The organism is Bordetella tumulicola, from assembly GCF_965138755.1.
In the GTDB taxonomy this organism is placed as follows: domain Bacteria; phylum Pseudomonadota; class Gammaproteobacteria; order Burkholderiales; family Burkholderiaceae_B; genus Bordetella_A; species Bordetella_A tumulicola.
Map to the genome: position 1 here is coordinate 99826 of NZ_CBCSFP010000004.1, position 115343 is coordinate 215168.

The following is a 115343-nucleotide window of genomic DNA, read 5'->3' on the forward strand; positions in this document are numbered from 1 at the left end:
TACGCGGCCGGCACCGACTCCCGCGCCGACACCTGAACTAGCACCGTCACCTGAGCCAGTTTCGGCTCAGGAGCCCACTTCGGCAACTGCGCCTGCGCCGGTAGCGGCACCACCGGTACCTACACCCGAGCCGATACCCGAGCATTCGCAGTCGTCCGCAGTCGCCTCTACACCCGTATCCAGGTCGCCGGCCGTCCCTGCGCCCACGCCAGCGCCCGTCGTGCCGGTTTCAGACACGCCGCCTGTTGCGGCACCTGAACCTGAGCCCAGGCCTGAGCTGGCGCCGACGCCGGCACCCACTTCCCAGGCCGTCGCCGAGCCCGCCCCGGCACCCGTTGCGAAAAAGTCGTCCTGGTTGGGCCGACTCAAGCAGGGTTTGGCGCGTACCGGACAAAACCTGGGCGGCTTGTTCGTGGGCGTCAAGGTTGACGAGAGCTTGTTCGAAGAGCTTGAATCGGCGCTGATCATGGCCGACGCGGGTATCGAGGCCACCGAAAAAATGCTGACCGCGCTGCGTGCGCGCGTGCGTAAAGAGCGTCTCGACGATCCCGAAAAAGTGAAGATCGCGTTGCGTCAGTTGCTGGCCGATCATTTGCGCCCGCTGGAGCGCGCGTTTCCTTTAAACAAGGCCAAGCCACTGGTGGTGATGATTGCCGGTGTCAACGGCGCGGGTAAAACCACCTCGATCGGCAAACTGGCGCACACCTTCCAGCAGCAAGGCGCGAGCGTGTTGTTGGCCGCGGGGGATACGTTTCGAGCCGCCGCGCGAGAGCAATTGATCGAATGGGGCGCTCGCAATAACGTGAGCGTCATCGCCCAGGATGGCGGTGATCCGGCCGCGGTGGCCTTTGATGCCGTCAATGCGGGGCGCGCGCGCGACACGGGCGTCGTCATGGTGGACACGGCGGGCCGTTTGCCGACGCAGTTGCACCTGATGGAAGAATTGAAAAAAATCCGCCGCGTGATTGGCAAGGCTGACAGCGCCGCGCCACACGAAGTCTTGCTGGTGGTTGACGGCAATACCGGTCAGAACGTGCTCGCGCAGATCCGCGCCTTTGATGCGGCGATCAATCTGACGGGCCTGGTGGTGACCAAGCTCGACGGTACCGCCAAGGGCGGTACGCTGGCTGCTGTCGCGGCGGGCAGCAATGGCGTGCGTCCTATTCCGGTGTACTGGATTGGCGTGGGCGAGGGCATGGAAGACCTGCAGCCCTTTGTGGCCGATGAGTTTGCCGCTGCGCTGCTGTCGGACGATTGAGCCGGATCGGCCGGCTCAATCTGGTGCTTATTTCCAGAACGGCTTGCTGGCCGCCAACTGATCGAATTCCTTCTGGGCTTCTCCCGTCAGCTTTTCGAGTCTGGCGGTGATCCATCCCAAGGCGAACCAGGCCTGGGGATGCGTGCCGACACACGCGTGGTAGTACTCCTTGGCCATTGCCAGGTCGTTGATTTCCCCCAACACATCCTGCACTTTCGCCAACTGCTTTTGATAGGTGCGCAGCTGTGTTTGGGGGAGCAGCGATTGCGCGAAGGCCAGGCCATAGCGCAGGCGTTTGCCACGCTTGCGCAAATCATGGCGCGCAGGAATATCCAGTGCCGCAAAATCCTTGCTTTGCTCGACGACTTTGCTATGCCAGCGGTGCAGACGCTTAGTCAGAAGCTTGCGCAGCGACGGCGGTTTGACATGCGTATTCATCGGAATGATCAGGGTGGGCGTCGCCGCGAGCGCAGGTGCAGTGCCATCCAGGCTGAAAGAGGGCTCGGGCGCGATATCGGAGGGCTCGGGCATCGCTGGCAGGGTAGCCGGCTGGGGGGGCTCCACGCTGAGGCTCCATTCCAGGGTGTCCAGTAACCATCCTTGAAAGGCCTTGCTGGCTGCAATGCTTTGCGAGTCCACGTCAGGCGGCGTCACTTCAAAGCTGATCGCCGGCATGCCGGCACGCTCCAGTATCGGTGTGACCGTCTCGTTCAACACGTCTTGATCACGGTTTTCTCCAAATGCGGAAAAATGCGTGCGCACACCTTCCAGGACCGAGTCGGGGGGCGGTGTAATCCAGCCGTCAAACAAGCGCCATGCGGACCGCAGCCGTCGCATGCCTACTCGCAGTTGGTGGACGTGTTCGGAGTTGCCCGCCGGGTATACGCCTAGCGTATCGACTTCGGCCAGCACAGCCGCATTGCGTGCAACCTGATTCAAGCACTCCTCGGCGACGCGGCCCATGGCCTCGGCCGGTGTCATGTCCTCATGCAGTTTCGCGGGCGAAGTGCCACAGGGCGCCCAAAACCGGGCAATCGCTTTGCTGCGGTGCGCTTGGACGGTATCTGGGTCGCCGCTCGCGTCCTGTTCGCTCAGTTGGCTCGCCAAGCTGGCCAGCGCATCGCCGCGTTCGGATTTGCTGCGCGTATCCAGTACCAGGGCATGACGTTGCTGCCAGCGGCGTGCAACGGTAAAGATGGCGGCCGGCCGGCCGGAGACCAATTCGAATTCCAGTTCGGAAATCGGCAGTTCTAACGAGCCCGCGCGCAGTATGCCGGTGTCGTATGCCAGCTCAATCGAGCCGTAACGGCTGCGAACCTTGCGCAACAGACGCTGCACATCGGTCTCGTAGCGCACGCCCAGTTCGCCTTTCAGCGCGGAGAGCGGGCCTTCGAATTCGGAGCCGGCATAGACGGACAGATCGAGCACTGGGCCCGGTCGCGGGTGATTGATTTCGACACGCGTAATCGCATCGGCCCCCGGCATTTTCAGGGTCTGCACCCAGTTGCTGCCCTCTTTGCGCAGCCGCAAGGCAATGCGCGCGTTGGCAAGTTCACGAGCGGGTGTATCGAAATACAGCGCATGTAGCCGCACGCGTGTTGCGTCGCGCTGGCGAACTTCTTGTAAAACTGCCCGGCGTGCAGACGCCGGGACGTGCAACTTCAATTCTTGTTCTGACATGGCAACGATCGATACTGGAGGAGCAGCGATGTTACCCAATATGTCGCGGATTTTGATGACTTGTCATAAAATCTTCATCAAATGGCGGCAGTTAGCCGCCATTTGATGTGACCACAGATTACAGAATCCGCTTGCGTGCCTGCGTGATGATGACTTCCGCGACGATGACCACCGCGAAAATCGCGGCCAGCACGAGCGCAACGCGATCCCATTGGAACAGGTTCAGGGCGGTATCGAGCGCCATCCCGATCCCGCCAGCGCCGACCAAGCCCAGCACGGCGGATTCGCGTACGTTGATGTCCCAGCGCAGCAAGACGATCGACCAGAAGGCCGGTCGAATCTGGGGCCAGTAGCCGTACCACAGCACGGCGCTGGAACTGGCGCCGGTTGCGGTCAGGGCTTCGACCGGGCCGCGGTGAGCCTCTTCGATGGCTTCGCCTACCAGCTTGCCTACAAAGCCAATAGACCGAAACCCAATGGCTAGTGTACCGGCCAAGGCGCCTGGCCCAAATATCGCGATAAACAGCAAGGCCCAGACCAGCGAGTTAACCGAACGGCTTGAGACGAGAATCAATCGGGCGAGCTGATTGATCAGCCGATTGGGCGTCAAGTTGTTTGCAGCCAGCAATCCGACGGGCACGGCCAGTATCACCGACAGAATCGTACCCAGCGTGGCAATGTGCAGGGTTTCCATCAGGGCTGCATGCACCCCTTCGGGGTAGTAGGCCCAATCGATAGGCCACATGCGGCCAAGCAGGTCCGCCATTTGCTCCGGAGCGTCATACAGAAACTCGGGGATGACCTCGACGTGGCGGATGGCTTGCACAATGGCCAGCACCACGAGCAGATACAGCGCAAAGCGCAGTAACCGTTGTCCGGATGTATAGCGTTGCCAGGTGCGAGGGTAGCCGCTGGCTCCCAGCGTTGTCGTGGGGGCGCTCATTCGTCGGCCTCCGGCTTTGCCAGTGGTTTGCTTCCCAGTCCGCGCGCGGCATTAAAACGACGCGAGAAGAGGGTGTCGAATCCCAGGTTGTCCAAGAATACCGAACGTACGAAGCGAGCCAGAACTTCGCCCAGCATAATGATGATGATCAGTGTGATCAGGATCGCCGCCACGAAATCGTAGTCAAAGCGTTGAAACGCCGAGAACAGCGTGCCTCCGATCCCCCCGGCGCCCACGATGCCGACCATCGTGGAGTTTCGCAGGTTCGAATCGAACTGATACGTTGCAAAGCCGATAAAGCGTGCAAAAACCTGTGGCAATACACCGAACAAAATCACGTTGGCGAACGAGGCGCCCGTGGCGCGCACGGCCTCGACTTGCTTGAGCGAGATTTCTTCGATGGACTCGGTGAAGAGTTTTCCAATAAAGCCGATCGAGGCCACCGCCAGGGCTAGAATCCCCGCCAGCGCACCAAAGCCGACGGCCTTGACGAACAGGATGGCAACGATCACCGGGTGCAGCGAACGGCACAGCGCCACAATGGCGCGAGCGGGCCACGATGCCCAGACGGGCATCAGATTGCGTGCGCCCAGCAAGCCCACCGGCAACGCGATCAGGATGCCCAGGACCGACGCCAGGACGGCGATTTCGAGGCTTTCCACCAACCCCTGCCACAGCGTCTCGGGTTGTTGGATATGCGGCGGAAACATGCGGCCCAGCAGCGTGGCGGCGTGACCCAGGCCACGTTGAAAGCGGTCCAGACTGAAGTCCAGTTGGCCCGCAGCATAGAGCGCGTATACGAATATCAACAGGGCAATCAGCTTGGCCTGCCACGACAGCGCAAACGGACGGCGTTTTACGTCAGCCAAGATTCGCCTCCGTAGATGGCTTTGAGCATGTCGGGGTCCAGACCCTGGCCATCGCCGTCATACACCACGTGTCCACCGGACATGCCGATAATGCGGTTGGCATAACGGCGTGCCAATTCGACATCGTGAATATTGATCAGCACGGGAATGCCATTGGCAGAGCCCTGTTCCGCCAGGAGTTCCATGATCTCGACCGAGGTTTTCGGATCGAGCGAGGAGGTCGGTTCGTCAGCCAGCAGCAATTGCGGGCGCTGCATCAAGGCGCGTGCAATACCGACACGTTGGCGTTGTCCGCCAGACAGGGCATCGGCGCGCTGGTCGCCAAAACCACTCAAACCCACGACGTCCAGCAACTGATACGCACGCTCGATGTCGTCAGCCTCAAAACGGCGCATCCAGGCTTTGAATGCACCGCTATAGCCCAGGCGACCGGTCAACAGGTTTTCCATGACGGTCAGGCGTTCGACCAAGTTGTATTCCTGGAACACCATGCCGATGCGACGCCGCGCCTGGCGCAACGCCGTACCGCGGACATCGGCCAGATCGACCGTGCCGTCAGCGGTTTGCAGCACGATCTCGCCACGCGTCGGATCGATCAGTCGGTTAACGCAACGTAATAGTGTGCTCTTGCCTGTACCCGACGGCCCAATAATGGCCGTGACGCCCTGACCCTGCACATGCAGATTGATGTCTTTGAGTACAGGGTTGCCGGCCCGGTATTCCTTGACCAGGCCGGAAATGCGTAAAGATGTGGTCATGACTTACTGCTTGCCCTTGTTCTTCGCGGTTTCGCGCTCATACGCGTCGCGGTTAAAGCGTTCGCCACCCTGTTCGGCGACTTGGCGCACGATGGCCCAGTCTTTTTGGTAGGTGACGGGATAAAAGCGATCCGCGTTGTCGAACGCTTTTTTCATCTCTTCGGGGAAGCGATAGTCGTAGAAGCACTTCAGCATCTTGTCGCGGAAAGCCGGTTCCAGGTCATGTGCGTACGAGAACGACGAGGTCGGGAATTTTTCGCTGCGGTAGATGATGCGGAAGTCTTCTTCCTTGACCTGACCACGTTCGACCATGCGGCCAAATACGTCGGATGCCACGGCGGCGGCATCGTAGTCACCGGAGTTCACGCCCATCACGGATTGGTCGTGCTTGCCCGAGAAGATGATCTTGTAGTCTTTGTCGGGGGTCAGGCCTTCTTTGGGAAAGAGAGCAACCGGCGCCATATGGCCCGAGTTTGACGACGGCGAGGTGTGAGCGAGCTTTTTGCCTTTCAGGTCGACCAGGTTTTTATAGGGGCTGTCTTTCTTGACGATGACGATCAGGTTGTAGCCCTGGAAACCATCGGCGTATCCCTTGACCGCAAAAGGTACCGCGCCGGCAATATTCACGGCATAGGCGGTGGGGCCCGTCGAGAATCCGCCTACGTGCAGACGGCCCGAGCGCATGGCTTCGATCTCGGCGGCGTTGCTTTGCACTTGGTAGAACACCACGCGTTTACCGGTGCATTCACCCAGGTACTCGGTGAAGGGCTTGAAAATGTTCGCATATACAGCCGGGTCTTCGACCGGGGTGTAGGTAAATACCAACGTCGAAGGCGTTTTTTGCTGGGAAGCGTCGGTGGGGGTATCCGCGACCAGATCGTTATTGGCGTCGCAATACATCTTGTCGAGGTCCCCGCGATTGGTGCAGGTGTCGGCATCGGCAGCGTGGGCGGCCGGGATACCAAAAATCAAAGTTGCGGCAGCAGTCGCGCGCAGCAGGCGTAAGGCTTGCATGATCGAGTCTCCTCTTGTGCGTTTGAATATGACAAACAAATGACATGTTTTGGGTATTCAAACACAAACAAACGAAACTACTCAAGCGGAAACTGGCCGAGCTTTGTTTTCGGAATTTGTTCGTATTTTTTCTTTTGTTCGTTTTTCGCGCTTTTATGCACGATAGCCGAGCTTGCGCGAAATTTCACGAGCACAGGCCAGTAAGGGTCGGGCAATCGCACCATCCCAGGTGACATCAAACAGGCCCGAGGGGCCCAGGCAGGTCAGGGCCAGGGTGACATTGCCGGTATTGTCAAAGACCGGCACCGACAGGGCGTCGACACCGGGCAGCGGGTTGCCGATCGCGCGCGCCATACCGTGCACGCGGACGTCGGCCAACCGCGCCTCGACGTCGGCATAGGTCACGTTGCGAGGCGGTTGTTGGCCCGCAATGACCGCCGTGTCGCCGGCCTCGCGCTGAATATAGTGCTCGGCAATCTTGGGCGGCAGCCAGGCCGCAAACACCAGGCCGGTGGCTGTATGCAGCATGGACATGACCGTGCCTTTGCGCATATTGACGTGAACAGGATAGCTGGCTTCGGTCATGTGAATCATGGTGGGGCCGTGCGAGCCCAGTACGGCGATGCCCAAGGTGTGCCCAATGCTGGACTGCAACTCGGCAATCTCGGGTAACGCCACGCGCACGGGGTCCAGCCGTTGCAGGCTGACCAGCCCCATTTGCAGGGCAAAGGGTCCCAACTCATATTGGCCGGTGATGCCGTCTTGCTGCACCAGGCCGACCCGGATAAAACTCACCAGATAGGGGTGGGCCTTCGCCGATGTCATGCCAGCAGCGTTGGCCAGATCACGCAGGGTCAACGGCTTGCCGGCTTCTACCAGGGCGGCAAGCAAAGGAAAGCCGACCTCGACGGATTGAATGCTGCGGCGTCCGTCACCGGGCCGGGCCGCCGTGGTGCCTGGGCTTGTCATGCGAGTCGTCCAGCAGCGTTGCGCGCCGCGAGCAGGTGGCTGGCCATCTCGACAAAGCCGCCGCCGCCGTGTCGAGCCGCGACGTAGGCAGGGCGATGCGTCAGGCGATGTAACAGTGCCTGAATGTTGGCCACGCCCACCGACACCGGAAAAAAGGCAAACATGGGTTCATCATTGGGCGAGTCGCCGATGAACACGCATTCGGAGAGCACGTGGTCGATGTCCAATCCCAGCTCCCGTTCAAATAGCGTGCGGGTCATGCTGAGCTTGTCATAGTCGCCGAACCAGCCATTCACGTGAATCGAACTGACTTTGGCCTGCGCGCCGGCCGCCTGAAAAATATCCACGATGCGGCTGACTTCGGTGTCGGGCAGCGGCGGCACGTCTTCACAAAAGTCGATGGCGAGGTCGGCAACGCGGTAATCCTGGTCGCTGGCCACCGCCGTACCGGGTACGTCGCGCAACACCTGGTCGCGAATGGCGTTTAACTGGGCACGGTTTTTCGCACGGGTTTGGGCATCGGCCCAATAGTGGGTTTTCATGCGGCGCGCCACGCGATCGTAGGCGTAATAGAACGCGCCGTTTTCGCCTACGACGGCGCGTACCGGCCACATGCGGGCAATATGGTCACACCAGCCCGCCGGGCGACCCGTGATGGGAATCACTTGAATCCCGGCGGTGTCCAACTGTTCGAGTGCGGCATACGCGTCGGCGGGTAACCGGCCCTCGGTGGTCAGGGTGTCGTCGATATCGGTGAGAACGATGTTGATGCCTGCGGCCACAACGGCGGGTAGAGAGGCAAGATTCTGCATGGTTTTTCTGTCTGATTTTTGATGTGCTGCGTGCGTGCAGTGTACCGTTCGAGGCGCAGGGCAGGGCGCGTGGCGAGGTGCGCCGGACGCTGTCGCCCCGGTTAACGCGAAGGGCGGGTAAAATTATCATTTTTACGCCCGGCTTTCCTGACTTTATGTCCGCTCCGCTTGCTTCCGTCGCCCCCGACGCCGCGCCCGAATCCTTTGATATCGCTTCTGTTGCCGAGATCATCGCCGAGCTGCGCGCCGGTCGTATCGTTATCCTGGTCGACGAAGAAGACCGCGAAAATGAGGGCGACCTCGTCATGGCCGCCGAGTTTGTCACGCCCGAGGCCATTAACTTCATGGTTACGTACGGACGCGGCCTGGTTTGCCTGACGCTCACCGAAGAGCGTTGCCGACAGCTCGAGCTGCCCCTGATGGCCAGCCGCAACGGCACACGCTACGGCACCAACTTTACCCAGTCCATCGAGGCCGCGGTCGGTGTAGAGACCGGTATTTCCGCCTCCGACCGTGCCCGCACCATTCAGGTCGCTGTGGCACGCGACGCCAAGCCCAGCGACCTGGTGCAACCGGGCCATATTTTCCCGGTCCGGGCGGTGCCTGGCGGGGTGCTCGTGCGCGCTGGCCATACCGAGGCGGGTTGCGACTTGACTGCGATGGCGGGTCTGACGCCGGCCGCCGTCATCTGCGAGATCCTCAATCCCGACGGTACGATGGCCCGCCTGCCCAATCTGGTCGAGTTCGCGCGCGAGCACAACCTGAAAATCGGCACTATTGCCGATCTGATCCAATATCGCAGCGAGCACGAGTCCGTCGTCAAGCGTGTCGGTGATCGCGCCATGCAAACCGCGTGGGGCGAGTTCCGCGCCGTGGCGTACCAAGACACCGCCAACGGCTCTGCCCATCTGGCACTGGTGCACGGTGATATTGATCCGCAACGCGAAACCCTGGTGCGGGTGCACGAGCCCGCCTCCATTCTGGACGCGCTGGATACAGGCGAGACCGACCATAGCTGGGGTGTTGGACGCGCATTGCAAGCCATCACCAAGACGCCCGCGGGTGTCGTGGTGCTGATGAATTGCCAGTCGTCCACCGAGCACCTGTTCGAGCAGATCGCCGGTTGGACAGGTGCCGACGAGCACCCCCGTACCGATGGCGATCGCTACGGACTGCGCACCTACGGTATTGGCGCCCAGATTTTGCGTGATTTGAATGTCGGCCAGATGCGTTTGCTGGCCCGTCCACGCAAAATGCCCAGCATGGCCGGTTTTTCCCTGACCGTTACGGGTTACGATTGCGACCCTGCTACCTCCGCCACCTCTCATTTAGGCTGAAACATGAATCCTTACATCCTCACTCCTGATTTGAATGGCGAAGGGCTGCACATCGGCATCGTGCGCGCTCGCTTTAACGAAGAAATCGGTCAAGCCGAGCTTGACGCCTGCCTGCAGCAACTGGCTGAGCAGGGCGTCGACGAGCGCGATGTCATGGTGGTCACGGTACCCGGCGCGCTCGAGATGGGCGTGACGCTGTCCCACATGGCCGAAACATTCGAGTTCGACGCTCTGATCGCCCTGGGTGCGGTCATCCGCGGCGAAACGTACCATTTTGAAGTCGTCAGCAACGAAATGGCCCGTTCCATTTCGCGCATCTCTCTGGAAACTGGCATCCCCGTGGCCAATGGCGTCCTGACCGTCGACACCGACGAGCAGGCACAGGCCCGTGCGGCCGGCAAGGGCCGCGATTGCGCCCTGGTCGCCGTCGAAATGGCCAACCTGGTCGCGGCGCTTGAGCCCGAAGAGGGCGACGACGACGAGGACGAAGACGAGGACGAAGATTTTGACGACAAATAAACCGATCGCCGCGGATAGCGCTGCCCAGGCACGTGCCAGCGCCCGCAGCGCCCGCCGCCGTGCCCGCGAATTCGCCCTGCAGGGCGTATACGCGTGGCTGCTGCGTGGTGGCGAAGGCACGCAAGAGGCCGGTGAGATTGATGCTCACCTGCGCGATGCCGAAGACTTTTCCGAAGCCGACGCGCAGTGGTTTCGGACGCTCTTGCACGGCGTGTTTCGCGAAGCTCCCGGCTTGCGCGAACGCTTTACCCCTTATGTCGACCGTCCGCTTAATGAATTGTCACCCGTCGAGCACGGCATTCTGCTGATTGGCAGCTACGAGCTAGTGCATCACGTCGAGGTCCCTTATAAGGTTGCCATCAACGAGGCGGTCGAGCTGGCCAAGTCGTTTGGCGGCACCGACGGATTCAAGTTCGTCAATGGCGTGCTCGACAAGCTGGCTGCCGACGTACGGGCTACCGAAGTCCGCAGCGCGGCCTCTCAACGCCGTTAAGCGCAGGCCGGGGCTTTGCGGCAGGGCCCAGCATGGAGGCCTCTGTGGCGTCTGAGTTCGATCTGATTTCGCGCTATTTCAAGCGGCCCGCGCCTGCCGGCCTGCTGGGCGTGGGCGACGATTGCGCGCTGTTTCCGGTGCCCGCCGGCATGCGGGTCGCGACCAGCACGGATCTGCTTATCGAAGGGCGGCACTTCTTTCCTGACGTCGATCCCAAGGCGCTCGGCCATAAGTCTCTGGCCGTTAATCTGTCCGATTTAGCCGCCATGGGCGCGCAGCCGATCGGTTGCGTGCTCGGGTTGGCGCTGCCGCGGGCCAGCGAACCCTGGCTGGCCGCCTTTGCACAGGGTTTTCATGACCTGGCCGACGCGCAGGGTTGTCCGCTGATCGGTGGCGACACGACGCGCAGCCCGCACGATCTCGTGATCAGTGTGACGGTCTTTGGTGCGGCACCTGCCGGTCGTGCACTGCATCGCGATGCGGCGCAAGTGGGTGACCAGATCTGGGTGTCCGGCGCATTGGGTGCCGCGGATGTGGCCTATCGTCTGCTCGCTGGCCAGTTACCCGCCGACGCCATGTTGCTGGCGGCGACGCGTCGGGCGCTCGAGTGGCCCGAGCCGCGTGTCGCGCTCGGACAGGCCTTGGTCGACGTCGCGCATGCTGCCATCGATGTCTCTGATGGCCTGTTACAGGATCTGGGGCATATATTGTCGGCCAGTCATGTGGGCGCGCAATTGCAATACGACGCGATGCCCATCGCACCCTCGCTACAGGGGTTACCGCCGACCGCTGTCAGGCAGGCGGTACTGGGCGGCGGTGATGTGTACGAGCTCTGCTTTACCGCTGCGCCCGACCAGCATGTTCGGGTTACCGAGGTTGCCGCGCATGCGGGCGTGTCCGTGACTGCTATTGGCCACATTACACAGGATCCCGGCCTGATCGTGGTCGGTGCAGACGGCCAACCTATGCGCAGCTTGCCGCGCGGTTTCGATCATTTTCCGGTGTCCTGATTCATGTCAAATTCTTCTCGCGATTCGTCCAGCGACTCGTCTGCCACCTCCATGCGCGATCGTGCGCGGGTCCGTTACCCCAAGCCGTCCTGGGTCATGAAAGACCCTGGACGGTTGATCGCCTTTGGCTTTGGTAGCGGCTTGCTTCGCCCCGCATCGGGCACCTGGGGGACCTTGCTGGCCTGGCTGATTTGGGCCGCCGCCGCGGGGGCGGCTCCCGATCCGGCCATCGGCGTATTTCTGGCCCTGGCATTTCTCTATGGTTGCTGGGCGTGCCATCGCGTGGCGCGCGAATTACAGGTGGAGGATCATGTCGGCATCGTGTGGGACGAGATGGTCGCTTTCTGGCTGGTCTTGTGGCTCACGCCCGACACCTTCTACGCACAGTTGCTCGCTTTTGGTTTGTTCCGCCTCTTCGATATTGCCAAGCCGCCGCCTATCAAATACTTTGATGCCAAGGTCAAGGGCGGCTTTGGCGTGATGTGGGATGACATCGTTGCGGCTGCCTATGCATTGCTGATCATGGCGATTCTTGTGCGCTTTGGAGTCTTCTAATGAGCATACCGTCCAAGCCCGTGCCCGGATTGGCGCCGGCCTCGCTCTCTCAGGCCCAGGCTTTAGGCCTGGCCGAACGTCTGGGTGTCGCGTTGCAGCGACGCGGATTGATCGTGGGCACGGCAGAGTCCTGCACAGGGGGCTTGGTGGCGGGGGCAATTACCGCCGTTGCCGGTTCCAGCGAGTGGTTCGACCGCGGTTTCGTGACCTACAGCAACGCTGCCAAAATGGCCGATCTCAGTGTGTCGGGCGATACCCTGGATCGCTATGGCGCCGTAAGCGAAGCCGTCGCGCTGGAAATGGCCAATGGCGTGTTGCTGGCCACTCCCCAGGCGCATATTGCCGCGTCGACGACCGGCATTGCGGGGCCAGGGGGTGCCACGCCCGGCAAGCCGGTGGGCATGGTGTGTTTCGGGTTCGCATTGCGCGGGCCGGATGGCATTACCTCGCGTGCTTTTACGGAGGTCTTTCCGGGCGACCGTACACAGGTCAGACAGGCCTCGGTGGTGTATGCCCTGCGCGGGCTGCTGGAATTGATTGGCGAGCCTGTCAGTCGCACCCGGTCGTGAGTTTCGCTCGCCGGGTTGATTATCGACCGAGCGTATTAACGAACTAACTAACGAACGGCGTTGATGGCGTCGCGCAGATCGCGCGCGGCGGTAGCGGCGGCCTCGCGCCAGTCGTCGGCGCCACTGGCATACAAAATTGCGCGTGACGAGTTGATCATCATGCCGGCGCCTGCCGCATTACGTCCCGCATTCACCGTGGCGGTGATGTCGCCACCTTGGGCGCCGATACCCGGCACCAGCAGGGGTAAGGTATCGCCAATGCGCTGGCGCACTGCCGCCAATTCCTTGGGAAATGTCGCGCCGACTACCAGGCCGCATTGACCTCCGGTATTCCATTTGTCCGCCACCAGGCCCGCCACGTGCAAATAGAGCGGTTCGCCGTTGTCCAGCGTCAAGAACTGCAGATCGGATCCGCCGGGGTTCGAGGTCCGGCACAGCACAATCACGCCGCGATCCTTCCATGCCAGATAAGGCTCGATTGAATCCAGCCCCATATACGGATTGACCGTCAGCGCATGCGCGCCATAACGCTCGTAGGCTTCGCGAGCATAGTGCTCCGCCGTCGATCCGATATCGCCGCGCTTGGCGTCCATCACAATCGGCAGGTCAGGATGCTGGGTGCGGATATGCGCGCACAGTGCTTCGAGTTGGTCTTCGGCGCGGTGTGCCGCAAAGTACGCGATCTGCGGCTTGAAGCTGCATGCGTAGGGCGCGGTGGCGTCCACGATGTCGCGGCAGAACTGAAAAATCGCATCCGGTTTACCGTCAAGCTCACGCGGAAAGCGTTGCGGATCCGGGTCCAGGCCCACCTGCAGCAGGGTGTTGCCGGTAGCCCAGGCTTGTTCGAGTTGTTGAATGAAGGTCATGGGATCAGTGTAGTTTGACGCGTGGATGCGTACGGCGCAGCAATAGACGTGCCAAAGCGAGCGTGCCCGTGCGCCAAATACCCAGCACTGCATGGTGATGCATCAGGTGCAGGCTCATGTACATCAGACGCGCCAGTGTACCGCTGACAAATAGCCCACGTCCTGCCAGTTTGCCCATCAGGCTGCCCACCCCCGTGTCTTGGCCCAGCGATACCAGCGAACCGTGATCGCGATAAACGTACGGTTCCGTGGGCTCCGGCGTTTTACGAATGCGGGCCGTCAGCTTGCGGACTAAATAGCTGGCCTCTTGGTGTGCAGCCTGCGCGCGAGCGGGTACCGTACGACCCTCTTCGCCCGTGGGCACGGCGCTGCAATCGCCCAGTGCCAGAATATTCGGGTCCGGAGATTCGAGCTGGCCGTTGACGATCAACTGGCCAATGCGATTGACGGGCATGTCCAGAGTCGCCATCAATGGCAGGCCCTGAATCCCCGCCGCCCACATACACAGGCCCGCTGCAAACTCGCGTCCATCAGCCGTTCTGACGTGATCGGCCGTGACCTCGGCCACCCGGCAATCAGTCTCTACACGGATGCCCAGCTCTGTCAATCGCGTATGGGCGGCGTTGGAAATCTTCTCGGGTAGTGCGGACAAAATGCGCGGAGCGCCTTCGACCAGCGTAATTATCAAATCCCGATCCGCACGGAAATTCTGCAACCCGTAAGCGGCCACCATGCCGCCAGCCTCATGCAGCTCGACCGCCAACTCGACGCCCGTTGCGCCGCCGCCCACGATGACCACGTTCAATTCGGCAGAGGGGTTTTGCACCTTGGCGTTATCCACCTGCACCATGGCCTTGAGCATGGTCAGGCGAAAAGCCTCGGCGCTTTCGGTTGTGTCCAGCGTCACCGCATGCTCGGCCGCACCCGGTGTATTAAAGAAGTTGGAAACACTGCCCAGCGCCATCACCAACGTGTCGTACTGCAACTCGCGTTGGGGAAGCACGACATCGCCTTGTGGATCTTGTACCTCTGCCACCGTAATGCAACGCCGTTCGCGATCCACGGCCTGGACTTCACCGAGCGTGAACGTGAACCCGCACAGGTTGGCCAGCATCAAGTACGACAGGCCCTCTTGGTAAATATCCAGCGTCCCGGCGGCCGCCTCGTGCAACGAGGGTTTCCATATATGGATAGGCCGGCTATCGACCAACGTGACGTGTTTGGGACCGTGCTTGCGGCCGAGCTTGGCGGCAAGCTCTAACCCACCGGCGCCACCGCCGATGATGATGACATGATGGGGCTCGCCAGAGGTAGCCCGAGAGGACGCTTGGTTCATATGCGAAGTATAAAGTGCGTTGGCTCCAAGCGTGCTGACGCAATAGTCTTTTGACTGCTTCCTTCCCTAAAGGAAAAGGGATTCCCACTTCACAGAACCGAGCCATTTGCGCATCAACACTCATGCACTCAGGTCTTGCCGTTTCTCCATGGGCTAACACCGCCAGCCCGGCGGCTAATACGTTATGTACTGCGTTAAGGATAGAACCGGAACCGGACGCTCAAGTCGGTAGACAGCCGAGCCATCAACTGTTTGCCGTAGCCGGCCCGTCGCTTGCCTTTCCGCTCGGCTTCGACGATCCGGCGACCGATCTCCCACTAACTGGCCGTCATCAGGGCATTAACTCTGCGTGCTGCTGTCTGGCACGAGGCATTGAGCAGCTCCACAATGCCGCCATGGCAGGGGTTGGCAGGGTTGGCGGCTGAACTACGACATCACAAAGCGGCTGATCGCGACGCCTACCCACACCGCGACGGTGAACAACAGCATGAGCATGACTGCCGCGCTACCGAGATCTTTGGCGCGCCCCAACAGCGTATGCGTCTCGACCGATAGGGCATCGGCCACGGCTTCAATTGCGGAGTTCAGCAATTCCACGACCAGCACCAGAATGACCGAGGCAATCAGGATAAAGACCTCGTCCGTGGTGCGCCCCAGAAAAAAGGCGGCCGGGATCAACAAAATCGCCAGCACGAGTTCCTGGCGGAACGCGGCTTCGTACTTAATCGCGGCATGCAGACCCTGCAGCGAATAACGCAAGGCATTCACGATGCGGCGTAGGCCGCCCGAGCTTTTATAGGGCGAAGGATGCGGAGATTGGGACATGAAGGCGACACATAGAAGTAGGCGGGTCGTTTTTAACAGATTCGTATTGCTTGCGTCAGAGGGGGGCGGTTGACGCCTAGCGCAAACCCTAATTGTGAGGCTTCCCCAGTTGGGTGCAAGATGCGGAAAAATTGGTAAGGCCACTTTACCTCTTTGCCTGTTCTCTCTTTTTCCCTTTTTATGCCTTTTCAGCCCATCGAGCCTCGCCGCCTGTACCGCCAGATTGCCGATCAACTGCGCCTGTTGATTCAGAGCGGTGAGTTTCCTATCGGTGCGCGCCTGCCGCCTGAACGTGACTTGGCGCTCAAGCTGGGCGTGTCCCGACCGTCCGTGCGCGAAGCCCTGATCGCGCTGGAGGTCGAAGGCCTGGTCGAGGTCCGCATGGGCTCGGGTATTTATGTGCACAGCCGCGATGCGGCGAACAGCGTGGTGGCCGAAAGCCCGCTGGAAACCATTCGCGCCCGTCAGTTGGTCGAGGGCGAATTGGCTGCTCAGGCCGCCGAGTTAGCGCAACCGACCCAAGTGGCAGCATTACGCGAGGCGCTTCAAACCATGCGGGATGAGGCGGCCGCCGGACAGGTGCCTATTCAGGGGGATCGCCTGTTTCACCTGCGCGTCGCTGAAATGACGGGCAACTCCGTGTTGCTGCGCGTGGTAGGTGATCTATTCGACGAACGTCACAATCCGCTCTCGGTCAAGCTGGGCGACTACTTTGAGAACCCCGCAAGCTGGAAGGCGGCGATCGCCGAGCATGGCCTGGTCGTCGAGGCCATTGCGGCGGGCGACGCGGTGCGTGCACGCGATGCCATGCGCCATCACTTGTCGTGTTCATATGATCGCCTGATGGCCAATTGGGTGCCCACATCAGACAAGGTGAAAACATGACGCTGGCATGCAGAATTCATGGCGCGCGCGACCTGCGCCTGGAGGCCGATGACGAGGCCCCTCTGGCGCCAACCGACGTCGAATTGCGGCTGGGGGCGGCGGGCATCTGCGGATCTGATCTGCACTATTACCTGCATGGGCGTGTCGGCGCCTTTGTGATTCGAGAGCCGCTCATTCCCGGCCATGAGGCATCGGGCGTGGTGCTACGCGTGGGCGCCGCGGTCACGCGGGTACAGCCCGGCATGAAGGTCGCCATTAATCCATCCCATCCCTGTGGTCAATGCGACTATTGCCGCGTCGGCCGCGACAACCTGTGTCGCAACATGCGTTTTCTAGGCAGCGCCAGTGTCTATCCACACGTGCAGGGAATGTTTCGTGAGCGCTTCGTCATGGGCGAACGTCAACTCACGCCCGTGCACGAGGATATTTCACTGGGGGAGCTGGCCTGTGCCGAGCCGCTCTCCATTGGTCTGCATGGTGTGAATCGAGCGGGCCCATTGTTGGGTAAAACCGTGTTGGTCGCGGGGGCAGGCACCATCGGTTGTATGACGGTGATCGCGGCTCGACTCGCGGGCGCGGCGCGCGTGATTGTGACGGATATCGCCGATCGTCCGCTGCGGATGGCGACCGAAGTCGGGGCCGACGAGTCCATACGGTCCGACCAGGTGGCGCCTGCAGATTTAGTAGAACTGGCCGATGTCGCCATCGAGGCCGCTGGCAATCTGGGCGCACTGCAGACCTGTCTGAGTGCGACTCGCCGAGGTGGCCGCATCGTACAGGTGGGAACATTACCCGCAGACGATATTGCTTTTCCCGCCAACAACATCATGGCACGCGAGCTGGATTACGTCGGTGCGTTTCGCGCGGGTCTCGAGTTTGATTGGGCCGTCTCGTTCCTGCGTACGCGCCGGGTCGATGTGCGGCCATTAATGAGTGCGCAATTGCCACTCGAGCGTGCGGTCGAGGCCTTCGAATTGGCGGCCGATCGCAAGCGCAGTACCAAGGTGCAACTTGTATGTGATTCCTGACCACCACCAAAGGCAGCGGCCATTATTAAAAGACACGCCGCCACCTGCTCAACCTCAAGAGAGGAGACAACAATGAAGCAAGGCAACGCCATCAAGTCGCTACTGGCCATCGCTGCCCTGACCGTATCAGGCAGTGCATTGGCGCAGACAACGTTGAAGTGGGCACACGTCTACGAGACCTCCGAGCCATTTCACACCAGCTCGGTTTGGGCTGCAAAAGAAATCGAAAAACGCACCAATGGCCGCTATCACATTGATGTGTATCCCGCCTCGCAACTGGGCAAGGAAAACGACATCAACCAGGGCCTGACGCTAGGCACGGTGGATATGATCATTTCCGGTTCCAGCTTTGCCGCCAAGAGCTTTCCGCGTATCGGCGTGACGTATTACCCGTATACCTTCCGCAGCCCCGAGCATCTGCTGGCCTATACCAAGAGTGATATCTACAAGACGCTGACCAAGGGGTACGAGGAAAAAAGCCGCAACCATATCGTCGCGACGACCTACTACGGCACGCGTCATTCCACCTCCAATCGCGCGTTCACGACCTGCGAGGGCATGCAGGGCCTGAAAATGCGGGTGCCCGACGTGCCCGCTTATTTGGCCATGCCGCGCGCTTGCGGCGCCAACACGTCGCCCATTGCTTTTGCGGAGGTGTACCTTGCCTTGCAAAACGGTACGGTCGAGGCCCAGGAAAACCCGTTGACCACCATCGAGGCCAAAAAGTTTTTCGAGGTTCAGAAGAACATCGTTCTGACCGGCCATATCGTCGATCACCTGAATACCGTCATCTCGGGAAAATTATGGAAAAGCCTGTCCGAAGAAGATCGCAAGATTTTTACGGAAGTGGCTCAGGAGGCTGCCGCCACGGCCTCAATGGAAGTCGTCAAACGTGAAAAAGAACTGGTCGATGTGTTTCGCAAAAAAGGCCTGAACGTTGCGGAAGTCGATACCAATGCGTTCCGCGAGATCGTGCTGAAGAAAGTGCCGTTCGAGCAATACGGCTACGAAAAAGCCGATTGGGAAGCCATTCAGGCGATCAAGTAGATCCGGTGGGGTGCCGCGGTCTGCGGCACCCGCGATACGACATCGATAGGAGGAGCACATGCACGTGAACGCCGGGGCCAGTACGCCCCCCATAGTTCAGTACGGTGCCGATGGCGACGACGATACTGCGGCTCATTCGCACGAAACATCCGTTGAGTCCATTGTCCACAGCTTCGAGGAAGCCGACCAGCAGCATGACGTCGATCTGTCTGGCTACGCGTTTGAAGACTGGTTTTGCCTGACGCTGTTCTGGATCATGGCGGCATTGGTATTTCTGCAGTTTTTCACGCGCTACGTGTTGAACAATTCGTTTGCCTGGACGGAAGAACTGGCCGTCTACGCATTGATCGGTGTGGTGTTCATGGGCTCCGCTATGTGTGTCCGTATCTGCCGTCATATTCAGGTTGATTTCCTGTATCGCTATTTGCCCAAAGGCCTTGCCCGCGTGTTGGCCACGCTGATCGATGTCTTGCGCACGGTGTTCTTCGGCTATGCCGTGTGGCTGGTGTATGTCTACATCGATTTGGTGGGTGTAGAACCCATGACCACCATTATGTGGAACAAGTCCTATGTGTACTGGCTGGCGCTGGCCGGCTTTGTCATGATGTTTGTGCGCTCGATACAGGTCAGCGTGCAGAACTGGCGCCAGGGCTACTCGTCGCTGGAAAACCCCGCCGCCTATCAATCGCTGGACTGACCCACGGCCAAGGAGCTCGTATGGGAATTCTGATCGGAACCTTCCTGTTGTTGATGATCTTTGGCGTGCCGGTGGCCGTGTCGATGGCTGGTGCTTCATTGTTGTTTGTATTGTGGTCGGGCAGCGTGCCTGATGTGGTGATCGCCCAACGCATGATCGCCGGTGTCGAGTCGTTTCCGCTCTTGGCCGTGCCGTTTTTTATCCTGGCAGGCAATTTGATGAATATCGCTGGTATTACCGGCCGTATTTATAACTTCGCGGTCGCGTTAGTGGGTTGGATGCGTGGTGGGCTGGGTCAGGTCAATATTGTGGGCTCGGTTGTGTTCGCTGGCATGTCGGGTACGGCCATTGCCGATGCCGCTGGTTTGGGCACGATCGAAATCAAGGCGATGAAAGATCATGGCTACGACACCGAATTCGCCGTGGGTGTGACGGCGGCCTCGGCCACGCTGGGTCCGATTCTGCCGCCGTCGTTGCCCTTTGTGATTTACGGCATGATGGCCAACGTGTCGATTGGGTCGCTGTTCTTGGCGGGTATCGTGCCCGGTCTCGTATTGACCCTGTTGATGATGTTTACCGTGGCTTATTTTGCCCGCAAGAATAACTGGGGCGGCGATGTACCGTTCGACTGGAAACTGCTGGGCGCCGCCGCGGTCGAGGTGGCGGTGGTGCTGGCCTTTCCGATGTCTATCTGGGGGATGACGGAGTTTGGCGTGTCGGCCAATACGGCGACGCTTGTGGCATTCGTCGCGTTGTTGGCTGCTGACTGGTATTTTGATTTCTCGGCCGTGATGGCGCTGATGGCGCCTGTGATCCTCATCGGTGGCATGACGATGGGTTGGTTCACGCCGACCGAGGCGGCTGTCGCCGCCGTGATCTGGGCACTGTTCCTGGGCCTGGTGCGTTACCGCTCGATGTCGCTGCGCACACTTGCCAAGGCGACATTCGACACCATTGAAACCACTGCGTCAGTGCTGTTTATCGTGACGGCCGCCTCGGTATTTGCGTGGTTGTTGACGACCACCCAGGCGGCCCAGACATTGACCGACGCGATTTTGGCGGTGACGCAAAACAAATGGGTGTTTTTGTTGTTGGCGAACCTGCTGATCCTGGTCGTGGGGTGTTTCATCGACACCATTGCCGCCATCACCATTTTGGTGCCGATCTTGCTGCCGCTCGTGTTGAAGCTGGGTATCGATCCTATCCATTTCGGCTTGGTCATGACCTTGAACCTGATGATAGGCCTGCTGCATCCCCCATTGGGGATGGTGCTGTTCGTCTTGGCGAGGGTGTCAAAACTGTCGGTCGAGCGCACTACCATGGCTATCTTGCCCTGGCTGGTGCCCTTGTTCCTGGCGCTGATCGTCATTACCTACGTGCCCAGCGTCAGCATGTGGCTGCCTGATTTGGTCGGAGGCGGTCGTTAATGGACAGCTTCGGCGATACGCCCGTCATTCGTATTCATCCCGCCGACAATGTCGTGATTGCGCGTCGGCAATTAGTGGGCGGCACACGGTTGCCCACTGAAAACGTCACCGTAGCCGGGCTGGTGCCACCCGGCCACAAGGTGGCGATCAGGGCGATTGCGGCCGGACAACCGGTACGCCGCTACAACCAGATCATCGGCGTTGCGCGGCAAGCGATCGCACCCGGCCAGCACGTACATAGTCACAATCTGGCGTTCTCCGATTTCGAGCGCGACTATGCAGTGGGCCAGGATGCCCATGCCACCGACTACGTGGCCAAGCCCGCTACCTTTGATGGCATTGTGCGCGCGGATGGGCGTATCGCCACGCGCAACTACATTGGCGTGTTGACCTCGGTGAATTGTTCGGCCACGGTGGCGCGCGCGATCGCCGATCATTTTCGTCGCGATGTCCATCCCGATGCGCTGTCCGCTTACCCTAATGTTGACGGTGTGGTGGCGCTGACTCACGGCGCGGGCTGTGCCACCGGTAGCGATGGCGAGCCTCTGCGGGTACTGCGCCGCACGTTGGGGGGGTATGCGCGACATCCGAACTTCGGTGCATTGATGGTGGTGGGCCTGGGATGCGAAACCAATCAAATCGGTGGCTTGATGGAACAAGAGCATCTGCAGGAAAGCGGCCGTCTACACACGTTCAGTATTCAGGGCACTGGTGGCACACGACTTGCCGTGGCGCGGGGCATTGCGCTCATCGAACAGATGCTCGATGACGTTAATCGCGTGCAGCGCGAACCTGTGCCGGCTAGTGATCTGATCGTGGGTTTGCAGTGCGGCGGCTCCGATGGCTATTCCGGTATCAGTGCCAACCCGGCGTTGGGCGCTGCCGTGGACTTGCTCGTACGTCACGGCGGGGCAGCGATCCTGTCCGAGACGCCGGAAATCTACGGCGGCGAGCACCTGCTGACGCGTCGAGCGGTATCGACGGGCGTTGCGGACAAGCTGCTGGCGCGCCTGCGTTGGTGGGAAAACTACTGCGCCCGTAATGATGCCGAAATGGATAACAACCCCTCTGCCGGCAATAAAGCCGGTGGGTTGACCACTATCCTGGAAAAATCACTGGGCGCTATTGCCAAAAGCGGCACCACCAATCTGGTTGATGTCTACGAATACGCGCAGCCCGTCACTGCACGCGGGCTGGTGTTCATGGATACGCCGGGCTACGACCCGGTGTCAGCCACGGGGCAAGTGGCCGGTGGCGCCAATTTGATTTGTTTTACGACGGGCCGCGGGTCGGCCTATGGCTGTGCGCCGTCGCCATCGTTAAAGCTCGCGACCAATACCGAACTGTGGCGACGTCAGGCCGACGACATTGATATCAACTGCGGTGAAGTCGTCGATGGCGAGTGCGATGTGCAAGCCATGGGCGAGCGCATTTTCCGTTTGATGCTGGACACCGCCTCGGGCCGCCGCAGCAAGAGCGAAATCCATGGCTATGGACAGAATGAATTCGTGCCCTGGCAGTTGGGGGCCGTGATGTAGCAAGCACGCAGTACGGGTAAGCGGCGCGGGGCCGCGGATTCATCTACTCAGGTTCTCTATGCAGATCACTAACGCACGTGTCATCGTTTGCAGTCCGGGACGTAATTTCGTCACTCTGAAAATCGAAACCGATCAAGGCCTGACGGGTATAGGCGACGCCACCTTGAATGGTCGAGAGCTCGCCGTGGCCAGTTACCTGACCGATCACGTGGTGCCTTGTCTGATCGGGCGCGATGCACATCAGATCGAAGACATCTGGCAGTTTTTATATCGCGGCGCGTATTGGCGGCGTGGGCCCGTTACCATGTCGGCCATTGCCGCGGTCGATACGGCGCTGTGGGACATTAAGGCCAAGGCGGCCGGCATGCCATTATATCAGTTGCTGGGGGGCAAGAGTCGCACCGGTGTGATGGTGTATGGCCATGCCAATGGCCGCGACATCGAGGAAACCGTCGACGAAGTGCTGCGTTACCGCGACATGGGCTACCGTGCCATTCGCGCCCAAAGTGGCGTGCCCGGCCTGAATGCCGTGTATGGCGTGGGTCGTGGCCGTATGTTCTATGAGCCTGCCGATGCCGATCTGCCGTCTGAACATGACTGGTCAACGGAAAAGTACCTGGACCATGCGCCCAAACTATTTCAGCACGTGCGCGATGCGGTCGGTTGGGACACGCATTTGCTGCACGACGTGCACCATCGATTAACGCCTATCGAGGCGGGGCGATTGGGCAAGTCGCTGGAGCCCTATCGGCTATTTTGGATGGAGGACGCCACACCTGCCGAGAATCAGGAGGCATTCCGGCTGATCCGCCAGCACACGGTGACGCCGCTAGCGGTGGGTGAAATCTTCAATTCGATCTGGGACTGCAAAGACCTCATACAGAACCAACTGATCGACTATATCCGCACCACCGTCGTCCACGCCGGTGGTATCAGCCATCTGCGTCGCATCGCTGATCTTGCCGCCCTGTATCAAGTCCGCACGGGTTGTCATGGCGCTACCGATTTGTCGCCCATTTGCATGGGCGCAGCCTTGCACTTCGATTTGTGGGTCCCCAACTTCGGTATCCAGGAATACATGCGCCATACCGAGGAGACCGATGCCGTGTTTCCGCATGCCTACAGCTTTGCCGATGGCATGATGGTCCCGGGTGATACGCCCGGTCATGGCGTGGATATCGACGAGGCACTCGCCGCCAAGTATCCTTATCAGCGCACCTACCTGCCGGTGAATCGTCAGGCCCACGACGGTACGTTGTGGCATTGGTAGCAGGATGTTTGCGCGTCTGAACAACGCTGCTCTGGGCAGCCTGCCTGCCGACATCGGCCGTCCAGCATACGATCGCACACGCTTGCGGCCCGGCATTGTGCATCTGGGGATCGGCGCATTTCATCGCGCGCACCAGGCGCCTGTCACCGATATGGCGTTGGCGGCTACCGGCGATTTGCGCTGGGGTATCGTGGGCGTATCGCTGCGCAGCGCGGATACGCACGAGGCGTTGGCGCCCCAAGACGGCCTGTACACTTTGTCGCTGCGCGATTCTGACGCAGAAGGGACGCCACGCGAGCAGTTGTCCGTTGTGGGGGCAGTGCTGCGTGTACTCGTGGCGGCCAATGATCCTGACGCCGTATTGGCCCAGATCGCGCACCCCGATACACGCATCGTCAGCCTGACCGTGACAGAAAAAGGCTATAGCTACGAACCGTCCAGCGGACGTCTGCGTCGCGATGATCCCGATATCGTGCACGATCTAGCCCATCCCGAGGCGCCACGCACTGCTCTGGGCATGCTCGTGTATGGTCTGGCGCGCCGCCGCCATGCAGGCCTGCCGCCTATCACGCTGATGTCGTGCGACAACCTGCCGTCCAATGGCAATACTCTGCGCGGCCTGGTGCTGGAATTGGCGAATGCCTGTGATCCCGCACTGCATGACTGGATCGCGGCGCACTGTACGTTTCCGAACGCCATGGTTGATCGCATCGTGCCGCGTACCGTCGATACCGACCGGCAGCGCATCTCTGCGCGTCTACACAGACAAGACGCGTGGCCCGTCGTCGGCGAGCCTTTTCTTGAATGGGTCATCGAAGATCGCTTTGTCGCCGGTCGTCCCGCCTGGGATCAGCCTGGTGGCGCGCGTTTCGTGAGCCACGCGGCGCCCTTCGAACAGTTGAAGTTGCGCATGGTCAATGGCCCACATTCCGCGTTGGCCTACCTGGGGGCATCCGCGGGGCTTAGCACCGTCAGCCAGGTGATGGCCGATCCGTTGCTACATGACTACCTTGATGCCCTGATCAAAGAAGAAATCGTGCCCACGTTACCGCCCGTTCCGGGCGTGGATCTAAAGATGATGCGCACGCGTTTGCTGGCCCGCTTTTCGAATCCGGCATTGCCGCATCGTACGCAGCAGATCGCCATGGATGGCTCGCAGAAACTGCCGCAGCGCTTGCTGGGTACGTTGCGCGATCGTCTGCGCGCGGGCGCCGGTTTTGAGCGTCTCGCACTGGCGGTGGCGGCGTGGATGCATTATCTGCGCGGCTACGACGAGCAAGGCAGGGCCTATCCTATCGAGGATCCGTTGGCTGGTGAACTTCAAGCGTGCTTGACGGCCGCGGCACAAAACGAAGGAGCCGACTTGGCGCGTGCGCGCGCATTGATCGGCTATGAACCGGTGTTCGGCGATCTGGCCGGGCACGGCGAGCTTATTAACGCCGTCGCGCGTCACGCGGCTGTCTTGCGGCAAAGCGGTGTGCGTGCCGCCGTGCTGCAAGTGAACGGAGGGCAATAATATGAATGATGCCGCCACATTGCGCCGCTGCCATGCACCCGCTTTGCGAGACTGGGGCCGTCGCTGCTTGCTTGCCATGGATCTTTCCGATACCGATGCGGGCTGTCTGGCCGACAGCTTGGTACAGACGAGTTTGTGGGGGGTAGACTCGCATGGTATCGCCCGTTTGCCTCACTATCTAAATCGATTGGCGCATGGTTCCATTCTGGCGAGACCCGATCTGCGCATTGTGCGCAGCGGTCCCGCTACCGCTCAGGTGCACGGAGGACAGGGACTCGGCATCGTGGTGGCGCATCGCGCTAACCGGCTGGCTATGGAGATTGCGCAGGAAACCGGGGTGGCTGCCGTTGGGGTCAGCGATTCTTCCCATTGCGGTGCGGTGGGTCTATACAGTCGTGCCGCCGCCGAGCGCGGGTTGATCGGTCTGGCATTTACCCATTCCGATTCCGTCGCGGCCCCCTTCGGTGGGCACCGGCCGTTCTTGGGCACGAATCCCATTTCGGTGGCTGTCCCGAGGCAGGATGGTCCTCCTGTGTGCCTGGATATGGCATCGACCGCAATCCCCTGGAATCGCGTCATGAATGCTCGTCGAGAAGGACATGCGCTGCCCCCTGGCGTCGCCCTGGACGAGGCCGGCGAGGACGCCACCGATCCACAACTCGCGCGCGCCCTACGGCCGTTGGGTGGCCTGGAGCAAGGCTACAAGGGCTATGGGCTGGCGTTGATGATCGAACTGCTGTGCGGCCCATTGAACGGCAATCCCTTTGGCCCGCATATTTCGTCCATGTATGATCAGCTCGATGTCGCTCGGCGCCTGGGCGCTTTTTTCATCGTGATCGACCCCGCCCGTTTTGCCGGTGGACCCATGCTGGCCGCCGTAGTGGCTCAAATGGCCGGTGAATTGGCCGCCCAACCTGGCCAACCCCGCATGCCAGGTGACCCCGAACAGGCCGCCCAGGATCAACGACTGCGTGATGGCATTCCCATCGAGCCCGGACTATGGCTAGAGTTCCAGCAGTGGAGCGCGCGTCTGGGTATAACGCTACCCGATGCGGGCGAGGCAGGCGCGGCTTAAGCGTGCACGATTCGTGCACGCCCGTTTTTTCCGGCTTTACTTTGAGGCCGCCATCAGATCCACCAAGGTTTTCATCCGTTTTTCCAGCTCTTTCAGTCGCTGACTCCATTGCGCACCCGGCATAAACGCCAGCACCGGTGCATCGGCCTTGCCGGCCTCCAGGAAGCCAGGGTCTTTCATCGTGGCCTCCACCGCATCTTGGACACGTTTTGCGATGTCGTCGGGTAGCGCGAGCGGCCCGGCGATACCGCGTTCAGACGAGATCTGCAAGTCATAGCCCTGTTCCGCCAGCGTAGGCACGCCGTTGGCCGCACGCTTGGCGCCCCACAGCGCAACGCCCACTAACGGTGTGCCGGGTTGTCCGAGTTCCAGGGCTTCACCGGTCGTCATCATGACGTAGTCGACATGCTTGCCGATGAGCGAAGCCTTGGCTTCCCCATTGCCTTTGTAGGGGATCGAGGTGAATTTGAATCCCGCGTCCCGGCCGAGTTCCAGCATGCCCAGATGACCCGTGGTGCCGTCGCCCGAGTGGCCTATCGAAAATGAGGTGTTCTTGGCTTGCGCGATGAAATCTTTCAGTGTGATGGGCTTGCCCGCATCGCGATTGCCCACCAGCATGGCCGGGTCATCGACAATGCGTGCGATCGGGCGGATCTGGTCGGGTTGATAGATGGTCTTGCGGTACATCGGCAAAAAGACATAGCCGGGTACGTTGATCATGCCCAATGTGTAGCCATCGGGTTTGGCATTCTGGATATAGTTATTGGAAATCTCGCCGCTGGATCCGGGTTTATTGACGACGACGATGCGGGCCGACTCGCCCAGGCGTTTTTCCATGAAACGCGCCAGGTTGCGCGCCATCACATCCGTGCCGCCGCCAGGCGCGAAACCGACTACCAATTCAATTGGCTTGTCGTCGGGCCACGCCGCCATCGCTGTCTGCGACAGCATGCCAGCACCTATGAAGATGATACTGCCGAGCGTCTTGCCCATGGATTTGTCTCCTGTATGGGTATAGTGAAGGCCAAGCGTTAAGTGACTGGACGGCAGGCGGAGTGCCTGCCGCGTCGTCCGTGCACGTCGTTTTTCTTGATTGCGCTTTTATCAGAATGGTTGCAACCCTAGGGCGGTCCGGAAACGGTTTTTGATGAACGGGCCATCGCGCGGCGGCAGCTTGCGGGGCGGCTCCTCGACTTCAATGAAAACCTGTGCAAAAGCCACGCCGGCGCGAGCCTGAATGCGATCGGTGATGTCATTGCATCCCGCCAGGCTGTCGATGGTGAAGGCGTCGGCGATACCAAACCCCTTGGCGACCGCCACGAGATCGGTACCCAGGCTGGAGTGGCTGCGCTGCATACCTGTCTCGCCAAAATGGCCGTTGTCGAGCACGACGATGGTGAGGTTCTTCGGTTGCTTGGCGCCGATGGTGGCCAGGCTGCCGATGCCCATCAGTTGTTCTCCATCCCCCGTGATGACCACCACGGGCTTGTCGGGCTGCGCTAATGCCAAGCCTAACCCCATGGGAGCGGCGCCGCCCATGGCGCCCCATAGATAGTAGTTACGGTCGCGATCGCCGGCGGCGAATACATCGTAGGCGGCCGACCCCAGCCCGGTGATCACCAGCGCATCGGGAACGCCGACCAGCAATCGGGCGACGAACTCGCGGCGGTCGGCTCGCTGTTGGGTGGTTTGATTCATTATTTGCGCTCCCACTTTTTTCGGCCGATCAGGTTCTGACTCAGCAATACGGCCACTTTTTCACCGGCCTCAAAGGCGGCGTCGAATCCCGCACTTACGATTTCCTCGACCTCGTCCGGATGGGAAACGCGTAGCACGTGGATGCCCATCAGTTCCAGGGCGGCCTGCGTGGCCTTGCCCATGGGGCCCTGCCAAGGGTTGAACTCGGCATACTCGCCGCGCATCGTGACCAAGGTAAAGAACGGAAAATCCGCCGCTTGCAGCAGCGAGAACATGTTCACGCAATTGCCCACGCCGCTGCTTTGCATCAGCAACACGGCCCGCTGGCCGCCCAGCCAGGCGCCACAGGTGAGGGCCACACCTTCTTCTTCGGTGGTCAGCACGATGTCTTCGATATCGGGATCGCCGACCGCACTACGGATAGCGTGGGAGTGTCCGGCATCGGGCACATAGGCAATCTGCCTGACGCCGCCTTGCTTGAACACTTTAAAAATAGCTTCCTGCCAGGCAGGTGACGCAACGGATGCTGGGTTCATGGGATGAGATAGGGTGGTTTAATGACAGAGTCATCATAAAATATGATGACTAAGTAAATAAAATAGAAAATTGGCATGGAACAATCACACTTTTTGATCGGACCATAGCAAGATGGATTTGAAGCAACTACGTGCTTTTCTGACCGTGACGGAGACGGGCAACGTGACACGGGCGGCCGAGGTGCTGAATCTCGTGCAGCCCGCCGTGTCGCGCCAGATACGCCTACTGGAAGAAGACATCGGGGCTCCGCTGTTCGAGCGAGAGCGTCGCGGCATGGTGTTGACCGAGGCGGGCGAGGTCCTGGTGGGATACGCCCGTCGAGCCCTGCTGGAGCTGGATCGGGCCCGTGTCGAAGTCGGCGGCGTCGGGCAGGGCGTGACTGGCCTGGTCACACTGGGGTTACTGCCCAGCAGTATCGACATGTTGTCCAGCCCGTTGGCCTCGGCCGTGGCGGCGGCGTATCCCGGCATACGGATTCGCATCGCCATGGGTTATGCGGGTACGCTGCAGCGCTGGCTGGTCACTGGCGAGGTCGATGCGGCGTTGCTGTACGGCGTCGAGCAAATGGCCCATATCCAGACCATGCCCCTGATCGAAGAGCCGTTGTGGGTGATCGGGCCCAAGAACAGCGACTTGAGCCCTGAGCGGCCGGTGCCGTTAGCTGCGTTGACGCATCAAAAACTGGTGCTGCCCAGCGCGCCTCATGGCATACGCACACTGGTCGAGCAGGCCTGCGCGGCCGCGCAAGTCACGCTGGACGTCTCGGTCGAGACCAATGCGCTGAGTGTGCAACGTAGCCTGGTTTTGGGTGGGCATGGTTTGACGATCTTGCCCCCGATCGCGGTGGCCGATGATTTGCGCGGGCGCAAGCTGAAAGGCGCACCGCTGACAGCGCCGGATATCACGCGCACGATTGTTTTGGCGCTGCCGACGAACCGTCCTACGGCACGGGCTGTACGCTGCACGGTGGATCTGCTGGTCGATGAGGCACAGCGGGCCGTCTCTTCAGGCACCTGGCTGGAGGGCCGCTGGCGGGGGTGAGCGACGCATGCCACATGCTTTTTCCTGCCAGGCGATCGCCTTGGCACGCTTTACCAGTGCACGCCCATACCAGCACTGTAGATCGACTCATTCAGGCTTTCGAATGTGCTGCTGACCTGATTACGGGCATACTTCAGGTACATCGATAGCCAACTATTGACGTTGTAGCGCACACCGACTTCGCCGTTGACGGCGAACTTGGCATCACCCTCCAGGGGGCGCATCAGTTCTCCCTTGGTGAAGAGTTCGAATTCTTTGCCGCTCAAGTATCGCGAGTAATCCCAGCGCAGGCTGGCTGCAAACGATGAATCGCTGCTGCCGTCGCTATAGCCATAATCCACTTTTCCCAGCAACGCCGACATCGAGAAGGCCCCCAGTTCATTGTCCCAGAACTGATAGCCTGGTCCGGTCCCGTAGGCGGTTTGGCGGTTCAGGTCTTCGACCCAATCACGCCGGTGTGCCAGACGGGCCTGCCAAAATGCCTTTTCGGTAAAGAAGCGATCCAGCGTGTAGTCCACCCCGTAGTTGTTGGTATTGACGCTGCCGTCTTCTTTGCTATGCAGATAGATGCCATTGAACTGATGTCGCCACCAGTCGTGGCGCATGGTCGTGTTCAAGGTGACGGAATAGTTCTTGGTATCGGTCGACGCGGTGCGCTGGGTGGCCGACACATCGATGTGCCCGGTGAAAGAGACGTCACGCAAGAAAGGCCGTGGCCGCACCACGGTTTCCAGGGATGCCAGCGGCACATCGACTTTTACGGGCTGGGCGCCGTGCGCATCATGTCGTACACCCTCCAGTATGACTTGCCCGTCCTTGGCGCCGATCAGCTTGGCGCGGTAGTCGTGTTGTACCGACTTGTCGTTGATGACGAGCGGTGTGTCGCTTTGCAAGGTTTTCACATGATCGAACGCAATGCGCAAATCACCGCCGTACTCGGTATTGACGCGCAGATAGCCATTGTCCAGCGACTGAATCTTGCCGGTAATGCGGTCGCCGTTATTCAACCATACTGTATCGGCATGTGCCGGATTGACTGCCAGCGCCAGAGTCAGGGCCAGCAGTGCTGTGTGGGGCCAAAGTGGCCGTGCCGTCACGTCGCCGAAGGGGGCGATTGCGCAGTCTCGTCCTCGGCTTGCCTGCTGCCGAATCGCTCCGCAAACTGCCGCGTGAATACTGCCCCAAAAAAGAAAATCTGCGCGGAATAATAAATCCACAACAACAGCGCAATCAGCGAGCCTGCCGCCCCATAAGCCGATACCGCGGCGCCACGGCCCAGATATAGGCCAATTCCCCATTTACCCACTAAAAACAGGGCGGCGGTCACAATCGCGCCCGGAATGACGTCGCGCCAGGGAATGGTGATGCTGGGGAGCAGCTTGAACACCACGGCGAACAGGGCTGTCACGACCGCAAAAGAAAACAGATTGGACATCCACTCGGCCACGGTGGCAAAAACTGAGCTCGTCCACAGATCGCCGTAATAAGCCTTGGCGCCGCCCAACGCGGCGTTGGTCGCCAACGACAGCAACAAGAACAGCGCCAACACCAGCACCAGGCCAAACGCCACCATGCGGCTGCGAACCATGCCCTGGATACCCGATTTGCGTTGCTGTCTGGCGTCCCACAGTTCATCCAGGCTAGCCTGCAGTTCCGCAAACGCCGTCGTCGCACTGAAGACCAGGATCGCAATTGACAATAGGGCGGCAATCCAGCCTCCGCCGGACTCGTGTGCGCTGGCCAGTACGGTCTGAATGACTTCGGCACCGCGCGCGCCTATCAACCCGTGTACTTGTTCAAACAACTCAGAACGGACGGCCTCTTCACCAAAAAACACGCCCGCGACCGCAATCACCAGAATCAACATGGGCGCCAGCGAAAACACCATATACAACGATAGCGCGGCCCCTTTACTTGATGCGCGGTGCGACGACCATTGTTTGGCCGACTCGACAAGCAGCCCATAGATTTCCGAAGGGCGCAGTAATTTCAACAAGCGAGGCGGGATGGGCATGTCGTACAACGGGTGCGATCAGATTCTTTGCATTGTAGGGGGCGTTTTTGTCGAGTTACAAACCGATCTCTGATGTTTACGCCTGGATACGTCTCGTATGACCCAGCCACTCACTATAAATAAGACCTCCACGCGGCAGCCACTGCGTAGTCTGGCTTGCCCAGCATCGTCCATTAATCCGCGCCTAGCCCAGCACGAAAAACGCGCAACACCGGGCTGCGCGCCGACGAATCGTTAACGCTTTATCGCATCCTCAACGAAGGCGGACAGATCACGATTAAAGCGTTCAGCTTCCTCCAGGAAGGGAGAGTGGCCCGAGTTTGGGTAGAACTTGCCGATCACCCTTGGGTTCAACGCCTTGGCCCGGTTGAAGGAAGGTTCCACTTGAACCAGTGCGTCACGCGCGCCATAGATCAACAACAGCGGTTTGTGCATTGCTCCCAAGCCCTTGGGGGCGTCTAGCGACATTCCATGTACTGCATTTTGCATGTTCTCGGATGCCATGGCCGCATTGGCCAACAGGCGCTGGAAGGTATCGGCGTCAGGCTGCGTGGCAAAGCACAGTCCCACAAACTCACGCTCGGCATCGAGATGGGTCTTCAGATCAGGCGAAGCCATCCTACTGTATGCATGGGGCCGCGGAGTAATTTGTTCAGGTTTCAGCTCGATGACGCCGCCCACATACACAGCGCCAGCGATCTTCTCGTCACCATAAGCCGCCAGGTAATTCGTCGTCACGGCTGCGCCCAGCGACCACCCCACGACGACGGGTTGCCGGGCCCCAGATCCAGCGATTACCGCCGCCAAATCATCGGCCCAACGTCGTCCATCGCTGTAGGCATCGGCACGCTCAGGCTGACCAGAAATGCCATGGCCACGCATATCGTAGGTAATCAGACGGTAACGCTGCAGTTCAGCACTATTGACCTGCTTTTCCCAGCTCAGATGACTGCCAAGCAGGCCGTGAATGAAAATGATGGGCTGGCCGTTCGGGTCTCCCGCTTCTTGCACTGCGATGGATACCCCGTCAGGAGCGGTCACTGTGTAGGGTTCTACACCAGCCCGTGCCAATACGGAGGCGCTCATGAGGGCCAGTCCCACAAACCAGCTGCGCCAGTGGTTGATAGCTTTGAAGGACGTCATTTTTGAACTCCATTGAATTGAAAAATCGCAGCCTAAACCCTGACATCAGTGTCACAGTCAAGGAGGAAGTGATATCGTTCAATCCATGAGCCAAACATTGCCAACAACCATGTTGAAGATCGGTGCTCTGGCACAAGCTACCGGAGCCAGCGTACGCTCCATTCGTCACTATGATCGGCACGGCTTGCTCGCATCCACGCGGGCCGAGAATGGTTACCGCGTATTCCAGGCAGTAGCCATCACGCAGGTGAAGCAGCTGCAGCGTCTGATCGCGGCCGGCTTCAGCCTGGAGGAAATTCGTAGCTTTCCCGATTGCATGCTGTTGATCGAAGGGGCGAAGGCATGCGCGAACATGACTGATGCTCGGCGCAAGCGGCTTGCGATGATCGAACGACAGATAGACGCGCTCGAAAATCAACGCCAACGCTTGCGCGCTATGCTGATCTCAGGCTCTGAGCCTGATCAACCGCCATTGGCATAGCTGAAAAATTCAGGATTTACCGAACTGGCGCGCCGCTCGACGAATTCCCCAACCTCATTGCCTGGCAGGAGCGGCTACTCCAACCCGTGCCAGCGTGGGCAGCGACGAGAGACGAAGTTGAGCAACGTATGACAGGCGTACTTAACGCCGCAGGCTGAATCGGGCTGAGGTGTAGCTCAGCGAAAAAAAACACCCTCGAACGTAAGCTCGAGGGTGTTGATTCGGCATATCCCCGGCACGCCGGGGATACTTCGCGACAATGACGTGGACTTAGAAGTCCATGCCACCCATGCCGCCCATGCCACCAGGCATCTGGGGAGCAGCGGGCTTGTCTTCAGCCAGTTCAACCACAGCGGCTTCCGCCGTCAGCAGCAGGCTGGCCACCGAAGCGGCGTTTTGCAGTGCAGTGCGGGTCACCTTGGTGGGATCCAACACGCCTTGCTCGACCAGATCGGTGTACTCGCCGGTTGCGGCGTTGTAGCCGTAGTTGCCCGTGCCGGCCAGAACCTTGTCGACCACTACGCTGGCTTCTTCGCCGGCGTTGGTAACGATGATGCGCAGGGGTTCTTCGACAGCACGCAGGATCAGCTTGATACCTGCGTTTTGGTCAGGCGTATCGCCTTTCAGGCCAGCGATGGCTTGCTTGGCACGCAGCAGAGCCACGCCGCCGCCAGCAACCACGCCTTCTTCCACAGCAGCGCGGGTAGCGTGCAGGGCATCTTCGACGCGGGCCTTCTTTTCCTTCATTTCGACTTCGGTGGCAGCACCGACGCGAATCACGGCAACACCGCCGGCCAGCTTGGCCACGCGTTGTTGCAGCTTTTCACGATCGTAGTCCGACGTGGCTTCTTCGATCTGCACGCGAATTTGCTTCACGCGGGATTCGATCGACTTGCTGTCGCCAGCGCCGTCGATGATCGTGGTGTTTTCCTTGGCGACTTCGATGCGCTTGGCTTGACCCAGGTCTTCCAGGGTGGCCTTTTCCAGCGACATGCCGGTTTCTTCGGAGATCACCACACCACCGGTCAGGATGGCCAGGTCTTCCAGCATGGCTTTGCGGCGATCGCCGAAGCCAGGAGCCTTGACAGCGGTGGTCTTCAGGATGCCACGGATGTTGTTCACAACCAGCGTAGCCAGGGCTTCGCCTTCGACGTCTTCGGCGATGATCAGCAGAGGACGGCTCGACTTGGCGACTTGTTCCAGCACGGGCAGCAGATCACGGATGTTGCTGATCTTCTTGTCGAAAATCAGAACGTACGGATCGTCCAGAGCGGCAACTTGCTTCTCGGGGTTGTTGATGAAGTAGGGCGACAGGTAGCCACGGTCGAATTGCATGCCTTCGACCACGTCCAGCTCGTTGTCCAGCGACTTGCCGTCTTCGACGGTAATGACGCCTTCTTTGCCGACCTTGTCCATCGCGTCAGCGATGATCTGGCCGATCGACGAGTCGCTGTTGGCCGAGATCGAGCCGACTTGAGCGATTTCCTTGCTGGTGGTGACCGGCTTGGATTGCTTGGCCAACTCAGCCACGGCAGCAGCCACAGCCTTGTCGATACCGCGCTTGAGGTCGATGGGGTTGAAACCCGCGGCAACGTACTTCAGGCCTTCTTGGACGATGGCTTGAGCCAGCACGGTGGCGGTGGTGGTGCCGTCGCCGGCGTTGTCCGAGGTCTTCGAGGCAACGTCTTTGACCAATTGAGCGCCGATGTTTTCGAACTTGTCTTTCAGTTCGATTTCCTTGGCAACCGACACGCCGTCTTTGGTGACGGTCGGGGCGCCGAACGAGCGCTCGAGCACGACGTTACGGCCCTTGGGGCCCAGGGTGGTTTTAACAGCATTGGCGAGAACATTCACGCCACGAACGATGCGAACGCGGGCGTCATCGCCGAACAGGACTTGCTTGGCAGCCATTATGAGCTTCCTTCGAAAATTCGTTCAGGTAATTACTGGATCACGGCGAGGATTTCTTCCTCGCGGATGACGAGCAGCTCTTCGCCGTCGACCTTTACGGCTTGGCCGGCATATTTGCCGAACAACACCTTGTCGCCGGCCTTCAGATCGACCGGCAGAACTTTACCGTCTTCGGTCTTCTTGCCCGGGCCAACGGCCACGACTTCGCCTTGATCCGGCTTTTCAGCGGCGCTATCGGGGATAACGATGCCCGAGGCAGTTTTGCGCTCGTTGTCCAGGCGTTTGACGATCACGCGATCGTGCAGGGGACGCAGGGCCATGAGGAACTCCTGTTTCTATATAAGAAGGTGAAAGTGATCGGGTTCAGGCCGGAAAAGCAGTGTTAGCACTCACCGGCAGCGAGTGCTAATTATAGGGATGATGTCGGCAGGTTCAAGGGGGGGAGGGGGTGTTGTTACATTTTTGATGCAATTAGCGCTGATATCGAAATTCAGCCTAAGTGGAATGTTTCTGCTCTTCGCCGACCAACAATAATATTGGAGATGGCGATAGAAGTGATAACACTCGCGAGGAAACGATGGCTTGCGCGCGAGATAGCCTGCTCAACGATAGTCGATGATGCGCCGCCGCTTCAAACGGGCGGCACAGGCCGCGCAAACTCGGCAATCAGGCGGCCCACCGCGCTCCAGTCTTCATCGGCATGGCCCGTGTTGCACAGGGCCTCGAGCCATTGCAGCGTCGTGGCGGCCACTGGCAGGCAGGCGCCGGCATCGCGCGCGGCTTCCAGCGCCAGGCGCAGGTCTTTGCGCATCAGACTGGCGCGAAAGCCCGGTTGGTAATCGTTTTGCAGCAAGCGCAAGGCGTTTTTTTCCAGAATGGTACTGCGCGCGGCGCCACCCAACAGGGCTTCGCGCACTGCCGCTGGGTCTACCCCACTGGCGCGGGCCAGCGAGAACGCCTCGGCCACGCCCAGCATCACCGCACTGACGGCCACCTGGTTGCAGGCCTTGGCTACCTGGCCGGCGCCGTTGCCGCCCACGTGCACCACGCGCGAGGCAATAGCCTGCAAGTACGGCAGGCACGCCTCGAAATCCGCTTGCACGGCGCCCACCATGCAACTAAGCGTGCCCTGTTCTGCGGCCTGCTGTCCGCCGCTGATCGGCGCATCCAGCAACGCCACGCCCTGCTCGGCCAGGCGCCGCGCATGGTCGCGCGTGGCCGACGCCGAGATGGTGCTGGTATCGATGATGTAGCTGCCGGCGGACAGCGCCGGCGCCAGGCCCTGTGGGCCGAACAGCACGGCCTCGACCGCAGCGGTATCCGACAGGCACAGTATCACCACCCGCGCCATGCCGCCCAGTTCGGCCGGCGTGGCGGCACGGCGGGCGCCAGCTGCGGCCAGTGCGACCTCGGCGTCGCGGCCGCGGTTGTGCACGACCACGTCATGGCCCGCACGCAGTAACGATGCGGCCATGCCTCGGCCCATGATGCCCAGGCCGATGAATCCGAGGGTGGGCTTGGCGTGCGGGGTCATGATGCGGGTCTCCTGTTGCTATTTCGTGGCCGAGCGCGTGGCTTCGAGCGAATTGCCGATCAGCGTGTAGCTGTCGTCGATCTCTTTCTGGAAAGTGGGGCCGTCGGCATAGTCGGTAGTCAGTCCGCTGCGTTCGGCATAGGCCTTCCACGACGGGCTTTGCAGGGCATCGTGGAATACGCGGTTCAGGTAGCGGTACACCGGCTGGGGCAAGTCCGCCGGCGCCAGCAGGCCTTTCATGTTGTCCAGCGCAATGGAGTAGCCCAGCTCGGTCATGGTGGGGGTGTTGGGCAGCGACGGCACGCGCGATTTCGAGAACAGGGCAATGGGCCTGATCTTGCCTGCATCGATCAGGCCGCGCACTTCTTCGGGCGCGCCGAAAGCCATATCGATCTCGCCGGCTGCCAGTGCGGTCAGCGAAGCGGCCGCCCCCTTGTAGGGCACGTGCAGAAAGCGCAAGCCGCTATTGGCCTCGAATGCCAGCATGGTCGAATGGAACAGGCTGCCGTTGCCGGTGGACCCATAGCTCAACGCTTCGGGCTTGCCTTGCGCGGCGGCGATCAAGGCCTTCATGTCGGGGTACGGCGAATTCACATTCACTGCCAGCACCGATGGCAGGCGCGCGGCCTTGAGCACGGGTGTGAAATCGCGGCGCGGGTCGTACGAGATTTTCTGGTGATTGCCCACCGAAGTGGTTTCGCTGCCGCCGCCCACGAACAGTTTGTAGCCATCGGGTTCGGCCGCGGCGATTTCCTGGGCGGCCAGCACCCCGGCCACGCCCGGCTTGTTGATCACCACGACCGGCACCGGCACGGTGTTTTTCACCGCTTCGGACAGTTGGCGCGCAATCTGATCGGCCGAGCCGCCCGGCGCGAAGCCGACCAGTATCTCGATGGGCCGGGTGGGGGTCCAATCCTGCGCGGCGGCAGGGCCGGCCAAGGCGACGGCCAGCGCGGCGCCGGCCAGCCAAGTGAAGGCTGTGCTCATGATGTCTCCTCCGCTTTCAGGAAGCAGGGTTGTCGTTATAGGCCCAGGCACTCTAGCAATAACGATACTCAGAAGAAAGTGATAAATTTCCCTCAACCTTCATCGATTTTCGGCATCAATGCCACGTCCGCCCGCGCAGGCGGCAATCTGGAACCGCCCGCATGACTTTCAAGCAACTCGAGGCCTTCTATGCCGCCGCGCTATCTTCCAGCTTTGCGGCGGCCGCGATGCATATCCATGTGTCGCAGTCATCGCTGTCCAAGCGCATCACCGAGCTGGAAGCCGACCTGGGCAAGGCGCTGTTCGATCGCAGCGGTCACCGTTCGATACTGACCCGCGAGGGCAAGACCCTGCTGCCGCTAGCGCGCGAAATGCTCAGCACGGCCAACCGGGCGCGCGCAGCAGTGGGCACCGACGACGGCCTGCAAGGCGTGTGCCGTTTCGGCATGGGCGAACTGGCCGCCATGAGCTGGCTACCCAAGTTCGTGGCCCGCTGTCGCAAAGACTATCCCGACCTGCGCCTGGAACCCCACGTGGATGTGGGTCAGAGCCTGGAACGCCGGGTCGAGGCCGGCGAGCTGGATTTCGCCGTGGTGGCGGGCTGGTCGTCGCGGCCCTCCATTGCCTCGCATACCATCGCCGAGGTGCGCTATACCTGGGCGGGCGCGGCCACTCAGCTCGAAGGGATCAAGGTGCTGACGCCCGCCAGTCTGCAAGACATGACTGTCATCACCATGCCTCCGGGCGCGGGGTCGACTCGCATCTTCGAAGCCTGGCTGCAAGAAAACAACCTGAGCGTGTCGCGCCAGCTGGCCTGCAACAATATGGGTGCCATCGCCGGCATGGTGGCCGCCGGCGTCGGCGTGGGGTTCTTTCCGGAAGGCTGGATGCGCACCCTGTACGACAAGCATGCCATCCGCGCCATCGAAAGCGATCCGCCGCTGCAGCGGCTGCACTATTCGTTCCAGTGCCGGCGCGACGACATCCGGCCCCTGGTAGCCGCCATGCGCGAACGCGTCATGAGCGAAGTCGATTTCGCGGCCCCCCACCCCTTGTGGTGAACGCAGTGCGCCGCCTACCCCATGGCATGAACCCATGGACATGCGCGCCATCATCGGCACATCGTGGGGGGATTACCCTACAATAATCCGAGACTCTTCAACCAACCCCTTAGATCGTACTTTCGGTCGCTTTAAACGAATGCCATTTGCTCTTTCCCGCTTTATCTTCGGGTTTGGAATGGTCCTGATTATCGCCGTCATCTTGCTGGTAGTCACGATCGCTTGTCTGAAATTTATCCGCTACGCCGTCGGGCACTTAGTCGACGAACGAGATCAGGATATCGCCAACGGTATTGCCGTGTTTGCCGCGACCGTATTGATACTGTTGGGTTGCTATAGCGCGGCTCACATGCTGTCCGAGTTGTTGGGGCAGGGAGCGCTGGCGCAAGGCGTCTCACAGCAGTTCGCAGGTGGCAATCAGATTTCGGCCGCCGTTGCGAGCGGAGCCGCGGTTGCGGTGGGGTTGATGGCTTGCTTACCCAGTTTGCTGCGTCGTCGATACCGTCGGACAGAGGCTTCGAATTCGACACCTGCCAAGAAACCGGCGCGAATCTCCGACAAAAAAGACAAGCAGATCAAAATCCGCCAACCTATACCCAGAACGTCGTACTCGGCAACATTGAACTGGATGGCGATTCTTCTGATGCTGCTGGGTGTCTGTCTGCTTTTATTTGCCTATGTTGTGACCCCATCGGAAATTCGGGCAATGCTTCTTCAAAGCGCAGATGTACTTGATACTGAACAAATCGACAATGTCTCACGCGCGCGATTTGTTTTTTATGTGGCGGGCGCGGTTTTGGGCGTTGGCGCTTTGCTATTGTTGATCTTGCGTTCCGTATATAGATCCGCGCGAGTTTGACGCTGTGTGCTCTCGGGCAAGTTGGAGGTATTCAGTAACTCGCTAAATTTGTGCCCGGCAGGAAATTGCGGATAATCTGACGTATAAGAACAAAGGTCTAGATGGGGATCCATGTAACCATAGCCCTTGAAGTAGGAACACAAGATGCCTGACTCGCTTCCCCCAAGTCGCAGAACCTTTCTGCTTGCATCCAGCGCCAGCATGGCACTCACCGGCCTTGCCATGCCGTTTCATGTCAATGCCAAAGAAGCCCCCATTCAGCTTGATACGTACAAGCCTGAGTATTTCACGCCTGAAGAGTGGAGCTTTGTACTCGCAGCTACAGCCCGTCTGATCCCCTCTGACGGGGATGGCCCAGGGGCGCTGGAAGCCCATGTTCCGGTATTCATCGATCGCCAATTGGCGGGTGAATATGGAAGTGCCAAGGACTGGTACATGGTTGGTCCGCACGACCCAACGGCCAGTCCGGATCGGGGTTGGCAAACCCCACTGAACCCCGCAGAGCTCTATCGCAAGGCGATACCCGCGGTCAGTGCATGGTGTAAGTCGCGTTGGAGTAAGGACTTCAAAGATCTGTCAGCGCAACAGCAGGACGAAGCCCTCACTGCGCTTCAAAAAGGCGAAGTGGAGTTGGACCCAGAGCTCAGTATTTTTTTCGCTACTTTGCTGAGCAACACCAAAGAAGGCTATTTCGCCGACCCCATGCATGGCGGAAATTACGGCATGCAGGCTTGGTCGTACATCGGCTTTCCAGGTGCGCGCGCCAGCTATAAAGAATGGGTGGATCAGCACAACGTGAAGTACCCGTTGGGCCCCGTTTCCATCAAAGGCGAAAGGGCTTGAACCATGGCACGTATCGAGAAAAAGAAGGACGTGGTCATCGTTGGCTTGGGTTGGACGGGCGCTATTGCAGGTATTGAACTGGCCGCTGAAGGGCTGGAGATCGTGGCGCTGGAGCGTGGCCGCGACCAGAGCACGGTGCCTGAATTCAAATACCCCAACCAGATAGATGAGCTGACCTACGGCGTGCGGCTGAAGAACATGCAGCACCCCAGCCAGCAAACAGTGACCATTCGTCGTACAGAAACTGAAACGGCTTTGCCTTACCGGTCCATGGGTTCATTTTTGCCTGCCAATGGCGTGGGCGGTGCTGGTGTCCACTGGAACGGCCTTCTGTGGCGGCCGCAACCTGAAGAAATCCAGTTGTTCAGCTACGTGAAAGCGAAATGGGGAGAGTCCATCATTCCAGAGGGAATGAATTTGATGGATTATCCCGTTACCTACGATGAGCTGGAGCCGTTTTTCACGCAGTTTGACCTGGTCGCCGGCATTTCCGGCAAGGCCGGTAACCTGAAAGGCAAGATCCAGGAAGGTGGTAATCCCTTTGAGGGTTGGCGGTCGCAGGACTATCCCATGCCGCCCATGCCGCCTACTTTTGACTCGACCAAGTTCGAGGCTGCCTGTAAGAGCATGGGGTATCACCCGTTCCCAGCGCCGGCAGGGATCGCGTCCACCGCCTACGTGAACCCGTATGGCATGCAGATGGCGCCCTGTAATTTCTGTGGGTTCTGTGAGCGCTACGGTTGTTATCAGTATTCCAAGTCGTCGCCGCAGACCGCCATCCTCGATGCGCTCAAGCGCAAGCCGAATTTCACATATCGTACGCATGCGGAGGTGCTGCGCGTCGAGAGTTCGTCCGATGGCAAGACCGCTACTGGCGTGACGTACTTCGATGCCACCAATCAGGAAGAGGTATTTCAACCCGCAGACCTGGTGATTCTGTCGTCGTTCCAACTGAATAACGTGCATCTGCTACTGGTGTCCGGCATTGGCAAGCCTTATGACCCGGCCACCAACGAAGGCGTGACCGGCAAGAACTACGCCTATCAGATGAACGGCGGCGTGAACATGTTCTTCAAGGACGCCAATTTCAACCCCTTTATTGGCCACGGTTCGAACGGTATCTGCATTGATGACTTTAGTGTCAACCAGAACGACTTTGGCAAGCTGGGCTTTATCGGCGGCGCCTACTGGCGCTCGGGTACCTTCAATGGACAGCCGATTCGCTCCATGATTTTGCCGACTGACACCCCCACGTGGGGCGCGGGCTGGAAGAAATCCATCAAGGAATGGTATGGCCGCACCATGTCGATCGGCTCACACGGCTCGCACATGTCCTATCGTGCCAACCACCTGGATCTGGACCCCACGTACAAGGACCCGCATGGTCGCCCGTTGATGCGCATGACCTTCAACTGGCAGGAAAACGACCTCAAGATGAACCAGTACATGAAACTCAAAGCCGGAGAGGTGGGCCGTGCTATGAAGCCCGACATGATGCGGCTGGGTTTCAAGGATATAGGCGCGCAGTACGACGTGCGCCCCTATCAGACCACGCACAACACGGGTGGTCACATTATGTCCGACAGCCCGCTCGAAGGCGTGGTGAACCGCTACTGCCAAGCCTGGGACAAGCACAACGTATTCGTCATGGGAGCAGGCAATTTCGTACAGAACACCCAGTACAACCCCACCGGCATGGTTGGCGGCCTGGCTTTCTGGACGGTGAACGCCATCCGCACGTTATACCTGCGCAACCCGCGTCCCCTGGTCTGAGGAGCACACCATGAAAACAGCCCTCCGTATCTTGGGTGTCTTGGTTGTGCTGGTTGTCCTCGCGGCACTTGCTTTCATCTACGTGCCCGTCAAGACCACGCCACCCAACGAAGACCTGGCCTCCGACTGGAAGCCCGAACTTGGCCGTGGCGAATACGTCATGCGCGCTGGTGACTGTATGGCCTGTCACACGGCCGAGGGCGGTTCGCCCCTGGCGGGTGGGCGGGGCATCGCCAGCCCCATGGGCACCATCTGGTCGTCCAACATCACACCCGACAAGGAAACGGGCATCGGCAACTGGACACTGGATCAGTTCCGCGCCGCGATGGTCGATGGCGTCGTCAACGGCAAACACCTGTACCCGGCCATGCCCTATGAGAACTATCGCTTCATGAGCGAGAGCGATATCCGGGCCTTGTACTCCTACCTGATGAACGACGTGAAGCCGGTCAAAAACGAGGTACAAGCCACCGAACTGGACTTCCCGTTCAACCTGCGTTTTGGCATCCGGGCCTGGAACTGGTTGGCCTTGACCGGCGATTCGGCCTTCAAACCGATGGATGGCAATGAGCAGCAAATCCGAGGCCAATACCTGGTCGAAGGCGCAGGCCATTGCGCCGCCTGCCATAGCCCGCGCTCGGCCTTGATGGCACAGGATGGCACCCGCTTGGGTGATGCCAATTTCCTGACTGGCGGTGAACTCGACGGCTGGAACGTTTCCGCGCTACGAGGCTCAAATTCTTCCATTGAAAACTGGTCCACCGCTGATCTGGCAGCCTACCTGGCCACCGGGCGCAATGTCCACTCTATCGCCAACGGAGAAATGGCACTGGCCGTCGAGCATTCACTGCAGTACCTGAATGATCAAGACCTGAACGCCATCGCCATATTTCTCAAGTCCATGGATGGACAACCCATACAAGACGCACCCAAGCAGGTAGCTGCTCCTGGACCTCACGCTATGCCCCCAAGGCCTGCCAATGAGGCCGGGCTGGCCACAGCCAAGCTGCTAACGGCCGCTTCACCCGATATGCCTCTGGGCGCACGTCTGTACCTGGACAACTGCGCCGGCTGCCACTTCGTCACAGGCAAGGGAGCGTCCGAGATATTCCCCGAGCTGCAAGGCAACGCGATGGTCCTAGGCAAGGACCCGAGCCCGCTGGTGTCGACGATATTGAACGGCACGTCCGTGCCGTCGACGAGTCGTCGCCCTATGCATCTGGTCATGCAAGGCTATTCTGACCGTCTGAGTGACGAGGAGGTTGCGACGCTGGCGAGCTTCGTGCGCTCGGCTTGGGGCAATAAGGCCGGTGAAGTGACACCAGATCAAGTGGCCAAGGTCAGATCGGCCAATCAGCATTGAAAGGATGCGGCTTGGTGCGACCACGTCACGCCAAGCCGCACCACAGAAGTTTGCTGAAGCACAATCTCAAAAGCTCCCTGTTTGTACAGCAGTGCTGATTAGTGACGAGCTCACGAGCGCAGGCGAAATTTGCACTCCAGTGACTTTCCATCGTAGTGGCTGTAAAGCGCTTCGATATTCAATGAGAATGCCGGCTAGACGTTATCGAATCTCACGAGGCGGTCGAGTTTCAGGCCGCCCGAGAAGGCTCGATAAACCCACGGACAATCTCCAAAATGCTGGCCAATAGCGGCGATTCGTTATTTTTCAGATAGAAGCAGTGCAAATCCATTGAATACGCCTCATCCACGTTCAATGGTCGATAAATCACGCCCGGCAGTTGCACATTGGTCATCGATTCGGGAACGAGACTGACGCCCACGCCAACTCCGGCAAGTAATGTTGCGGTGACCACGCTATTGGACGGCGGCGTCATGCGCGGTATAAAGCCTGCCTTGCGACAGATCTCGACGAGCTGCGATGCTGCAGTGACTTCGGTGCCTGGAATGAAGGTTTCATGCCGCAGTTCTCCGATGTCAATCCATTCGCTGCGCGCCAGTGGATGCTCCTCGTTCATGGCAACGTAGAGGCGCTCGCCACAGACCCGCAACACCTCGATATCGGATTCCGTGGGCAACATTCTCTCAAACACAATAAGCACCTGATTTCGACGCAACGCCTTTACCTGCTCGGGCGTTTGAGCGTAGTGCAGATTCAATTCGACATCCGGATGCGAGATCCTGAATTGGCGCAGCACCCGGGGAACGGCACCGTAGATCGAAGACCCGTAAAGCCCGACGCTCATCTGGCCAGTCTGGCCAAGTCCGGATTTGCGCACCTTTTCGCGGGCTTGTCGAAACAGTCCCTCAATGCTGCGCGCATCGTCGAGTAAGGCTGCCCCTGCCTGTGTCAGCGACATGCCCGTGGCTGTGCGATCGAACAAACGCACGCCCAGCTCGCTTTCCAGCGCGTGGATATGACGGCTGAGTGGTGGCTGCGACAGACATAGCCGCACCGCGGCGCGACTCAGTTGCCCTTCCTCGGCAACCGCGATAAATGAGGTCAACTGTTTAAGATCCATACTCCTGCCCGTTACGGAATCAGTAAGGCCCATTACTTTTTTAGCATTGGCGAACCGCTTGGCGATGCACCATACTCAATAGCATATACGGCAAAACCCTGGGCCACACACCATAAAATCGCATCCGAGCCCATTTTCGGATGCCTCATTCATCGGAGACTGAAACCTGGGCGCACTCGGTCGCAGGTTGCATAGCAGATACTATGGCCATCCCCATTAAAATTGCCCTGAGTGGCGCAGCGGGAAATCTGGGGCGTATTTTGCGCACAGCATTGCCCGAGCTCGGATACAAAGTACGCAGTGCGGGAGGTCGCACCGAGCTGAGGCTTCTTTTCCCGGATGAAGACATCATGCATGGCGACCTGCGTGAGCCCGAGGTCGTGGACAAACTGCTCGACGGCATCGATGTCTTGGTTCATATGGCCGGGACCAGCGTCGAGCGGCCCTTGGCGGAAATCATCGAAAATAACCTGATTGCGCTGCATGCCGTCTACGAGGGGGCACGTCGGCATCGCGTCAAGCGTATCATTTTCGCCAGCTCGAACCACGCCTTCGGAATGCATCCGGTCGAGCACACGTTGCATCAAGGTACGTGCTATCGGCCAGATGGGTTTTATGGCCTGTCGAAGATGTGGGGTGAAGGCATGGCGCGGATGTACTGGGACAAGCACGGCATCGAATCAGTTTGCCTGCGTATCGGCAGCGCCTCGGAGACCCCACCGGCCAATCGCCGGCATCTGAGCACCTGGCTGGGCGTCGAAGACCTCATCCACTTGGTGCAACGCGCGATTGAGGCCCCCGATGTGGGCTACGCCGAGGTATGGGGCGTATCCGCCAATAGCCGCGCGTACTGTGACATGTCCGAGCCTAATCAGATCGGCTACGCTCCACGGCAGAATGCGGAGCAATGGGCCAGCCAAGCCGAAGGCATCGCCGTGCATGCCGATCCTGTCGCGTCTCAGTATCAGGGCGGCCCATTTGTCGTGCATGACTACACGCCAATGGAGGCACGGCCTGGCCGTGCCTTGGGGGCAGCACCAAGTAAAAAGGACGAATCGTGATCAAATTTGCGGTTATCGGACTGGACCACCGCCACGTCTATCATCTCATCGAAGAACTTCTCGCCGTTGGTGCCGAGTGCATAGGCTATTGGACGCAAACCTCTGATCCGCGTGTGCTAGAGGGCGTACGGGAACGCTTTCCGCAGATCCCGCCCATTGACGACCGTCAGGCGCTGCTGGAGAACCCTGATATCGACCTGATTGTGACGGCCGCTGTACCGTGCGAACGCGCGGCTATTGCCGTCGAGGCGATGCGGCTCGGCAAGGACGTTCTCACTGACAAGCCTGGCATTACCGATGCCGAACAGCTCGCCCTCGTTGAACGTACTACCCAGGAGACCGGTCGGATATTTTCGATTTGCTTTTCCGAACGCATGATTGTGCCCGCGGTGCAAACTGCGCTGCGGCTGGTGACTGAGGGTGCGATTGGCGAAGTCATTCAGACCCTCGGCCTGGGCCCGCATCGGTTGAACCGCGATATCCGCCCCGAGTGGTTCTTTGACACGGCGACCTATGGCGGCATTCTGGTCGACATCGCCTCACATCAAATCGATCAGTTCATGATGTTCAGCGGGTCTAGCGATGCAGAGATATCGCACGCCGCAGTGGGGCATTTCGGTGCAAAGACACCGAACTCGTTCCAGGACTTTGGCGAGATCGCTCTGCGCTCGCCCTCGACAGGGCGGCGCGGCTATATCCGTGTCGACTGGTTCACGCCCGATGGATTGCCGACTTGGGGAGACGGTCGCTTGTTCGTCCTCGGGACCGAAGGCAGTCTGGAGCTGCGCAAGTATCTCGACATTGAGGGCCGTCCTGGTACAGACCATCTTTTTCTCGTCGACAAGAAAGGGACCCACCACATCGATTGCCAACAAGAGCCTTTGGTGTTTTTTCGTCAGTTGGTCAATGACGTACGCGACCGTACCGAGACGGCCATGGGCCAATCGCACGTTTTCACTGTCAGCCGACTGGCACTGGAGGCCGACGCGATCGCGCGACAAGGAGATAAACAATGACCAAGCTCGGCGTTGCGCTCATCGGGCTTGGCCCCGGATCCCAGCCACACGTTGCCAGTCTGAAGGACCTGCGCGACGAGCTCGATCTTCGATGGGCCATTTGTCGCGACCCCGCACGCGTGCCGCCGGGTCTGCTGGACAATTGGGTGACAGCCACCACCGATATCGACCGCGCTCTGAGCGATCCACAGGTCGATATCGTCATCGTTGCAACGCCGGCCGCCACGCATTTAGACATTGCGAGCCGCAGTCTCGCTGCCGGAAAACACACCCTGGTCGAAAAACCACTCGAGGTGTCGCTTGCCCGCGCCGAACAACTTGTCCAGCTTGCGCAGTCCAGCGGCCTGCGCTTTGGCGTGGTTCTGCAACATCGGCTGCGTCCCGGCGCCCAACGCCTGCGTGAACTATTAACTATCGGTGATCTAGGTGAAGTGCAGGCAGCAACGCTGACCGTTCCCTGGTGGCGTTCGCAAGCGGGGTACTACGATGCGGCGGGCCGCGGTACCCGCGCCCGGGACGGGGGAGGCGTCTTGCTTACGCAAGCCATCCACGCCATTGATCTGTTTCGCAGTCTGCTGGGCGTCAGGCAAGTACTCGCGGCGCGGGCCATCACCACCGATATCCACGCGATCGAGACCGAAGACTATGTCACCGCTCTGCTCGATCTGGACAACGGTGCTCCGGGCTCGATCATTGCGACGACGGCCTCTTATCCAGGCCGAGCCGAATCGCTCGAGATCATCTGCCTGCAAGCGACCGCGCGACTTGAGGGCGGGCGGCTGGACGTGAATTTTCATGATGGCAGGCACATCGGTGTAGAGGCCGAGGGCAAGTCCGGTAGCGGCGACAGCATCATGGATTTTTCTCCTGCGGCACATAAGGATTTGATCCAGGACTTTGCACAAGCGGTCAAAGAAGGCCGTCCTCCTCTCGTCACCGGCGGCGAGGCATTGGAAACCCATCGTTTGATCGAATCCATTATTGAGGCCTCGAAGCAGATGAAATAGGAATGGCGCAAACGCGTTTGAAATTTATTAAATAACGAGAGGAGACACAACATGAAGCGCATTGCCATATCGGCTGCCATGATTCTGGCTGCGACCATCACCGCCAGCCCTGCGGTTGCCGCCAGTACTGATTACCCAGACAAACCCATCAGACTTATCGTGCCCTATCCGCCCGGCGGCACGTCGGACGTTCTGGCCCGACTCTTGGGCACCAAGCTCAGTAGTGAACTCAAGCAACCGATCATCGTCGAAAACCGGCCTGGCGCGGCCGAGGCCGTTGGCGCCGGCGCGACAGCCTCGGCTCCCGCTGACGGCTACACGCTGATGCTGGCCACGCTGTCCAGTCTGGCCGTTAACCCCGCGCTGTACAAAGGGTCTCTGACCTACAACCCTGAAAAGGACTTCAAGCCGATTGTCCACATCGCAAGTGTTCCCGCGATCTTGACTGTCAACCCCAAGGTCCCGGCGAATACGCTGCAGGAGTTGACCGCGTACTTCAAGTCGCACTCTGAAAATACCTACGCGTCACCGGGCGTTGGGTCTCCGGGTCACCTAGGCATGGAGATGTACAAGCAAAACGCGGGCATTGATGTATTGCATGTACCTTATCGTGGTGGCGCGCCTGCCTTGCAAGATCTGGTATCCGGCCAAGTTGATGCCATGCTTGTCCTGGTTCCAGAAGGAATGCCGTTTGTTCAGGCAGGGCGAATAAAGGCGTTAGGCATATCGACATTGGAGCGTTCCGCTCAGTATCCGGATCTGCCTACCATGAGCGAGGCCGGCCTCAAGGATTTCGAGATTTTCCTCTGGTATACCTTGGTCGCCCCGAAAGCGACACCGGATGATATCGTCAACAAGCTGAATCATGCCGTGAATGCGGCGTTGAAAGATGATCAGATCCGGGCAAAACTGAAAGAGTTGAGTATTGACCCGGCAGGCGGATCTCCAGAAGACGCGCAGGCACTGATCAATCAAGAGTCGATCAAGTGGAAAAAATTGATCGACGCTCGTGGCATCACGGCTGATTGATAGAGCTGACCCTGCCTGGCTTTCACGTACAGCACGTCTGCAGCCCGTAAACATTCTTCGCTGTTGACAGGGATGAGGCTCCGATGGCTGACTGCAGACGCTGGTGGGGAGAGTTTCTCGCACTAACCACGTTGGTTCAACGCACGGCTGATGTAGTTGCGCGCCACCGTGGTTCGCGGCACCTTGAAAGGAAACCAGGTGCGCACGTCCTCGTCCAGGCCGATACCGTGCATGTAGTTGTAGATAGCCTTCTTTAGTCCTTTCCCGAGCGCGTCATGATCAACCCCCGTGGGATCATGAAAACCGATATCGTTCTTCGCAAACGTGACGGGAGGCAATGGCTCCAACGTCACGCCGTATTCCTCGGGGTTCATGCCTACCGGTGAATGGACGGTACAGACGAAGCGGTGGAAGAAGCCGCTTTGAATGCAATCATTCTCAAATAGTTGTCGCACGTACTCTAGTGCATCGACGGTATCCTGCACCGTTTGCGTGGGGAAGCCGTACATGAGGTAAGCATGCACCAGAATGCCGGCATCGGTGAACGCGCGGGTCACCCGTGCCACTTGCCCGACGGAGACGCCTTTTTTCATCAGGCTCAGCAGCCGGTCCGAGGCCACTTCTAGTCCGCCCGATATGGCGATGCAGCCGCTATTGGCCAACAGCTCGCATAACTCGGGGCTGAAGGTTTTTTCGAAGCGGATGTTGCCCCACCATGAAATGCCGGCGTTGCGTTCGATCAGCTCGGTCGCGAGTGCCTTCAGCGACTTGGGGGGTGCCGCTTCGTCGACGAAATGAAAGCCGGTCTGCCCTGTTTCGTTCACGATGGTGTCGATCCGGTCCGCGAGCACTTTCGCCGAGGCGCCTTCGTAACGGCCGATATAGTCCAGATTGATATCGCAGAAACTACATTTCTTCCAATAGCATCCATGCGCTACGGTCAGCTTGTTCCAGCGCCCGTCGCTCCATAAACGGTTCATCGGGTTCAGCATGTCGAGCAGCGACAAGTAGCGATCCAGTGGGAGGCCGTCCCAGGTGGGCGTGCCCACTTCCGCGAATGCGATATCGGGCTCGACCATGTTCACGTACTGTACGGTTCCAGTGTCGTGATCACGAAGGAAGGTTCGTACCAGACGCTGACGCGAACGCTTGCCTTGCAGATGTTCCAGCAAAGACTGCAAGGGCCGTTCACCGGCGTCTAGCGTGACATAGTCGATGTAATCGAACACGCGCGGGTCTTGCAGTTCGCGTAGCTCGGTATTGACGAAGCCGCCGCCCAGCACGGTGACGATGGTCGGGTCTTGTGCCTTGATGGTTTGGGCGATACGAAAGGCGGCATAAACGGTGCCGGGAAATGGCACCGACAACAGCACCACTGTGGGCGCATGGCGCGTGAGCGCCTCCGTGGTCAGATCGCGCAGGGTTTCGTCCACCAGATTCAATGGGGCCGATAGCGATTGGGCCAAGGGGTCGAAAGTGGGCTGGCTGCCGGCCAGTGATTCGGCATAGCGCACGAACTCGAAACGCGAATCGATGGCGTCCCGCAACACGTCCGCGAGATCATTCAGATACAACGTTGCCAGGTGTTTGGCGCGGTCATGCAAGCCCAGCGCGCCAAATGCCCAAGCCAAAGGGTCACCGCCATCTTCGTCCAGGTACACGTCCAAGGAACTGAAACGCGGCCCCTCGGGTAGAAAGTTACGACTGACGATGCGGTGTGCCAAGGTGGAATCGCGGCCTTGCAAGAACGCGATCACCGGTCCTATTGTCGCCAGGTAACGTGGTTGCTGGGCTACGAACGCTTGGACCGTCGGGCTGTATGTTTTGGCCGGTAGCGCGGCGACACGTTCCGCCACGGCACGTAGGCCGTCAGACGAGAGCAAGCGCAGTACCAGAGCAAGCGCGAGATCCTCTTGGAACGCCGTTATTCCGCGCGACCGCAGAAAACCGGTCAAATAGGCAGTGGACGGATAGGGCGTGTTCAACTGCGTCATCGGCGCAATGATGGACAGCACGCGTAAAGGCAAGGTGGGCATGAGGCACGGCAAGATTGCCGTCGAAGCAAGGATCGTGGCAATTATAGGCAACCGCGGCGCGAGAGCGTGGAGCTCGTGATTCCAATATTGATCCCGAGTTGATCGAAGCCTGTATTCTCGGCCCCTTGTATACGCAAGACTAAAATGAGAGGCTTTTTCCGGCAAAAGGCAGATTTTGGCGATTTTTACGTGCCGGGCTTATTCGGTAAGCGCACGCTGCACCCGTAGGGATGCACGCTGGACTGCGTCGGCGTAATAGTCGCGCCGCTCGTGCACGCGTTGTTCGGGCAACACGATCGAAATGGTCGCCACACACGCGCCCGAGGCATCGCATATCGGCGAGGCGACACATGCCACAGAATAGTCCGACTCCCCGATCTGAATAGATAGCCGATCGCGGAACGCCTGGCCGGCGGCTTGCGCAAGATGCTCTGCATCGGTGTCGGCACGCCCGGTATGTGACGCTTTGGCCGCCAGCGTGAACAATGCCACCCGCTCTTCCTTGGGTAAGTGGCCGACGAGCAATCGGCCCGACGCGGTCCAGTTCAGCGGAATGCGCGAGCCGACCCGGGAGCTAACGTGAAAATGGCCTTTGCCTTCCACCATGCCTACCACCACCATTTCGTAGCCTTCACGAGTACATACTTGCACCGTTTCGCCTACTTCATCGGATAGCCCTTGCATCTGTTGCTTGGCGAGTTCAAGAAAATCTAGCGCCCGCGCATAACTTAAGCCGTATCGGTACATTCGTACGCCGAACCAGATTTTTCCATCGTTTTGCCGTGACAGCAGCTCGCGCTCAACCAACGACTCGATCAGAGGGTAGGCTGTGGATATAGGCAAACCCAACGATTTGGCCATGGCATACGGCGCGGCCGGTCCGTTCGAGGCATGCAGGTAGTCGAACACCTGAATGGCACGGTCGATACCGCTTACGCGCGAACGCGTTGCCGTGGGGGATGGTCGTTCCGAAGAGGATTTGCTCATGATCGATGGCGGGTAGGAGGCAGACGTTCGGAATGAACGCTGATTCGATATTGTGGCATTACATAATCAATTTCGGCTCGGTTTCGGCATCCAGTGGCCACAGCGGATGTGTGATTTTGGTGAACGGAATTTTTGTGAAGTCGCTTACCATGGGGCCGTCCGAATCGATGTAGATCACACTTGCCGCGATAGGGGCATAAGCGGCCATGAAATGATTGTTCGATTTCACCACTACCAGCTTGCGTTGGGTAGGGTCGATACCAACGTTGGTGAACAACTGTAGGCCTAATGCCTGAGTGCGCATGGTCGTTAGCACGACCTCCACACCGCCCACGCGGATGGCGGCGCAATCGCCGAGATCGTTGACGGCCTTAACCAAGGTCTGCTTGCAGTCTGTGCCTAGCCCGACCACCTCTACATAGGCATCGATGGGCATGCCAGACGATGCACCCGTCTTTCCACCAAAACGCAGTTGGAGCCTGCCACCGATCCCCGCCGCAAAGCATAGTTGGACCGCGATCGGGTCCCACAGCGGGCCGACGATAGCGCCTTGTATGTTGCGCGCGACCAATGATCGGATAATCGTCGTGTTGTCGCTGCCTGCCCCTCCGCCGGCGTTGTCGGCGGGATCTGCGATCACGACGGGCCAGGCCGTCGAAGCGAGGGCGTGATCGAGTCCCGCCTCGACTTCGAAATATTCCGGCATGCTGCGACCGCGCAGCGCGATCAGGCGTTCGCCGACTAGCGTAGCGACACGATCGGCCGCTGCTTTGTCGCCATCGGCTATTACCAGAATGCGTGCGCCCAGTTCGGGCACATCTGCATAGGGAAAGGAATGGCAGATCGAAATCGACAGGATATTGTCATGGCCTTCCATGGCGATGATGTCGTCGACCAATTGGCGCATTAGCGTGAGGGTGGTGCGATAACTCCCTAACTGCTGACAATCGAACACTGATGATACCGGCTTGATCTCGCCACGAATGGTTCGTAACACCAGATCCAGAATTTCCTCTGCCCGCTCGACGGTGTCGGTATGTGGATGTTCCTTGTAGAGAATGGTGATGTCAGCGTTCGCGATTCGCTTGCGGGTCAGATGACAGTGCGGATCGAGCTCCACCCCGATGACGCAGGCTTTGCCCACCAACGCACGCACACGCTCAAGGATGTCGCCTTCAACGTCATCGTAGCCATCGGCCACCATGGCGCCGTGCAAACCGAGCAATACGCCATCGAGTGGCAAGGCCGCACGCACTTGGTCCAGAATTTCGTCGCGCATGAACTCATAGGCGGCGCGCGTTGTCGTGCCCGCAGGCGAGGTCTGGAAGCAACTTCCCTCGATCAGCTCGAAGCCATCGATAGCAGCACGCTTGCGCGCCACCCAAAGCGGTGCCGTTTGCGCCAGCGGATGTTCGTCGGGGTGTTCGCCAGGGCGTAGAAATGTACCCGTGCGATAGGCTTCAAGCGAGCAAATGAGCGGCGAGAATGTATTGGTTTCTGTCGCCAGTGATGCCGAAAAGAGTTTCATGCAAGGCTCCAATAGAGGTGTTATTCGGGCCAGTTCAACAGCGCGGCGGCGTTGCGATTGCGTCGCTCATGGACGGGCGTAGGCTTGTGCGTCGACTGCGTGGCAGCGGTCGCGATCGCTGTGCGTAGTGTCTTGGCGACGATGTCAGTCTCGTTATCGCGGACATTGCACGGATCCATTTCGAAATATCCCTGATCGATCTCGTCGTCACGCACAATGACGGGACGCTCGGCTTGCGAAAGTAGGTCCGCTAGCTCCCAGGCAGTGACCTTCGCCTGTGCCGGATCGACGCTGACGCGCAGGCGGCTCAGCGGATTACCGGTGGGATCGGGCAGGATCTCGGTACGTATGCCTGCAAAACCCGCTACCGCGTCTTGCCAGCACACCAGATTGGCGTTCTGACGTTGGCGATCGGCCGCATGATCACGCTTGACCCACGCCTGCAAGGTGGCGGCGGTGGCTAGAATGCCTTCCTTGCCGACCTTCATGCCGCGACCAATGCCAATGTTTTGCAAATATGCGTGACGTACATGTTCACGTTTACCCACCACGATGCCAGCGGTGATTCCGCCCATGAACTTATGTGCGGAGTACAGGCAGATGTCGGCGCCTAGCGCCAGGAATCGACGCAAATCGTATTCCGAAGCGGCATCCACGATCACCGGCACATTGCGTGCATGGCAGACCTCGATAAACTCGTCGAGTTGGATCAATCCGTATTGAACCGCGTGGTGCGATATGACAAAGACGGCTGCTGCCGTGCTTTCGGTTATCGCAGATTCGAGCTGATATCGGCGGCCTGTCGTTGATTGACCCACGGGCACGATGCGCGCGCCCGAGATGCGGATGGCTTGATCCACCGGGGCGCCGTAGTTAATGAGATGCCCCGTCTGAATGAGCACCTCGTTCTTGAGTCGACTCGTATCGGGCAGCCGTTCGACCGCGCCCAAGTCCGGGCCGGTCATCGTGCCTGCCACGGCGATGGTCAAACCCGCGGAACAGGATGCCGTCACAAAGCCGGCTTCGCTTTCGCACACCTCGGCAATGACGCGGCTGGCATACTTTTGCAGTGCGCCAATTTCAACGAATTGCGGCAGGATTTGCGATGCGGCCTCGATCGCCTCCGGAACGGCAATGGATGCGCCCAAGCTGGTCATTGTGCCCGAGACGTTGATGACGCGCCGCAGCCCCAGAGATTCTCTTATGTCTTTCAATGCAGCACCCCAATTCAGTCTGTGTGATCTAAAAAAATAACTTGAATGGCTATGGCTTGATCTCGACGATGGCCTCGATCTCGATCGTGATGTTGTTGGGCAAGGAGCCCATGCCTACTGCAGAACGTGCATGTGTACCCACCTGCGGGCCGAAAACTTCGATCAGGAGGTCCGAGCAGCCATTGACGACGCTGGGATGTGCCACGAAGTCGGGCTTGGCGTTTACCATGCCGAATAGCTTCACTACTTTCACCACGCGACTCAGATCTCCTAGCACTTCATGCAGCACCGCGATGAGATTCACACCCGTCAGGCGCGCATGTGCGTAGGCCTGCTCGGCAGTCACATCGATCCCGACCTTGCCGGTATGCAGAAAGCCCTCGTTCGTGCACGGGCCCTGGCCTGACAGGAACAACAAGCTGCCCACTCTGGTGTGACTCACAAAATTGCCGATGGGCGGCGGTGATTCGGGTAAAACGATACCCAGCTGCGCCAAGCGTTGATAGCAATCGACTACAGGGGTTTCGGGAACTGCGGCGTTCAGATTCAAATCGACTCCAGGGGTCATACAAGTTCAGTCAGTCGGATACAGGCGGCCTTGTGTCCGGGCGTGAGTTGCTCAAGCGCTGGACGGGTCTCGGCGCACGCATCGATGGCGTGCGGGCACCGCGTGCGGAACACGCAGCCTGAAGGGGGATTCAAGGGGCTGGGAATGTCGCCGCGCAATGCGATGCGTTGCGTTTTTCGGTACGGGTCGGCTACGGGCGATGCGGATAGCAGGGCGCGTGTATAGGGGTGGCGAGGCGTGCTGTAGACCTGCTCGCTCGGACCGCTTTCCATGACGCGGCCGAGATACATGACGACAATGTCATCGCAAAGGTGTTCAACCACCGAGAGGTCGTGTGAAATGAAAAGCACACTCAGACCTCGCTGTTGCTGCAAATCCTGGATCTGATTGATGATCTGTGCCTGTACCGATACATCCAATGCCGAGACGGGCTCGTCCGCAATAATGCAATCGGGCTCAACCGCGAGCGCGCGTGCGATACCAATGCGCTGGCGTTGGCCACCCGAGAACTCGTGGGGGTAACGGCGCGCATGATCAGGGCTCAAACCCACCTGTGTGAGGAGGTCGGCAATCCGCGCTTTCTTCTCTGCGCCTTTTGCCAGTTTGTGGGTATCGATTGCCTCGCCAATGATGTCGGCCACACGCAGTCTTGGATTCAGGCTCGAATACGGATCCTGGAAAACCATTTGTAGGCGTCGTCGGTAGGCGCGCATCTGGCGGCTGGTCAGCGAAAAGAGATCGACGCCCTCGAAGTCCGCACGACCGCTGGTCGGCTCCACCAGCCTGAGCAAGCTGCGTCCAACGGTGGTCTTGCCCGAGCCGGACTCTCCCACCAGGCCGAGGATACGGCTGCGACGAAGCTCGAAGCTCACGCCATCGACGGCACGAACCGCACCCGATGGTCCGGGAAATTGCTTGACGAGATCGACCACGTTCAAAAGAATCGACGATGCGGCTGCTTGATTGGAATTGCTCATAGGGCTTCGTGTTTCCTGCAACTGGAGAGGTGGTCCAGTGCACCTGCGCGAACCAGGGGCGGGGCGACTTGCGTGCATACGTCATCGGCATACTCGCAGCGGGGCGCGAAGGTACAGCCTTCGGGCCAGCGACCCGCTGGCGGCACGTTGCCCATGATGGGTCGCAAGCGGATCCGCGTGCCATCAGCGGCACGATCGCGCTTCGCATCGGGAATACAGGCCAGAAGGCCACGCGTGTAAGGATGCTTTTGGTGGTCGAAAAGATCGTGCACCTTGGCATGCTCGGCCACACGACCGGCATAGAGCACCACCACTTCGTGTGCAATCTCGGCCACCACACCCAGGTTGTGCGTGATGAACATAATGCTCATCCCTCGATCTTCTTGCAGCCGGCGCAGCAAGGCGATGATCTGTGCCTGCACGGTCACATCGAGCGCTGTCGTCGGTTCGTCCGCAATCAGCAATGTGGGATTGCAGACCAACGCCATCGCGATCATGACGCGTTGGCGCATGCCGCCGGACATGTGATGCGGATAGTCGCTCAGGCGTTGACGGGCCGCGGGAATTTCGACCAGTTCGAGCATTTCGGCGGCGCGGGCCAAGGCCTTTGCACGTGTCACCGGCTCGTGCAGCATTAGCATTTCGGCGATCTGGTCACCCACCGTGAACAGCGGGTTCAGGCTGGTCATGGGCTCCTGGAAAATCATGGCGATGTGTCTGCCTCGTATTTTCCGCATGCGGCGCTCTTCGAGCGCGGCAAGATCCATGACGTCTTCGTTGCTGTGGCGATATAAAACCTGGCCGCCGGTAATACGGCCGTTATTGGGCAACAGGCGCAACATTGACAGGCTTGTGACCGATTTTCCCGAACCGGATTCGCCCACAACGGCCAGTGTTTTACCTCGGGGTATATCGAAGCTGACGTCGTCGACCGACTTGATCCAGTGTTTGCCATGCGAGAAGCTCGTCTGCAGATTCTGGACGCGGCAAACGACGTCGTCGGGAAGATGAATGGCGCACGGGTTAGCGGTCATCTCTGGTCCTCGGTGATCATAGGGACTTTTGAACAGTCGGATCCAGCAGATCGCGTAGGCTGTCGCCCAGCACCTGTAGACAGAGCGCTGCGATAACAATGGCCAGCCCGGGGTAGAGCATCAGCCATTCGGCGCGCCCGCTGTATTGGCGGCCAGCGGCAATCATCGTCCCCCAGGTGGGCACATCCGGATCGACGCCGACGCCTAGAAACGACAGGCCAGCTTCGGCCAAAATGGCATAGGCGAAGATGAAACTGCCTTGCACCAGCAGAGGCGAAACCAGATTGCGCAATACATGGCGGATCGCAATGCGGACTGTCGATACGCCCAAGGCCCGCGCGGCCTCGATATAGGGCAGCTCGCTGATCACAAGCGTGGACGCGCGCACCACGCGCGCCAGCCGGGGCGTGTAGACGATGCTCAAGGCGATGATGACCGTATGCAACGATGGTCCCAGCGCCGCCACCAACGCGATAGCCAGTAGCGTATCGGGAAATGCCATCATGGCATCCAGCAAACGCGAGAGCAGCATGTCCAGGCGTTTGGACATGCCTGCGATGATGCCCAGGACGACACCGGCCAACATGGATATGACGACCACTGCCAACCCTACGGCCAACGATACTCGCGCGGCAAACACCGTGCGTGTGAACACGTCGCGTCCGAACGCGTCGGTGCCGAACCAAAATTCTCCGGAGGGTGGCTTGAGCCGGTTGACGATGGACAGCTTGTTCGGAAGATAAGGGGTGACCCAGGGTGCCAGCACTGCCGCGAGAATCAGCAGGCAGAGTACGGCCAGCGCCAGTGCGGCCATTTTGCGTGCCATGACGAATGCACAAAATTTTGATAGCCGCGAAGGCGGTGGCGGCAAGATCTGGATGGCGGTGATAGCGCTCATTGGTAGCGTACCCTCGGGTCGACTGCCAGATACAGCATGTCGACACAGAAATTGAACAGCACATAAAGTGCAGCGATCACCAGCAGCGCACCTTGTATGACCGGGTAATCGCGCCGCATGACGGCCGACACCACCAGATTTCCGATGCCTGGAAGGCTGAATACCGTCTCGGTGACTACTGCGCCCGAGATCAGCGCCGCAGCGGTTAATCCGAGCACCGTGATGATGGGAATCAGCGCGTTCTTCAAAGCATGGCGAATGACCACACGCAGTTCACTCATGCCCTTGGAACGTGCCGTACGTACGTATTGATCGTTCAGCACATCAAGCATGCTGGAGCGCGTCGATCGCAGGATAATGGCGCTGGCGCCCGTACCCAGCGCCATTGCGGGAAGAAGCAAATGACTCAGTCGGGTTGTGAACGAGGCGTCTGGTCCGCCATAGCCCGCCACGGGAAGCCAGCCCAGTTGGGCCGCGAATAATTGGATCAATAGCAAACCGAGCCAGAAACTGGGTACGCTGGCGGCCAACATCGCGAAGGTGGTGACGCCCCGATCGATCCAGGAGTCCCGCCGATAGGCCGCCAAAATGCCCAACGGTATCGCAATTGCTGTCGCGATCACCATCGTAAATAAAGTCAGAAACAGCGTCGGTTCACTGCGTTCGTACAAGGCGGTGGTGACCGGACGATGCAAAAAAATCGAGTTGCCCAAGTCGCCTCGTGCCAGTTGTGCGAGGAACAGGGTGTACTGCTTGATCAATGGCGCATCCAAACCGAGATTAGTGCGCAAGGCTGCAATCTCGGTGGCCGTGGCATCGGGCCCGAGCATGATGGCTGCTGGGTCGCCCGGCGTGATCCGCACGATCAAAAAGACGATGGTCAGCACGAAGAGCATCACGACCAGCATGCCCCCTACGCGCTTGAGTATATATTTACTCACTCTTTGTACGCATTCCAGAAATAGGGCCACGGTGAAGGCTTCATGCCCTGGAGCTTGGTGGACTTGGCGGCGAGCGTGTTCAGGTCACCGATTTTCATGAACGGTGCCTGTTCATAGATGACGGCTTGCAAGTCGGCCCATAAGGCTTTGCGCTTCTCGGGATCGATCTCGCGATTCATGGCATCGAACGTGGCGCTGCGCTCTGGCGAAACCCACCAACCTGGATAGCTCTCCGAAAGGGTCGCCATCAACGCCGGATCGGGCAAATAGGGTGTGCTGGTGGCGAAGATATCCCAGAGATCGGGATTGGCACGACGTCCCAGCAGCGTTGCCCAGTCCATGACTTGCAGGTCCACCTTGAAACCGACTGCTTTCAGGTACTCGCTCGCCATCAAAGCCACTTGGTAATTGATCTCGTTCTGGCGTGTAGCGATGATGCGGATTGGCGTGCCGTCGTAATTCTCTTTGACCAGCCGAGTGGCTTTGTCCAGGTCGCCCGTGTTGTAGTGACCGCCCACCCCTTTGTCGGTATGCCAGACGTAGCCCTCGGGGTAAAGTGCGCCATTGGCCGAGTAAAACTCTTTACGCCCGATGGCCACGGCAAGCGTGTCCTCCATGTTCAGAGCGGCCTGCATCGCCTGGCGCAGTTTGACATTGGCGAAGGGCCCCTTCTGAGTATTGAGCACGTACAGATAGAACACAGCTGGCTTGAGCACAAAGGGCTCGGCCTGGCCCTTGATGCGATCTACCGCTTCTGCGCCAATCACCTCGGCATAATCGTATTGGCCTGTCAGCGCACCTTCGATGCGTGTGTTGACATCGGGCACCGGCACGAAACGAATCTCGTCTAAATATTGATGACGCGCGCCGCCAAAATTATTGGGCGCTTCTTCTCGCGACGCATAGTTGTCAAAGCGTGTGAGTTGAAGGTATTGATCGGGCCGGTACTCGTGAAAGGTGTAAGGTCCGGTTCCTATGGGTTGCTTGGGTGCGGCATCGGATGTGCCGGCCGGCATGATCACCGCGGCCGCGTTATTGAAGGCGAGCAGCGAAAGCAGGGGTACGTAAGGCTCTTTTAGCGTGATCCGTACATGGCTGCTGTCGATGGCCTCTATCGTCTCGATGTTGTCGGCGACCTGTTTGCCCCGTGGCGCGACACGGGTCCACCGCTTCAAGGAGTCAACCACATCTTTTGATGTCATCGTTGCGCCGTTGTGAAACGTCACGCCCGAACGTAGTGCGATGGTGTATTGCTTACCGTCGGCGCTGATCTCCGGCAGGGTAGCGGCCAGTAGGGGAGTGACCTCCCACTTTGAATCGAAGGTGAACAGTGTCTCGTAGTAATGCTGGGTGATGACACCGACCAGATCGGCGGTCGATGCCATGGGATCGAACGTCGGCACCTCGCCGATGACCGCTACGTTGGCGACGCCGCCGCGTTTCTGAGCACTGACTGTCGCTGGTGCGAGTAAGCACGCCGCCACTGCCATTACACATGCAGCTTGCCATCGTTTGAGATATCGCTTCATGACTTCCCCTGAGAACACTGGTTTAGGCTTACGTTATTACGGATGTTCAGGCGTTATAAGGGAATATTATCTAAAGCAGTTGCTTATGAATAGGCCGGGATTACACCAATGCCTTGGTGGTTGCGTAGACGTGTGCTCGGTCTAATCAGGCGAACGTTTAGGTGCCACTTTTGCAACCCGTCGACGCTTTACTCGAATGTTTTTGAATTTACCGGCAGAGGCGTTAACGAAGTCGCAGCAGGTATGGACGGGCACATCGCGAGATCGTGCAAAAATTTGGTACTTTGCAGGATGGTCAATGAGAATTTCCCCCGTAGTCCGGTTCATCGTCTGAACCTTGTCCTTCGGTCTCGGTCTATCCCGCATCGACAGGGGGAATGAGCGCATGGATACGACATATCGAGTGCAGGCGAGGTCGCTGCAGCCACTGGTGGGCAATGGGCACATCCACGCGCATCAGCCCGATGGGCAGGCGCTGCAGACGCATTCGTTGTATGGCGGACGGGTTACCGTCGATCGTCGTCGCTGGACTTGCCGCGAGGCGGAATTTAGCTGGACGGCGCCACAGCATGTCATTATCTTGACCGAGCGGGGGGCCACCGCCCGCACTCACATCCGTAGCGGCACGAAGCCGATTTATGACGGACGTGACCGCTCAGGGGCGGTTAGCTTCGTGCCCGCCGGGGTCGAACGTAATGGTTATTTCCGCGATGCCGACCTGGTCTATACCGCTTTGTGGGTCGATCCCGGTTTGGACCTGCCGGGCTGTTCGCAGCTATCCGCCCTGCCGCTGCGCGTCAATACCAGCGACCCCGTGATTCGGACCCTGCTGGCCTCGCTCGGTGCCGAAATGGCCGCGGGCCAAGTGCCGGAGGCTGTCTACCTGGAACATCTGCTGGCCTTGATGTCGCTGCGCCTGGGCGGCGGCGGTGGCGTCAGGGGGCGTGCTTGTGCCGATCCTCCGGCCAAAGTGCATCGCTTGGGCCGTGGGGTTGTCAAGCGACTGGACGAATACATCGAATCCCATATCGACGCCGGGATTTCGCTAAGCGAACTGGCCCAGTTGGCCGACATGCCTGTCGATACTTTTGCACGGCGCTTCAAAGCCGAGACCGGTATGGCGCCCTATGCCTATGTCATCGAGCGGCGAGTGTGGAGGGCCGAAACGCTACTGCGTGCCGGTAGTATGCCGATCAGCGCCATGGCTTTGGAATTGGGCTTCTCCAGCCAAAGCCACTTTACGTCGACCTTCCGGCGCCTGACCGGCATCACCCCCCATGCCTACCGGCAAGGCATGGGTTTCCAGGATTCTGACATCGCTTCCTGATTCCTGAAAGAGCGGCGCGGCGATCTTCCTCATACTGGGCGCCTGCTACCTTCTTTCAGGAGATAATCATGGATGACAAGGCTCCAGCGCGTCCGTCGCGACGCGCTGTTCTGCAGGCCGGCGCCGCGACAGGTCTGCTGGTCGCAAGCGGGGTGCCGACCATGGTTCGCGAGGCGCTCGCCACCCACGCCGTGCCAGACACTGCGAGCTCGCTGCCGACTCGCCCGGTGACTTTGCGCATCAATGCCGCCATGTATGAGCTGTCGCTTGATCCGCGCACCACCCTACTGGACGCGCTGCGCCACCAGATCGGCCTGACAGGTTCCAAGAAGGGCTGTGACCACGGCCAGTGTGGCGCTTGCACCATATTGGTCAATGGCCGCCGTATTAATGCCTGCCTGACGCTGGCGGTCATGCATGAGGACGATGACATCACGACCATCGAGGGGCTTGCCAGCGGTGACACGCTGCATCCTATGCAGGCCGCTTTTATCGCGCGTGACGGCTTTCAGTGCGGCTATTGCACACCCGGCCAGATCTGCTCCGCCGTGGGCATGTTGCAAGAGGTGCGCGCCGGCTGGCCCAGCCATGCCAGCCAGGATGTGGCAGCGCCCATGGCGAGACTGACCGATGTCGAGATCCGTGAGCGCATGAGCGGCAACATTTGTCGCTGCGCCGCGTATCCCAACATTGTTGCCGCCATCCATGACGTGGCCCAGGAGGCCTGATCCCATGATGCCCTTTACCTACGAGCGAGCCTCCAACCCGGCTCAGGCTACAGGAGCCGTCGCGGCCAATCCGCAGGCGCGCTTTATCAGTGGCGGCACTAACCTTCTGGACCTGATGAAGCTCGAAATCGAAAAGCCCGATCATCTCGTCGATATCAGCCGCCTGCCCATGGCCACGATGCAAGACACCGCCGAGGGTGGTCTGCGTATCGGGGCCCAGGTGCGCAACAGCGACTTGGCGGCTGACAGCCGTGTGCGCAGCCGCTATCCCTTGCTGTCGCAGGCGCTGCTGGCGGGCGCGTCGGGCCAGATTCGCAACAAGGCCAGTACCGGTGGCAACCTGCTGCAGCGTACGCGCTGCCCCTATTTCTACGATCCCAATATGCCCTGCAACAAGCGTGAGCCGGGTGCCGGGTGCTCGGCCCTCGAGGGCCATAACCGCATGAACGCGGTGATAGGAGCCAGCGGCGACTGCATCTCGGTGCACCCGTCGGATATGGCCGTGGCCCTGACCGCATTGGATGCCACGGTGCAAACGATCATGCCCGACGGTCAGACGCGTAGCCTGCCCATTACCGAGCTATACCGCTTGCCGGCGACGACTCCGCATATCGAAACTCAGTTGGCCCAGGGCGAGATGATTGTGGCCGTCACGCTGCCGCCCGCGCCGCCGGGCCATCAGCTCTACCGCAAGGTGCGCGACCGCGCCTCGTATGCTTTTGCTCTGGTCTCGGTAGCCGTGGTGATGGATGCCGAAGGCGGCCAAGTGCGAAGTGCACGTATCGCACTGGGTGGCATTGCCCCCAAGCCATGGCGTGCCGTGGCTGCCGAGCAGGCTCTGGCCGGGCAGCAGGCCGCCGCACGGTCGTATTCTGCTGCTGCCGAGGCCGCCCTGGCGGGGGCACAGGGCCACGGTGGCAACGATTTCAAGATTCCGCTGGCCAAACGGACCCTGCAACAAGCGTTGGCGACTGCCGCTCAGACCCCGAGAGCCTGATCATGACGACATCCACGCAAGACTCGCGCTTCATCGGCCAGCCCGTCGACCGCGTCGATGGCCGGCTCAAAGTGACCGGCCGCGCGACCTATGCCTACGAACAGACCGAAGCCGGGCAGGCCGTCCACGGCTACATCCTGGGGGCGTCCATCGCCAAGGGGAAGATCCTGGACATCGATGACCGCGACGCGCAGCGTGCGCCGGGGGTCTTATATGTAATGACTCATCGCAATGCGCCCGCACAGCCGGCGTTCGGCCCTGCCGTGCCGCCTAATGTGCCGGACGTTTTCACGCGTGCCCGACCTGCATTGGCCAACGATCGCGTGCGCTATTACGACGAACCCGTTGCCCTCGTCGTGGCCAAAACTTTTGAGGCCGCACGCGCGGCGGCCCGCCTGATACGCGTGCGCTATGCCGAGGAAAAGGCTGATTTCGATTTGGTTTCGCGCCTGGGACAGGCTTATACACCGCCACGCGTCAATGCGGGCATGGCGCCCGATAGCGCGGTGGGAGAGTTCGAGGGCGCGTTCAAGGGAGCAGCGGTCGCATTGGATGTCACCTACACGACCCCGTATCAAAGTCATAATCCCATGGAGCCGCAGGCCACCATCGCGGTATGGCGGAGCGATGACCTGACCGTGTACGCGTCAGCGCAGACGTTGAATAATTTCCGCGCCACCCTGGCCAGCACACTGCGCATCGCGCCTGAGCGTATCCGTGTTATCAGCCCCTACATCGGCGGAGGCTTTGGAGCCAAACTGATCCCCCATGCCGATGGCATTCTGGCGGCCCTGGCCGCGCGCGTGTTGCAACGTCCCGTCAAGGTCGCCCTGACGCGGCAGCAGATGTATGCCAATGCAGGCTATCGCGCGGCCATGGTCCACCAGTTGCGCCTGGGCGCCGAGCCGGACGGCAGGCTGATTGCGATGGGCTACGACGTTTACTCCGCCACCTCGCGCTTTGAGGAGTTTTGCGAACAGACGGCGGTATTCGCACGCCACTTATATGCTGCGCCCAACCGTCTGACACGGCATCGTCTGGTACCGGTGGATCTGAATCGTGGCGAATGGATGCGTTCGCCCGGAGAGGCACCCGGCATGCTGGCCTTCGAGTGCGGCATGGACGAACTGGCCGAGCGCGTGGGATTGGACCCGATCGAGCTGCGCGTGCGCAACGAACCCGACCAGGACCCCGAACGCGGCGTGCCGTTTTCCACTCGCAACCTGGTCGAATGCATGCGCACCGGTGCCGAGCGCTTTGGCTGGGAGCGCCGTCATCCCAAGCCCGCCAGCGTGCGAGAGGGCCGCAAGCTGATCGGCATCGGCATGGCGGCCGCCATCCGGCCTAACTACATCGGCGCCTCCAGCGCCCGGGTGGCGATCGACGCGCAAGGGCGGGTCACCGTCAGCATGGATATGACCGATATCGGTACCGGCACCTACACGATCCTTACACAGGTTGCCGCCGAAAGCCTGGGTGTACCCATGTCGGCGGTGCGAGTGCGGCTGGGTGACAGTCGCTATCCTCGCACCGCTGGTTCGGGTGGCTCGTGGGGCGCCGCCAGTGCCACTAGTGCGGTGCTAGCGGCCTGCCAGGCGATCAAGCGCCAGATTGCTGAGGCCGCTGGTTCGCCTTACCGAGAGGCCGACGTGGCCACGCTGCGCTTTGCCGGCGGTAATGTCAGTGTGGGCGATCAATCCGAATCTATTGCCGCGCTGATGGCTCGCGTGGCGCCCGGCGGCCTGCAAGCCGACGGCAGCGTGGGGCCGATGGGTGAACCGTACAAAGCGTACTCGCAGCATTCTTACGGTGCGCATTTTGTCGAAGTCGAGGTTGATATCGACACCGGCGAAATCCGCATGCGCCGCATGCTGTCGGTCATCGGTGCAGGGCGTATCCTCAATGCCAAGACCGCGCGATCGCAGATATTGGGTGGTATGGTCTGGGGCATAGGATCGGCGTTGATGGAGCAGAACCTGCTCGATACGCGCCACGGGCATTTCGTCAATCATGATTTGGCCGAGAACCTGGTGCCAGTCAATGGTGACATCGCGCAGATGGAGGTGGTGTTTCTGGAGTTGCCCGATGAGAATGCCAATCCGTTGGGCGTCAAGGGCTTGGGCGAGCTGGGTGTGTGCGGCGCGGGGGCGGCGGTCGCCAATGCCGTCTACAACGCCACGGGTGTTCGCGTGCGTGAGTTCCCGGTTACGCTGGACAAGGTAATGGCAGGCTTGGGGGAGGTGGCCGCCTAGGGAAGGTCTGCATGGTGCCGAGTTACCCGGTTCAAGAGCCCGACATATATCAGTGGGAAGTATCCGTTTTTTCTTGACTGGAGATGGACATCAGCTTTTATGGCAAACGCTATGTTCGATGAGTATTTGGAGCGATGGGGGCTGACCCTGGACGGCGAGGCTTTCGGTTCCATGAATGGAAATCTGCTTCCCGTTCGGCAACGAGGTTTGCCAGCCATGCTCAAAATCTCAGAAGAGGTCGAAGAACAGGCAGGTAGCTTGCTTATGGTCTGGTGGGACGGTGAGGGTGCGGCGCCAGTGTTGGCTCATGACGGTGCGGTCTTACTTATGGAGCGTGCATGCGGCTCGGCGTCGCTTACGCATATGGTGAACTGCGGTCAGGATGACGAGGCCACTCGTATCCTCAGTGCTGTAGCTGGTCGTCTTCACGCCCCACGCGAAAAGCCGCTTCCCACTTTAGTTCCACTGACGCGATGGTTCGAAGCGCTATGGAGCACAGCGGCTACGCACGGGGGAATTTTTGAGCAGTGTGCAATGGCCGCCCGTGAACTGTTGGACGCTCCTCGCGATATGACAGTGCTACATGGCGACATCCATCACGGCAATGTGTTGGATTTCGGACCGAAGGGATGGCTCGCGATCGATCCAAAAGGGCTTTACGGTGAGTGTGGCTTCGATTACGCGAACATTTTCTGCAACCCCGATGGGAAAAGCGCTTTGGCACCAGGCCGTTTTGTGCGCCGGGTCGAGATCGTGGCACAGGCCTGCGGCATTGATCGTCGCAGGCTACTGCAATGGGTGCTTGCATGGACAGGGCTATCAGCCTCTTGGATGCTGGAGGGGAACCATGAGCCGGGCACTCCACTCGAGGTGGCGAAGCTCGCAGCATCGGCGCTTGGTTCTTGATTCTTCAGAAGCCACACCGGCTAATTGGCGGGGCGATATCTGTCCACACGCTCCCGGCAGAGACTCACAATGTGACTGACTGGCGGAGGCTGCGTCACGTAACGCCTACCGCCAGGCCAAATCATCCGGCCGGCACTAGCCCCGTGATGCCAAGCTCCTTGGCCGTGGTCGACGTCGGCATGTCACCGCCCCAAACCGACCGTGGAGACTAGCTCGTTGGTGGCGTTGCTTTCGTTGGTGCAGGATCGCGACTATATTGCCACATTGGCGAGTTCTGTTGCGCACATGTATGAGCAGCTCAGTCTCATCAGCATCGTACGAATGCCCTCCCGCTTGGAGTTCGGTCCCATCGGAATGTTGTGAGCAGCTGATTCCCCAAGCATCGTGCTACCGGCCTTGCGCGAAACATTGCGAGGTATTGCCGTAGAGCTGACCACCGGCGAATCCGGAGATACCAATCTGTTCGGTCGGTGTTTTCTGGACTGAATCATTAACAAGCAATTCTCCTGGAGCATCTGATGACTGAACCGAAGAAGCCTGAATGGCGGCTTGAAACCGTGGCTGTGCATGGCGGCTACCGTCCCGATCCGACCACGCGCGCCGTGGCGGTGCCCATCTACCAGACCGTGGCGTACGCGTTCGACGATACGCAGCATGGCGCGGACCTGTTTGATCTGAAGGTGCCGGGCAATATATACACGCGCATCATGAATCCGACGACCGACGTGCTGGAGCAGCGCGTAGCGGCTCTGGAAGGCGGCATCGCCGCGCTGGCGCTGGCGTCGGGACAGGCCGCGGTGACTTACGCCATACAGACGATAGCCGAAGCGGGCGACAACATTGTGTCGTCCAGTACGCTGTACGGCGGTACTTACAATTTGTTCGCGCACACGCTGCCGCAGTATGGCATCACCACGCGCTTCGCCCAGCCCGCCGACCTGGCCGCCTTCGAAGCGCAGATCGACGAGCGCACCAAGGCTATCTTCGCCGAATCCGTCGGCAATCCGCTGGGCAACATCACTGACATTGCCGCGCTTGCCGAACTGGCACACCGTCATGGTCTGCCGCTGATCGTGGACAACACCGTGCCATCGCCGTATTTGTTGCGTCCCATCGAGCACGGTGCCGACATTGTGGTGCAGTCGTTGACCAAGTATCTGGGCGGCCATGGTACCAGTCTGGGCGGCGCCATCATCGACTCGGGCAAGTTTCCTTGGGCCGAGCACAAGGATCGCTTCAAGCGCCTGAATGAACCGGACGTCAGCTACCACGGCGTAGTCTATACCGAGGCCTTCGGCCCGGCGGCCTACATTGGCCGTGCTCGCGTGGTGCCGCTACGGAATACGGGGGCGGCGATTTCGCCATTCAACTCGTTCCAGATCCTGCAAGGGATAGAAACCCTGGCGTTGCGGGTGGATCGCATTGTCGAGAATGCCGTGAAGGTCGCGAACTACTTGCGCGAACACCCGAAGGTGGAATGGGTCAACTATGCTGGATTGCCGGACCATCCGGATCACGCGTTGGTTCAGAAGTATCTGGGTGGTAAGGCGCCCGGGCTGTTTACGTTCGGGGTCAAGGGCGGTCGCGATGCCGGCGCGCGCTTCCAAGACGCGCTGCAGCTCTTCACGCGCCTGGTCAATATCGGCGATGCCAAGTCGTTGGCCACGCACCCTGCCTCTACGACGCACCGCCAGCTGAATTCGCAAGAGCTGGAAAAGGCGGGTGTACGCGACGAAACCGTGCGCCTGTCCATCGGCATCGAGCACATCGATGACCTGTTGTTCGATCTGGACCAAGCGCTGGCGAAGGTGTAATCGGAGTGACGCTGCGTCCCACAGCGTCTTATTGAAATTTGCCACGAGAGGACCACTAGCGCGTATTCATTCCGAGGACATCCGGGTTTATAGGTGTATTGATCGGGCGAGTTTTCCTTTACATTGACTGGCCTGACCACTCGACCACTGGGATGTGCTGGACATGATTCCCCTTCAAGCCGTCAGTTCTCCTCGTCTCTATCGGATCATCGCGGGGCAGATCGCCGGGCGGATCCGCGAGGGTGAGTTCGCGCCCGGCGATCGGCTTCCTTCGGAACGAGACTTGGCCGAGCATCTGCAGGTCAGCCGGGCGTCGGTGCGCGAAGCCTTGATTGCGCTGGAGCTTGAGGGTTATGTCGACGTCCGGGTGGGAACCGGTGTTTTCGTGACGAACACACAGGCGGGCGAGCGGCGCGAGATCAAGGGGGTCCCCTCCATCCATGATGCCGGCGGCAATGATATGGGGCCGTTCGATCTGCTGGAAACGCGCCTGCTGCTGGAACCCGAGTCCGCCTCGCTGGCGGCCCAGGTGGCCTTGCCCGCGCAGATTGTCGCAATAGAAGCGGCGCATCGGGCGATGAATACGGCCGACGCGCCGGGGCGTCATGATCGCGCCTTTCATCTGGCGATCTCCGCTTCTTGCGGCAATGCGGCGTTGGCTTCGGCGATTACGCATTTATGGAGCCTGAGCCAGAGCAGTCCGGTTTATTCGCGTATGGAGACCCATTTCGTCACACGGCACGTATGGGAGCAAGCCAAGCTGGAGCACGAGCAGATTCTCAACGCTATCGCGCAGCGCGACCCGGGACGAGCACGCCATGCCATGCATGATCACCTTGTCGGCATCCTGGCGCGCCTGCGGGCGGATTTTGGACGAACGTCGCTGTAAAGCGCGTATTCAACCCGACACATGGATCAGCATCATGTCGCTCCCTAATCCCCCCGGCAATCATTCCAGTCTCGTGAGCCATGAGGCCCGCGCCTGCCTGCCTGACGGCGTTTCATCGAGATCTCGAAGCTGGCTGTTCGTGTCGGCGCTGGACAGTGCCGCCCAGCGTCGCGCATTGGGCTCTGGCGCCGACGTCCTGGTAGCCGATCTGGAAGAATTGACAGCGCCGCAAGATAGACAGGCGGGATGCATTCGCGTGGTGGATTTCATGGCGGAATGCCGGCAGGCTGGCGTGGTGACGGCAGTGCGCATCAATTCCCTGGACGAGGGTGGCCAAGGACAGCTCGAGAAAGTCATCGAAGGCGGGCCGGCCGCCGTGTTGATATCGCAGACTGAGGCGGCGCGGCATATCGAGGAACTCGATGCGTTGCTAGGGGCGTGTGAAACCCGGCTGCGGTTGCCACTGGGGCATACTGCCATCGTGCCGGTGCTGGCTTCGCCGTTGGCCGTCGTGCGCACATTCGAGGTGCTCGCCGCCAGTTCGCGCGTCAAGGCAGGTATGCTGGCGGGCAGGAGGCTGGCCAAGGTCTTGCAAATGGAAAATCCGGACGACGCGACGGCGCTCAGACATGTGCGTAGCCGTTTCGCACTGGAATGTGCAGCCGCCGGATGCCTGGCGGTCGACAGTGGGTACGCTTATCCGGACGCCCAGGCGCTGGCGGACGATCTGGCCTGGGCGCGCGGCGTCGGCCTGAGGTCGAAGCACGCGATATCTGAAGATCAGGTGGCCGCGCTGAACCAGGCGTTGTTGTCGTCCAGGCAGATACCGGAGAATTAGCTTGAACGCCTGCGCTGAAGTGAGGCTGACGATATGATCATCTCTGATCTGTTGGCTTTTTCCCTTGAAACTTTGGACTATAGATTGACGTGAACATCATTTTTGCCTCTACCATGGATCTGGACGGTGACGCCTGGATCAAACCGCTGCAGGCCGCCATCCCGTCTGCCCGCATTCATGGCTGGTCTGCTAACAGTGCCTCAGTGGGCGCGGATATCGCGATTGCCTGGAATCCTCCCAAAGACCTGTTCCAGCGCGAAACCGGGATACGGGCTGTGTTCAATCTGGGAGCCGGGGTCGACGCGTTGTTTCGCTTGCCGGGTCTGGGCGACGACGTCTCCGTCGTCCGCATCGAAGATGCGGGTATGGCCGTGCAAATGGCGGAGTACGCGGTATATGCCCTGGTGCGGGCGTCGCGCCAGTTCGACGAGTACGAACGTCTGCAAAAGCTCAAACGCTGGGATCCGCAACCCGATATACAACGCGCTACATGGAGCGTAGGGGTATTAGGCATGGGCGTGATGGGGACACGGGTGGCTCAGACGATCGCGAGCCTGGACTATCCCGTGGCGGGCTGGTCGCGCAGCGGCAAGGAACTGCCGGGCGTACAAAAATTTGCGGGTCCGGATGAATTGCCCGCGTTCCTGGCGCGTACGCGTGTCCTGATCAATACCTTGCCCCTTACCGATGAAACGCGCGGTATTCTTCGCCGGGAAACCTTGCAGCAATTGCTGCCGGGCGCTTATCTGATCAGCATGGGGCGCGGCGCCCATCTGGTCGAAGAAGACCTGCAGCCATTGTTGGATTCAGGTCATCTATCGGGGGCGACGCTCGATGTTTTCGGAGAGGAGCCTTTGCCGCAACAGCATCCGTTCTGGTCGGATCCACGCATTACCATCACCCCGCACGTGGCTGCCGCCAGCCTGCGCGAGGAAACCATTGAACAGGTATCGGACAAGATCAATCGTTATCTGCGCGGTGAGCCGCTGACCGGTGTGGTGGAGCGCGACAGGGGATATTGAGATTTGGGATTTACAGTATCTGTATAAGGAAAGGGCGCGAATTTCAGCGCAGGTTGAAATAGGTAAGACCCGCTGTAAATCAGTGGGCGATGCCGTTTCGCCGTGCCGATCCACGGATGGGCTGCTTCGCTAAAATCATGTTTGCGGCTTCGAGGCCTCTCGAGAGTGTTTCAGCACCTGCGTTGCGCCCAATAGAAAGCTGTCAACACGCATGTCGATCACTCGTCCGAGATCCTTCGGCACTGGCAATCCATAGATCCACCTGCGCATACCAATATAAAAGACGCCCGAGTGCATGGACCAAATCAATTCGATTTCGTCTTCAAGTTCGTCTGCATTGCGCGGTTCAGGAATGCCGAATTCTTTGCGCATTTCACGCGCGATCACAATGAAGTGGCGCTCACGCAGCAGCGCCACGTATCGCTGGTTGATGCCTTCACGGGTCAGACCTGCCGAGATAAAAATCCTTATCCAATCGTTCTTCAGAACAAATTGCGCATAGTCTTTTAAATAGTGCTTCAGCCTATCTGCCAACGGCCGGCTGCTATCCGAAAGCCAGTCTTCCCAGACTGGATCCCACCTGCGAACGAATACTTCGTCGTAGACACGATCAACCAGTGCTTCCTTGGTCGCAAAGTGGTTGTAGAGAAGCGGTTGGGTGATGCCTAGTGCGCGGGCGATCTCGTGCGTGCTGACACTGAAACCACGTTCAGCGAACAACTGGATGGCCTTCTGAACGATCTGTTGTTCGCGAGCTTCCTTGGACAGTCGCGGCTTGGAAACACGCGGTGCGTCGACTGTTTTTTTCCCTGCTGCAGACTTATTTGGTCCTCGTTTGGCAGTGGTGGGCTGCTCGATTTGGTCTGTTGTCATTCCGGTCCCAGTGGGTTTTTTCCCAAAGAAGGGCGTGAAGCTGTCATCCAAGTTCAGTATAGCCCGGCTCCCCACTGCGTTCGTGATCGACTCATTAGCAATACACGCGTTTTCCCTAGTTAAAAAGTGCTTGGTCATCATGAAAAGCAGAAGTATTATTTATCGAATGATAAATTAAATAGTGGATACTGCTTTGAGGCTTTCGACTAAAAATTGGTGCTTATAGAAATAAATCATCTATAGAACTGATGTTTTATTTTATATAAATTATCAATCAATCAATAAAAGGATTCTTTCGTATGCCAATTCGGAAATTGGGCCACTTCTCAGTCCGAACGCCCCATCTCGAGGAGTCGATGCGCTTCTATGTTGAGATTCTGGGTCTTCATATCGGCTACCGTCCTCCATTGCATTTTCCTGGTTATTGGCTCTATCAAGGCGGAGACGAAGCAGATTTTGGCGTGGTCCATCTCATCGGCACCGGAGGAGGCGGGTCAGGCCTTGCGGACTACCTAGGCGAAAGGAAAGAGACGGGGCACGGCACCGGTGCGCTTGACCACCTGGCTTTCCTAGCAGATGACATCGATGAGTTTCGTGAGCGTCTCGATAGCAACGGGATTGCTTATCAGCAAAGGAATGTGCCTGGTCTGGATCTTCGCCAGTTGTTCTTTGCAGATCCCTCTGGAATCACGATCGAGATGAACTTTTCTGGTGCTCAAGGAGTGTGAAATGGACCCTTTGGTAAGAAAACAAATAATGAACTTATCCAGTCAACTTGATGGCGTTGATCTCGTTGCAAAAGCGACGGCAATGATCCCCTTCCTTCGTGAAAAGGCGGATGAAACCAATTCGCTGCGACACCCGCCTGAGGAAGTCAGGCTACGCCTGAAGACTGACGGCGTGGCGCGTCTATGGCAGCCAAAGCGATATGGTGGGGCGGAGGGCGGACTGATCGAAGGCGCAGACATCTTGCGAGAGATAGGTCGCGGTTGCGGTTCGACAGCGTGGATTCTCGCTCAGAACATTATGCATAACCTGATGCTTGCGAACTGGCCGCAGCAGGCTCAGGATGAGATCTGGGCTGGCAGCCCGGACGCGCTTGTCAGTGGGATACTGATCCCGGGTATCGGCAAGGCAGTGAAGTGCGATGGCGGTTATATGCTCTCGGGCCGGTGGCCATTCGTCAGCGGATGCGAAATCGCTGACTGGATTATTTTCACGGGTGAATGTGTCATCGACGACACTGCAGAAAAGAAAGAACTTCATTTCGTTCTGCCCAAGGACCAAGTCAACATTCTAGATACTTGGTACACGATTGGACTACGAGGCTCATCGAGCCAGGATTGTGTTCTGTCGGACGCTTTTGTGCCCGAGCACATGGCTGTCACGCTGGACGATCTCAAAGGGAAAGGTTCTAGTCCCGGCTCCAAGGTCAATACGGGCTGGCTCTATAAGGTTCCCCTTTACAGCTTATTCGGCTGCTATATCGGCAGCGCGGCACTTGGCGTTGCTGAGGCTGCGGTCGACTACTTCCTTGAGAATGCCCGAAAGCGCGTATCGACCGCGTCAGGCAGCAGTGTCTCAAATTTCACCACGCAGCAGGTAAAGGTTGCTGAGGCGAAAACCGCTGTGCTGGCAGCACGCCAACTCATCTACTCGGTCCTTGCCGACGCCGAAGCGCTGTTCAAACGGGGTGACATTTCGACCGTCGAGGATAGGACGCGCTATCGGGCTATCGCGACTTACGCGGGAAAGCTTGCCGCATCCGCGGTGAATCTTGTGCTGGACGCAGGCGGTGGCGGCGTGATTTACGAACGAAATCCCATCGCTCGATGCGTATCGGACGTCACCGTGGCCCATCGCCATATCACCCAGAATTGGGACGTCAATGCTTCGACCTACGGCCGCGTTCTGCTCGGACTTCCGTGTGGCGTCGACGCGTTGGCGGATTAGCAGGAGTGCTCAGATGATCGAACCCCTTGGCCCCACCGTCGCCGTGAAGACGGCGCGTTCAGCCGCTTTGGAGTCGGTGTCTCGCGACACCTTTCTCTCGGCGATGCGTCAAGCCGCATCACCTGTCTGCGTCGTGACGACGACCAGCAATGGTCAACGGATGGCGTTGACCGTCAGCTCATTCCTGTCGGTCTCGGCAGATCCGCCTTTGATCTCGGTGTGCATCAATCGTGATAGTCGCATGTGCAGCGCAATGACCGACAGCGGAATTTTCGGTGTGCATATTCTTGCAGCTGATCAAGCGCACATCGCAGACTGCTTCGCCGGCCGGCCCAAGACCGGGCAAGCCTACGATTTTTCATGCGTCGAGTGGATCAACCAGAGCGACGGTCGGGAGCCGATGATGTCAGGCGTTTCCATGTCGGCCGAGTGTTCAATCGTATCTGCCACCGACGCGGGTACGCATCGCCTTTTCATCGCCGCGGTAAATAGTCTGACAACCAACGAAAAGCGACCGCTCCTTTACTGGAACAGGCTGTATGGATTTCCTGCGCACGCATCGGAAGTTTGAGTATCTGAACTCAATTTCAAGGGGACATCGTGAAAAATCGCTGGGCAGCGCTAGCCATCGTCTTCATCTCCTTTCTCCAGTTCACTATTAACTGGTTCTGTATCGTGCCCGCCTTCGACGGCATCGTGACGGACATGGAGATTTCCTTCGCCCAAGTGGGCATCATTGTTGGTGCCTTCATTGCAGGATATGGCCTCGCGCACATTCCGGGCGGGTGGTTGGCGGAACGCTTCGGCATGAGGGCCGCCATGCTTTCCGGGATAGCCATCCAGACTGCCGGTGCGGCAGTATCTGCAACGGCGCCATCTTTCGAAATACTGTTAGCGGGTCGATTCCTTTGCGGCATTGGAGGTTCGATCTACATTGGCAGCGCCATCGGGTTGACCGCAGCCTGGTTTCGCGGAAAAGAGCTGGCGACGGCTAATGGCATCATCCAGGGTGGCGCTTTCACACTCGGTGCAGCCATCGGGATTTACGCTTGGAGACCGGTGATCGTGGCATTTGGATGGCAGGATGCGCTAATGATCGGCGCACTGATCGGCGTGGCCACATGGGTGTTTGTTCTGCTTTTCTTTCCGACGCCTCCAGGCAGTAGCGACGATGTGCTCGAAGGTCACCATCTAGGAAAGGACTCGCTGAAACGCGTTTTTGGCAATCCGGCCTTATGGATCATGGGGATCGCCCTCCTGGGCGCGTACGGGAGCTACTTCAGTGCCGCTCAACTGCTGCCGCACTACGCGCAAACAACATTCGACGTCGATGCCTCGGCGGGTGACGCCATCAGCGTGATTCTGATGTTGAGCGGAATCGCTGGCGGCATTATCGGGGGGGTGTGTGCCGACCGCTTCTTTGGTGTGCTACCGACCTTCATTGGCGCTTGTACGCTGCAAGGGCTCATGTTCCTCATGGTCCCCTACGTTGATCTGTTCGGTGTCCAAGTGGCGGCAGGCGTTATCGGTGCGTCCTTGATCGCCGCATTCGTACCGTGGGTATCGATACCAGGTCAACGCGACAGTGGATTCCTGATTTCGGACGTTCCTACGGCTATAGGCCTTATGTTGACCATCGTCGCAGTGGGCGGGGCAACGGTTGCGCCAGTCTTTACCCGGATTGCAGCAACGTGGAGCTTTGATGTGGCATGGATTTTTCAGGGCGTCATCACCATCGGCTTTGCGTTCCTCGCCTTGCTCGCCAAGTCTAGGCGCGCTCCAGCGGTCGAGGTGGGTCGAGGGGCGGAATTCAGTTAATTGCCGGCGACAAGGGATATTGATCGGGCAAGGGGTAGGCCCGTATGGGCTCAAGCCGACGGGGTACTGCGGCGGGGTAGGACGAGAAAGACGCCCGCCGCGGTGATCAGCGTAATGCCCATCATCGCCAGCGAGTCGGGTGGCCGGTTGAACAGGAACGTGCTAAATGCCACAGCCATGAGCAACTGGCCATAGTTCAGGGGAGCTAGCGTGGACGCGGCCACGCGCTGGAAGGCCGCGATCAATAGCAGATGCCCAGCGCCGTTGCTGATGCCCAGGCTCAAGATGAACAGGAAGTCGGGTAGATCGGGCCAGGGGTCGGGCAGGAAGAAAGGTGCTGGCAGGCCCGTGATTACCAGGCAGACGAAGGCGGTGTAGCCGTATTGGATGTGCCCAGGCACTTTGCCCGCGAGCTTGCGCGTCAATAGCTGAAAGATGGAAAAGCTGATGGCCGAGACCACCATCAGCGCAGTACCCAGGACGGGTAAGTCGTTGCCCGGCCGTACGATCAGCAGCATGCCGACGAAACCGGCGAATACGGCCAGCCATTTGGCGAACCCGACTTTTTCTTGCAGAAACCAGCGCGACAGCACGACGACGATGAGCGGCGAGGTGAAATAGATGGCAGTCGCTTCGGCCAGCGGCATCCAGATCAGGGCAGTCATGAAGCAGGTACCCACAGTGCCTAGCGCAACGCCCCGCGCGATCAACAGCCCTTTGTGCGGCGCGTCGCGCAGCCTCGGCCCGCCATGCTTGATCAGTATGGCGACGGCCACGAGCGCCACGGTGGCATAGCGCATGATGTTCAGGAAAGGCGCAGGATAGGTCTCGAGCAGATACTTGGAGGACGCGTCGAAAATGGAAAATGTCAGCAGGCCGCACAGAAACAGCAGAACGCCCACCTTCTGTGAGGCGGGCGCCGCAAGCGTGGATACGGGTGTGGAGCTCATGGGTGTCAGGCGGGTGTGCTTATTCCGGATTCCTTGCGGATATCAGGATTGAGTGGCTCTCAGGCCCCGCAATAGCGAGCCCAGGGCTTCACCGATGACCTCCAGCATGTAGCCACCCTCTTGGACGACGACGGTGGGCAGACCCAGTGAGCTGATCCGTTCGCCGATTTGACGATAGGCGTCGAGATCCAGGCTGAGGACACTGATGGGATCGTCGCGGTAGGTGTCGAAACCCAATGCCACGACCAGCGCTTGGGGCCGGAAGTCGCGCAGAGTGATCAGGACCTCGTCCAGTGCGCCGATGAATCCCTCCGTCGTCGTGCCATGAGGCAAGGGTACGTTGACGTTGTAGCCGTGCCCGCTGCCGTATCCCTGTTCGTGGGCATAGCCGGAATAGAAGGGGTAATAATCGCCCGGATCGGCATGCAGGGACACGGTCATCACGTCCGAACGCAGGTAGAAGATGTTCTGGGTGCCGTCCCCGTGGTGGGCATCCACGTCCAGGACGACGACGGAGGAAAAGGTTTCCCTCAGGCGCTGCGCCGCAATGGCGCTGTTGTTCAAATAGCAGAAACCGCCCGCCCGATCATAATGCGCATGGTGCCCGGAGGGGCGGCACAGTGCGTAGGCAATGTCCTTGGTCGCGCTGGCCCAGTCGGCTGCGGCAATGGCAGCGTGCGTGGAACGTAAGGCGGCCTGCCATGTGTGTGGCCCGATGGGGCAGGAAAGGTCGCTGAGATAGTATCCAGCCTGGGCGATGATGGATGTCGAGGGGCAGGGACCGCGTCCCGCTTGCTCGATGCGACCATTGTGGTACGGAGACATATTGGGCAGGACTTCGGGGCCAGGCTCCAGGCCAGGCCGTTTTAAGTGCTGCCATCGGGAATAGGCATTTTTCAAGAATTCAAGGTATTCCAGGCTATGCACGGCCAGCATGGCGTGCCCATAGTCCGGCGGGACTTCGCTCGCAATTCCCATCTGGGCGAGCATGTCGTTCAGCACGCGTGCGCGGGCCGGGACGTCGGTGGGTGCACAGATACGCCCGGCGCGCATGAATTGCTGCGGCTGATGCAGCAATTGCTCTTCAGAGAAAAATGCTTTCATGTTGATTCCGAAAAAACTCGCCGCTTACTTGATTTCGACTTCGACGAACACGAATTCGGTTTCCGAGGGATTGACGACATTGTGTTCCACGCCCACTGGCCTGAAGTACGAGACGCCCGAGGTCAGTTGGCTTGTCACTTCGCCATCTGGCGTTTCCAGCAGCAGCGGGCCGCTGGTTTGCGGGATAACCACGTAATTCATGCCGTGGCGATGCCAGCCGGTTTCTCCGCCGGGAGGGAAGCGCCATTCCGTCACCTTGACGGTGTCATTGTCTATTTGCACGGTGGGAATTGCTGCCGGACGCGTCATGGTTTACTCCTGATGTTCAACCGCAAGACTAATGTTTTCCTTGGCTGCGCTATGCCGTTTCCGATTGGGTCGGATCCCAGTGCTTGCCCGGCACGGCGGCGATCAATTTCTGCGTGTAAGGATTCTGGGGGGCATCGAAGATCCGAGAGGGCTGGCCATATTCGACGATCTTGCCCTGATGCATGACCACGACCGCATTGCAGATCTGAGCTGCCACGCGCAGGTCATGTGTGATGAAGATCATGGCGATTTGCAGTTCCCGCTGAAGCGTTCGGAGCAGATCCAGCACTTGTGCCTGCACGGAAACATCGAGGGCTGACACGGATTCGTCCGCTACCAGCAGCTTTGGATCCAGGGCGAGTGCGCGGGCAATGCCAATGCGCTGGCGTTGCCCGCCTGAAAATTCATTGGGATAACGATTGAAGGCGGAGGCGTCCATTCCCACCAGATCCAAGAGCTCGCGCGCGCGCGTTTCGGCGCGGGCGCGTGGCTTCCCGTTGGCGACTGGGCCATCGCTGAGAATTTTGCCTATGGGGTGACGTGGATTGAGCGAGGCGAACGGATCCTGGAAAATCATCTGGATATTGTGACGCATCGGGCGAAAGCGGCCTTCAGACAGGGGTGCGATATCTTCGCCCTGGAAAAGCATTTGCCCGCTGTCGACGCGGATGAGCTTGAGTAAGCATTTCCCGACTGTGGATTTGCCCGAGCCGGACTCGCCCACGATACCCACGGTCTCGCCACGGCTGACCGTAAAACTGACGTCGTCGACCGCTCGGACGATGCGCTTGACGCCCAGCAACCCGCCGCCGGAAACGTAGGTCTTGTGCAGATTGCGGACCTCGAGGACAGGCACGGGTTTTTCCGCAAGTGGGCTTTCGTCCATGCGGCGGTGGGGCACCGAGGCAATAAGGCGCTTGGTATAGGGATGCCGGGGTTGGTTGAGCACGTGTTCGACGGGCCCTTGTTCAACCAGTATCCCTTTCTCCATGACGGCGACGCGGTGCGCGATCTCCGCGACCACACCGAAATCGTGCGTCACGAACATGACGCCCATGCCTTTCTCTTTCTGGATGCGGGCGATCAGCGCGAGTATCTGCGCCTGGGTGGTCATGTCGAGCGCAGTGGTGGGCTCGTCGGCAATCAGCAGGGCAGGCTCGAGTGCCAGCGCCATGGCGATCATGACGCGCTGTCGCTGGCCGCCTGACAGGCGGAAGGGATAGACGTCGTAGAGCGTGCCGGGATCGGGCAGGCCCACGAAGTTCAATAGATCGAGCACGCGTTTCTTGCGCTGTTCTCCGGGATACTTGTCGTGCACCTGCATGACTTCGCCGATCTGCTTGCCGATAGTCATGAGCGGATTCAGGGCCGACAACGGCTCTTGGAAGATCATGCCGATCTCTTGGCCGCGCATGGCCTGCAGTTGGCTTTCGGGCTGTGTGAGCAAGTCGACGCCCTTGAAGAGGATGCGTCCCTGCGTGGGTTTGAGGTAGTCGGGCAACAATCCCATGATGGCATTGGCGCTCATGGATTTCCCGGATCCGGATTCGCCGACGATGCATAGGATTTCGCCAGGGAAAATGTCATACGAGACATCTTCGACGGCGTAGGGACGGTCGCCGCCGACGGGAAGCGGAATGGAGAGATTCTGTACCGAGAGCAGGGGTGTCTTGCTGTCCATGTCGCGCTCCTTATTCGCCGCGCTTGCGCAGTTGCGGGTTCAAGGCGTCGCTGAGACCTTCGCCAATCAGGTTGATAGCCAGCACCGTGATGAGGATCGCCACGCCTGGCCATACGCTCATCCACCAGGCTTCACGAATCATGGTGCGCGCCGCGCCGATCATGAAGCCCCAGCTCATCATGTTGCGGTCGCCTAGCCCCAGGAAGGACAGCGCCGATTCCGTGAGAATGGCCGTAGCTACCATGAAGGACGCCGATACGATGATGGGTGACATGGCGTTGGGAAGGATCTGCGACCAGACGATGCGAGAGGGCTTTTGGCCGATCACGATGGCGGCCAGAACGAACTCGCGCTGCTTGAGTGTCATGAATTCAGACCGAACCAGGCGCGCGGCCGGCGGCCATGACACCACGGTGATGGCACCCATGATGGAGTAGATGGAAGGTCCCATGACGGCCACAATCACCACTGCCAGCGCCAGTTGCGGAATAGTCTGGAAAAACTCGGTGAATCGCATCAGCGCGTCGTCGATGCGGCCGCCGCAATAGCCAGCCGCTGCGCCGATCGCAATGCCGAAGGCCAGCGCGATGGCGGTGGACAGCAGACCGACCATCAGGGAAACACGCGCGCCCCATACCAGGCCGGCGGTGATGTCGCGGCCCAGCATGTCGGTGCCGAACGGATAGGCCGTATCGGTGAAGGGCGGGATGAGTGGCGAGTCGACCATCATCCAAGGGGAGCTCTCGTAGAGATAGGGGGCGGCGACCGCCAGTGCGGCCACCACGAGGATGATGCACAGACCGAACACGGCGCCGTAGTTGCGCGCATATCGTTTCGCGAATTTCTTCATCATGCGGCTCCCGGTTCGCCACCGGCCGAAATGCGCGGATCGACGAGTCGATACGTGATGTCGGTCAGGAGATTGAAGAGGACGACCATGGTCGATGTGATGAGGAAAATGCCCATCAAAAGCTGGTAATCGCGTTGCAGGAGCGCATCGAACATCAGCCGGCCGATGCCCGGCCAGGCGAACACCGTTTCAGTGAGGACCGCGCCGCCCGCCATCTGCCCCAACTGGATGCCGGCGAAGGTAATGACGGGAAGCAGCGCGTTGCGCAACACATGGACGCGGATGATGCTGCCGGGCGGTACGCCTTTGGCCCGGGCCGTCTTGATGAAGTCCATGCCGATGACTTCAAGCATCGAGGCGCGTGTGAGCCGCACGTAGAAGGCCATGAAGAAGCAGCCCAGGGTGATGGTGGGCAGGATCAGATGCATGGCGATGTCTTGCGCTCGTGCAAGACCCGTCAGGTTGGAGCCGACGGACTCCATGCCGAAGGCGGGCAGCCATCCGAGCACGACGGAAAACAAGAGGATGCCCATGAGAGACAACCAGAACAGCGGCGTGGCGTACAAGACCAGCGCGCCCGTCATGACGGTGCTGTCCAGCCATCGGCGCTTGTTGCTGTAGCGGGCTTTGGCCGCTACGACACCCAGCAGGACGCCCATGATGATCGAGAACAGAAAGGCGCAACTCATCAGCAGGAAAGTGGCGGGCAGGCGTTCCAGGATCAGGTCGAGGACAGGCACGTGGTTGCGGTACGAAAAGCCGAAATCCAGTTGGACGACACCTTTGAGGTACAGGTAAAGCTGAGTGAGCAGGGGCTCGTCCAGTCCAAAGGATTCACGCAGGCGTGCAACATAGGTGGGATCGCTGGAGCCGGCCTGGCCGGCCAGCACTGCTGCCGGATCGCCGGGGGCAAGCCGGATAAGGAAAAAATTGACGATTACGACGCCCAGGATCACGAAGAGTGCCTTGGCTAGCCGCGAGACAAGAAACGAAAGAGATAATTTCATGGGCGTGGCACCGGCATGCAGGGAAGATGGGTATCTGGACGGGCGCACTGCGCCCGTCCAGAAAGGCTTACTTCTCTATGTACACATCATCGAACGATTCGTTCAGGCCGATCGCGGTCTTAACGAGGTTCTTGATCTTCTTCCTTGACAGCGTGGGGAACTCCATGTCGACCAGATAGCCCAGCGAAACGTCTTCGACCAGTTTTTTCTGAATCTGGGTATACAGCGCCTGGCGCTTAGCCGGATCGGTTTCCGACGCGGCAGCGTTCCAGACCTTGTCCAGTTCGGGATTGTTGTAGCCTTGAACGTTGGCGAAAGGTGAGCCTTTTACGATGTTGGAGGCGATGTGAAAACGCTCGACACCTAGCGCCGGATCGCCATACTGGTAGGCGTAAGAGGTGGTCAGGTCAAAGTCCCAGTTGCCCGTGCGGCTGGCCCAGCCGCCGGCATCGGTGGCTTCCAGGTTGACCTTGAAACCCAGTTGCTCCAGGCTTTGCTTGGTGTATTCGTCCAGCCGTTCCCAGGTGGCGCCATAAGGAAAGCTGAGCAGCCTGATGGTGTAATCGCCCGGGTTCAGGCCTGATTCCTTAATCAGCGCGCGCGCCTGCTTCATGTTGAAATCCATGGGCGGCATATTCTTGTCGTAAAACATTTCCGTGGCGACAAAGGGGCCGGTGGATATCTTGCCCAAGCCGAAGAAAATATTGTTCACGATCAGCTTGCGGTTCATGGCGGCCATGACGGCACGCCGTACCTTGACGTTGTCGAACGGCGGTTTGCGTTCGTTGAATATCAGGTAGGCTTGCGGCGAGAACATTTCCCAGCCCTTCGTGGTGTAGTCCACGTCGGGGAGGGCGCGCAGGCGCTTGATATCGACGTTATCGACGTCGCCGCCGCGCAGGACGTCGACCGTGCCCTGCTCGAAGGCCACGGCCCGTGAGGCCGAGTCGGGAATGACGTTGAAAATCAGCTCATCCAGATAGGGTTTGCCTTCTTTCCAGTAGTTGGGGTTGCGCTCGAGTTTGATGTACTCGCCCCGTTTCCATTCTTTGAACATGAATGGGCCTGTCCCGATGGGTTTCTGGTTGGCCGGATTCGTGGCGTAGTCAGAGCCCGCGTATATGTGCTTTGGCATCATCGGTGCAAAGCCCGGCTCGAACATGATCATGAAGGCCGAGAAGGGGGTCTTGAGCTTGATCTTCACGGTCAGGTCGTCGACCTTCTCGACGGAGTCAACATATTTGGCCAGAATGACACGGGCGCGCCCGTGTGTCTTGGGCAACATCTCCGCTAGCGAGAACACCACGTCGTCAGCGGTGAACGGCTTGCCGTCGTGCCATTTCACACCCGAGTTCAGATGGAAGGTGTAGGTCATGCCGTCGGGGGAGGTTTCCCAGGACTTCGCCAGTCCGGGCTGCGGCTTTAGATCGTGCGTGTAGGTCAACAGGCTTTCGTAGATCTTGCCCGCGACGTACTGGGTGGGAGCCTGCTGATTGAGCGCGGGAATCAGTATCGGAGGTTCGGGTTGGACAATCATGCTGAGCGAGCCGCCCGGCGTCTGGGCGATGGCGCCGTTCACGGCCAGGCTCATCGCCATGGCACCCAAGCTTAGTTTGAACCACTCTTTCAATCTCATAGGGATCTCCCTTCAGGAATCCTGCAAATGGGTATGGATAGGTGCGACAGCTTGTTGTGGTACTGCGGGTGATACGTCAGGGGTGTTTGAGTTCTTGTACGCCGCCGAGCGCTTCGATGGCCGCCGTGATCTGTGTGGTAGTCAGCTTCAATGCCCATCCCCTCGAAATCTTTCTTAGATGTCTCGCGATGCCGAGGCACAAAAGTAGATGACATTTGGTACTCTATAAAGGTCCATTACCTCGATTATTTGCGGGGCCATTATGCGTGAAGTGATTTTGTCAGAATTTCTACTGCAAAAACTGGAGCGCAAAGGGGCCACATCGCTCGCTCGCCAGCTATATGACGTTCTTCGTCAATTGATCCTTGCGGGTGACCTTGGCGCAGGAACCAAATTGCCCGCCAGCCGCGTGCTCGCCAAGGAAACGGCCTTGTCGCGCAATACCGTGCTGGGCGCTTATGAGCAACTGCAGTCCGAGGGCTACGTGGTATCCACGACGGGGAGCGGTACTTTCGTTTCCGATACGGTGCCTTCCTTACCCCTGCGTCATTCGGACCGGACCGATGTGGCGGCAGTGGTGCCTGCGCATCTGGCCTTGTCGCGGCGAGGGGCAGACTTGGTTCGGAATGCGCAAGCCTCCAGTGTGCAGTGGGGAGCATTCACGCCGGGCGTGCCCGATGTCTCGCTGTTTCCGCATGAGATCTGGTCTCGCCTGACCAGGCGGCGTTGGCGCAAGCCCGATCCGGCGCTGCTGACGTATTCCCACGGGCCGGGCTACTTGCCTTTGCGCACCGCGCTGGCACAGCACTTGCGGTTCGCGAGATCCGTGGATTGCGAGCCGGATCAGGTGATCGTCACAAACGGCGTCCACCAATCGCTGAGCCTGATTGCGGGCCTATTGGGCGACAGCAATGAAGTTGCCTGGATCGAGAACCCGGCATATTGGGGTGCGCGCACCGTATTGAAAGCAAACGGACTTCGTGTTCAACCCATTCATGTGGACGATGAAGGCATGGCGCCTAGCGAAGAGCAGATGCAGACGCCGCCGCGCTTCATGTTCGTCACGCCTTCTCACCAGTACCCGCTGGGCACGGTCATGAGCCTGAGCCGGCGGCGCATGCTGCTGGAATACGCGCATCGCAACAATAGCTGGATCATTGAAGACGACTACGACAGCGAGTTTCGTTACGATGGTCGCCCGATCGCGTCGTTGCAAGGGCTGGATAGCAATGAGCGCGTTATCTATCTGGGTACGTTTTCGAAGACACTGTTTCCCGGTTTGCGGCTGAGCTTCATGGTGGTCCCCAGGGTATTGAGCGTGCACTTTGGAACGGGGCTGTCCGAGCTTTACCGGGAGGGACGTTTGATCGACCAGGCCGTGCTGGCCGATTTCATGAACGATGGCCACTATGCCAGTCACATACGGCGCATGCGCACCCAGTACGCGCGTCGCCAGACGCTGTTGCGCGACGCAATACTGGCGCAATTCGGCGGCGGCTGGCCGATTTCCACACACGAGGCGGGGCAACACCTGGTCATGCACTTGCCCGAAGGCACGGACGATGTCGGTATCGTGCTTGCGGCACGATCCCTGGGTATTTCTCTCAGGCCGCTATCTCGCTACTATGCCGGAGGCGGGGGACGGGCAGGACTGGTTTTGGGGTATGCCTGCGTACCCGACGATGTCATCGGGCCCGCCTTCCAAAAGCTCGTGCCCGCTATTGTCCCGGCGCTGGAGCATGTCAGCCGCTCGCGTCAGCAGCCCCGCAAATCCAGCAACATGATCAACGAAGGCGCATGGAGCGGGGCATGATGAACGCTGACGATAGCGGAGTTACGTGGTCAGTGTGTTCGCCAGGATGTCCAGCGCGCGGTCGAACTGCTCGTCAGGAATCGTGAGCGGATACAGAAACCGTAATACATTCCCGTAGACGCCGCAGCTCAGCAATATCAGCCCCTGTTCGATCGCCTTGTCCTGGATCTGCTTGACCCGCGCGGCATCCGGCACACCTGTGCTGGGATCGTTGATCTCGAGGGCAACCATCGAGCCCAGGCCGCGCACGTCGGCGATCGCAGGACAACCGCCCCGCAGGGTATTGAGGCGATTCATGAGTTTTTGCCCGAGCTGGTTCGCGCGCTCGCACAATTTTTCATCCTCGATGATATCGAGCACAGCGTGGGCGGCGGCGACCGACAGCGGATTGCCCGCATACGTACCACCGAGTCCGCCTGCTGAGGGGCTATCCATGACCTCGGCGCGGCCGACCACACCAGAAATGGGCATGCCACCGGCCAGGCTCTTGGCAATGCACATGATGTCGGGCTCGACGGAATGGTGTTCCATGGCGAACAGTTTGCCGGTCCGGGCAAAACCCGTCTGCACTTCATCGGCGATCAGCAGTATGCCGTGTTCGTCGCAGAGCAGGCGTAGTGCCGTCATGAGTTCCGGCGGCGTGATATTGAAGCCACCTTCGCCTTGTACGGGTTCAATGATGATGGCGGCGACGCTTTTGGGGTCGATGTCGCTCTGGAACAGCAGGTCCAGCGCCTTGAGGGAATCTGCCACGCTGACGTCCTGCGTCACAGTGGGAAAAGGGACATGAAAGATATCGTTGGGCATTGGGCCAAAGGAAAGCTTGTAGGGCGTTACTTTCCCGGTAAGGCCCATGCCCAGCAGCGTGCGCCCATGAAAGCTGCCCGTGAAAGCCACGATGCCCGACCGCCCAGTGTGACTGCGGGCGATCTTCACGGCGTTTTCTATCGCCTCGACGCCGGTGGTGAAGAAAGCGGTTTTCTTCAGCCCTGAAATCGGCACGATGGCGTTGATGCGTTCGGCCAGCGCCACATAGCTTTCGTACGGCACGATCTGGTAGGCGGTATGCGTGAACTGATCCAGCTGCTTGGCAATGGCGGCTTTCACCCTGGGATGGCAATGGCCCGTATTCAGAACCGCGATGCCGCCCGCGAAGTCGATGTACTCTTTGCCCTCCGCGTCCCACAGTGTCGCGTTTTCCGCGCGCGCCGCATAGAAATTGCACATGACGCCTACGCCTCTAGGCGTGGCAAGCGAACGGCGCGTATTCAAATCAAGGTTTTTCATGGCGATCTCAGCAAGTCCGTGGATTGCCCCCAGGGCAAGGTGGAAATCCTGTTTTCAGCAGGTCTCTACCTATTAAAGGGCAGTTTGGACCCATACATAAGAGCCATTTATTTAAATTTGATGGTGCCATTTCAGGAAAACGTCATTGGACGCCGTGATCAACGGTCCGACTCGGCGTTGATCAGTTCATTGGCTCAATGATTTCGCCTTTCGTGGGCTCGCCTCGTTTGACTAGGTTGCGGTTGGAGCGGTAGTTCACGAATTGGGCTGGCAGGCCTTCACCCTGACCAAGCGTCGGACTGGTTTGCAGATGAAAATGCAGATGGGGCTCGGAGGTATTGCCGCTGTTGCCACATCGGCCGACCTCATGTCCCGCCTGGACATGATCGCCTTTATGGACCGTCACCGTGCCTTGTCGGATGTGAGCCAAAAAGCCGTATTCGTTGTTTCCGAAATCGATGACCACATGATTGCCGGCTGGATGCGCAGGGTCGGTGCTGCCGATACGTTGATCCGGCAAGCCATCGACGGCATGCACGACTGTTCCATCTGCCGACGCTAGAATCGGCTGATTCCAGCAATGGTAGTTTGCCAACACGGCTGGATCACCCGAATGAGTCTTGCCATCCCTGACGATGACCAGATCGATGGCAAAACGCTGTCCGCGATCAACGGCATGGTAGTTATCGTCCAGGCCGCGCCCACCCCAGTACACATACCACGGGCCTTCGATCGGCAGGCGTAGATCGGCGCGAGTCTCGTAATCAAGGAATCGACTGGACGCCTCGGCAGCCTTGGGTCTGACAAAAAAGCCTGAAATCCTGTCATCTGGATCGAAGGCGACCACGAGTTCGATCGGTGCGGATGTCCCGCTCCAACGGGAAAGCCGCGTGTATACCTGGTGAGAACGCTGCGGTGCCACCACTTCTGACAACACTTCTGTCTCCGTGCCAAAGCGATGCCGCACCTGATCGCGCACGGTCATCAACGCCTCTGCTGACCTTAGCGCGTCGTGCATTTCGGGCGTCATGTCTTTCCAGATCGATTGAACGTCGCCTTGCGCAAAAGATCGAGCGACGGCTTGTCCGCGCGCGAGCGGATCAGCAGTGGCAGGCGACGAAAGCGTGATGCAAGCAAAGGCCGCCGCTGTGCAGGCCAACCAACGAATCATCGGTGCTCCAGGTCGTTCTTCTCACGTTTGAATGTACCTTCGTTTTGCTGAGAATTGCATGCAAGCCGAGACAGAGGCCTGGGAAAAGGTCATCACTGCAAGAAAAATTTTCTTGCAGTGAGCGCGTCCCAACGACCGCAAATTTTGCCTGGCTCTGCGTGGTTCTGAAGATGGTCGGTTCTTATCTGGATGCTTTGATCGCGACTTTCGTGTTGGTTTGCCCTGCGCCGACCTCCACGGTTGGCGTCACCGACATTCCGACACGAAGCCGCGCCGCGTCTGCTTGGCCGGCGGCCAAACGGATGCGAATGGGAAGACGTTGGACGATTTTCGTGAAGTTCCCCGTGGCATTGTGTGGTGGCACCAGGGAAAAGCTCGATCCGCTCGCGGGCCCCAGGCTCTCGACCGAGCCGTTCAGCCGAACGCCGGGAAGTGCATCCACGGTGATGTCTACCGATTGGCCGATTTGCATGCGGGCAAGTTGGGTTTCCCGGAAATTGGCTTCGATATAAACCTTGTCAAGCGGAACGATCGTGAGTTGTGCCTCGCCAGCGTGGGCATAGCCACCAACGCGAATGTGTCGCTGCGCGATGACGCCCGAGCTCGGAGCGATCACCGTGGCATAACTTAGTTTGATCTCGGCGTCGGCCGCCATCGCGCGGGCTTTGGCGAGCTCGGCATTGAGTACGACAACCTGCTGCTCTGCGAATTGCAGTCCAGCTTGATCACGTTCGAAGGCGGCGCGCTGGACAGCCAGATCGGCCTCGGCTTGTTGTTGCGCCTGAATTGTGCCCGATCCATCGCGTGCCAGATTCGTAAACCGTTTGTAATTCCTCTCGGCTAATTTGACATTCGCGCTGGAGGCGGCCTTCGCTGCGCGTGCCTGGGCGATCAAACTTTGTTGCCGGTCTAGTTGGGCTCGCAGACTGTCTACCGCGGCTGTCGCGCTGTTCAGATCCGCTCGCAATCCACGATCATCAATATGAAAGAGCGGATCTCCCGCTTGTACCCACTGGTTGTCCTCGACGGCAACCGTTGTGATGACACCGGATACTTGAGGCGCGACGACAGTCATATCCGCTCGTACGTAGGCGTCGTCAGTACTTTGTGAAAGCGCGCTGGACTCAGGTTTGTTCAGAATCAGCACCGCTGCCGTCAAGACTACGAGTGCGACAAGACCGATACCGGCTTTTAGATGGAAATTCTTGCTCATTTCTTCGTTTTGGTTAGCAAATTCAGGTTGTAGGACCGGCTATGGCGGGGGAGGCGACGGCACGTGAGGCGCGAGGTACCACTGGAGCAGGGATGTACCGGAGTTTCAGCACGACGGGGATTAACAGCAATACCATGAGGCCTATCACTCGATAGACATCGGCTGCGGCCAGCACGCTTGCTTGTCGGGTAATGAGCTCGACAAGCTCGTGAGACGGAATATCAAAGCCGCCCCATCGACCCATGGCGTTACCTGCCTGATCCCGCAGTGTTTCGTAGTGAAAACGGGTCCGTACGACATTCAATTGGCCAATGACGGCACCGGCAAAGATCGTACTGATGACCCGGACGATGTTGACCAGACCTGCTAGAAATGGGCCTTCTATTGGCTGTATGACGCTTACGATCAGAAAGAGCATGGCAACCATGGCTAATGGCTGGCCAATAACGTGCAGTAGCGTGGCCCCCAGGAACTGTGGAACCATCCACTCATCGGTGACGTAGGATGCCAGCCAGCACGCGGCGGCCATACAAGCCAGTCCAGCGGCGAACACGTGTCGGGCATCTATCCAGCGCCGATATAGAAGCGTGGCCACCGCGGAGCCTAAAACAAGTTGCGGGGCACCAATCATTAAACCCAACGACGCGGTTTGTTCCAGTCGAAATCCATGGAGCCCAGCAAGCACATTCGCTGGCAGACCGGCGCCGGAAAACATGGCCACCAGGAGTCCGATCAGGGTGACGAATCCTAGCCAGATATTCCGGCGCTTTAATAATTCGAGTTGCACGAAGGGTGCGGGATGGCACCACTCGCTTATTAAAAATAATGCCGTGAACGTCAGTCCGATTCCGAGCGCGACGGTGATCACGGGCGATTGAAACCAATCCAGACGCACGCCCTGATCGATGCCGACCGCGAGCAGCATCAAACCTGGCATTGCGAACACCATGCCAAACCAGTTCGCCTGCTTGATCCGAGGTAAGGCCATCGGCAATTTTGGAATACCCCAGGCCACCATCGCCATGGCGATCAGGCCGAGAGGAATGACATGCCAATATGCCCATCGCCAGTCGTCCATGCGGTCCGCGCATAATGCCGCCAGCCAAAGTGCAATATTTGGGGATAGCGTGGCTGTCATCGCGAAAAGCGCCAGGCCATGTAGCCGAATCGGCGCGGGCAGAAAACGTAACGCGGCCATCATCAAAATGGGAACCAGCGATCCGGCGCACAGACCATGTAGGGTTCGCAAGAGCAGCAGTACATGCAGATCGCGAATGAACGGCAGCACCGTCGTCAATGCCATCGCTGCAGCAAGCATGGCGATATGAAAACGGCGCATAGAGAAAGTGATGGCAAACCATGCGGCAAAGGGCATCGCGGCGAGTTCGCCCGCCGAATAGGCCGTCGTTAACCAGGATATGTCGTCCTTGGAAAATCCAAGCCCACCCTGTATATCAATCAGCACCAGCGAAGGAACGCGACCGCTTAGGCCCGACACCATGGCGGCAAGCAGGATCCCCAGCAGCCCAACGGCCAGACGAGGTCCGAACGCCGGTTCGGAAGGCGGGGCCGACGGTGTGCTGGCGGATGTGGGGGCGTTCATGACGTTGCCTTCGGTGCGGCTCCGGTATTGAGTTCAGGCGACCAACCACCGCCCAAGGCTCGATATAGCGACACCACCGCAAGCGCGGACGCCGTGGCGGAGTCGGTCAGATCAGCCTGGCTTGCGAGAAGCGTGCGGCGCGCGATCAGGACAGTCGTGAAATCAGCCGCGCCCTGCTGATAGGAGCGCCGGGCGATGGTCAGCGCGGTCTGGTTGTCGCGCATCGCCGATTGAAGCTGTTCATGTCGCTTCAGTTCACTGGCATAGGCGCCCAGCGCGTCGTCCACCTCGTGCCAAGCTTGTAAAACGGTGTCCTGGTAGGCGATTGCCGCCAAGCGATGTCGGACTTCGGTCAGTTCTAGCTGGCGGCGGAGCCGGCCGCCTTCAAAGATCGGCAAATACAAGGAAGGGCCGAACGCGTATTGCCTTGATGCCCAGCTTCCCAAGTCGGACAAGTTAAAGGCTTGCATGCCTATCGTGCCGGTAAGACTGATGCGGGGATAGAAGTCTGCCTTTGCGGCACCGATATCCGCGACGGCCGCACGCAATTTAGCCTCTGCCTGCAAGATATCGGGACGTTGCTTGGCGAGTTCCGAGGGAATGCCGATCGGTAGCCGGGAGGGCATGCTGGGCAACGGCGCCGTCGCCAACTGCGCGTCGAGTTCGCGCGGGGCCTTACCCGACAGGCGTGCCACGGCGTTCATCAGCGCGGCGCGTTCGTGGTGCAGCTGCGTTGCACGCGCCTCTAGGGCGGACACATCGGCGCGGGCAGACACGGCATCGAATTTGCTGACGACTCCGTTGCGCTGCCGGCTTTGCGCCAAGCGCACCAGGTTACGGGCAATATCGAGATTTTCATTGACGATCGATTCCTGCGCCTGCAAGCCTCGCAGCACCAGATAGGTACGCGCAAGTTCAGCCGTGACGGATACTCTGGCTGCCTTGCTGTCGTAGTAGGTGGCTTGCAGGTTGGCCCGCGCGGACGCGCTGAGATGCTGTAAATGTCCCCATAGGTCGATTTCCCAAGCGGCCTGCAGGCCGAGCGACCACGTGTCATATCCCGCTGTGGGCGCGCCAAGCTGGTGAATCGGCGAGTTTTCGCTGATGGCATCCCTGGCGTACCCTGCGTTTGCGCCCACGTTAGGACGACGCCGGGCATCTGCCAGGCCAAGTTGCGCCCGGCTTTCCTCGATGCGCAATGCAGCGGCCCGCAGCGTCAGGTTTGATTCGATGCCGACTTCCAAGTCCGTCAGAGTCGAATCATTGAACAAATCCCACCAGCGCTGCGGCGCAGACGCCTCGTCCAGCGCGGGCTGGCTGGCGATGATGGACTCGCGCGAATTCAGGGCTGCCGATGCCGGCCCGATGGACGGCGTGTCGAACGGCTGCACGGCCACACAACCCGCCAACAAGACGGCTGACGCAAGCGGAGCGAGGCAGATGGATGCCCTTTGAGCAGGACGGTGCATGTCATTCCTTAACTGAGTTCAATACCGCTTGGTCTCCTGATCCTGTCTTCGCATTGAAAGGTCAGCAGGTGCCAGTATCAAATAAAAGAAACCGATCGGTATCTTAAATCTTAAAATTTCAACCAGTCAAGCAAAAACATAGGTAATAATCATTGATTAATAACGATACCGAAAGGTATACTTGCCAAAATTTGGAGCCTTCAGTGATCGATACAGCACATCCTCACCCCGACAAGAAGCAGGTGATTCTGGACGCAGCGGCATCGGTTTTTCTGACCCATGGGTTCAGCGCAGCGACGACCGACACAATTCAGCGCGCGGCGGGGGTTTCCAAGAAGACGCTGTATGCCTGCTTTCCAAGTAAGGAAGCCATGTTCCTGGCAGTCATCGAGCGGCAATGTGCCTCCATGGACGCGACGGTCCGGTCGATTAAGCCCGCGCCCGGTGACCTCAGCAAGACGTTGACGGATGTCGGCAGGGCCTATTTGGATATCGCCTTGTCCGATATCGGCGTGGCGTTGTTCCGCGTAGTGATCGCCGAGGCGCCCAGATTCCCACAAGCGGGCAGGTACTTCTATCTTGCGGGGCCGCGCGCGGCGACTGTGATAGTGGCTGATCTCCTCAGCGCGGCTTCCCGAGCGGGCGATATTGACATCCACGCCATCGGCGCCGAAACGGCGGCGTCGTTGTTCATCGGCATGCTCCGCACGGAAGGTCAGTTGGAATGCTTGCTACATCCCGGATCAAAACCCTCGGAAGAAAGCCTTGATCGATGGGTGCGGTTGGCTGTTGATACCTTTCTAGGCAGGTTCGAGACGAGCGGCAAGGCAAGCGCTGCGGCGGACCGCGGAGGCGGCGAGCGATGAGAAAACATATATCTTTAGATGACGTCCGGTGTTTTGTGGAAGTCGTCAGGCGAGGCACGTTCACGGCCGCGGCGGACGCGATGGACATGTCTATCGCGACATTTTCTCGGCGTGTCGGGTTGCTGGAACAAGCGCTAGGTTTTACCCTCTTGCTCCGCTCGACTCGCAAGGTGAGTCTGACGCAGGTTGGCGAACACTTTTATCAGGAGTGTATTGAGGGTATCGATAGCATTCTGACCGCCAAGGAGACCATTCAGACTACGCTTGAACGTCCCGAAGGGAGGCTGAAGGTTTCCATTTTGCCGGGCTTGACCGCCGTTGTTCCAGGCGTCGTCCAAGATTTACGTCGGCAATATCCGCAGCTCACTTATGAAATTGAACTCGGGGGCGTGGCGTCACCGATCGAGCATACTGGTTTTGATGTGAGCATACGCGGAGGTATGCAAAAGGACTCAAAACTCATTCAGAAGCCACTGGCCGAAATGAGGCGGATCCTGGTGGCGTCGCGCTCCTACCTTGCCCGAGCGGGTCGTCTGAAAGCACCGTCAGATCTCTTGAATCACGAGATTATGGGTTCGGGCGATGAGACGATGTGGGAGTTGCGGCGAGACGTGGAAGTTCAACGCGTCCCGGTGTCTGCCCACTTTGCCAGCAACAGTACGCTGCTGGGGGTGGAGATCGCGGCGCAGGGAGGGGGGATCGCCTGGGTGCCTTGCCACATCGGTGTCGATAAGACAATCGATGCGCATGATCTGGAACGCGTACTTCCTCAATGGGAGTTGAGCCCGATCACGTTGTATGCGCTTTATGAGAGTCGGGTCATCTCCGCACGCGCAAAGGCCTTTCAAGACACGTTGGTACGTCATATGACCCATGCCGTGTCCAGTCCGATTCTTAGGTGAGTCCACACCGGGCTAGCGGGTCTCTAGTTCCCGTTATTTGTGGGGTCGCTGTGGACGCCACCTGGCTACGTAACGTCCGATGCCAGTGCTACGGCGGCGCCCTGTATATGGTGACGTTGCAGGGCCTGGGCCACGAAGCCGCTGGCTTTCATCTCCTCGACGAAAGCGCTGAGCGTCGCGGCGGCGGCAGGGCTGCGGCCCTTGGGTAGGCCCATGGCCTGGCGGATCACCATGAAGCTGCCCGGCAGCATGCGCAGGCCTGAACGGCGGGCCATGTCGGCTTCCAGTTGTTGTTTGACGCCGGCTGCCACGTCGGCGTTTTCGGCCAAAAAAGTATCGACGACGGCGGGCGAGGTGGGCGCGCGCAGGATCTGCGCTTGCTTGAGTTCACGCGTGAGGTACAAATCGTACGCGCTACCTTTGCCTACCATGACACTGATGCCTTCGCGGTCGACGGCGTCGCGCTCGCGCAGGGACGAGTCGTCGCGCACCAGATACGCTCCTTCGATCAGGACATAGGCATCGGTGAATGTGATGCCGGCGCCGCGCACTGGATCGATAGCAAAAAAACCGATGTCGGCTTGCTCATCCGTGACGGCCTCGACGGATTTACCGGCGCTGTCCCAGACGACCAGTTCCAGTTCAACACCCAACTGCTCGGCGAACGCGCGGGCCAGATCGATGGATACGCCTGCCGGCTCGCCGGTGTTCGGGTCGCGGCCGGCCAGGATGGGATTGCCCAGGTTGATGGAGGCGCGCAACCGCCCAGTGGGAGTGAAGGCGGCGATGATCTTGGGATCGAGAGTCATGCTAGGTCCAGTAATAAGGTCAGGTGCTGTAGCGGGCGGTTTGCTCGGTGTGGCATAGGTCGATAAGGGTGCGTTCTATAAAGTATCGCCGAACCCGGCGTTCAGCGCAGCCTGCCGGCTCGCTGGGGCCGCCGGATTCGCCTGTGTCATGCCTGCGCAGCGTGACGCTGCAGCAGTGTCAGCACGGCCGGGTCGACCACGATGCCGTCACGCTGTTGGCGCGCCATATTGGCCAGCTCAATCTCGCCGGGCACGATGACAGGCTGGTCGGCCTGGGCGGGCGGGCTGCCGTGCAGGATGGCGGCAAAGTCCGTCATGCGTTCGGTCAGCCAGGCTGCCGACCCCAGACGCGTGGTATCGATCAGGATGAAGAAATGCCCCAGGTTTTGCGGCTGGTCGGGCGTATCGACCCACGATTTCACATGCGTGAGATAGGCGGCGTTGGACAGTACGCCCGCAAACATATCGACCAGCAACGCCAAGCCATAGCCCTTGTGTCCGCCGATCGGTAGCAGAAAGCCATCGAGCGCTGCGGCGGGATCGGTGGTGGGGCGCCCGTTGTGGTCGGTTGCCCACGTGTCGGGGATCGTCGCGCCGCGCTTGAGCGCGTTGCGGATTTTGGCGCGTGCCACCACGCTCATGGCCATGTCCAGCAGGAATGGCGGGCCGTCGGGATTGGGCACGCCGAAGCCCAACGGGCTGTTCCCCAGCCGGGCGTCGCTGCCACCCCAGGGCGCGATGGTGGTGGTGGCATTGCTGCCGATGATGCTGGCAAAGCCCGCCTGGGCCGCGATCAGCCCGTACGGCGAGATTGGCCCAAAATGGTTACTTTGGCGGGCAAAGGCCACGCCGACGCCACATGCTTTAGCGGCTTCCATTGCGGCGCGCAGGGCGTGCATGCCCACCAGGGGCCCGATGCCGTTGTCACCGTCGATCAGGCGCAGCGCTGGCGCGGGGCTTTGCACGGAGATCCGGGCGCGGGCTTGGATACCGCCTACCAGCAGGCGCTCGCCATACGATTCAATGCGACTCAGACCATGGGTGCTTAGGCCGAACAGGTCGGCCTGCACCAGCACGCGTGCTACGTCGGCGGCGTCTTCCGGGGGAAGGCCCAGGCCCATGAAGGCTCGCGTGCCTAGATCCAACAATTGGGTTTCAGAAAAAACGGTGGAAGAGGTCATTGCTGCGTTCATGTGAGCGAAAGTCCTGTAGGGATAAATGGCGGCTGTTATTCGGTGCGCAGGTTGGCGCGGCGCACGACCTCGCCCCAGCGCGAGCCTTCGGCCTGGATGAAGTCCGCGAATTCCTGTGGTCCGAGCCCCACGGGCTCACTGGAGTCGTGCGCCAGGCGGTCGCTGACGGATTGCGAGCGCAGGGCGATCAGGGCGTCTTTTTGCAGGCGGGCGATCACGGGTGCGGGTGTGCCGGCCGGTGCCAGCAGGCCGAACCATTGCGAGCTCTCGAAACCGGGGTAGCCTTGCTCGGCTACCGTGGGCACGTCGGGCAGCACGGGCAAGCGCCGCGTCGAGCCGACGGCGATGATGCGCACGTTACCCGCCTGCGCGTGCGGCAGCAGTCCGGGCGTACCGGCCGAGGCCGCGTCGATGTTGCCGGCCAATAGGTCGGTGGTTTGCGCGCCGGTGCCTTTGTAGGGCACGTGCATGACGTCGATGTCGGTGGCTGTCTTCAGCATCTCGAACGCCAGGTGACCGGCACTGCCGTTGCCGGCCGAACCGTAGTTCAACACCCCCGGCTTGGACTTGGCCAGCGCCACGAACGAGGGCAGGTCCGTGGCGGGCACCTTCTTGCCCACGGCGAAGATCATGGGCACTTTGGCTAGCAGCGCAATGGGCGCGAAATCGCGCTGAGGGTCATACGGCAGCTTGGACATCATGGCCGGGTTGACCGCCAGCGTGCCCACGTGGCCCAGCAGCAGTGTGTAGCCGTCCGGCTCGGCGCGAGCGGCTTCCATCGTCGCGATCACGCCCTGGCCACCGCCCTTGTTTTCGACGATGACTTGCTGGCCCAGGGTCCGCGACATTTCCGCAGCCATGGCGCGCGCAATCACATCCGAGCTGCCACCCGGTCCGTAGGGCACCAGTAGACGCACAGGACGCTGCGGCGACCATTCCTCGGCGGCCGTGGCGGCCCCGCAGGCAAGCAAGGTCAGGCTGGCCAGCGCCAAGGCTGGCGCGGCGCGCCACTGCAGAAATCGGTGCATCAGGTTCATCGTTGTCTACCTCCGTCTTGGATACCGCAACGCGCGGCTTGATGAGGCGAAATGATGCGCAAACCCGAATATCCAGTAAAGTGCAAATATTCGATTGATTATTGATAAAAACGCATGAAATTCGATCTGGCTGATTTGCGTGCATTTCTGACGGTCGCTGACTTGGGCAGTTTTCGCGCGGCATCAGAAGTACTGCACCTGTCGCAATCGGCCCTATCACGGCGCGTCGGCAAACTGGAGCAGGCCTTGGGCGTGCAATTGTTTACGCGCACCACACGCAAGGTCGAGCTCACCACCATCGGCCGTGGATTCGTGCCCCGCGCACGCAATGTCCTGAATGAACTGGAAAGCGCGCTGGTCGGCATTCAGGATGTGGCCGAACGCATGTCGGGGCAGGTCACCATCGCGTGTGTGCCTTCGGCCGTGGCGTATTTCCTGCCTGCCGTTATTCGTGAATACCACCGGCAGTACCCGCGCATCCGCATCCGGCTCGTCGACGAGTCATCGTCGGTGGTTCTGACCGCAGTGGCCGGCGGCGACGCCGACTTTGGTCTGACGTATATCGGCACACAGGATGCCGACATCGAATTCCAACCATTACTGGAAGAGCCGTTCGTGGTGGCGCTGCGCACAGACCACCCGCTGGCGCGTCGTCGCCGGCTAGCCTGGCGCGATCTGGCGAATTGCGAATACATCAGCTTGGCCCAGGGCAGCGGCAACCGTTTCCTGATCGACCAGGCCCTGGCGCACCGTCCCGATCGGCCGCGATGGTTCTGCGAAGTGCAGCATGTGCCGGCACTGGTCAGCATGGTCGAAGCGGGCCTGGGGGTGGGCGTGGTGCCTCAGTTGGCAATGCCCCCTGTAGGGCATACGGCCCTGGCCAGCGTGCCATTGCTCGATCCCGTCGTCAGCCGCACCATCGGACTGATTCATCGGCGCGGACGGGAATTAAGTCCGGTAGCCAAGCTGCTTTATGAGATGGTCGTGAAAATGCGGGGCACAGGCGCGTGATGTCACCTTCTAAATCGGCACCGACATTCCTGTTTTGACCCGATCCAGAGCCACAAGCGTCTTGAATGCTTTTACGTTGTTGTTGTCGTGGAACAGACTACGAGTCAATGCGACGTACTGCTCCATGTCGCGTACCAAGAAAATAAGCACGAAGTCGCACTCCCCCGCGACGTAGTAGCACTGCTGGATCTGGGGGCAAGACGTAAAGCTGCGCTGCATCTCTTGTAGCAACTCAGCGCGTTCGCTCTCTACCTTGACCTCCACAATGATGGTGAGGCCATGGCCTAGGGCTTTGGGATTGAGACAGGCAACATAGCGTTCGATTACGCCGGCATGACTCAACAGCTTGAGTCGCCGATTGACGGCCGCCGTCGACAAGTTGGCGAGTTCCCCTAAATCACGCTGCGCCAAGCGCGCGTCGTTTTGAATCGCAGCAAGCAAGGTCCGGTCATATCCGTCCAGCTCCATTGTCATGAGGAATTCCTTTCCAGTAACGTGCGAGAAATTCGTAAATTATTCAAATTTATGGGCAAATTTTCAGCTGTTTAGACACCCTTGGGGAAATATTATTTCATCTATGGACTATGACGGGAGTTCTTCGATGCCGTCATCTACTTTCCCTCGGAAATTCCCAAGGACGCTATGTTTATCCTGAATGCCCACCCTGACCACAACTCTGCCCTGGAATATGCAGATGAAGGCATGTTCAATGCCGATTCGATTCACAAAGCCGCAACGTACATTGCTGCCCGTCCAGGCTACGCAGTTACTCCGCTGGTTTCCTTGCCTGGGCTGGCGTCTGACGTTGCGGTGGCCTCCATTCAGGTGAAAGACGAAAGCGCTCGGTTCGGCCTGGGTAGTTTCAAGGCGCTTGGAGGCGCCTACGCGGTGATTCGTTTAGTTCTTGAAATGGCGGGAAAGCGTCTTAACCGTGTTGTCGATATGTCAAACATCGAGGAAGAAGACGTTCGCGCGGTCGCACGCGAAATCGTCGTCGCATGCGCCACCGACGGTAATCACGGCCGCTCCGTGGCCCAAGGCGCCCAGGTGGTCGGAGCCCGATCAGTGATTTTCGTCCACGCCGGCGTCAGCGAGGCACGCATTGCCGCCATTGAAAAATTGGGCGCTGAAATCGTTCGGGTTCAGGGCAACTACGATGATTCTGTGGCCCAAGCCACATCTACGTGCGAACGAGAGGGCTGGATGGTGGTGTCGGACACCTCATGGCCTGGGTATGAATACGTTCCTTTATTGGTCATGCAGGGATATACCGCCATGCTCACAGAGGCGATCGAACAATTGGATGCGCCGCCAACGCATGTGTTCGTTCAGGCCGGTGTTGGAGGTATTGCGGCTGCAACGGCGGCGTTCTTCTACTTAACGTACGGCGAGCGACGACCGCAGTTCGTGGTCGTCGATCCGGCACGCGCTGCATGTCTTTACGAAAGTGCCCGGCTTGGGGCGCGCACGCGTGTGGCAGACGCTGGCCCGACTATCATGGCAATGCTGGAGTGCTACGAGCCTTCCTTGGTGGCTTGGCGCATTTTGACCCGCTGCGCGGATGCGTTCATGACGGTGGATGAGGATGACGCGGTCAATGCCATGCGCTTGCTCGCAAAGCCGCACGAAGGTGATCAACCGATTGTTGCCGGCGAAAGCGGTTGCGTAGGTTTAGCAGGCTTCTTGTCCGCAATGCGTGATCCTGAAATCAAGGTAGCGCTGGGCATTGATGCCGAGTCGCGCATCTTCGTGATCAATACTGAGGGTGCGACAGACGCGACCCTATATGAGCGGCTCGTGGGGCAGGCGCCGGAGGAAGTGTTGATAACACGTTGAGGCCGTGCCTCTATCTAGTAATTTTTGGTACGCAATCTTCCTAAAATCTGGATATCCGTATTCTAAGACGGATATCCCACGGTATTAGTCAACGTTCCCACCTTGCTGATCGTCACCTCGACGCGATCTCCTGGGCGCATCCAGACTGGAGGCGTACGACCGCTGCCAACGCCGGCCGGCGTACCGGTCGCGATGATGTCACCACACTTAAGCGGTGCGATGGTCGAAAGATAAGCAATGAGTGCGGGTAACGTATAGGTCATGTTGCTCACTTGATCGCGTTGCACTTCGCGGCCGTTCAAACGAGTGGATATCACAAGTGTTTCGGGATTGCCGACGGCATCGGCCGTGGTTAACCAAGGGCCGCAAGGGGCTGTCCCCGGAAAATTCTTTCCGGCAGTGACCGACTGCTTCTGCCAATCGCGCACGCTGATATCGTTGAAGCAGGTGTAGCCGGCAATATGCGTCAGTGCCTCGGTCTGCGCGATGCGCGAGCCGCCACGACCGATCACCAACGCCAGTTCCCCCTCATAGTCCAGGCATTCCGACACCTCCGGCATTGGAACCTCACCGTTGTGCCCCAGCAGCGTATCGCCTGCTCGCAGGAATATGCTGGGATGGCGTGGCATTTCTCGGCCGACCTCTTCGACATGGGCACGATAGTTCAGACCGACACAAAGAATTCGTCCCGGTAGGGCGACTGGTGGCAGCAGGGTTAACTGTTCCAGAGGGAGTTGGCATAAGGACGGGGCAGAGAAATATTGTGCTAGCTCACTGCCTGACTCGGTGAGCACACGTATCATCTCACTGGAGCGAAGCGCGGCCGGCGCTTCGACGAGGACGCCCTTTTCCTCCAATACCAGCCCCCAACTGGTGCGGTCTTCTGTACGGAAGCGAGCCAATTTCATGCGGATACCTCTTCAGCAGGTAACGATGGATCAAATTCGAACAGAGAAGTCGTCGATAGAGTGGCAATGCGCCAACCTGAATCCGTGTGCTCGAAGCCAATTTTTACGTCGGACATTCGCCAGGGACCGCGAATCAATAGTGGCAATGTGGCGTTCGGTGATGCATGTGAACGGACCACCGTCATATACAAGTGGCCACAGGCGGCTCCGTTCGTTTCGGGGTCGATGGTCAAATTGCTGATGACGTGCCGTGTCCGTAGCGTCGCTGCGCGTTTTGACAGGGCAGTCCGAATGGCGGTCAAGCCTGCATGGCCGTTTCCCATTCGGGTCATGCTGGCATTCGCTGTGAAAATGTCTTTCAGCGGCGCGTAGTCATGTGTGTCCAGGCTACGGTAAAAGCGATACACCAATGCAGTACAGGCTTCACGGTCGGTAGGGCGCTGCATGATCAGCCTCTGTTGATATCGGACTGGCCGATGGAGCGTTTCCAGAATGCCGATTCGCCGGCCACGAAATTTGCAAAATCGGTGGACGATCCGCCTTGTGGGACGTTACCCGCGTCATGCATGGACTTACGCACGGCGGGATCCGTCAGCGCTATGTTGATTTCTCGATTCAGCTTGGCGGTTAGCGGTGCAGGCAGATTGGCTGGAGCCATAATCCCGCCCCACGCCTGGACATCAAAGCCGGCAATGCCACTTTCGTCCAGGGTTGGCACGTCGGGCAGCATTTCAGCTCGCTTGATCGAGGTGACAGCCAAGGGCCGAATTTTTCCATCACGGATAAAGGGAAGCGGTGCAGTGAGATTATCTATCATCAAGTTGACCTGCCCGCCGACCAGATCCATCAGGCCGGGCGCACTACCTTTGTAGGGAATATGGCGCAGCTCGATGCCGGCAGCTCTGCTCAAGAGTGCGATAGCCAGATGCTGAGAGCTGGTTTGTCCGGGGGATGCATAGGTAATCGTATCCGGCGGCTGTTGCTTCGCATAACGAATAAGGTCAGTGATGTCTTTTACGGGCAGTGAGTTGTTGGCAGTCAACACCAGCCCGGCACGGCCGATCAATGTGATGGGCGTGAAATCATTCAGCGGGTCGTAGCCCAGTTTCGGATTGAAGTGCGGGGCAATCGCATGGCTGCTGGATGTCGCGTATAGCAATGTATAGCCATCGGGACGCTCGGCAGCCACTGCCTGGGCGGCAATGGCGCCGGATGCACCCGGACGATTTTCCACGATCACGGGTTGTCCTATTTGCTTTTGCAACGCGGCGCCTAGCAGTCTTACCGTGTTATCCGACGATCCACCCGGCGGAAAACCTACGATGATCTTCAAGGGCCGAGATGGGTAGTCCGGTGTGTTGCCACGAGCCAGTAGGGGAATCGAAATACCAATGGCCATGGCCGTGATGAACTGTCTGCGTTGCGTCATGTTGTCTCCATTTTTTATATATATGTTCAATCCAAAACGCACACCTTCGATTACACAGAGAGCGTCGCGAGCAGCGCAGCGGGCTCACAAACGGCGTTCCATCGTAGTTCGCGAACGTGTTGCTCCGAGTCGAACGGCGTTGCTCGATGCATCGTGCAGCTGTCATCCCAGCAGATCAGATCGTAAGGCTGCCATGAGTAGGAAAAAACGAACTGTGACTGCGTCGCAAAATCTGTCAGTTCGGCCAACAGTGCGCGACTCTCGTCCTCCGGCATGCCAACCACGCAACCGGCATGGGACGACAGGTATAGCGATTTTCGTCCGCTACGGGCGTGAGTGCGAACCAGAGGCTGAATAGCCGGGGGCGCTTTGTCCCGTTCCTCGGCGCTGAATTCCGTGAACCCGGCGCGGGCCCGTGAGGCGAAGATACTGTGTTCCACACGCAGCCCTTCAAGTGCGCGTTGTTGCTTGGGCGGTAACGCATCCCAGGCGGCACGCATGTCTGCGTATTCGGTGGCGGGCGGTACAGGCGGAAGTTGGCGAGCCGATAGCACCGTCATCCGCGCCGGCGCAGCCATAAAAGACAGATCCGTATGCCAAAGCTGGTTGGCGTCGCTGAATTTTCGGCGTTCAGAATCTTTGGTCAGCAGCCCGCCGTCCTTGGCAATATTCGATACGTCGCCAAAGCGCGCATCGGTGAGACGTCGTCGCGCGGTATCCATGACCGATTGATGTACGCGGCCAAATCGGCTGGAGAATGCCAACTGTTGTTCGTCGCTGACCTTTTGATTTCGAAAACTCAGCAGTGAATACTGCGCCAGTGCTTGCTCAATCGTTTCGAGACTGTCGGGATCCAATGTGCGTGTCAGATCCAGTCCCTCGATTTCGGCCCCAAAAGTGGGTGTAAACGGAATAACGCGGACGCTCATATCTATTTTCCCCATGTTGTTCAAGCGGGCTCGACTACTGCGTTCCAGCGCAGCTCTCGACGCTGGTTACGCGAGTCGAAAGGTACGGCACGGTGCATGGTGCATGTGTCGTCCCACATCAGCACGTCAAATGGGTTCCACTGATACGCAAAGACGAACTGCGGTTGCGTGGCGTATTCGATCAGATCCGCAAGCAGGGCACGTCCCTTTTCAACGGGCCACCCGATGATGTGCGATGCATGCGAAGCCAGATAAAGGGATTTTCGGCCGCTGCGAGGATGGCGTCGCACGAGTGGATGTGTCACGGGCGGCAATACCTTGCGCTCGGCCTCGGTAAATCGTGTGTAGCCGGTCTTGGCGCGGGAGGTGAGAACGCTATGCTCGACTTGCAAGCCTTCGAGTTCACGTTGACGATCGGTAGGTAGTGCGTCCCAGGCAGCGCGCATGTCGGCGAATTCGGTGGGCGGTGGCTCCGCGGGCAGTTCGCGGGCCGACAGAACCGTAATGCGCGCTGACGCGGCAACAAAGGAAAGATCGGTGTGCCAGAGCAGATTGGCATCGCTGTAGGCGCGCTCCCCACTGCGGGCGATTTCGCCTTGAAGATTCAGATTCGAGACATCTTGAAAATTCGGGTCCTTTATCCGACGTTGCGCCGGGTCACGGCTGGCCTGATGCAGCGGGCCAAATCCCGAAGAAAACTGCACTTGCTGGGCGTCATCGATGGGTTGAGAGGGAATGCCAAGCACGCCATATGTGGCTAAGGCATCCTCGAGCTTTTCATAGGTATCGCGGGAAAGCGGCTGCCGCAAATCAATGCCGGTTACCTGCGCGGCGAATAGAGCGTTGAAAGGGCGGACCTGCAGCGTCATATGGGTCTCCTGTCTGATAAGAAGAAGTCGAACTGCCTATTGCTGTGGAATGTTGGCGTCGTGCACGAGCTGTTTCCAACGGCCTATGTCAGCGGCAACCAGTTCGGCGAACTGAGACGGGTCCAGTGCAAGTTCGTCGTGCCCGAACCCAGCCAGCTTTTCGACTGTCTTAGGGTTGGAGAGGACGGTGGCCATCGCTGAATGCAGCTTTTGCACGATGTCCGATGGCGTACCAGCGGGCGCCATAATTCCAATCCAGGACACGAGTTCGTAACCTGGAAGGTATTCGCCCATGGCCGGAATATCGGGCGCCAATTGCGACCGTTTTTGTGCCGTGATGGCCAGAACTTTCAGCTTGCCTGCGTTGTGGGCCATGATTGCCACGCCCAAAGGTAGAAAACAGGCATCCAGTCGTTTGGCCTCGACGTCGATCATTGCCGGTTGTAGTGACTTATAGGGGATGTCGTTGACGTCTATGCCGCCTTTGGTCTCGAGTAGCGCCACGCAGGCCCGGGAGCTTGCCGAGCCATGCGCCACCGTTACCGCGCCAGGTCTCTCGGACGCATAACGCAGGAACTCGGGTACGTCTTTGGCAGGAAGGTCGGGGCGTACCGCCAGTGCCCAGGGAGCGGCGCTGATGGCGCCGACCGGCGTGAAGTCCTTAATCGGGTCGTAGGGTAGGTTCTTGAACAGCGCGACGTTACCGGCATGAGAGCCGTTCGACACGAATACGAGGTTATAGCCGTTGGGAGTCGCGCGCGACGCGACTTGTGAACCCACTGTGCCCCCGGCACCGGCCCGGTTTTCAACAACGATGGATTGGCCGACGATCTTGCCCATTTCGTCCGCCATGTACCGCGCGATCGCATCAGTGGAGAGGCCGGGTCCGAACGGGACAATCATCGTGATGGCTCGGGCGGGATAGTCCTCATTGGCGAGGGCGAGAGTCGGGGCCAGGCCTATCGTGGAAAGGAACAGGCAAAAATGTCTCCGTTGCATAGCGTTGTCTCGTCGTTGTAATTGATAATGGGGCGCGAAAATCGGGCAAAGGATCAGCGGCGTGCTATGCAATGCGGCCCTAGTTCGGCGATGCTGCGACAGCCCATGAATGCCATGGTTCTGTCCACGTCGTCCGCCAGGATTTGCAATATGCGGGTCACCCCACCTTCGCCGCCGGCAGCCACGCCATATAGCGGAGCACGGCCCAGCAGCACGGCATTTGCGCCCAAAGAGAGTGCTTTGACGATGTCGCTGCCTTGTTGAAAGCCGCTGTCCACTAACACCGTGCCGTGGTCGCCTATGGCTTCAGCCACGGCGGGTAGCGCGTCAATGGCCGCGATACCCGGATCGAAATTACGGGCTCCATGGTTCGATACCACCACGCCGTCAGCACCGCAATTCATCGCTGCCCGCGCGTCTTCCGGGTGTATGACGCCTTTGACTAATAACGGCCCTTGCCAGCGTTTTCGCAGTTCACGCAGGTCTTCCCAGGTAAGCGTCTCGTTCTTGGGTGTTCCGCGCACATGCCTTGGCCTTTCCATCAGGGACCGACGCAACGCTTCTGGATAATTTTGATGACGGGGAATGCCGCTAGTTAACAAGTAGCGGGCCATGACGCTTAACATCCAACGTGGATGCAGCGCCACGTCCAGTGCATTGCGCCGATTGATGCGAATCGGTACCGAGAATCCATTGCGATGGTTGTAGTCACGCTTGGGAGATACAACCGTATCAATAGTGACCAGCAGGGCCTCGTACCCCGCTGCCTTGACGCGATCAAGCAATTGATAAGACATACGTCGATCCGGCCACATGTAGAGCTGAAACCAAAGTCGTCCCCCTGCTTGATCGGCTACATCCTCCATCGAGGTGATGGACGCGGTGGAGAGCGTAAAGGGAACGCCTTGCGCTGCGGCTGCCCGTGCCAAAGCAATTTCGCCGTGATGCCACAACAACCCAGCGGCGCCTGTGGGTGCGATAGCGAAGGGCTGCGCCATCGTGCGGCCAAACAACGTCGTGCGCGTATTGCGTTCACTAACGTCGACTAGGCCCCGCGGCCACAGTCGAACGCGATCCAGCGCCTCGCGGTTGCCACGTAAAGCCAATTCGGCCTCGCTGCCTCGATCGACGAATTCGAATAGACCTAGCGGCAAGCGACGTCGAGCGATGGCACGTAGATCAGCAACGGTTTGTGCATCCGGGAAAGAGGGCGTTGACCCTCTGGATGATTGGGGCAGATCTTTTGAGGACGCATTCCGATCGAGTCGGGAGCTTAGTGGCATGACACGCCTTGAGCTGATTTGGTGATGTCGTGCTATTTAAAGCCTAAATTAATAAAAGAAAAAATCACTTTTAATTTTCCAATAACATAAGAAATTATTATGTTGATGGAATCTTCACACCCTATGTCACGCCCTACCTTGCTTAACTTGGAAACCGCGCTTTGGGTTAACCGTCTTGGCACCTTTGCAGCCACGGCACAAAAAATGCACACGACTCAGCCGGCAATTTCGTTGCGCATACGTGAACTTGAGGCGTCGCTGTCCACGACATTGTTCGAGCGTAAAGGCCACCGTATGGAGCCCACGGTGGAAGGGCGAAAATTCCTTCATCGCATCGAGCCCTTGGTGGCTGAAGTTCAAGAGGTGCTCGGCAGTGCCCGTGACAGTCTCGCCACTCAAGGGGTAATCCGGATAGGTTCCGGTGATATTCCGATGACTTGGTTTGGAAATTTAGTCGGCCAACTGCAGCGCGAAATGCCGGACGTGACCTACGAGCTTCATATTGGCATTGCCCGCCGATTGCTCGCTCAATTGGAGGACGGCCGATTGGATTTTGTTCTCATGGCGGGCAGGGTGGAATACCCGACACTGACGAGCACCTCGCTAGGGTGCACGCCCATGCTCTGGGTGATGGCACAGGATCGTTGGCGCCTCTTCGGTGACGGCAACCTCAAGAAGCGAGCGCTGGCTTCTTTGCTTAATGCCGGGCCCATTTGGTTGATACCAAGAGATTCGCCATATTTCGCGGGGCAGGTCGAGATGCTGAAATCAAAGGGGGCCGATCTGCGCAATGTGAATAGCTGCGACAACATGAACACGCTGATCGATCTTGTGGCACGCAACGGCGGGATGGGTTATCTGCCGAGAGTACTGATCGAAGAGCGGCTAAAACGTGGAGAGCTTATGGAAGTGATGGGCATGCCTACCACTGGCCAGGTCGAGTACTTCATCGTGACGTCGCGAGCGCGTCAGGCCCGACTCGTACAGCAAGTGGTTGACTTGACTGTACGCGGGAGTCAGTTCTCAAAATGCCGTGACGCCGGCGATTCATAATTTTCAACAAATGTGCTTCAAATGTAATTTTCATTAACAGTCATATTCTTGGCATCTTGGAAATCTAGTATCCCTCTCGAAAGTGCCACAGCCGGAGCAGGTGTAGCCGTGCCTAACGCCGTTGAATAGAGTGGGGATCATGAATCGAGTCGTCGTCGCTGAGACCGCCTTAGGGGCGGCATTGAAGTTCAAAAGCATGCACGGACAAGAAACATTGTCCAAACTGTATGAGTTTGAAGTGGAACTCGTGGCGGAAACGGCCGAAATCAGTGCTACCTCTGTGTTGGGTAAGCCCCTGACGCTGGAAATAGAAACGCAACCTGGCGCCAAGCGTTATTTAACCGGCGATGTCACCCGATTTTCCTATGTTGGGCAGGAGGCGGGCGGCGTGCGCCTGGCGCGATACCGAGCAACCGTGTGCCCGTGGTTGTGGTATTTGACGCGGAACCGCGATTGCAAAATCTATCAGAACAAGAGTGTCGTCGAGATACTGGACGAAGTTTTGGGCTCGTACTCGGGTTGCACCTACGAGAAAAAACTACAGGGTTCGTATCGAACCCGTGAATATTGTGTCCAGTACGAGGAAAGCGATTTCGACTTTATCAGCCGGCTGATGGAGCATGAAGGTATTTATTATTACTTCAAACACGAAAAGAATCAGAACACGTTGGTGCTGATTGATGACATCGGCGAGCATGAGCCTCTGCCAGACTACGCCTCGCTGGATTACCTGCCTCACGAAAACAATGCCGTGATCGGCGATGACGTCATTTACACGTGGCGCAGTGAAGAGGAACTGCGGGGGGTCGAGTATGTTGTCAACGACTACGACTTCAAGAAATCGAGCCTCAATCTGCAAAGCCGTCTCAAGGATTCCTACCCGGTAGAACAAGCCAATCGTGAGATCTACGACTGGCAAGGGGGGTACGTTGATGTCCAGCATGGCGAACATTACGTCAGGATTCGGCTTGAGGAAACACGTTCCGCCAGCGAGCGCAGCAGCGGTTGCGCCACTGTGCGTGGGCTAGCTCCCGGTTATACGTTTAGTTTGCGCCGAAGCCCCCGCAAAGTGGATATCCGGGAATATCTGATTGTTTCGGTCAAATATTTTCTGACTGAGGCCGGCTATCAGTCGGGAGAGGGCGAAGGGGAGTACCGATTCGAGTTCTCGGTTCAGCCCACCAGCCTGCCTTTCCGCGCGCCCGTGGCCACGCCCGTTCCTAAAACGACGGGTCCCCAGACGGCCGTGGTGACAGGGCCGTCGGGCTCGGAGGTTTATACCGATGACTTCCAGCGCATAAAAGTCCATTTTCGTTGGGACCGCTACAGCCAGCCTGACGAAAACAGCTCGTGCTGGGTCCGCGTATCGAATGATTCTGCTGGTAATGGTTATGGTGCGGTCAGTACGCCGCGCGTGGGTCAGGAAGTGGTAGTGGACTTTATCGGCGGCAATCCCGATCGCCCAATCGTCACGGGTCGCGTCTATAACGATCGTCAGATGCCTGCGGGGGGATTCAGCCCGTCACCCACTATTGTCGGTTTCAGCAGCCGTTCTCATTATGGTAGTCCGGCCAACGAAAGCCACATGTATATTGAGAACAAGCTGGGTGGCGAGTATGTGAAGCTGCATTCGGAGAAAGATCTGCATGTCGTGGTTGAAGGGCTGGAAACGCGTGACGTAGGCGAATCCCGCACGACCACGATTGGGACTTTTGAAGACAATGATATTGGCGATTATCAAAAGAACTTGATTGGCGGCTACCGGGATACAACCGTAGATGGCGGTGTCGATACGCTGAAGGTTACCTCCGGCGATCGCGTAGAGACTTTCTCGCAAAAATATACCAATACCACCACATCAGATATTGATATGACCTCCACTAGCGGCCATATCAAGATCAAAGCCGATTCTGGCTATGGCGTATTCGAGGCGGACGGTTTTGTGCGGGTTAAATCGACCGGCGATAACACGGTTACCCTGGAGAAAGGCGGCCCTGATCATCAGTTGATGTTCAGCGGCGACAATGCGTACCTGAAGGCGCCTACGGATGTCATGATCGACGCAACCGCAGGTAAGGGTGATTTCACAACCGCCACGACGATGAAATTGCTGGCGGATGCGGGCCCACTGGATATTCAACGCGGCGATGCTTCACACTCTATCAACATGGCCGGATCGAAGACGACGCACCAAGCGCCAGACGCCATCGAGTTCAAAACGCCCGAGTTGCTGTTGAATGGGGCAACAATCAAAGAAACCAGCAAATCTAACTTCACACACGGTATTTGGAAAGGTGAGGCTTACGTAGAGGTATTTCAATTCCGCGCGTTCCATCAGTCTTTTTCGGCCGCTCGGCATCAATTCAATCTTTCTCAGAATACTATCTACGGCAAGAAATCGGACCTCGGGTACGTCAAGGTTGATATCGGCGCGGTGTCTGCCAAAGGTTTTGGGATAGACGGGAAATTTGGCGAGCTCAAGACGGTGTTCAAAGCGCTGTTCTTGATTATTTGATCACTGTGAAATTTGTTGTTGGTTAATGAACGTCATCAAACCCAATCGCCTGTCCTGCCTGACTCGTCCATATAAATATCTGAACAAGGATTATCTGGCTGTCACCGCTTACGCGATGGTGGATTTTTCATCCGGGCTTTATCTGGATACCGAGCAGCGGCTATGGGGCACGTTCAAGGATGAATCTGTTCTGAATTTCGGCACGGAAGCGCTGGACTTCGGTATCCCCAAGCACACGCCGGAAATTATCCTCAACGCCCATGGATTTGGGGTATATGCCGTCAATGGCAGGACGGCCGTGTCGGTATCGGTCAACAATGTCAGAAAAGACTTGTGGGTGACCGGCGATCGTTATTGGTCAGATGGCAAACCTACCCAGGCGATTCCGTTTGAGAGCATCCCCATCAATTGGCGCAATGCCTACGGTGGCGCGGGTTATGAGGATAATCCGGTAGGAAAGGGGCATCACGATACTGAACTTAATGGCCTGTCAGTTCGATTCCTGCCAAATATCGAAGACCCCGCCCATCCCGTGATTCACCCGGGCAAACGCTACGCGCCTGCCGGGTACGCCGCCATACCCATCGAGACTCCCGGTCGGCATCTGATGTTGGGTACCTATGACGACCACTGGCGGGTGCATGAGTTTCCCGGTTTTGCCCGGGATATTGATTGGGAGTACTTCAATCAAAGCCCGCCACGGCAGCGACTCAATCGTCTCGAGACGGGAGACCAGATTGCCTTTACGCATATGCATCGCGATAAGGAAAAACTGATCACGACCGTGCCGCCTTTGGTTGTCAGGGCATTCATTAAAATGGCGGAGGTCGTCGCCCAAGAGTCGGGTTTTCTCAGGGAAGTGCCTCTGAAACTGACCACTTATTGGGCCTACCCTCATCTCGAAAAGGCGATCCTGATCTATCAGGGCGCGGTGCTTATCGGTGAGGATGACGCCAGCGACGTTAGTCATATTTTGTATGCCGCGGAGCATACTGATTTAGCCAGGCCGCAGGCGTATTACGAAAAAGAGTTTCATGAGCGACTGAATCCGCAAACGGCCGCGTTTTCCGCGCTGTTGGATAAGGCGCTTGTCGATACGCGTTTTATCCGCGTGACGTCAGACGATGAGATCGAGCTTTCTCCGTTGTTGCAGAACAAGTTCAGAAAGTTAGAGAAAGAGTTGGCGCAGAACACGCTACGCGCGGAGGCAGGTTCGACCAAATCCGAAGAGACTGCTGAGGTAGAGAGAGAGCTGGCCTGGCTGAAGAAAAGTCGGAACGGGAAAATCTCTCGCGATGAAGTCATTGAGGACATCCTTAAGCAGCAGCGGCAGGGCAAGATGAGCCTGAAGGAGGCCAAGCAGCAGTTCAGGAAACGTCGTCAAGCCTCTAAACCGAGCACCGAAGAGCCGTCCAAGAAAACGGCTGATGAGCGTCAGCGCTATCTGCGAGAGCATCGAGAGGCTCTGCTGGTCTCTTTGAAAGAAGACGCTGAGAAAAGCATTTCGCCTGGAGAAAGCCCGCAGACCGCGGCAAGTCCCGCCGCACAAGATCAATTACGGCAACTTCGGTTACTGCAGCTAGAGCAGTTTGAGGATAGCTCCTCGAGAGCGCTCACTACAACGCCGCCAAAGCGTGATTGGTCCGGTAGGCCGAGGAAGTTATATCGAATCTTTGGTTTGAACCAGCTCATTACTGACCCACTGCCGGCAGGTGATGACGGCTACGAGTTGCATGGATTTGTGGCCACGGAGGCATCCTATGCCGGCTGGAGTTTGAATGGCCTGACAATCACGGAAAGCCGCGTTTCTCGCTGTAATTTTTCGAAATCGCAGATGGCACGGTGTGATTTCTATCAAGTCGTTTTCCATGGCTGCGATTTTTCGTCAGTGGACTGGAATCAAGCCATTTTCAAACAGTGCCAGTTTATTGATTGCCGGCTACCTGATGTGCAGTCGGACAAAGCGCAATTTGAAGATTGCCGCTTTGTACAGTCAGATCTGACTGCGTGGATGCATTTCAAAATCAGCTTGAAAAACTGCATTTTTGAGCAATGCCGTTTCGTTAATTTTGCCTACACGCGCAGCCGGTTGGAGAATATCACCTTTGAAAAATGCCACTTTCTACGGCACGGTTTTCTCAAAGGACGGATAAAAGGGCTGCGTATGGACGCTTGCCACATTGACTCTATGTCATTTGCCGGCATAACGGCCATACAAGGATTCCATCTTTCCCAATGTCAGGCGTCAAAGCTTTATTTTGCTGCGGACACGATGCTACAAGATCTCGATATTTCCCATTCGACGGTCTCGGCATCCAGTTTTAGAAAAGTCGACTTCAACCAAGCCACGATCATGGCCAGTGATTTAAGTACGTGTGATTTTTCGGAAGCGAAAATGCAGGAGACCAGTATTGCGGATAGTTTCTTCAAACGCTGCCTGTTTGTTCGATCCGATTTGTCCAAAGCGCATATCAATAATTCCGATTTCAGTGAGGCGCAAATGAAGTCGGCCGACTTCACTTGTACCGACATGCGGCATGTGTCTTTTTTTAGCGCTGAGCTTGCCATGATCAAGGCCGATGCAAATACGATTCAGCAGGATATGTTGATGGATAGGTCTAATGTCTATCCATTGCGTAAATAAATGATGGGGCTAGACACGGCACAGCAACACTTCCTGTCTTTGGTGCATGACGGGGAGTCGATTACCGATTCTTTATGGAAAAATTTGTCTTGGCAGGGCTTGGCGTGGCATGGCGCGGAGATTCGACAGTGCATCTTTGAGAATAATGCGTTCTCTGAAATGGACTGGCGGTCTTGCCATGTCGATGAGTCCGTATTCGCCGGCGTTCGCTGGTCGGATACGGCGCTCAAGGACTGCGTGTTCTCCAGTTGCCGGTTCGTAAATTGTGTGTTTGAAAGAGGCACATTCCATACAAACCAATTTCTCGGGTGTGCATTTGAAGGCTGTGTGTTCAGCGAGTGCCGCTATAACGAGGGCATGCTGGTCAAGGCGCCGATACTTGATTTGCAAATCGAGGCGTCCCAGATAGAAAAGCTCGTGATGTCCCATAATGAGCAGGTACGGTTAGGGTTTAAGGACTCCGATTTTCAGCATTTGGTAATGACGGATTTCAATTTCGAAAACCTGACGCTGGAGAACACACGCTTCACGAATCTGATTGCGCTGGAATGCACGGCGAGAGATTATAGTTTTCAGGGCATGCATCTTGTCCAGGCTCAGTTTACCGACAGCGATATGGCGGGCAGCGATTTTTCGCAGGCGGATTTATCTCAAGCGTGTTTAAAGGGGTGTGACTTGCAGGCCTGCCGATTTGACCGTGCCACGGTTCGGCAGGCGTTAATCATAGAGGCCAATGCGACCAACGCGGTATTTGCCGGCGCGCAGCTTGAAAGCGCAAATTTCTCTGGCACTAACTGCGAGGGTGCCAACTTCCGGGGTGCCGATATGACGATGACGATCTTGAATCGCAGCAATTTACAGCATGCTGACTTTTCTGATTGCAGCATGTCATTTACGGATTTCTCGTACTCCAATATCAGCTACGCCAATTTTCGTGGCGGGCGTTTCATGCGAAGCAAGCACCACGCGGTCATTGATCATGAGACCCGCTATGGGTCCAAGAGTGGCATTTTGTCGCCGGATCATGCGTTGTTGCAGGCGGAGCAATGGGTCAAATTATCATGAACCTTCGTCAACAGGATAATGACGTTCGCGCCAGTGCCGATGGCGAGATCGATGCCAAGACGGGGCATTTGGACCCGCTGCTTCAAAAGACGGCAACTGCGTTTGGTGGCGACACGCATGTGCACAGCGCATTTCTGGTCGACGCCCATGATAATGTTTTTTTTACGGTCAGCAATCGCGAGCACGGGCGTCAGTATCAGGTCAAGCGTGCGGCGAGCTGCCTGCTGCGTCCGGATCCCGGTGACAAAGTATTGGTATCGGGGGACGTGGCAGGTGGGCTGTACATTATTGCGGTACTGGAGCAGGGCACCCGAGGACGCATGATCTTGCAAGTCGATGGTGAGCTTGCCGTATCCGCCGACACGCTTTCGCTGACGGGCCGTGACCGTCTGACGATGCAAACGGACGCTTTTAGCCTCGAGGCCGACTCGGGTGCCGTCAACACGAAAGACTGGTCTATCAAAAGCCTTGATTACACGCTCACTAGCGTTGAACTGAACGTGGTGTCGGTAACGTCCAGATATACGGGTGATCAGCGAGAGTCGTACTACCAGTCCGTGAGTGAAACGACGAGCCGGTCCGCACGTTACGTCACCGGCACCGACACGGTGAAAGCGATCAATATCGACTATGCCGCCGATTTCATTGCTCGGCTAAATGGAAACACCACGTTTATTAATGGTGAAACGATCATGAAAGTCGACGGTAAGCAGATTCTGATGGGCTAGGACGCCACGTTTGGCGCAGCACGATACAGCCCCCACGCGAGGAGAAACTCATGTTTGCAAATGCACAATTCGGCGGAATGGATTTAGGTTTTCCGGATGTATGTAAGACGCCGCTTCCTCCGATTCCGTATCCCAATATGGCCTTCGGGCCTTTGACGATCCCGATCGCATTCAATATTCTGTGCGGTGGCGGGCCATGGCATAACTTGATGAGCGCCCGCCCGCTGACGGTGGGGGACACGCCGGGCATTGGGTTGGGGTTGATTTCACAAACGGTGATGTCCCGGCAGCAGCATCTCACGGGAGCATTTACGGTGATTGTCAGGGGAACGCCCAGCACACGGGTCACCAGTCTCGGGCCGGCAAACTTGATCAACTGCCCGCTATCGATCCGCATCGTCCCCAGTCAGCTTAAAGTCCTGGTGTTGTCTCCCTAGCAACGGGCAATTCCGCAACGCTAATAACCGATAACGCAGGGTCAGGATTCATATGGCGGAAACTCTAGTGTCATGGCTGGTCTGGATGATGGATAAGGTCTGGCCATTCCCCGTTTTTATTATTGCGCTCGTACTCATCATCCTGCTGGTTTCCCGGCTGATGGGCGTGCCCTCATCCAGCACACCGCTACTCGTGGTCGTGTGCGTCTTGATGATCGGTATTCCCTTTGGAACGCCAGTGCTGTTCATGTTTGGTCATTACGTGACGGCGCCACTGATTTATCACTATGGCGTCCCCGGGCAAGCAGTGGTCGTCTCCGTCAAAGATACCGGCAATATTCACAACAATCAGTCCGTCGAACGTTATTCGGTCATGTTGCAGAAAGCCGATGGCGAGCGGATAGAAACGCACTTCGATAGTTCTAATTTCAATGTGTACCCTAGCCGCGGCCAAGTACGCTATCCCGCCGTAGGCCAGCCATTCGAGGTGCATTATCTGGCCAGGCAGCCGCAGAATTTTGTCATTTTGCTAGAGGGCAATAGCCCTTATGCGAAGCAACAGCGTTGACATCGTCAGCGCCAGGCGCGATAGGGAGTGTGCTCGCTTGTGAGCGGTGGTGGAGAAGAAGTGAATTGCTTTATCTGTTATGATAGAAATTAGCTATAGCGTGAAGCATAAATTCCAATTGGCTTATATAAATAATAATAATTATCGTTTACTTAAGTTCATTCACGTAAGAAGCCCGCCATGTCCCGCTTTCGCCAACTCCGTCCCGAAACTTCGCGCATGCTGCTCAAGACCGGTAGCTATTACTTTCTGCACATTATGGTCGC

General features: G+C 58.7%; 107 protein-coding genes and 2 pseudogenes (1 of these 109 running past the window's edge). 53 read left to right on the forward strand and 56 right to left on the reverse strand.

The annotated features are described in order from the left end of the window. A pseudogene (gene ftsY, locus ACNAZS_RS12980) lies at positions 1-1258 on the forward strand (signal recognition particle-docking protein FtsY); the annotation flags it as partial. Positions 1259-1285: 27 nt separating this feature from the next. Here ftsY and ACNAZS_RS12985 read toward each other — a convergent pair. From ACNAZS_RS12985 to ACNAZS_RS13015, 7 genes are all read right to left on the reverse strand, one after another. Next, positions 1286-2938 carry a CYTH and CHAD domain-containing protein gene (locus tag ACNAZS_RS12985; RefSeq protein ID WP_415789834.1) on the reverse strand — a complete coding sequence of 551 codons (1653 nt, stop codon included), beginning with the start codon at positions 2936-2938 and terminating at the stop codon, positions 1286-1288. 118 nt (positions 2939-3056) lie between these two features. Next, a complete protein-coding gene (gene phnE, locus ACNAZS_RS12990) occupies positions 3057-3881 on the reverse strand; it encodes a phosphonate ABC transporter, permease protein PhnE (protein WP_415789836.1) in 825 nt (274 codons plus the stop codon). Next, a complete protein-coding gene (gene phnE / locus ACNAZS_RS12995; RefSeq protein ID WP_415789838.1) occupies positions 3878-4750 on the reverse strand; it encodes a phosphonate ABC transporter, permease protein PhnE in 873 nt (290 codons plus the stop codon). The genes phnE (ACNAZS_RS12990) and phnE (ACNAZS_RS12995) overlap by 4 nt, the downstream gene beginning before the upstream one ends. After that, complete coding sequence (gene phnC / locus ACNAZS_RS13000) at positions 4738-5508, reverse strand: phosphonate ABC transporter ATP-binding protein (RefSeq protein WP_415789840.1); 771 nt, start codon at positions 5506-5508, stop codon at positions 4738-4740. The genes phnE (ACNAZS_RS12995) and phnC overlap by 13 nt, the downstream gene beginning before the upstream one ends. A gap of 3 nt (positions 5509-5511) precedes the next feature. Beyond that, a complete protein-coding gene (gene phnD / locus ACNAZS_RS13005; RefSeq protein WP_415789843.1) occupies positions 5512-6522 on the reverse strand; it encodes a phosphate/phosphite/phosphonate ABC transporter substrate-binding protein in 1011 nt (336 codons plus the stop codon). Between the two features lie 153 nt (positions 6523-6675). Beyond that, positions 6676-7491 (reverse strand): IclR family transcriptional regulator, encoded by an 816-nt coding sequence (locus tag ACNAZS_RS13010; protein WP_415789845.1) that lies wholly within the window; start codon positions 7489-7491, stop codon positions 6676-6678. Beyond that, positions 7488-8303, reverse strand: coding sequence for an HAD-IIB family hydrolase (locus ACNAZS_RS13015; RefSeq protein ID WP_415789848.1), 816 nt, complete (start codon positions 8301-8303; stop codon positions 7488-7490). The genes ACNAZS_RS13010 and ACNAZS_RS13015 overlap by 4 nt, the downstream gene beginning before the upstream one ends. 155 nt (positions 8304-8458) lie before the next feature. Here ACNAZS_RS13015 and ribBA point away from each other — a divergent pair, with 155 nt between their 5' ends. From ribBA to ACNAZS_RS13045, 6 genes are read left to right on the forward strand one after another with little or no spacing between them, the layout of a single operon-like run. Next, positions 8459-9640: a bifunctional 3,4-dihydroxy-2-butanone-4-phosphate synthase/GTP cyclohydrolase II gene (gene ribBA, locus ACNAZS_RS13020; protein ID WP_415789851.1), complete on the forward strand. Its 1182-nt coding sequence runs from the start codon at positions 8459-8461 to the stop codon at positions 9638-9640. A 3-nt stretch (positions 9641-9643) separates the two neighbouring features. Continuing rightward, complete coding sequence (gene ribH / locus ACNAZS_RS13025; RefSeq protein WP_415789854.1) at positions 9644-10159, forward strand: 6,7-dimethyl-8-ribityllumazine synthase; 516 nt, start codon at positions 9644-9646, stop codon at positions 10157-10159. A gap of 4 nt (positions 10160-10163) precedes the next feature. Next, entirely contained in the window at positions 10164-10652 is a 489-nt protein-coding gene (nusB, locus tag ACNAZS_RS13030; protein ID WP_415790326.1) for a transcription antitermination factor NusB, read from the forward strand. A 32-nt stretch (positions 10653-10684) separates the two neighbouring features. Next, positions 10685-11662 carry a thiamine-phosphate kinase gene (thiL, locus tag ACNAZS_RS13035; RefSeq protein WP_415789856.1) on the forward strand — a complete coding sequence of 326 codons (978 nt, stop codon included), beginning with the start codon at positions 10685-10687 and terminating at the stop codon, positions 11660-11662. A gap of 51 nt (positions 11663-11713) precedes the next feature. Continuing rightward, positions 11714-12217: a phosphatidylglycerophosphatase A family protein gene (locus ACNAZS_RS13040; RefSeq protein ID WP_415790328.1), complete on the forward strand. Its 504-nt coding sequence runs from the start codon at positions 11714-11716 to the stop codon at positions 12215-12217. After that, complete coding sequence (locus tag ACNAZS_RS13045; protein WP_415789858.1) at positions 12217-12786, forward strand: CinA family protein; 570 nt, start codon at positions 12217-12219, stop codon at positions 12784-12786. Before ACNAZS_RS13040 ends, ACNAZS_RS13045 begins: the two co-directional genes overlap by 1 nt. Positions 12787-12833: 47 nt before the next feature. Here ACNAZS_RS13045 and pyrF read toward each other — a convergent pair whose 3' ends face one another. The 4 genes and pseudogenes from pyrF to ACNAZS_RS13065 form a co-directional block, all read right to left on the reverse strand. Then, positions 12834-13652, reverse strand: a complete 819-nt coding sequence (pyrF, locus tag ACNAZS_RS13050; protein WP_415789860.1) for an orotidine-5'-phosphate decarboxylase — start codon at positions 13650-13652, stop codon at positions 12834-12836. A 4-nt stretch (positions 13653-13656) separates the two neighbouring features. Further along, entirely contained in the window at positions 13657-14988 is a 1332-nt protein-coding gene (locus tag ACNAZS_RS13055) for an NAD(P)/FAD-dependent oxidoreductase (RefSeq protein WP_415789862.1), read from the reverse strand. A 209-nt stretch (positions 14989-15197) separates the two neighbouring features. Next, positions 15198-15377 (reverse strand): annotated as a pseudogene (locus ACNAZS_RS13060) (DUF1016 N-terminal domain-containing protein); the annotation flags it as partial. Between the two features lie 37 nt (positions 15378-15414). Then, on the reverse strand, positions 15415-15813 hold the full coding sequence (locus ACNAZS_RS13065) for a diacylglycerol kinase (protein ID WP_415789864.1): 399 nt from the start codon (positions 15811-15813) through the stop codon (positions 15415-15417). 180 nt (positions 15814-15993) lie between these two features. Between ACNAZS_RS13065 and ACNAZS_RS13070 the strand changes: the two genes are divergently transcribed. From ACNAZS_RS13070 to ACNAZS_RS13110, 9 genes are all read left to right on the forward strand, one after another. Further along, a complete protein-coding gene (locus tag ACNAZS_RS13070; RefSeq protein WP_415789866.1) occupies positions 15994-16698 on the forward strand; it encodes a FadR/GntR family transcriptional regulator in 705 nt (234 codons plus the stop codon). After that, entirely contained in the window at positions 16695-17726 is a 1032-nt protein-coding gene (locus ACNAZS_RS13075) for an L-idonate 5-dehydrogenase (RefSeq protein WP_415789868.1), read from the forward strand. Before ACNAZS_RS13070 ends, ACNAZS_RS13075 begins: the two co-directional genes overlap by 4 nt. Before the next feature lie 72 nt (positions 17727-17798). Continuing rightward, complete coding sequence (locus ACNAZS_RS13080) at positions 17799-18773, forward strand: sialic acid TRAP transporter substrate-binding protein SiaP (protein ID WP_415789871.1); 975 nt, start codon at positions 17799-17801, stop codon at positions 18771-18773. A 58-nt stretch (positions 18774-18831) separates the two neighbouring features. Further along, positions 18832-19470: a TRAP transporter small permease gene (locus ACNAZS_RS13085; protein ID WP_415789873.1), complete on the forward strand. Its 639-nt coding sequence runs from the start codon at positions 18832-18834 to the stop codon at positions 19468-19470. A gap of 20 nt (positions 19471-19490) precedes the next feature. Further along, on the forward strand, positions 19491-20897 hold the full coding sequence (locus tag ACNAZS_RS13090) for a TRAP transporter large permease (protein WP_415789875.1): 1407 nt from the start codon (positions 19491-19493) through the stop codon (positions 20895-20897). Then, positions 20897-22435 carry a UxaA family hydrolase gene (locus ACNAZS_RS13095; protein ID WP_415789877.1) on the forward strand — a complete coding sequence of 513 codons (1539 nt, stop codon included), beginning with the start codon at positions 20897-20899 and terminating at the stop codon, positions 22433-22435. Before ACNAZS_RS13090 ends, ACNAZS_RS13095 begins: the two co-directional genes overlap by 1 nt. Positions 22436-22493: 58 nt before the next feature. Then, the gene (gene manD, locus ACNAZS_RS13100; protein ID WP_415789879.1) at positions 22494-23705 is read left to right on the forward strand and encodes a D-mannonate dehydratase ManD; all 1212 of its coding nucleotides are present in this window, start codon (positions 22494-22496) and stop codon (positions 23703-23705) included. A gap of 4 nt (positions 23706-23709) precedes the next feature. After that, positions 23710-25221: a mannitol dehydrogenase family protein gene (locus ACNAZS_RS13105; RefSeq protein ID WP_415789881.1), complete on the forward strand. Its 1512-nt coding sequence runs from the start codon at positions 23710-23712 to the stop codon at positions 25219-25221. A gap of 1 nt (position 25222) precedes the next feature. Beyond that, complete coding sequence (locus ACNAZS_RS13110) at positions 25223-26296, forward strand: Ldh family oxidoreductase (RefSeq protein ID WP_415789883.1); 1074 nt, start codon at positions 25223-25225, stop codon at positions 26294-26296. Between the two features lie 36 nt (positions 26297-26332). Here the strand turns inward: ACNAZS_RS13110 and ACNAZS_RS13115 are convergent, their stop codons facing one another. The 3 genes from ACNAZS_RS13115 to ACNAZS_RS13125 all read right to left on the reverse strand — a co-directional run bounded on the left by ACNAZS_RS13115 (position 26333) and on the right by ACNAZS_RS13125 (position 28530). Beyond that, the gene (locus ACNAZS_RS13115; protein ID WP_415789885.1) at positions 26333-27289 is read right to left on the reverse strand and encodes a tripartite tricarboxylate transporter substrate binding protein; all 957 of its coding nucleotides are present in this window, start codon (positions 27287-27289) and stop codon (positions 26333-26335) included. Positions 27290-27400: 111 nt separating this feature from the next. Then, a complete protein-coding gene (locus ACNAZS_RS13120) occupies positions 27401-27994 on the reverse strand; it encodes a thiamine pyrophosphate-dependent enzyme (protein ID WP_415789887.1) in 594 nt (197 codons plus the stop codon). Then, a complete protein-coding gene (locus ACNAZS_RS13125) occupies positions 27994-28530 on the reverse strand; it encodes a phosphonopyruvate decarboxylase (RefSeq protein ID WP_415789889.1) in 537 nt (178 codons plus the stop codon). Before ACNAZS_RS13125 ends, ACNAZS_RS13120 begins: the two co-directional genes overlap by 1 nt. 112 nt (positions 28531-28642) lie before the next feature. On the opposite strand from ACNAZS_RS13125, the gene ACNAZS_RS13130 reads away from it, so the two are divergent. Continuing rightward, a complete protein-coding gene (locus ACNAZS_RS13130) occupies positions 28643-29572 on the forward strand; it encodes a LysR family transcriptional regulator (protein ID WP_415789891.1) in 930 nt (309 codons plus the stop codon). Between the two features lie 50 nt (positions 29573-29622). On the opposite strand, the gene ACNAZS_RS13135 is transcribed toward ACNAZS_RS13130, so the two are convergent. The 3 genes from ACNAZS_RS13135 to ACNAZS_RS13145 form a co-directional block, all read right to left on the reverse strand. Continuing rightward, positions 29623-30669, reverse strand: a complete 1047-nt coding sequence (locus tag ACNAZS_RS13135; RefSeq protein ID WP_415789893.1) for a DUF481 domain-containing protein — start codon at positions 30667-30669, stop codon at positions 29623-29625. Next, on the reverse strand, positions 30666-31586 hold the full coding sequence (locus ACNAZS_RS13140; protein WP_415789895.1) for a YihY/virulence factor BrkB family protein: 921 nt from the start codon (positions 31584-31586) through the stop codon (positions 30666-30668). Before ACNAZS_RS13140 ends, ACNAZS_RS13135 begins: the two co-directional genes overlap by 4 nt. 234 nt (positions 31587-31820) lie before the next feature. Next, positions 31821-32729 (reverse strand): alpha/beta fold hydrolase, encoded by a 909-nt coding sequence (locus ACNAZS_RS13145; RefSeq protein ID WP_415789897.1) that lies wholly within the window; start codon positions 32727-32729, stop codon positions 31821-31823. An 85-nt stretch (positions 32730-32814) separates the two neighbouring features. Here ACNAZS_RS13145 and ACNAZS_RS13150 point away from each other — a divergent pair, with 85 nt between their 5' ends. Beyond that, positions 32815-33210, forward strand: a complete 396-nt coding sequence (locus ACNAZS_RS13150; protein ID WP_415789900.1) for a MerR family transcriptional regulator — start codon at positions 32815-32817, stop codon at positions 33208-33210. A gap of 270 nt (positions 33211-33480) precedes the next feature. On the opposite strand, the gene groL is transcribed toward ACNAZS_RS13150, so the two are convergent. From groL to ACNAZS_RS13170, 4 genes are all read right to left on the reverse strand, one after another. Next, positions 33481-35121: a chaperonin GroEL gene (groL, locus tag ACNAZS_RS13155; protein WP_415789903.1), complete on the reverse strand. Its 1641-nt coding sequence runs from the start codon at positions 35119-35121 to the stop codon at positions 33481-33483. Between the two features lie 32 nt (positions 35122-35153). Continuing rightward, positions 35154-35441 (reverse strand): co-chaperone GroES, encoded by a 288-nt coding sequence (gene groES, locus ACNAZS_RS13160; RefSeq protein ID WP_209156792.1) that lies wholly within the window; start codon positions 35439-35441, stop codon positions 35154-35156. Positions 35442-35752: 311 nt separating this feature from the next. Beyond that, positions 35753-36655, reverse strand: a complete 903-nt coding sequence (locus ACNAZS_RS13165; RefSeq protein ID WP_415789906.1) for an NAD(P)-dependent oxidoreductase — start codon at positions 36653-36655, stop codon at positions 35753-35755. 18 nt (positions 36656-36673) lie between these two features. Next, a complete protein-coding gene (locus ACNAZS_RS13170) occupies positions 36674-37642 on the reverse strand; it encodes a Bug family tripartite tricarboxylate transporter substrate binding protein (RefSeq protein ID WP_415789908.1) in 969 nt (322 codons plus the stop codon). Positions 37643-37803: 161 nt separating this feature from the next. Between ACNAZS_RS13170 and ACNAZS_RS13175 the strand changes: the two genes are divergently transcribed. The 5 genes from ACNAZS_RS13175 (at position 37804) to ACNAZS_RS13195 (ending at position 43541) form a co-directional block, all read left to right on the forward strand. Continuing rightward, positions 37804-38703 (forward strand): LysR family transcriptional regulator, encoded by a 900-nt coding sequence (locus tag ACNAZS_RS13175; RefSeq protein WP_415789910.1) that lies wholly within the window; start codon positions 37804-37806, stop codon positions 38701-38703. A gap of 34 nt (positions 38704-38737) precedes the next feature. Then, positions 38738-39562: a hypothetical protein gene (locus ACNAZS_RS13180; RefSeq protein ID WP_415789912.1), complete on the forward strand. Its 825-nt coding sequence runs from the start codon at positions 38738-38740 to the stop codon at positions 39560-39562. Between the two features lie 144 nt (positions 39563-39706). Beyond that, positions 39707-40405 (forward strand): gluconate 2-dehydrogenase subunit 3 family protein, encoded by a 699-nt coding sequence (locus ACNAZS_RS13185; RefSeq protein WP_415789914.1) that lies wholly within the window; start codon positions 39707-39709, stop codon positions 40403-40405. A gap of 3 nt (positions 40406-40408) precedes the next feature. After that, a complete protein-coding gene (locus tag ACNAZS_RS13190; protein ID WP_415789916.1) occupies positions 40409-42178 on the forward strand; it encodes a GMC family oxidoreductase in 1770 nt (589 codons plus the stop codon). 10 nt (positions 42179-42188) lie between these two features. Next, complete coding sequence (locus ACNAZS_RS13195; RefSeq protein WP_415789918.1) at positions 42189-43541, forward strand: c-type cytochrome; 1353 nt, start codon at positions 42189-42191, stop codon at positions 43539-43541. 229 nt (positions 43542-43770) lie between these two features. On the opposite strand, the gene ACNAZS_RS13200 is transcribed toward ACNAZS_RS13195, so the two are convergent. Beyond that, positions 43771-44661, reverse strand: a complete 891-nt coding sequence (locus tag ACNAZS_RS13200) for a LysR substrate-binding domain-containing protein (protein WP_415789920.1) — start codon at positions 44659-44661, stop codon at positions 43771-43773. Positions 44662-44864: 203 nt separating this feature from the next. On the opposite strand from ACNAZS_RS13200, the gene ACNAZS_RS13205 reads away from it, so the two are divergent. Genes ACNAZS_RS13205 through ACNAZS_RS13220 form a run of 4 tightly spaced genes read left to right on the forward strand, consistent with a single transcriptional unit; the run spans position 44865 to position 48774 of the window. Continuing rightward, a complete protein-coding gene (locus tag ACNAZS_RS13205; RefSeq protein WP_415789922.1) occupies positions 44865-45722 on the forward strand; it encodes an NAD-dependent epimerase/dehydratase family protein in 858 nt (285 codons plus the stop codon). Beyond that, positions 45719-46738, forward strand: a complete 1020-nt coding sequence (locus tag ACNAZS_RS13210) for a Gfo/Idh/MocA family protein (RefSeq protein WP_415789924.1) — start codon at positions 45719-45721, stop codon at positions 46736-46738. Before ACNAZS_RS13205 ends, ACNAZS_RS13210 begins: the two co-directional genes overlap by 4 nt. After that, positions 46735-47745 (forward strand): Gfo/Idh/MocA family protein, encoded by a 1011-nt coding sequence (locus tag ACNAZS_RS13215; RefSeq protein ID WP_415789926.1) that lies wholly within the window; start codon positions 46735-46737, stop codon positions 47743-47745. The genes ACNAZS_RS13210 and ACNAZS_RS13215 overlap by 4 nt, the downstream gene beginning before the upstream one ends. A 51-nt stretch (positions 47746-47796) precedes the next feature. Beyond that, positions 47797-48774 carry a Bug family tripartite tricarboxylate transporter substrate binding protein gene (locus tag ACNAZS_RS13220; RefSeq protein ID WP_415789928.1) on the forward strand — a complete coding sequence of 326 codons (978 nt, stop codon included), beginning with the start codon at positions 47797-47799 and terminating at the stop codon, positions 48772-48774. 122 nt (positions 48775-48896) lie between these two features. Here the strand turns inward: ACNAZS_RS13220 and ACNAZS_RS13225 are convergent, their stop codons facing one another. The 10 genes from ACNAZS_RS13225 to ACNAZS_RS13270 form a co-directional block, all read right to left on the reverse strand. Further along, positions 48897-50810 carry a B12-binding domain-containing radical SAM protein gene (locus ACNAZS_RS13225; protein ID WP_415789931.1) on the reverse strand — a complete coding sequence of 638 codons (1914 nt, stop codon included), beginning with the start codon at positions 50808-50810 and terminating at the stop codon, positions 48897-48899. Between the two features lie 198 nt (positions 50811-51008). Further along, positions 51009-51797, reverse strand: coding sequence for an IclR family transcriptional regulator (locus ACNAZS_RS13230; protein ID WP_415789935.1), 789 nt, complete (start codon positions 51795-51797; stop codon positions 51009-51011). Between the two features lie 58 nt (positions 51798-51855). Beyond that, entirely contained in the window at positions 51856-53325 is a 1470-nt protein-coding gene (locus ACNAZS_RS13235) for a M81 family metallopeptidase (RefSeq protein ID WP_415789938.1), read from the reverse strand. A gap of 20 nt (positions 53326-53345) precedes the next feature. Next, a complete protein-coding gene (locus ACNAZS_RS13240; protein WP_415789941.1) occupies positions 53346-54539 on the reverse strand; it encodes an aminotransferase class V-fold PLP-dependent enzyme in 1194 nt (397 codons plus the stop codon). A gap of 49 nt (positions 54540-54588) precedes the next feature. Continuing rightward, positions 54589-55107, reverse strand: coding sequence for a RidA family protein (locus ACNAZS_RS13245; protein WP_415789943.1), 519 nt, complete (start codon positions 55105-55107; stop codon positions 54589-54591). Continuing rightward, positions 55104-56084 (reverse strand): ABC transporter ATP-binding protein, encoded by a 981-nt coding sequence (locus ACNAZS_RS13250; protein ID WP_415789945.1) that lies wholly within the window; start codon positions 56082-56084, stop codon positions 55104-55106. The genes ACNAZS_RS13245 and ACNAZS_RS13250 overlap by 4 nt, the downstream gene beginning before the upstream one ends. Then, entirely contained in the window at positions 56081-57118 is a 1038-nt protein-coding gene (locus ACNAZS_RS13255) for an ABC transporter ATP-binding protein (RefSeq protein WP_415789947.1), read from the reverse strand. Before ACNAZS_RS13255 ends, ACNAZS_RS13250 begins: the two co-directional genes overlap by 4 nt. A gap of 16 nt (positions 57119-57134) precedes the next feature. Next, positions 57135-57944, reverse strand: coding sequence for an ABC transporter permease (locus ACNAZS_RS13260; protein ID WP_415790330.1), 810 nt, complete (start codon positions 57942-57944; stop codon positions 57135-57137). A 68-nt stretch (positions 57945-58012) separates the two neighbouring features. Beyond that, on the reverse strand, positions 58013-58957 hold the full coding sequence (locus ACNAZS_RS13265; RefSeq protein WP_415789949.1) for an ABC transporter permease: 945 nt from the start codon (positions 58955-58957) through the stop codon (positions 58013-58015). Beyond that, positions 58954-60486: an ABC transporter substrate-binding protein gene (locus ACNAZS_RS13270; RefSeq protein WP_415789951.1), complete on the reverse strand. Its 1533-nt coding sequence runs from the start codon at positions 60484-60486 to the stop codon at positions 58954-58956. Before ACNAZS_RS13270 ends, ACNAZS_RS13265 begins: the two co-directional genes overlap by 4 nt. Positions 60487-60871: 385 nt before the next feature. On the opposite strand from ACNAZS_RS13270, the gene ACNAZS_RS13275 reads away from it, so the two are divergent. From ACNAZS_RS13275 to ACNAZS_RS13315, 9 genes are all read left to right on the forward strand, one after another. Continuing rightward, on the forward strand, positions 60872-61813 hold the full coding sequence (locus ACNAZS_RS13275; RefSeq protein WP_415789953.1) for a helix-turn-helix transcriptional regulator: 942 nt from the start codon (positions 60872-60874) through the stop codon (positions 61811-61813). Between the two features lie 68 nt (positions 61814-61881). Then, on the forward strand, positions 61882-62541 hold the full coding sequence (locus ACNAZS_RS13280) for a 2Fe-2S iron-sulfur cluster-binding protein (RefSeq protein ID WP_415789955.1): 660 nt from the start codon (positions 61882-61884) through the stop codon (positions 62539-62541). 4 nt (positions 62542-62545) lie between these two features. Continuing rightward, positions 62546-63538, forward strand: coding sequence for an FAD binding domain-containing protein (locus ACNAZS_RS13285; protein ID WP_415789957.1), 993 nt, complete (start codon positions 62546-62548; stop codon positions 63536-63538). Positions 63539-63540: 2 nt separating this feature from the next. Then, a complete protein-coding gene (locus ACNAZS_RS13290; protein ID WP_415789959.1) occupies positions 63541-65790 on the forward strand; it encodes a molybdopterin cofactor-binding domain-containing protein in 2250 nt (749 codons plus the stop codon). A 99-nt stretch (positions 65791-65889) separates the two neighbouring features. After that, positions 65890-66696, forward strand: a complete 807-nt coding sequence (locus tag ACNAZS_RS13295) for an aminoglycoside phosphotransferase family protein (RefSeq protein ID WP_415789961.1) — start codon at positions 65890-65892, stop codon at positions 66694-66696. A 518-nt stretch (positions 66697-67214) separates the two neighbouring features. Further along, positions 67215-68510: an O-acetylhomoserine aminocarboxypropyltransferase/cysteine synthase family protein gene (locus ACNAZS_RS13300; protein ID WP_415789963.1), complete on the forward strand. Its 1296-nt coding sequence runs from the start codon at positions 67215-67217 to the stop codon at positions 68508-68510. 163 nt (positions 68511-68673) lie between these two features. Then, a complete protein-coding gene (locus ACNAZS_RS13305; protein ID WP_415789965.1) occupies positions 68674-69399 on the forward strand; it encodes a FadR/GntR family transcriptional regulator in 726 nt (241 codons plus the stop codon). 34 nt (positions 69400-69433) lie between these two features. Then, a complete protein-coding gene (locus ACNAZS_RS13310; protein WP_415789967.1) occupies positions 69434-70237 on the forward strand; it encodes an aldolase/citrate lyase family protein in 804 nt (267 codons plus the stop codon). A gap of 89 nt (positions 70238-70326) precedes the next feature. Continuing rightward, the gene (locus ACNAZS_RS13315) at positions 70327-71259 is read left to right on the forward strand and encodes a 2-hydroxyacid dehydrogenase (RefSeq protein WP_415789969.1); all 933 of its coding nucleotides are present in this window, start codon (positions 70327-70329) and stop codon (positions 71257-71259) included. 135 nt (positions 71260-71394) lie between these two features. On the opposite strand, the gene ACNAZS_RS13320 is transcribed toward ACNAZS_RS13315, so the two are convergent. Beyond that, the gene (locus tag ACNAZS_RS13320) at positions 71395-72273 is read right to left on the reverse strand and encodes a TetR/AcrR family transcriptional regulator (RefSeq protein ID WP_415789971.1); all 879 of its coding nucleotides are present in this window, start codon (positions 72271-72273) and stop codon (positions 71395-71397) included. A 215-nt stretch (positions 72274-72488) separates the two neighbouring features. Here ACNAZS_RS13320 and ACNAZS_RS13325 point away from each other — a divergent pair, with 215 nt between their 5' ends. Genes ACNAZS_RS13325 through ACNAZS_RS13340 form a run of 4 tightly spaced genes read left to right on the forward strand, consistent with a single transcriptional unit; the run spans position 72489 to position 75903 of the window. Beyond that, complete coding sequence (locus ACNAZS_RS13325) at positions 72489-72860, forward strand: VOC family protein (RefSeq protein WP_415789973.1); 372 nt, start codon at positions 72489-72491, stop codon at positions 72858-72860. Position 72861: 1 nt separating this feature from the next. Beyond that, complete coding sequence (locus ACNAZS_RS13330) at positions 72862-74085, forward strand: acyl-CoA dehydrogenase family protein (protein WP_415789975.1); 1224 nt, start codon at positions 72862-72864, stop codon at positions 74083-74085. A 13-nt stretch (positions 74086-74098) separates the two neighbouring features. Then, positions 74099-74656 (forward strand): flavin reductase family protein, encoded by a 558-nt coding sequence (locus ACNAZS_RS13335; protein WP_415789977.1) that lies wholly within the window; start codon positions 74099-74101, stop codon positions 74654-74656. Between the two features lie 29 nt (positions 74657-74685). Beyond that, positions 74686-75903 (forward strand): MFS transporter, encoded by a 1218-nt coding sequence (locus ACNAZS_RS13340; RefSeq protein ID WP_415789979.1) that lies wholly within the window; start codon positions 74686-74688, stop codon positions 75901-75903. Positions 75904-75953: 50 nt separating this feature from the next. Here the strand turns inward: ACNAZS_RS13340 and ACNAZS_RS13345 are convergent, their stop codons facing one another. The 7 genes from ACNAZS_RS13345 to ACNAZS_RS13375 all read right to left on the reverse strand — a co-directional run bounded on the left by ACNAZS_RS13345 (position 75954) and on the right by ACNAZS_RS13375 (position 83440). Beyond that, positions 75954-76853 carry a DMT family transporter gene (locus tag ACNAZS_RS13345; RefSeq protein WP_415789981.1) on the reverse strand — a complete coding sequence of 300 codons (900 nt, stop codon included), beginning with the start codon at positions 76851-76853 and terminating at the stop codon, positions 75954-75956. A 42-nt stretch (positions 76854-76895) separates the two neighbouring features. Then, the gene (locus ACNAZS_RS13350) at positions 76896-77957 is read right to left on the reverse strand and encodes a histone deacetylase family protein (protein ID WP_415789983.1); all 1062 of its coding nucleotides are present in this window, start codon (positions 77955-77957) and stop codon (positions 76896-76898) included. Between the two features lie 24 nt (positions 77958-77981). Next, the gene (locus ACNAZS_RS13355) at positions 77982-78266 is read right to left on the reverse strand and encodes a cupin domain-containing protein (protein ID WP_415789985.1); all 285 of its coding nucleotides are present in this window, start codon (positions 78264-78266) and stop codon (positions 77982-77984) included. A 49-nt stretch (positions 78267-78315) separates the two neighbouring features. Next, a complete protein-coding gene (locus tag ACNAZS_RS13360; RefSeq protein WP_415789987.1) occupies positions 78316-79947 on the reverse strand; it encodes an ABC transporter ATP-binding protein in 1632 nt (543 codons plus the stop codon). Positions 79948-79957: 10 nt separating this feature from the next. Continuing rightward, the gene (locus tag ACNAZS_RS13365; RefSeq protein WP_415790332.1) at positions 79958-80797 is read right to left on the reverse strand and encodes an ABC transporter permease; all 840 of its coding nucleotides are present in this window, start codon (positions 80795-80797) and stop codon (positions 79958-79960) included. Then, the gene (locus tag ACNAZS_RS13370; protein WP_415789989.1) at positions 80797-81804 is read right to left on the reverse strand and encodes an ABC transporter permease; all 1008 of its coding nucleotides are present in this window, start codon (positions 81802-81804) and stop codon (positions 80797-80799) included. Before ACNAZS_RS13370 ends, ACNAZS_RS13365 begins: the two co-directional genes overlap by 1 nt. Positions 81805-81871: 67 nt before the next feature. Then, the gene (locus ACNAZS_RS13375; RefSeq protein WP_415789991.1) at positions 81872-83440 is read right to left on the reverse strand and encodes an ABC transporter substrate-binding protein; all 1569 of its coding nucleotides are present in this window, start codon (positions 83438-83440) and stop codon (positions 81872-81874) included. Positions 83441-83702: 262 nt separating this feature from the next. Between ACNAZS_RS13375 and pdxR the strand changes: the two genes are divergently transcribed. After that, on the forward strand, positions 83703-85253 hold the full coding sequence (pdxR, locus tag ACNAZS_RS13380) for a MocR-like pyridoxine biosynthesis transcription factor PdxR (RefSeq protein WP_415789994.1): 1551 nt from the start codon (positions 83703-83705) through the stop codon (positions 85251-85253). Positions 85254-85274: 21 nt separating this feature from the next. On the opposite strand, the gene gabT is transcribed toward pdxR, so the two are convergent. The 5 genes from gabT to ACNAZS_RS13405 form a co-directional block, all read right to left on the reverse strand. Then, entirely contained in the window at positions 85275-86540 is a 1266-nt protein-coding gene (gene gabT, locus ACNAZS_RS13385) for a 4-aminobutyrate--2-oxoglutarate transaminase (protein ID WP_415789996.1), read from the reverse strand. A gap of 181 nt (positions 86541-86721) precedes the next feature. Next, positions 86722-87711: a M23 family metallopeptidase gene (locus tag ACNAZS_RS13390; protein ID WP_415789998.1), complete on the reverse strand. Its 990-nt coding sequence runs from the start codon at positions 87709-87711 to the stop codon at positions 86722-86724. A 181-nt stretch (positions 87712-87892) separates the two neighbouring features. Continuing rightward, on the reverse strand, positions 87893-88924 hold the full coding sequence (locus ACNAZS_RS13395) for an HlyD family secretion protein (RefSeq protein WP_415790000.1): 1032 nt from the start codon (positions 88922-88924) through the stop codon (positions 87893-87895). 22 nt (positions 88925-88946) lie between these two features. After that, complete coding sequence (locus ACNAZS_RS13400; RefSeq protein ID WP_415790002.1) at positions 88947-90527, reverse strand: MFS transporter; 1581 nt, start codon at positions 90525-90527, stop codon at positions 88947-88949. Beyond that, entirely contained in the window at positions 90524-91996 is a 1473-nt protein-coding gene (locus tag ACNAZS_RS13405; RefSeq protein WP_415790004.1) for an efflux transporter outer membrane subunit, read from the reverse strand. Before ACNAZS_RS13405 ends, ACNAZS_RS13400 begins: the two co-directional genes overlap by 4 nt. Positions 91997-92199: 203 nt before the next feature. Between ACNAZS_RS13405 and ACNAZS_RS13410 the strand changes: the two genes are divergently transcribed. Further along, entirely contained in the window at positions 92200-92862 is a 663-nt protein-coding gene (locus tag ACNAZS_RS13410) for a TetR/AcrR family transcriptional regulator (protein WP_415790006.1), read from the forward strand. After that, a complete protein-coding gene (locus ACNAZS_RS13415) occupies positions 92859-93764 on the forward strand; it encodes a LysR family transcriptional regulator (protein WP_415790008.1) in 906 nt (301 codons plus the stop codon). Before ACNAZS_RS13410 ends, ACNAZS_RS13415 begins: the two co-directional genes overlap by 4 nt. Before the next feature lie 65 nt (positions 93765-93829). Here the strand turns inward: ACNAZS_RS13415 and ACNAZS_RS13420 are convergent, their stop codons facing one another. From ACNAZS_RS13420 to ACNAZS_RS13430, 3 genes are all read right to left on the reverse strand, one after another. Next, the gene (locus ACNAZS_RS13420; protein ID WP_415790010.1) at positions 93830-94573 is read right to left on the reverse strand and encodes an ABC transporter substrate-binding protein; all 744 of its coding nucleotides are present in this window, start codon (positions 94571-94573) and stop codon (positions 93830-93832) included. A gap of 146 nt (positions 94574-94719) precedes the next feature. Then, a complete protein-coding gene (locus ACNAZS_RS13425) occupies positions 94720-95754 on the reverse strand; it encodes an Ldh family oxidoreductase (protein WP_415790012.1) in 1035 nt (344 codons plus the stop codon). Between the two features lie 47 nt (positions 95755-95801). After that, on the reverse strand, positions 95802-96803 hold the full coding sequence (locus tag ACNAZS_RS13430; RefSeq protein ID WP_415790014.1) for a Bug family tripartite tricarboxylate transporter substrate binding protein: 1002 nt from the start codon (positions 96801-96803) through the stop codon (positions 95802-95804). Positions 96804-96917: 114 nt separating this feature from the next. Here ACNAZS_RS13430 and ACNAZS_RS13435 point away from each other — a divergent pair, with 114 nt between their 5' ends. Continuing rightward, positions 96918-97814 (forward strand): LysR family transcriptional regulator, encoded by an 897-nt coding sequence (locus ACNAZS_RS13435; protein ID WP_415790020.1) that lies wholly within the window; start codon positions 96918-96920, stop codon positions 97812-97814. A 9-nt stretch (positions 97815-97823) separates the two neighbouring features. Here the strand turns inward: ACNAZS_RS13435 and ACNAZS_RS13440 are convergent, their stop codons facing one another. Further along, positions 97824-98288, reverse strand: a complete 465-nt coding sequence (locus ACNAZS_RS13440) for an Lrp/AsnC family transcriptional regulator (RefSeq protein ID WP_415790023.1) — start codon at positions 98286-98288, stop codon at positions 97824-97826. A gap of 168 nt (positions 98289-98456) precedes the next feature. Here ACNAZS_RS13440 and ACNAZS_RS13445 point away from each other — a divergent pair, with 168 nt between their 5' ends. Beyond that, positions 98457-99650, forward strand: coding sequence for a diaminopropionate ammonia-lyase (locus tag ACNAZS_RS13445; RefSeq protein WP_415790026.1), 1194 nt, complete (start codon positions 98457-98459; stop codon positions 99648-99650). Between the two features lie 62 nt (positions 99651-99712). Here the strand turns inward: ACNAZS_RS13445 and ACNAZS_RS13450 are convergent, their stop codons facing one another. Genes ACNAZS_RS13450 through ACNAZS_RS13480 form a run of 7 tightly spaced genes read right to left on the reverse strand, consistent with a single transcriptional unit; the run spans position 99713 to position 106067 of the window. Next, positions 99713-100558 (reverse strand): fumarylacetoacetate hydrolase family protein, encoded by an 846-nt coding sequence (locus ACNAZS_RS13450; protein ID WP_415790029.1) that lies wholly within the window; start codon positions 100556-100558, stop codon positions 99713-99715. Next, a complete protein-coding gene (locus ACNAZS_RS13455) occupies positions 100555-101004 on the reverse strand; it encodes a nuclear transport factor 2 family protein (protein WP_415790032.1) in 450 nt (149 codons plus the stop codon). The genes ACNAZS_RS13450 and ACNAZS_RS13455 overlap by 4 nt, the downstream gene beginning before the upstream one ends. A gap of 2 nt (positions 101005-101006) precedes the next feature. Continuing rightward, a complete protein-coding gene (locus tag ACNAZS_RS13460; RefSeq protein WP_415790035.1) occupies positions 101007-101987 on the reverse strand; it encodes a Bug family tripartite tricarboxylate transporter substrate binding protein in 981 nt (326 codons plus the stop codon). A gap of 50 nt (positions 101988-102037) precedes the next feature. After that, positions 102038-102916 (reverse strand): TauD/TfdA dioxygenase family protein, encoded by an 879-nt coding sequence (locus ACNAZS_RS13465; RefSeq protein ID WP_415790037.1) that lies wholly within the window; start codon positions 102914-102916, stop codon positions 102038-102040. Positions 102917-102936: 20 nt separating this feature from the next. Further along, on the reverse strand, positions 102937-103785 hold the full coding sequence (locus ACNAZS_RS13470; protein WP_415790040.1) for a TauD/TfdA dioxygenase family protein: 849 nt from the start codon (positions 103783-103785) through the stop codon (positions 102937-102939). 36 nt (positions 103786-103821) lie between these two features. Beyond that, a complete protein-coding gene (locus tag ACNAZS_RS13475) occupies positions 103822-104784 on the reverse strand; it encodes a Bug family tripartite tricarboxylate transporter substrate binding protein (RefSeq protein ID WP_415790042.1) in 963 nt (320 codons plus the stop codon). A 53-nt stretch (positions 104785-104837) separates the two neighbouring features. Continuing rightward, positions 104838-106067, reverse strand: a complete 1230-nt coding sequence (locus ACNAZS_RS13480; protein ID WP_415790045.1) for an alpha-hydroxy acid oxidase — start codon at positions 106065-106067, stop codon at positions 104838-104840. A 123-nt stretch (positions 106068-106190) separates the two neighbouring features. On the opposite strand from ACNAZS_RS13480, the gene ACNAZS_RS13485 reads away from it, so the two are divergent. The 8 genes from ACNAZS_RS13485 to ACNAZS_RS13520 all read left to right on the forward strand — a co-directional run. Next, positions 106191-107120: a LysR family transcriptional regulator gene (locus ACNAZS_RS13485; protein WP_415790047.1), complete on the forward strand. Its 930-nt coding sequence runs from the start codon at positions 106191-106193 to the stop codon at positions 107118-107120. A 139-nt stretch (positions 107121-107259) separates the two neighbouring features. After that, entirely contained in the window at positions 107260-109635 is a 2376-nt protein-coding gene (locus ACNAZS_RS13490) for a type VI secretion system Vgr family protein (RefSeq protein WP_415790049.1), read from the forward strand. A gap of 25 nt (positions 109636-109660) precedes the next feature. Continuing rightward, complete coding sequence (locus ACNAZS_RS13495) at positions 109661-112279, forward strand: DUF2169 family type VI secretion system accessory protein (RefSeq protein WP_415790051.1); 2619 nt, start codon at positions 109661-109663, stop codon at positions 112277-112279. Next, on the forward strand, positions 112280-113344 hold the full coding sequence (locus ACNAZS_RS13500; protein WP_415790053.1) for a pentapeptide repeat-containing protein: 1065 nt from the start codon (positions 112280-112282) through the stop codon (positions 113342-113344). After that, positions 113341-114072, forward strand: a complete 732-nt coding sequence (locus tag ACNAZS_RS13505; RefSeq protein ID WP_415790055.1) for a DUF3540 domain-containing protein — start codon at positions 113341-113343, stop codon at positions 114070-114072. Before ACNAZS_RS13500 ends, ACNAZS_RS13505 begins: the two co-directional genes overlap by 4 nt. A 50-nt stretch (positions 114073-114122) precedes the next feature. Further along, complete coding sequence (locus tag ACNAZS_RS13510; protein ID WP_415790057.1) at positions 114123-114509, forward strand: DUF4150 domain-containing protein; 387 nt, start codon at positions 114123-114125, stop codon at positions 114507-114509. A 52-nt stretch (positions 114510-114561) separates the two neighbouring features. Next, positions 114562-115077 (forward strand): hypothetical protein, encoded by a 516-nt coding sequence (locus tag ACNAZS_RS13515; RefSeq protein WP_415790059.1) that lies wholly within the window; start codon positions 114562-114564, stop codon positions 115075-115077. A gap of 180 nt (positions 115078-115257) precedes the next feature. Continuing rightward, positions 115258-115343, forward strand: partial view of a DUF2061 domain-containing protein gene (locus ACNAZS_RS13520; RefSeq protein ID WP_415790061.1) — the 5' portion only. It continues 181 nt past the right edge of the window; 86 of the gene's 267 nt are visible here — the first part of the coding sequence; it begins with the start codon at positions 115258-115260; its stop codon lies off the right edge, out of view.

Coding starts and splice junctions, on each gene's coding strand:
- ACNAZS_RS13140 (WP_415789895.1), bottom strand. CDS start 31,586: ATGCCCATCCCGCCTCGCTTGTTGAAATTACTGCGCCCTTCGGAAATC.
- thiL (WP_415789856.1), top strand. CDS start 10,685: ATGGAGGCCTCTGTGGCGTCTGAGTTCGATCTGATTTCGCGCTATTTC.
- ACNAZS_RS13190 (WP_415789916.1), top strand. CDS start 40,409: ATGGCACGTATCGAGAAAAAGAAGGACGTGGTCATCGTTGGCTTGGGT.
- ACNAZS_RS13295 (WP_415789961.1), top strand. CDS start 65,890: ATGGCAAACGCTATGTTCGATGAGTATTTGGAGCGATGGGGGCTGACC.
- ACNAZS_RS13420 (WP_415790010.1), bottom strand. CDS start 94,573: ATGACTCTCGATCCCAAGATCATCGCCGCCTTCACTCCCACTGGGCGG.
- ACNAZS_RS13180 (WP_415789912.1), top strand. CDS start 38,738: ATGGACATGCGCGCCATCATCGGCACATCGTGGGGGGATTACCCTACA.
- ACNAZS_RS13300 (WP_415789963.1), top strand. CDS start 67,215: ATGACTGAACCGAAGAAGCCTGAATGGCGGCTTGAAACCGTGGCTGTG.
- ACNAZS_RS13400 (WP_415790002.1), bottom strand. CDS start 90,527: ATGAACGCCCCCACATCCGCCAGCACACCGTCGGCCCCGCCTTCCGAA.
- ACNAZS_RS13350 (WP_415789983.1), bottom strand. CDS start 77,957: ATGAAAGCATTTTTCTCTGAAGAGCAATTGCTGCATCAGCCGCAGCAA.
- ACNAZS_RS13335 (WP_415789977.1), top strand. CDS start 74,099: ATGATCGAACCCCTTGGCCCCACCGTCGCCGTGAAGACGGCGCGTTCA.
- ACNAZS_RS13285 (WP_415789957.1), top strand. CDS start 62,546: ATGATGCCCTTTACCTACGAGCGAGCCTCCAACCCGGCTCAGGCTACA.
- ACNAZS_RS13305 (WP_415789965.1), top strand. CDS start 68,674: ATGATTCCCCTTCAAGCCGTCAGTTCTCCTCGTCTCTATCGGATCATC.
- ACNAZS_RS13475 (WP_415790042.1), bottom strand. CDS start 104,784: ATGCAACGGAGACATTTTTGCCTGTTCCTTTCCACGATAGGCCTGGCC.
- ACNAZS_RS13185 (WP_415789914.1), top strand. CDS start 39,707: ATGCCTGACTCGCTTCCCCCAAGTCGCAGAACCTTTCTGCTTGCATCC.
- ACNAZS_RS13445 (WP_415790026.1), top strand. CDS start 98,457: ATGTTTATCCTGAATGCCCACCCTGACCACAACTCTGCCCTGGAATAT.
- phnD (WP_415789843.1), bottom strand. CDS start 6,522: ATGCAAGCCTTACGCCTGCTGCGCGCGACTGCTGCCGCAACTTTGATT.
- ACNAZS_RS13365 (WP_415790332.1), bottom strand. CDS start 80,797: ATGAAGAAATTCGCGAAACGATATGCGCGCAACTACGGCGCCGTGTTC.
- ACNAZS_RS13080 (WP_415789871.1), top strand. CDS start 17,799: ATGAAGCAAGGCAACGCCATCAAGTCGCTACTGGCCATCGCTGCCCTG.
- ACNAZS_RS13275 (WP_415789953.1), top strand. CDS start 60,872: ATGGATACGACATATCGAGTGCAGGCGAGGTCGCTGCAGCCACTGGTG.
- ACNAZS_RS13150 (WP_415789900.1), top strand. CDS start 32,815: ATGAGCCAAACATTGCCAACAACCATGTTGAAGATCGGTGCTCTGGCA.
- ACNAZS_RS13070 (WP_415789866.1), top strand. CDS start 15,994: ATGCCTTTTCAGCCCATCGAGCCTCGCCGCCTGTACCGCCAGATTGCC.
- ACNAZS_RS13200 (WP_415789920.1), bottom strand. CDS start 44,661: ATGGATCTTAAACAGTTGACCTCATTTATCGCGGTTGCCGAGGAAGGG.
- ribH (WP_415789854.1), top strand. CDS start 9,644: ATGAATCCTTACATCCTCACTCCTGATTTGAATGGCGAAGGGCTGCAC.
- ACNAZS_RS13015 (WP_415789848.1), bottom strand. CDS start 8,303: ATGCAGAATCTTGCCTCTCTACCCGCCGTTGTGGCCGCAGGCATCAAC.
- ACNAZS_RS13505 (WP_415790055.1), top strand. CDS start 113,341: ATGAACCTTCGTCAACAGGATAATGACGTTCGCGCCAGTGCCGATGGC.
- ACNAZS_RS13395 (WP_415790000.1), bottom strand. CDS start 88,924: ATGAGCAAGAATTTCCATCTAAAAGCCGGTATCGGTCTTGTCGCACTC.
- ACNAZS_RS13130 (WP_415789891.1), top strand. CDS start 28,643: ATGGATTTGAAGCAACTACGTGCTTTTCTGACCGTGACGGAGACGGGC.
- ACNAZS_RS13290 (WP_415789959.1), top strand. CDS start 63,541: ATGACGACATCCACGCAAGACTCGCGCTTCATCGGCCAGCCCGTCGAC.
- ACNAZS_RS13470 (WP_415790040.1), bottom strand. CDS start 103,785: ATGACGCTGCAGGTCCGCCCTTTCAACGCTCTATTCGCCGCGCAGGTA.
- ACNAZS_RS13510 (WP_415790057.1), top strand. CDS start 114,123: ATGTTTGCAAATGCACAATTCGGCGGAATGGATTTAGGTTTTCCGGAT.
- ACNAZS_RS13280 (WP_415789955.1), top strand. CDS start 61,882: ATGGATGACAAGGCTCCAGCGCGTCCGTCGCGACGCGCTGTTCTGCAG.
- ACNAZS_RS12985 (WP_415789834.1), bottom strand. CDS start 2,938: ATGTCAGAACAAGAATTGAAGTTGCACGTCCCGGCGTCTGCACGCCGG.
- ACNAZS_RS13330 (WP_415789975.1), top strand. CDS start 72,862: ATGGACCCTTTGGTAAGAAAACAAATAATGAACTTATCCAGTCAACTT.
- ACNAZS_RS13325 (WP_415789973.1), top strand. CDS start 72,489: ATGCGCTTCTATGTTGAGATTCTGGGTCTTCATATCGGCTACCGTCCT.
- ACNAZS_RS13310 (WP_415789967.1), top strand. CDS start 69,434: ATGTCGCTCCCTAATCCCCCCGGCAATCATTCCAGTCTCGTGAGCCAT.
- ACNAZS_RS13405 (WP_415790004.1), bottom strand. CDS start 91,996: ATGCACCGTCCTGCTCAAAGGGCATCCATCTGCCTCGCTCCGCTTGCG.
- ACNAZS_RS13230 (WP_415789935.1), bottom strand. CDS start 51,797: ATGAGCAAATCCTCTTCGGAACGACCATCCCCCACGGCAACGCGTTCG.
- ACNAZS_RS13110 (WP_415789883.1), top strand. CDS start 25,223: ATGAATGATGCCGCCACATTGCGCCGCTGCCATGCACCCGCTTTGCGA.
- ACNAZS_RS13195 (WP_415789918.1), top strand. CDS start 42,189: ATGAAAACAGCCCTCCGTATCTTGGGTGTCTTGGTTGTGCTGGTTGTC.
- ACNAZS_RS13450 (WP_415790029.1), bottom strand. CDS start 100,558: ATGAAATTGGCTCGCTTCCGTACAGAAGACCGCACCAGTTGGGGGCTG.
- ACNAZS_RS13490 (WP_415790049.1), top strand. CDS start 107,260: ATGAATCGAGTCGTCGTCGCTGAGACCGCCTTAGGGGCGGCATTGAAG.
- ACNAZS_RS13115 (WP_415789885.1), bottom strand. CDS start 27,289: ATGGGCAAGACGCTCGGCAGTATCATCTTCATAGGTGCTGGCATGCTG.
- ACNAZS_RS13120 (WP_415789887.1), bottom strand. CDS start 27,994: ATGAATCAAACCACCCAACAGCGAGCCGACCGCCGCGAGTTCGTCGCC.
- phnE (WP_415789836.1), bottom strand. CDS start 3,881: ATGAGCGCCCCCACGACAACGCTGGGAGCCAGCGGCTACCCTCGCACC.
- ACNAZS_RS13320 (WP_415789971.1), bottom strand. CDS start 72,273: ATGATGACCAAGCACTTTTTAACTAGGGAAAACGCGTGTATTGCTAAT.
- ACNAZS_RS13515 (WP_415790059.1), top strand. CDS start 114,562: ATGGCGGAAACTCTAGTGTCATGGCTGGTCTGGATGATGGATAAGGTC.
- ACNAZS_RS13360 (WP_415789987.1), bottom strand. CDS start 79,947: ATGGACAGCAAGACACCCCTGCTCTCGGTACAGAATCTCTCCATTCCG.
- ACNAZS_RS13065 (WP_415789864.1), bottom strand. CDS start 15,813: ATGTCCCAATCTCCGCATCCTTCGCCCTATAAAAGCTCGGGCGGCCTA.
- ACNAZS_RS13145 (WP_415789897.1), bottom strand. CDS start 32,729: ATGACGTCCTTCAAAGCTATCAACCACTGGCGCAGCTGGTTTGTGGGA.
- ACNAZS_RS13175 (WP_415789910.1), top strand. CDS start 37,804: ATGACTTTCAAGCAACTCGAGGCCTTCTATGCCGCCGCGCTATCTTCC.
- ribBA (WP_415789851.1), top strand. CDS start 8,459: ATGTCCGCTCCGCTTGCTTCCGTCGCCCCCGACGCCGCGCCCGAATCC.
- ACNAZS_RS13125 (WP_415789889.1), bottom strand. CDS start 28,530: ATGAACCCAGCATCCGTTGCGTCACCTGCCTGGCAGGAAGCTATTTTT.
- ACNAZS_RS13495 (WP_415790051.1), top strand. CDS start 109,661: ATGAACGTCATCAAACCCAATCGCCTGTCCTGCCTGACTCGTCCATAT.
- ACNAZS_RS13040 (WP_415790328.1), top strand. CDS start 11,714: ATGCGCGATCGTGCGCGGGTCCGTTACCCCAAGCCGTCCTGGGTCATG.
- groES (WP_209156792.1), bottom strand. CDS start 35,441: ATGGCCCTGCGTCCCCTGCACGATCGCGTGATCGTCAAACGCCTGGAC.
- ACNAZS_RS13415 (WP_415790008.1), top strand. CDS start 92,859: ATGAGAAAACATATATCTTTAGATGACGTCCGGTGTTTTGTGGAAGTC.
- ACNAZS_RS13215 (WP_415789926.1), top strand. CDS start 46,735: ATGACCAAGCTCGGCGTTGCGCTCATCGGGCTTGGCCCCGGATCCCAG.
- ACNAZS_RS13090 (WP_415789875.1), top strand. CDS start 19,491: ATGGGAATTCTGATCGGAACCTTCCTGTTGTTGATGATCTTTGGCGTG.
- ACNAZS_RS13390 (WP_415789998.1), bottom strand. CDS start 87,711: ATGATTCGTTGGTTGGCCTGCACAGCGGCGGCCTTTGCTTGCATCACG.
- ACNAZS_RS13075 (WP_415789868.1), top strand. CDS start 16,695: ATGACGCTGGCATGCAGAATTCATGGCGCGCGCGACCTGCGCCTGGAG.
- manD (WP_415789879.1), top strand. CDS start 22,494: ATGCAGATCACTAACGCACGTGTCATCGTTTGCAGTCCGGGACGTAAT.
- ACNAZS_RS13460 (WP_415790035.1), bottom strand. CDS start 101,987: ATGACGCAACGCAGACAGTTCATCACGGCCATGGCCATTGGTATTTCG.
- groL (WP_415789903.1), bottom strand. CDS start 35,121: ATGGCTGCCAAGCAAGTCCTGTTCGGCGATGACGCCCGCGTTCGCATC.
- ACNAZS_RS13095 (WP_415789877.1), top strand. CDS start 20,897: ATGGACAGCTTCGGCGATACGCCCGTCATTCGTATTCATCCCGCCGAC.
- pdxR (WP_415789994.1), top strand. CDS start 83,703: ATGCGTGAAGTGATTTTGTCAGAATTTCTACTGCAAAAACTGGAGCGC.
- ACNAZS_RS13485 (WP_415790047.1), top strand. CDS start 106,191: ATGTCACGCCCTACCTTGCTTAACTTGGAAACCGCGCTTTGGGTTAAC.
- ACNAZS_RS13270 (WP_415789951.1), bottom strand. CDS start 60,486: ATGAAGCGATATCTCAAACGATGGCAAGCTGCATGTGTAATGGCAGTG.
- ACNAZS_RS13055 (WP_415789862.1), bottom strand. CDS start 14,988: ATGAACCAAGCGTCCTCTCGGGCTACCTCTGGCGAGCCCCATCATGTC.
- ACNAZS_RS13250 (WP_415789945.1), bottom strand. CDS start 56,084: ATGAGCAATTCCAATCAAGCAGCCGCATCGTCGATTCTTTTGAACGTG.
- ACNAZS_RS13255 (WP_415789947.1), bottom strand. CDS start 57,118: ATGACCGCTAACCCGTGCGCCATTCATCTTCCCGACGACGTCGTTTGC.
- ACNAZS_RS13425 (WP_415790012.1), bottom strand. CDS start 95,754: ATGACCTCTTCCACCGTTTTTTCTGAAACCCAATTGTTGGATCTAGGC.
- ACNAZS_RS13455 (WP_415790032.1), bottom strand. CDS start 101,004: ATGCAGCGCCCTACCGACCGTGAAGCCTGTACTGCATTGGTGTATCGC.
- ACNAZS_RS13480 (WP_415790045.1), bottom strand. CDS start 106,067: ATGCCACTAAGCTCCCGACTCGATCGGAATGCGTCCTCAAAAGATCTG.
- ACNAZS_RS13220 (WP_415789928.1), top strand. CDS start 47,797: ATGAAGCGCATTGCCATATCGGCTGCCATGATTCTGGCTGCGACCATC.
- ACNAZS_RS13465 (WP_415790037.1), bottom strand. CDS start 102,916: ATGAGCGTCCGCGTTATTCCGTTTACACCCACTTTTGGGGCCGAAATC.
- phnC (WP_415789840.1), bottom strand. CDS start 5,508: ATGACCACATCTTTACGCATTTCCGGCCTGGTCAAGGAATACCGGGCC.
- ACNAZS_RS13260 (WP_415790330.1), bottom strand. CDS start 57,944: ATGGCACGCAAAATGGCCGCACTGGCGCTGGCCGTACTCTGCCTGCTG.
- ACNAZS_RS13245 (WP_415789943.1), bottom strand. CDS start 55,107: ATGACCCCTGGAGTCGATTTGAATCTGAACGCCGCAGTTCCCGAAACC.
- ACNAZS_RS13345 (WP_415789981.1), bottom strand. CDS start 76,853: ATGAGCTCCACACCCGTATCCACGCTTGCGGCGCCCGCCTCACAGAAG.
- ACNAZS_RS13375 (WP_415789991.1), bottom strand. CDS start 83,440: ATGAGATTGAAAGAGTGGTTCAAACTAAGCTTGGGTGCCATGGCGATG.
- ACNAZS_RS13500 (WP_415790053.1), top strand. CDS start 112,280: ATGATGGGGCTAGACACGGCACAGCAACACTTCCTGTCTTTGGTGCAT.
- ACNAZS_RS13435 (WP_415790020.1), top strand. CDS start 96,918: ATGAAATTCGATCTGGCTGATTTGCGTGCATTTCTGACGGTCGCTGAC.
- ACNAZS_RS13010 (WP_415789845.1), bottom strand. CDS start 7,491: ATGACAAGCCCAGGCACCACGGCGGCCCGGCCCGGTGACGGACGCCGC.
- ACNAZS_RS13430 (WP_415790014.1), bottom strand. CDS start 96,803: ATGAACCTGATGCACCGATTTCTGCAGTGGCGCGCCGCGCCAGCCTTG.
- ACNAZS_RS13165 (WP_415789906.1), bottom strand. CDS start 36,655: ATGACCCCGCACGCCAAGCCCACCCTCGGATTCATCGGCCTGGGCATC.
- pyrF (WP_415789860.1), bottom strand. CDS start 13,652: ATGACCTTCATTCAACAACTCGAACAAGCCTGGGCTACCGGCAACACC.
- ACNAZS_RS13440 (WP_415790023.1), bottom strand. CDS start 98,288: ATGACAATGGAGCTGGACGGATATGACCGGACCTTGCTTGCTGCGATT.
- gabT (WP_415789996.1), bottom strand. CDS start 86,540: ATGAAAAACCTTGATTTGAATACGCGCCGTTCGCTTGCCACGCCTAGA.
- ACNAZS_RS13085 (WP_415789873.1), top strand. CDS start 18,832: ATGCACGTGAACGCCGGGGCCAGTACGCCCCCCATAGTTCAGTACGGT.
- ACNAZS_RS13105 (WP_415789881.1), top strand. CDS start 23,710: ATGTTTGCGCGTCTGAACAACGCTGCTCTGGGCAGCCTGCCTGCCGAC.
- ACNAZS_RS13225 (WP_415789931.1), bottom strand. CDS start 50,810: ATGCCCACCTTGCCTTTACGCGTGCTGTCCATCATTGCGCCGATGACG.
- ACNAZS_RS13205 (WP_415789922.1), top strand. CDS start 44,865: ATGGCCATCCCCATTAAAATTGCCCTGAGTGGCGCAGCGGGAAATCTG.
- ACNAZS_RS13045 (WP_415789858.1), top strand. CDS start 12,217: ATGAGCATACCGTCCAAGCCCGTGCCCGGATTGGCGCCGGCCTCGCTC.
- ACNAZS_RS13170 (WP_415789908.1), bottom strand. CDS start 37,642: ATGAGCACAGCCTTCACTTGGCTGGCCGGCGCCGCGCTGGCCGTCGCC.
- ACNAZS_RS13355 (WP_415789985.1), bottom strand. CDS start 78,266: ATGACGCGTCCGGCAGCAATTCCCACCGTGCAAATAGACAATGACACC.
- ACNAZS_RS13235 (WP_415789938.1), bottom strand. CDS start 53,325: ATGAAACTCTTTTCGGCATCACTGGCGACAGAAACCAATACATTCTCG.
- ACNAZS_RS13370 (WP_415789989.1), bottom strand. CDS start 81,804: ATGAAATTATCTCTTTCGTTTCTTGTCTCGCGGCTAGCCAAGGCACTC.